Here is a 115,343-nt window from a genome sequence, read left to right on the forward strand (position 1 = left end):
TTCTACTTCTCATCACGTCTTATAAATTCTACTTTTCCAATAAAATCAAAGAAAGATCCCTGACCAATCTCCATTATTGTTTACTGGCATCTATTCAATGTACCCCATAGCTGTGATGGGCAAGGATGCCAGAAATATGAAACTAACAGCTCGATAAGTTGAAACAATAAAACCTCAAGATAAAGATTTTAAGCTATCGGATGGCGGTGGCTTGTATCTGTTGGTAAAGACAACAGGTTCTAAATACTGGCGACTGAAATACCGCACGCATTGTAGGAAAAGAAAAATTACTCGCTCTTGGCACTTTTCCGCTTATCTCTCTGGCAGAGGCCAGAAGAAAACGTAATGAAGCCAAGAAACTGATAACCGAAGGTATTGATCCCAACCAAGATAAAAAACAGAAGAAACTTGTGGCTCAGGGAGAAATCAGTAACACCTTTGAAAGTATTACGCGTGAATGGTGCGAGGGAAGAAAATACAGATGGCCTGTTGGTTATCGTGAAGATATGATGGACGCTTTCGAAAAAGATGTTTTCCCTTATATTGGTCATCGCCCGATTGCTGAAATAAAACCCCTCGAATTATTAGACCTCCTTTCTATTATGGAAAAGAGAGGCTTTACCGATAAATTAAAGAAAGTCCTCCAACGCTGTGGTGAAGTTTGGACATATGCAATTATTACTGGCAGGGCAGCAGAAATCTGCGGAGGCGCTGGATATCAAACGCGGTACAGATCCACTGGTCGATTTTTGCGGTTATCTTAGCTTCCCATGAAGCTGATGGTCTGTTAATCGGCAATGCGGAGATTGTGCCGTTCAACCCTCGTAAGTATCTTTATCACACCTATCTTGCTTATATGAAAGGCAATAACCTGAACAAGCCTGTTTCTGTGACTCGCTTCGGCATGGATATGCTGGGCGCACTGGCAGAGTACAGCCAGCAATACTTACGCAAGAAAAGCAAACAGGGCATTCGTAGCAATCTGAGCCTGAATCTTGATACCGCTATCGAATGGATGCCGAAACTGACAAGGAATAGCCAGCCAGAAGAATAATTTTTTTCTGATGACAGACATTTTTCAAAGAAATATAAAAAAGTGTTCACCACTACAGTTCACCTTTTTTCTGATTGGAGGTGAACGGTTGGGTGAAGAGTAGTGAAGAGTTTAATTCCAACTCATTACCCTTTAACCGAATGAATTTAAATAGAATTATTCAAAGGTGAACAGTTTTATCCATAATTCTTTAATAGGGGGGTAGGTAAAAATGTTTTCTCTGGAAGGTGATCTTTCAGATCTTCGAGTTGCCGGGTTAATGTATTAGCCCGGTAACTCGGAGAAGACAAGCGTAGCGCGTCAGTGTGGGGTTGAACTATTACATCTAAATCATTGGAAATTACCTTTAGCCTGATTCTGGACAAAAGTGAGCTAGTTGTAGCAATTTGATTACCAAATAAGGCTCGATCTGACGCTATTGATGATCTAAATGAAACCTAACCAAATAGGTGGCTTTGTGCCAGGTGTGGACATTATTCATATTAATCTACGGGGGAGAACGTCACAAATATAGGGCGTTTCGAGAGTTCTTTCTAAAAAAACGAAAAAAGTATAACAATTCAAAAAATCTAGATAAAGCTAACTTCTTATAAGGCCGTGGCGATGCTAAACTGAATGCAAGATTTTATGCACGTTGATTTGTTAGGGAAAAAAATGGCAAACGGTAAGGTTCTCAGACAGCTTATAAAAGCTGGGGCGACAGGTGATGTCGTGGCCTTCCGTCGTGTTTCGGAAGTGATCATTGAGGAAGAACGGCAAAAACAGCATCATCTTCTTGCGAATGATCTTGAACATATCCTTTATGGAGATCACGTCGTACAGACCTCCCGTGTGCCTGCTGTTCCCCAGATACCTGTTGATAAAGAGAGATGCCTCCCATTACTGGATATTAAACAGCCAAGCCGTTCTCTGAATGAAATCGTACTACCTAAATCAAGTTCAGATGCGATCGAAGAGATTCTTGAAGAAAATCGCAGAGCTGATGTGCTACGCAGCTATGGAATGAAAGCTGTTAGTAAAGTAATCTTTTTTGGTCCTCCGGGATGTGGTAAAACTCTGGCAGCAGAAGTAGTTGCTTGTGAGTTGGATATGCCCTTGGCAATCGTCAGGCTTGATACTCTTGTTTCTTCTTATCTTGGTGAGACAGCTGCTAACCTGCGCCAAATATTTGATTTTATCTCTCAGTATCCAATGGTTGTACTTTTCGATGAGTTTGATGCTATTGGTAAAGAACGAGGGGATAGTGGGGATCATGGCGAATTAAGACGGGTCGTGAATGCAGTTCTACAGATGATGGATGCATATCAGGGGAAAAGCTTGATTCTTGCGGCAACGAACCATGAGCATATTCTGGATAGCGCTATTTGGAGGCGGTTTGACGATGCAATCGAATTCCAATTGCCCGACAAGCATCAATTATTAGAGTTGATGAAGCTAAAACTTCGTGGCATACGTCGCCAGTTTGAGCTTGAAGATGATGCCGTTCTCTCACTATTTATTGGAAAAAGTGGTGCCGATTTAGAACGGATTGTAAGACGTGCAATCAAAAGAATGATTTTACGTAGCCAAGAGTTTTTAACTCTGAAAGACCTTAAGAATGCACTCTTGCGGGAAAATGTAAATAAAACTCGTCAGGGATAATAAATGACGGAACAATATAAACATCTTAGTATCGCGAAAGAATCTCTTCAGAACCCTAGGCGCACACGTCAGTTTAGCATTCCTACAACATCACGTGCCGATTTGCGTCTGCATGGAAGCATGTTGTCTGAGCAATTACGGGGTATTACGCAATTAGCTACCCCGCAAATTCCAGGAAAAGATAAAGATGGCCGGTACATGCTTAAATTACAATATACTGGGATGTTAGATATTGCTCATCTGGACAGGCATGGTATCGAGTTCGTTAGCCAAGAAGACAAAACGATCTGTATTGCTTTTGCTGATGAACGCGGAATTGCCCTCTTTGAGGAGCATCTGTCACAATTGGGACATGGGCATATTACCTACCAGCAGATCCTAACAGCATTAGACAGTGTTGATATTTGGTCTAGTGAGGATCGCAAAAGCTGGTCAGTCAGGCATTATGGTTTTCCTGAATTAGAATCATTCGGTCTAGATGTTGAACTTTGGCCGATAGAAACCACACGACATCCTTCACGAGAACGGATCTGCGAAGAATTTGAAAACTGGCTTCAGGAAAATATGATTCACCGTTTGGATCGAATTAATCTTGATAGCTTGTTGATGTATCGGGTTCGAGTAAATTGCGAGCAAGCTGAAAAACTACTAACCCATCGTGATGTCCGTATGGTTGATCTGCCTCCTTCAAGCGGTATTTCTTACGAAAAACTGAACAAAGATATCAACATTATTCCTGCAAACATCCCTTCTCCACCTCCTGACGCTGTAAAGATTTGTATCCTTGATAGTGGAATTAATACAGCACACCCATTATTGCGTAGTGCAATAGCTGAAAGCGAAAGCTTTGTGGTTAATGAGGACGAGTTTGACCATTGCGGACATGGTACTGCTGTTGCAGGTATTGCGCTATATGGTGATGTTGAAGCCTGTGATGCCAGTAATTTCTGGCAGCCGTTAGTGTGGTTATATAATGGAAAAATCCTTAATTCTGATGGGGAATTTGATACTTCTACGATCGAAACAACCTTGACTCGGGCAGTAGAATATTTCGTAGATTTAGGATGTCGTATATTTAACTTATCACTTGGTAACGCGAATGCACCATATGATGGTAAGCATATCAGAGGAATTGCTTATGTTCTTGATGTGTTGGTTCGTCGTCATAACATCCTGTTCGTTGTTTCTGCAGGTAACTTTAATGGAAGTAGTGATCCTGAGGTTCCAGAGGAAAGTTGGCGTGCTGAATACCCCAGTTACTTAATCCATAACAGTTCCATTATCATCGATCCAGCCCCTGCACTCAATGTTCTCACGATAGGAAGTTATGCTAAGCACAATGCAACATTTGATGCTCAACGTAGGGCGAATGAAATTAGTCATTTAAGTCCAGCGGGAGAATTTCAACCCTCGCCATTCACACGCCACGGGCCGTCAGTGAAAGGAGCTTTTAAACCGGAAATAGTAGCCCATGGTGGAAATTTCGCTGCACCCATGCGTAATAACGGAGGTCAATGGCGACCATATGCCAGAGGGCTTGGCGTTCTAAGTTGTCACCATCAATTCCAAGGAAGCACACTTTTCTCTGAACAAAGTGGAACTAGTTTTTCTGCACCGTATATAACGTATCTTGCTGGACGTTTACTAAATGAATATCCAGATATGTCAGCCAATATGTTGCGAGCGATGCTGGTCAATCATGCAGTATTGACTCCTCAGATGGAAAATACATTTTCTAGAGAAGTTGTTGAGTGTTATAAAGCAGAGTTAGCAACTCGAAACCGTAGCATTATTCGGGATATTGTTGGATATGGAGTAGTCGAGGAAGACGGTTTATACCGTTCATCAGAAGAAGTAGTTGTTATGATGTGTGAAGAACAAATTGTAAATAATACACATCAATTTTTTGAGCTTCCATTACCCGCTTCCTTTTTAAGAACTCAACGGGCAGTGCGAGAACAGCACATTACTTTAGCTTATTCACCAGCCGTCAGAACGACTAGGCTGGATTATGCGGCTACGCAAATATCCTATAGACTCGTAAAAGGAACATCGTTACAGGATGTCCAGCAGTATTTTAATCATGATGTACAGGATGGCATAAAATCCAGGAATGAAGATGCGACAAGTAACCGTTCTGTTACTGCACAACAACGTGACCACGGTACAGTGCAATCATCTAGTTGGGTATTTAAGCGTCGCTCTCCTAATGAAAAGTGGTTTGTAGTTGTAACCAGAAATGATCGTGAGTGGGGGGCTCCACTCAATAATCAACACGAATCATATGCTTTAGTTGTTACTGCAACGGATAGAGAAAACGCAGAGGCTAATCTTTACACCGAAATTGAGGCCCGAATTCGTGAACAGGAACGTTCTAGAGCACGAGTAAGCTAAATTGAATCCATCTCAGCTAATTTAGACATTTCAGCATGAATGGTTTCTCAGGTATTCGCCCGAAACTGATCAAGGTCTTTCGTATGGGTAGCTCAGTGCCAAATATAGTCATTCACACCCTGAATGACGATTTTAGGGCAACTAATTCGGTTTATCTATTAATGAAGTATTTTCAAAAATATAACTTACTGATAAATAGAAGTAATATTCTATTGCAAGCACTAGTAAGTGAGTGTAGGTTGTATGTGCGCTTGAGATGATTATTGAAATAGATAGTAAAATATTATGGAGATGTCTACATTAACTTTCCTGATTACCACTTAAATTCAGCTCCCATAGGCGTATACTTAAAATAAGTCTGCGTGGAGGTAAATGAAAATGGCTAAAAATCAGATTCAATTCCAAAAAGGCATTTCTATTCATGAGTTTATTTCATTATATGGTCATGAAGAACAATGCCAGAAACAGGTGTTCGATATGCGCTGGCCTACGGGGTATCACTGCCCTCATTGTGGGCATGATAAGTATTGCCAGTTAAAATCTCGTCTCCTTTATCAGTGCAATCAATGCCATCATCAGACATCTTTGACGGCCGGCACATTGTTTTCTGCGTCAAAATTACCTTTAACTGTGTGGTTTTTGGCGATTTATCTCATGACTCAGGAAAAAAATGGGATTTCTGCACTTGAAATGTCACGTCAACTGGGCATTTCCTACAACGCTGCATGGCGTATGAAACACAAGCTAATGAAAGCGATGAAAGAACGGGATGACGAAAAGCCTCTCGGCGGGTTTATTCAGCTTGACGACGTCTACTGGGGAGGGGCTCAGCATGGTCCCCGAGGGCGAGGGGCAAAAGGGAAATGCCCTTTCGTTGCGGCGGTTTCAATGAATGAAAAGGGCCACTCTATGTTCATGCGTTTCAGCGTTGTGAAAGGGTTTAAGACCGAGGAACTTACTCGTTGGGCTAAAGTGCATCTTAAACCAAAATCCCTTGTTATTTCAGATGGATTAGCTTGCTTTCGGGGGATTGAGCAAGCCGGGACTTTCCATTTGCCCCTCGTCACCGGCGGTGGAGCGCAGAGTATTAAGCTTCCTTATTTTCAGTGGGTTAACACAATGATTAGTCATGTAAAAAATTCGATACGCGGAACATATCATTCGATTAGCAAAAAGTATTTACCTCGTTATCTTGCCGAATTCTGTTTCAGGTTCAATTGGCGCTTTAACCTTAAAAAAACATTCGAACAGCTTATTTATTCATGTATCCGGGCAGCACCTATACCTGAGTATTTACTCAAGCTAGCTGAGATTCGATGGTAATCAGGTTATCAAATGCACTCAGTAGGCAGTGGATAATTGCGGATTATCTCGGTATACATCCTTCTGAAATTTGGCCTAGCCGTTACTTCGATATGTATGACCGATTAATTGAGCGTAGGGTTCGCGATAAACCACAGGAATAATCCGCTTTAATTTGTGATCTAATTCGTAAAAATGATAAATGTTTATATGAAGCCTTGAGCGTGAAATGGCAGTCAAGTTTGACCATTTTCAAATCTCATGGCTTTTTTGCTTTAACACGATGATTAAACAGTTATATACCAGTGCTCAATGAAGATGCTTGATTTTCTCTGAAATAAGGATCATCCTAACAGTATGACTATTTATCTCAGCGAAGAGCAAAAGCAACAACTCATCAACCTGCATCGGACGTGCAGGGATCGTCATATCTGTGATCGCATACGATGTGTTTTGCTCTCTGCTGATGGATGGTCTCCCGAGATGATCGCCCGTTCGCAACTTATCCACGAAACCACTGTCCGACGTCACCTCAATGACTGGCTTAATGAAGCTAAGCTGAAACCCGAAAATGGCGGCTCTCAGAGCTATCTCAGCGAAACACAGACTCAGGCACTTATCGCTTATCTGACCGCCAATCTTCTGCCCACCACACAGGCGGTTATCCGTCTTGTCGAAGAGTGGTGGAATATCCGTTACACCGTTCCCGGCATGAATAAATGGCTGCACCACAATGGCTTCAGCTATAAAAAACCGACCGGCGTGCCCCACAAGTTCAATGCGGAACAGCAACGGGTTTTTATGGAAGCCTACGGGAAACTGAAGCAGGAAGCCGGAGACCATGAGCCCATCCTGTTCATTGATGGCGTCCATCCCACGCAGGGGACGAAACTCGCTTATGGCTGGATGCGCAAAGGTCAGAAAACCGCGGTGAAAACCACGGGAAGCCGTACCCGTCTGAACCTGATGGGCGCCCTGAATCTGGCCGATATCAGTAAAACGGTGGTGCGCGAATATGACCGTATCGACAGTTATCACATCGCCGAGTTCTTCATTGCCATCCGTGAGACCTATCCGATCAGTCAGAAGGTTCATATTATCCTTGACGGAGCCGGTTACCACCGAAGCAGGCTGGTGAAAGACTGGGCTTATGTAATGAATATTGATCTTCATTACTTGCCGCCATACAGCCCGAATCTGAGCCCGATAGAAAGGCTGTGGAAGGTGATGAATGAACAGGTCAGGAATAACCCTTATTTCGCCTCGACAGCCTTGTTCAGGCAGGCAATACATCGTTTTTTGACGGAAATATTACCGGAACTTGCCGGGAACCTGTCGTGCCGTATTAATGACAACTTCCAGGTTCTGAATCCTGCATCTTCAAGTTAAGCGGGTATAAATCTAATTTCCACGTAAAATCTACTAGGTTTGATGTAGCAAAGTAATGTGGGGGTATTATTGGGTGTATGTAACTTTTTTAATAAAATTAATTTATTAAATATTAATATGCCAGTATTGCGCTCCCTCCCAAGCAAATGAAACACTCTCATTGCTACAAAACTCTGTTGATTTAGAAGTTGTCGCGGAATAGAGAAAGCCTCTCTACTCGAATGGAAAAGATACCGGCTATTACTGATTCGCGTTGACGTTCTGCAAGCGTCTGATGTTCAGAGGTTGGAATAGCCAATAGCCTGAATAAACAGGTCGTTCATACAATGGTTTTGTTGATGTTTGAATTAGGATATTGAAAGAGATTCAGTTTATAACCTGAAATAGAAAAATTATAGTAAGAAATGAAAGAAGAGAGATAATAGTAACTGCTTGATATTGAATTGCTTATTGTAACCAATTATACAAAATTAGTTAACCTTATAAGGAATAAGAACAACACATTATTATTTTTCTAAACTAGACTTTGATTTGCATGAGTTGCAAGGGGATTGTTTTTACAATGATTTAAATATACTGATTATGAAATAATGTTATTTGATTTAAGGAAGGCATATGAATCAAAAAAATGATTTTAAAGCATTTTCTATTAGTGATGATGCTAATGTAGTGAGTCAAGAAAAATATGAAGAAAGTCAGAATTTACAGACGGGGTTTCCACCAGAGAATGTTTCTACTCATGTGTTAAATAAGGTATTACGCCAATCTTCAATAATATCATCTGTTGTAGCTAATTTTATTGCGGAACAATCTGGCGCTGATGTTTTGGATAATGGGGGCATAGCCAAACTTACTGCACAATTAAATCGAGCGTTAGAACAAAAAATTGCAACAAACGTTCCTTGTGCTTCATTAACACAAAAAGGTGCTGTCCAGCTTACAAATGTGATTGGCGATAGTGACACATTGGCAGTTACACAAAAGCTTGCTCAGGAAATAGCAAATTCATTGCGTGAATATACAGATAATCGAATTAAAACCGCCAATGAAGTTCCTGTTGGTTCTCCTATTCCTTGGCCATTGCCCAATCCACCTGTTGGCTATTTCACTTGTAACGGTTCAGCTTTCGATAAATTACAGTACCCAAAGTTAGCAGAAGCTTATCCTGACGGTAAATTGCCCGATTTAAGAGGGGAATTTATTCGAGGTTGGGATGATAAACGAGGTGTTGATAGTGGCCGTAGAATTTTAACTTCTCAGGGGGATGCCATTAGAAATATTGAGGGTTCATTCGCCGGCATGATAGCACCAAACTATCATTTGGCAACAAGAGGGGCTATTTATGCTAGTCAAGTTCTTGGAATAGCCACAGATGGCAGTTTCAAATCAGTAAATATTTCTGACACGGATACTCCATATGGTTTTGGATTCCTGGCGTCAAGGGTTGTTCCTGTAGCCTCAGAGAATCGCCCTCGCAATATCGCATTTAACTACATTGTAAGGGCGGCATAATGATAGGGCCATTTGGCCCTTATTGCTCACAGCGATAGCAGCTTACTTTCCCATTGTTCAATAATTTCTCCCTTTTCTTTCAGATAGTCGTAATTTCATGATGATATTTTTTTATGTGTGGAGATGTGTATGGTTTTATTTTTTTAATTATATTGGAGTGAAATGACAAGGTAGGGATGTAAAATTCACTATTGTTTTAAATTTCAAAGACTTAGCCAGCGTTTATATATAAGATTTATTCTATTTTTCCTTATCATTGCAGTTATTTGGTAATATATATTACAAGCGATTTTATCTGTGAAATTTAATTTAATATTTATTCTGAGTGGTTAAATGTTTAAATTTATTAGTGATGTAAAAGGAGTTTAGTGAATATAATTGGATGTGGAATATATTCATGAACCACCAAATATAATATTTGGTGACTTAATTGATTGGCTCTTAATTAATATATTTAATATTGAAATATGCACGTTGTATACAAAAGTGGTTAATGCTGAGTTGCCTCATAATGAAAAATTGGCTCTTGATAACTGCTTGTTCTATTAATCCTTATGTGCGATAAATATCAAATAATCTTTTTATAATTAATTTTTAATTGGAATGCATGTGATTTTTTAGAATTAAAAACAATGATTTATAGGTTTTTTAATGCAAAGGATTAATTTGATTTCATATGAAAAATTAATTTATTTAAATGATTTTTATTTGCAATAATATGAGTAATTTAAAGTTGTCTTTTTAAAATATCAGGATTTAGTAAAGTTTCTTGTTGATGGATAAATTTATTTATAATCAGGTTAAATAATTGACTATAAAAAATATGGAATGGAAAAACTAATGAATTATTTAAAGGAATATGAAATTATTTATTCATAGAGTAATAATATTGCATTTGTTAGTTAAATCCGAAGTGGTTGAATTCTATTTTCATACAGTAATTATACCAAAGGGGATTGAAACATGATGTATTCAGTTAAAGGTGTTCAATATCAAACGTTGGTAAATATTCCTAAAAATATTGGGTTAGGATATTCGAGATGGAGTGACGGTAAAATTCACCTTGTGGATGGTGAATTCTTATTTTATGGTTCTATACCCTATGGATTTCAATATGCATCGCGGTGGCAAGGGGGCGAATCCCCGGGAGCATAGATAACTATGTGACCGGGGTGAGTGAGTGCAGCCAACAAAGAGGCAACTTGAAAGATGACGGGTATATTGATATTAAAGGTGAGAATGGGCCTATCGATAAAGAAATGGAAGTTGATGCTAACTGGACAGTGAAATTTAATGAAATGCCTTGTGATAGTCAGGGTAATATCTTGATCAAATCGTACTGGTTTAGTCCGGCAAGCAATGATAGTTGGCTTATAAAAGACAAAATGCGACTTATGATTCTTTGCTCAAAAGAGCCAACTCATCGATTGATTATTGAGACTGGTGAAATCATTGATAATAAATTTGACAACGATTATCTTCGTAACATGATATTTTCTTACACCATACTACGGCGATAATAGCAAGCAATGCGTTTAATTTAAAAAATGCTCTGATATTTTCAGGGCATTTTCTTAATTATAGAGATAATCCACCATTGTTCAGATGGAGTGAAATATTAGATATATGAGAAAACAACCTGATGTTTTTATTTAATGATAGGAATGGCTGCTGAAATGGTTTATATAAACGATTGATATAATGGTGGTGTATTCTGGAGGTGAATTATTATAGGATTATTAGCTAATAAAATAGATGAATGAAAATAAAATAATTCATGAGTAGATGAGTTTGATTGAATTGGAGACTTGGTAAATTGGGTAACACTGAAACTTTCAATATTTAAATGCATGGTGAAATTAGTGCAACTGTTGGCGTATTGAATGATGTCATTATTGAAAAAGGCTACGAGATAACAGGTGCTAGTTTTTGTTGATGACAGAGTTCAGTGAATGGTTCCATCATAATTGAACATTTTACAGGCAGTAATTCTCACTTACTGTATAGATCTTAGGACATACGACTTAAGTATGTGATGGTATTTTTGTTGCTACCTTATTTTTACCCTTTTTTTGAGGTGAGTTGTAATTGATTGATTTTATGTATAAATTAATTATCTCTTATAAAAAGGGTTTTTCATTTTTTAATAGTTATGCTATTTAAAAATCAACAAGTTAAAGTTAATATGTAACAGTGCACTGCCGTACAGGCAGCTTAGAAATTAGCAAATTCACGCATTGCTGCCTGAGTAATGTGCACTGCCGTACAGGCAGCTTAGAAGCGGCAATGGCTGGAGAAGATGAACAGGAATTTCGCCAACGCTGTATTAGTGGATTTCAGAAAGCTGAGGCATTGGACACTATGATTGATGCCTTGCAAACAACGGCTCAACAACTGAGTCAGGTGGCACGATGAATATTCTTTTAGTCTCTCAATGCAACAAACGTGCGCTAACAGAAACCCGCCGAATTTTGGATCAATTTGCTGAACGTAAAGGTGATAGAACTTGGCAAACGGCTATCACACTGGAAGGTTTAAATACTTTGCGTAAGCTATTGCGTAAAACGGCGCGTCGTAATACGGCGGTGGCTTGCCATTGGATAAAAAGTGGTGGTCAAACTGAGCTGTTATGGATAGTCGGGAATTTGCGGCGCTTTAACTCACGAGGAGTTGTACCTACAAATACAACACAACGTGATGTGCTGAAAAGTCAGGATGAAAATCACTGGCATAGTGTAGAAGCTATCAGCTTATTGGCAGCGATTGCTGGGTTATTTCATGATTTTGGTAAAGCTAATGCGTTGTTCCAGCAAGGTTTACGAGGAGATGGGCGGTTTCAACCGTATCGACATGAATGGGTATCTCTGCGTTTATTTCAGGCATTTGTTGATAAGCAAAATGATAAGGAGTGGCTGACTTCGTTGAGTCAGATTGAGCCTAGTGATGAGGATAAGATTCTTTCCCGTTTGGTTAAGGATGGTATCGATAAAAAATATACAAACCCTTTTACTAATTTACCGCCATTGGCAACCACTGTCGCTTGGCTAATCCTCTCTCATCATCGTCTGCCTGTTTATCCTTCCTATCACAGTGATTATTCAAACGAGCCGCAACTGGAATACATTGATAATTGGTTGACTAAGCAGTTACAACCGTCGTGGAACTCAGTCAACATGGATAAGAAGGATTGGAGTAATCAGGATAAGAGTGATGTTTGGACATTCCCAAATGGTACACCTATCCGCAGTCTGACTTGGTGTCAGAAAGCACAAAAATTTGCGCGAAGAGCGCTGCAATCAACGTCATTATCGCAATATGGCAATCTGAACCAGCGTTTCACCAGTCATATGTCTCGACTGGTTTTAATGCTGGCCGATCATCATTATTCATCGTTGCCTGCAACTTTGGGTTGGCAGGATGTCAACTATGATGTGTTTGCCAATACTGATAAGACCACCGGTAAGTGCAAGCAGCGATTAGATGAACACAATATTGGTGTTGGGCAGAATGCTTTATTACTAGGGAGAAACTTGCCACATATTCGTAAAACGCTGCCTGCGATTACTCGGCATAAAGGATTTAAACAACGCAGTAAAGATGAAAAATACCGTTGGCAGGATCAGGCGTTCGATATTGCATGTGCTTTACGTGAACGTTCAGTAGAACAGGGCTTTTTTGGTATTAATATGGCTTCTACTGGTTGTGGTAAAACTTTTGCTAATGCACGCATCATGTATGGATTAGCTGATGAAAAACAAGGATGCCGTTTTTCTATCGCGTTAGGATTAAGAACGTTAACGCTACAAACCGGTGATGCATTACGTAAAAGACTACATTTAGAAGAAGATGATTTAGCGGTACTGATTGGTTCGCAGGCAGTGAAAGAATTACATCAACTTCGCCAAAAGGCGCTGGAGCCTGATGTGGGCAGCATATCTGCGGAAGCGTTATTTGCTGAACACCAGTATGTCAGTTATGACGGTAGCTTAGATGATGGGCGTCTGAGTCATTGGCTACGTAAAGATAATAAACTTAATAAGCTGCTTAGCGCACCTGTGTTGGTGGCAACCATCGACCATTTAATTCCCGCCACTGAGGGTATTCGCGGTGGGAAGCAAATCGCACCCATGCTGAGATTACTCACTTCTGATTTGGTGTTGGATGAGCCGGATGATTTTGATATTAACGATTTGTCGGCTTTATGTAGGTTAGTGAACTGGGCAGGGTTATTAGGTTCGCGGGTATTGCTTTCATCTGCCACATTACCGCCTGCATTGATTCAGACATTGTTCAATGCTTATCGGGCTGGACGCCAAGATTATCAATTAGCATGTGGTCAGCCAAATGCCCCGGTGAATATCTGCTGTGCTTGGTTTGATGAATATGAAACGACTCAACAGGATGTGGTCGATGCATATCAGTTTCAGGAACAGCATAATATTTTCGTTAATAAGCGTATTGGCTGGCTTAAAAAAATAGTGCCATTGCGTAAAGCTGAACTTGTACAGATTATTTCTGAAAGTCGTAAAGTTGATAATGTTATTAATGCTATCGCTGAAGTGATGCATAGTTCTATATTGAAATTGCATGAGGAACATCATCAAACTCATTCATCGGGTAAAACCGTCTCTATTGGTTTAATCCGTATGGCAAACATCAATCCACTAGTTGCCGTCGCACAGCGGTTATTGCAGATACCATCCCCTAAAAATGTACGTATCCATTATTGTGTCTATCACAGCCAGCATCCTTTAGCGATACGTTCTCATCTTGAACATCGGTTGGATTCAACGTTAACACGATACGATGAAGAAGAGTTGTGGCAGGTGGCAGAAATCCGCAAGGCATTAGAGGAGATGCCAGAGAAGCACCATATTTTTGTCGTACTTGCTACATCTGTAGCTGAAGTTGGTCGGGATCATGATTACGACTGGTCCATTGCTGAACCCAGTTCAATGCGTTCATTGATACAACTTGCTGGGCGTATCCAACGCCATCGACGAAAAGAACCACAGGGGCCTAATCTGCATATTCTGGCGAAAAACTATAAGGCACTTAAAGCGACTGATTTAGAACATCCAGTTTATTGTCGGCCAGGGTTTGAATCAACAAGTTATCGCCTTGCCAGCCATGATTTATGTGAATTACTGGAGCCTTATCAATATGAACTAATTAGTGCATTGCCTAGGATTAGGGAACGAGATGATGCAGGGGAATGTTCACCTTTTCAGAACTTGGTTGATCTTGAACATCAACGTTTGTGGGATGAGCTTCAAGGTGATTCTGAGAAGCCGTTTTGTTATTGCACTGCTCTTTGGTGGCGAAAAGAAGCTTCATGGTGTGCAGAGCTTCAACGTTGTAAACCGTTTCGTCGGTCTGAACCAGATGAATTGTGCTATTTATGGCTTGAAGAAGAAGGTGAAGAGGTAAGGTTTATAGAATCAGACAGTGGCTTTACGGGTGTAAAAGAGAGTGGATCATTTGATTATCTGCTGGAATTATCGTTTGCACAGGGTGTGAGTATTTGGATTGAACTTGATACTGAGACGATTTATCAGCATTTGGCTGATATCTATGAGATGGAACTAAAGGCTATTAGTCAACACTTTGGCGAGATATGCCTCCGGAAAAAAGATGATGGGGAAGCGTGGCGTTATCATCCATTTTTAGGAGTGTTTGGCGCACTCAGTTGAGTGCGCCGCTGCCTGTGCGGCAGTTTAGGATAGTTGAAACTAAATATTTCTAAGCTGCTTATCCAGCAGTACTCGCAGCTCACATGATAAATGTTTGAGAAGTTAAATTCTATATGAAGTTATGAAAGATCTTTGTAGGTTAAGTATGGTAATCTTTAATCCTATAATTTTTTAGGATGTTCATTACTTAGTGGAAACTAAATAGGATGTTGATTTTCTGCGTGGCTGAGAATAAGATAATGGAACATCTTATTTAGGCGTCTAATTATGCGGAGAATAGCGGTGAAGAGAAAATCGACTTACATATATATAGTTAAGAATGTACTGAGTGTGTTTTTTGTACTCCTTTTTTGCTTGCCCGCTGGAAATGATGTTAATTTTCAGTTGATTGATGTCACTCAAGGCCAGAAGACGATAATTGTGAGCATTACAATCAGCCAGCAGACGGTAAAACAAATATAGGTATTAAGAGGTAGGTTCATCGTGTACGTGAGTGGGTACACGATGATTGATTCTAACTCTGAGTGTTGACAGCCATATGTATTATGGAGTTAAAAGGTGTCAGTCAGTGTTTTGGATGAGATATATCTCAGGAAAAAGACAGAGAAGCGTGGCGTTATCGCCCACTTTTAGGGGTGTTTGGCGCATTTTGATAACATTTTGAGTAAGGTGAATAAGAGGTTATGAATGCAAGTGGATTAAGCCGATTTATTGTCGATTATATTGAAAGTCGTAAACAGCAAAAGTTGGAATCTTTTGATAAAGAGGTAGAAAAGAAACTAGCGAAACTAGACTTAGCAGAAGATATTGAATTTGTCCAACAAGAGGTTGCTGAACAACGCAAAGATCTGGAAGAACGTTACGAGATCAGAAATTGGTTGGATGATGCCGCTAACCGGGCAAAGCAAATCAATTTGGTGACACATGCTCTGAAATTTACCCATAGTGATGCAAAAGGTAGTAGTATTTTTGCATCATCCTTAAACAGCAAGGAAAGTAATGAATATCTTTCCACTGTAACTTTGCATAAACCTGCGATAGATGCTGTTGGCAATGCGGCCGCTCTTGATATTGCAAAACTACTGCAAACTGAATATCAAGGAGACTCACTAGTGGCGTCTATGCATCGGGGCGATTATTCGGCGTTAGCTGAATTGGCGAAAAGCGAGCAACAGTTTGAAAATTGGGTGAAGGGATTTCGGCAAGCTTTGTCAGATGAGACGCTCTCTTCGCATAAGCTGGCAAAACAGCTCTATTTCCCAGTTAGCACTGGTGAGTATCACTTATTAAGTCCGCTCTTTTCCTCATCACTAGCTCATGCTATGTATCAGCGTATTGCTGAATCTCGTTTTGGTGAGTCATCTAAAGAAATTAATAAAGCTAAGAAAGAAGAACGTTGGCATCCTGAAACTAGGGTGAGTTACGCAGATACTGCGGTACAGAATTTTGGTGGCACTAAACCACAAAATATTTCTTACCTTAACAGTATAAGCAGTGGGCGGGTTTGGCTTTTACCTTGCTATGTTCCTAACTGGCAAGATATTCCCAAGCCCCCAATGAAGCATACATCTATTTTCCGTTCGCGTAGTGAATTCGATACGTTGGCTCGTAGCACTGTCTGGAAGATGCAGTGGTATTTATTAGAAGTTCAAGACCTTGAAAGTAACGTGGAAATCAGACGGAGACGTCAGGAATATGTTGATGAAATTATTGATATTTTGTTTAACTATGTTGCTGGTGTGCAGAATTTGGTTAGCTCTAAAGGTTGGAGCGCAGATGATAAGTGCAAATTAAAGCGTTCTCAACAGCTTTGGCTTGATCCTTATCGTTGCCAATTGGATGAAATATTCGAATTTGAGCGTGATGGAGGGGACTGGAAAAGAGAGATTGCCTATGATTTTGGTCACTGGTTGAACGAAGGCTTAAGACACCCGCAGTTAAAAGTTAAGTATGTTGAACGTCGTGAATGGGCCTTTGTGTTTAAAAAACGGTTACGTGAATTTGAGGATGAATTGCCAGAGGTGCCGTTATGAGTTATTTGATTGTTTTGCGCCATATTAAAGTAGAAAACGCGAATGCGATTACGGGTATAACTTATGGTTTTCCGGCAATCACTCATTTTCTTGGGTTTACTCATGCACTTTCACGTAAATTACAGCAGAGCCATGATTTAAGACTAGAAAATTGCGGCGTTATTTGTCATAACCACCAATTACATGCTTATCAATCTGATCCTATTAGGGATAAAGTTTTTGCATTAACCCGAAACCCGTTAACTAAAGAAGCAAAAACGGCGGCATTTAATGAAGAAGGCCGTATGCATATGACGGTTTCTTTATTAATTGAATGCATTGGCGAAATTGAAAATGGTGATGAAGGTACTAGGAATTTAGAAAAACATTTATGGGAGATCTGCCAAATTCAGAGATTAGCCGGTGGTACTATCACTGAAATTGCTAAAGTGGATATTATTGCTTTTCCACAGCGAGAACAGGCAACCCGTAAATTAATGCGTCGTTTACTGCCGGGGTTTGCTTTGTTGGATCGTTCTGAGTTATTAACTAAACACTACGAAGAATTAAAACAGGATAATCCTCAAGCAGAAATGATTGACGCCTGGCTTGATTTTTCCGCTATTAAAATGCGGGCTATTCCTAAGCAGGATGATAAGCAACCTGAAATTGGTGACCCGGCATATTGGGAGTATGTTCCCAAACCTGCTTCGGGATATTTAGTCCCCTTGATGACAGGTTATCAGGCAATATCGCCGCTATATCCCGCCGGGAAAGTAGATAAAACCCGTGATCCTAATGCTCCATTTTGTTTTGTTGAAGCAATCTACGGAGTAGGTGAATGGAAAAGCCCGCACCGTATTGACGATATTCGCCAGTTACTCTGGTGTTATGACTATCAAGAAGGAGAGGGTGTCTACAGGTGTTGTAATCAACAGACTGTTTCCCGTCAATCCAAACCCAATAAGAAAGTAAGAATAATCGACTGATTAATTTAAAGAAGGATATCTACATGTCTAAATCAACTATTAAAACGGCTTCTGTACTGGCATTTGAGCGTAAACTTTCTAATTCTGATGCTTTAATGTTTGCTGGAAACTGGAAACAAATCGACGGTGAATGGAAACCTATTGCTATTCAGGAAAAAGCTGTCCGGGGGACGATTTCCAACCGCTTGAAAAACGCTTTAACTAGCGATCCAGCTAAGTTGGATGCGGAGATTCAAAAAGCAAACCTGCAACGTGTCGATGTTGCCGCATTGCCTTTTGATGCTGATACTCTAAAAGTCAGTTTTACATTACGGGTCTTAGGTAATCTTTCAACACCATCAGTATGTAATGATCAGGATTATCAAGCTGAACTGGCAAACGTGATCAACGGTTATATTGCTGAACATGGTTTCAAAACGCTTGCAGCACGTTATGCAGAAAACTTGGCTAATGGACGGTTTTTGTGGCGTAACCGGGTTGGAGCAGAAGAAATTAAAGTTCGCGTAAGTGGTAAGAGTGGCAAATGGTGGGAGTTTGATTGTGAAGATTTCAGCTTACGTGAATTTGGTAAGGTAGAAGGTAACTTAGCTAAACTTGCTGCTGAAATTGAGGAAGGATTGTCAGGTAACGGATCAACATTATTCAATGTTGAGGCATTTGTTCGTTTAGGGCATGGGCAGGAAATTTTCCCTTCTCAAGAATTGGTTCTCGACAGTAACAGTAAAAAAAGCAAAGTGTTGTATCAGGTCAATGAGATCGCTGCATTGCATTCGCAAAAAGTGGGTAATGCGCTCCGCACTATTGATACGTGGTATCCAGACGCTACGGAATTGGGTCTTGGCCCAATAGCGGTTGAGCCCTATGGTTCTGTAACTAGTCGTGGTAAGGCTTATCGTCAGCCTAAAGCAAAAATGGATTTTTATACTTTGTTAGATAACTGGGTCGTTAAAGGAAAAGCGCCAGAAGAAGTAGAGCAGCAACACTATGTTATAGCGACGTTAATTCGTGGCGGTGTTTTTGGTGAAAAAGGTGAATAAGGGGATCAGATGGATTATTACCTTGAAATTCGCGTTCTTCCTGATCTTGAATTCAGTCAGCAAAGCCTGTTCGAAGCGTTATTTGCTAAACTGCATCGGGCTTTGGGGCAGTTAAGTAATGGGCAGGTTGGTGTCAGTTTTCCGTGTGCGAGAAAAACACTGGGGGATACGCTGAGAATTCACGGTTCAAGCGAAGCGCTGAATGACTTACAAGCATTACCGTGGTTAAAAGGGCTCAGGGATTATACTGAGGTGATTGATATCCAGCCAATTCCCCAAGAAACTAAGTACCGCTGTGTCAGCCGAGTGCAGGTTAAAAGCAGTGCGGAACGACTTCGTCGTCGTGCTATTAAAAAGGGATGGTTAACGGGGGAACAAGCTCGGCAGCGTATTCCTATCAGCAAAGAACAACGTACTCATTTACCGTTCTTGTTTCTCAAAAGTTTGTCATCAGGTCAAAGTTTTCTGTTGTTTGTCAAACAAGGGCCAATACAAGACAAACCGACGTCAGGAGCTTTTAGCTCGTATGGATTAAGTTCATCAGCTACCATCCCTTGGTTTTGACCCTTTTTTAGCGGCTAATTATAACTTATTGATTTATTTAAGGGATTAGCCGCTGCTAATAAAAAGGGTTTTTCTGCTTTTTATCATTATGTTCTTTAATAATCAGTAAATTAAAGGTAGTATCTAACAGTTCACTGCCGTACAGGCAGCTTAGAAAAAAACAGTGACAAAAAATGTCACCAAAACCGTGTTCACTGCCGTACAGGCAGCTTAGAAAAAAAGAATTACGAGATAAGTGGCAAACCCCGAGTTCACTGCCGTACAGGCAGCTTAGAAAATATTCAGAGATAGTTATTCTTCCCCGCCCATGTTCACTGCCGTACAGGCAGCTTAGAAAGCCAAGCGCCAAAAACAAAAGCCGCGCCCCATGTTCACTGCCGTACAGGCAGCTTAGAAAGCCTTGAGATACTGTAAATCTTTCATCTCTCCGTTCACTGCCGTACAGGCAGCTTAGAAATGATGAGAAAGCACATTGAGAACGAAATGATAGTTCACTGCCGTACAGGCAGCTTAGAAATTCGGTGGGCTTGGCAATGGCATCCAATGACTGTTCACTGCCGTACAGGCAGCTTAGAAAGTTAAATTCGTCGGGAATTTCTAGTTCACGATGTTCACTGCCGTACAGGCAGCTTAGAAACCGTGAAGGTTCATGAGGCCATCCATTTCCAGTTCACTGCCGTACAGGCAGCTTAGAAATTCTCTTAGCATTTGTTTGCAGAGAGAACGAAGTTCACTGCCGTACAGGCAGCTTAGAAATGTCAAAACTTGACATTCAAAAACGGATTTCAGTTCACTGCCGTACAGGCAGCTTAGAAATGGCGCGTGCGGGGATAATCCTGGTGTTTCAGGTTCACTGCCGTACAGGCAGCTTAGAAAGCGAGGATATTGACGGTAGTAAAGTCTGGGAGTTCACTGCCGTACAGGCAGCTTAGAAAGCACTCAAGGCGTTGTTGAAGCTGTGTTGAATGTTCACTGCCGTACAGGCAGCTTAGAAATGAGGGAAGCAATACATTTTCGCGTCCTCGATGTTCACTGCCGCACAGGCAGCTTAGAAAATTGCCCTGAGAGGAAATGCCTTAACATAATGGTTCACTGCCGTACAGGCAGCAGCGCACTCGATTGAGTGCGCTAAAAAAGCAACCTATTTTCTTCTCAATATGCATCAATTGTTATGCTTTTGTGCATATTCTCCACTATTAACCCATTGATGGTCTTTTTCCCAGGTAAATAGCCACTTGCGGGTTGGTCCGGCCATTACGTTGAGATAATAGTTGTCGTAACCGGCAAGGGTTGCCACTGGGTGGTAGCCTTTGGGGACCATGACCACATCTTTGTTGTAAACAGCCATTGATTCATCCAGTGAACGGTCATCGGTATAGACCCGTTGCATGCAGAATCCTTGAGAAGGGTTCAGGCGATGGTAATAGGTTTCTTCCAAATAGGTTTCCTGTGGCGCATTGTCGGTATCGTGTTTATGGCTAGGGTAGGAACTGGTACAGCCTTCGTCGGTAAAGACTTCAACCACCAACAAGCTATCAGCAGGTTTGTTATCCGGTAGAATGTTGTGAACATAGCGTCGGTTGTAGCCATTGCCACGTTGTTCTGCATCAATATCCTGTGGCGTAATCAGTCGAGTCGGGTAGCTTCCTTTACCCGGTGCTTGGCATACCGCGAGTTCAAGAGCGGTATCGGCAATAATTTCAACAGATTCCCCCGCAGTGATGTAAACAGCATAAGGTTTTTTGCGTTCAAATGGCTGCATGCGATCGCCAATATGCTCAAACCGTTGATGTGGCGTAGTCACTGTGGCTTTGCCTGCCACTAAAACCAGACAGGTTTCATTTTCTGATGCGGGCAAGGTGATTTTTTCACCCGAAGCCAACTCATAAACATCGAAGTGGACATACTTCCAGTTTGCTGATTCCGGCGTGATATGTTGAGTTCGTTTGTTTTGATCCGGTGCATGATATTTTGATAATAATTTGGACATATTATCTACCCTCAGTACTATTTTTGCATGAATCAGATTGTGATTAATTAAAACAATCCGGCATCTCTGGCAAATTTGCGTAAATTGTTATAACCCATCGTGGCGTAGGTCAGTGGGTGAGCAACAGCAGGATCTTGTTCTGCTTCAACTACCAGCCAGCCTTTATAATTTTGTTTTTTCAACACTTGAAAAATTGCCGGATAATCAACACAACCATCTCCCGGTACTGTGAATACACCACTCAGCACAGCATCAAGGAAACTGGTTTTACGGTTTTTTATATCGTTGAGTACGTCAGGACGGATGTCTTTACAGTGAACATGATTAATGCGTTTTGCCCAGCGTTCTGCAACAGCCAATGGATCAGCGCCGGCAAAGGTTAAATGACCGGTATCCAGCAACAATCCAACTTCATCTCCGGTATTTTCCATCAGATGATCAACATCTTTCTCAGTTTCAATAACCGTTCCCATATGGTGGTGATAAGCAATCTGAACACCTTGTTCTTGGGTGTAACGGGCAAATTCAGTCAATTTTTCACCGTATTCTTGCCAGCGGTTAGCTGGAAATTGAGGACGAAGATGGACTGGTTTATTTTGATCGCCGTGAATGCAGTTTGTCACTTCCGCAAATACCATGACATTAGCTCCCAATTCGCGTAGCAGGGTCAGGTGAGATTGTACCGCTTTAATCTCTTCTGCTACTGAACGGGTGAGTAATTCGCCAGAGTACCAGCCAGATACCAGTACGAGATTGTGGGCGGCAAGTATGGGACCCAATACGTTAGCCTGACGAGGGAATTTGTTGCCCAATTCAAAACCGGTAAAACCTGCCTGGCGGCCCTCGGTTAAGCAGGTTTCCATAGGTGTATCTGCGCCGAGAGTGGGTAAATCATCATTAGTCCAGGTCAGAGGGTTGATACCAAGTTGAACAGCCATGATGGTGCTCCTAGTTGAATAAAATAATGCTATCCGCGCTGACGCCACAGGCTAATCAGGTTGTGATAGTTGGTTTTTATTTTCTGGATCAAACGGTTATCATCAATCTCATTTTTTAGCCATTTTAGGGATGGTTGACCAAATAGGGTTCTTCCGACAGCAAAACCTTTGACGATAGACTTGCCGGCTGCGGCATTAAAGCCCATTTCCAGCTCTTCTTGTGGAGCATCAAGGCCAAGAATAACGACGCCACGGCAATAGGGGTCTCGCTGCTCGATGAGATAGTTAATGTTGTCCCAACTTTCAGAACTGAGAGGTGGGAGTTTCCACCAATCCGGTTTAACGCCAAGGTTATAAAATCGTCTAAGTGCGCGAATATAGAATTCATCTGAGTGTTTCATTTCCGCAGGTAGAATCACTTCCAGTAAAAGTTCGTGACCAGATTTACAGCATGCGGCATAAATTTCCCGAATTTTTTTCTCTTGCTCCAGGCGGAGTGGGTGAGCATCTTCTGGATGGAAAAACACAAGGCATTTGACGATGTGTTCCAGTGGCCAGTCAATAAGTTGGGAACCTATGTTGCCATGTTCCAGACAAAGTGGGCGAGAGCCGGGTAGCTCAATTGGGCGGCCTATCCACCAACCTTGACCGGTAATTTCGTTTAAAACATCCTGACCAAACGTGCTGTCACATAACAGGCCTATTTTTCCTTGTAACCCTGCTTCTGTGGCAACTTCCCGGCTGGCGCGTAATAGAAGTTGTTTTAATGATGAAATACGTTTGATACTGGCATTTGCTTGTCGGGCTAATTCGATAAATTGAATACGATGATCAAATGCCATGACGCACAGTTCGTCCCATTGATTTTTACGGGCGCTGATACGGTGAAGGTGATTAAGTGTTTCATCCAAATCAGGGCGTAGTATTTGATTGGCGCGTGATAGATAGTTATCAAGCTCTGTTTTATCTGGCATTGCCGGTGCGCAGCCATGACGAGAAACAACTAATGCGCCACAGGCATTAGCGTAAGTACAGGCTTTTTCCCAACCTTCGTTATTTAGATAGCCGCGTAGCAGGCCGGACATAAAAGCATCCCCGGCGCCGAGAACGTTAAGCACATCGACAGAAACGCCCTGTATAGTGATGCTGTCATTCAGATCATTAGGGATTTCAGCGGTAAAAATAGAGCATCCCAGTGATCCCCGTTTGCAAACCAATGCAGCAGATGTGAGTTTACGAATGTTGCGTAGTGCTTCGATAGTATCTGTGGAACCACCAGCAATATGGAACTCTTCTTCTGTGCCAACAATGAGGTCAAATAGCGATAATACTTCCTGTAGCTGAGCTGTTACCTGTTCCGATGCGATATAACGTGTTTCACCATCTCCCAAAGAAGTTAACCCCCAAAGTACCGGGCGATAATCAATATCCATGACCGTTTTCACACGGTTACGGCGGGCGTAGTTGAGGGCCGTCAGCACCGCATCGCGAGTGTTAGGATGAGAAAGATGTGTTCCGGTGATAGCCAGACAACGAGCGGATGCAATGTATTCTTCACTGAAATCATCACCGGTAATTGCCATATCGGCGCAGTTATCACGATAGAAGATCAGGGGAAAAGTGGTTTTATCTTTGATTCCTAGCAGCACCAGTGCCGTAAGGCGTTCTTTATCCGTGGTTAGATGGCTGGTATCACAGCCAACACTTTGCAACTCTTCCCTAAGGAAACGTCCCATATGCTCATCACCGACTCTGGCTAGCATGGAGGATTTAAGCCCCTGACGAGCGGTACCATAGGCGACATTACCGGAAGAACCCCCAAGATATTTTGCAAAACTTCCCATGTCTTCCAGACGTGCTCCGATTTGTTGGCCGTAAAGGTCAACGGCGATTCGTCCCATGCAGATGACATCAAATTTTTTTTGCTGCTCCATTGAACAATTCCTTATTAAGTACAACATCAAGCGTTGCTATGATGAGCTCCGACAGTGGAAGATTGATAAAAATAATTAATTAATTTCAGTGACATTCACCCAACGTTGCTCTTGATAAGAATGAGCAATGGCATCCAGAATACGTGAGACTTTCCAACCTTCGGTGAAATCTGGCCATATCGCTTTATTGCTGGCGATGCCATTGATCAAGTCTCTGATTTCCACTGTTTTTTGATCATTGAAGCCGATGCCGTGACCTGCACCGAGACAGAATGGCGCATAGTCAGGATGTTCTGGTCCAATAAGAATAGTTTTAAAGCCTTGGCGGTTTGCTGGTTCATCGTGACGATAAAGTTTTAGTTCGGCCATTCTTTCTTGTGTAAAGCTCAAAGCACCTTTTGTTCCTGTAATGGTGTAGCTCAAACCCATTTTGCGACCGCAAGCAATACGGGAGGTTTCAATAATACCCCTTGCTCCGCTGTTGAAACGTACCATAGCATGTGCTTGATCTTCGTTTTCTACCGCAACCATAATGCTAGAGCCGGTTTTTTCCGGGCGTTGTTTGATAACAGTGGTCATGTCTGCGCAAACAGTTTGGATATCCCCAACCAGGTACTGCGCCATATTGATGATATGAGCAGCAAGATCGCCTAATGCACCTAATCCAGCTTTATCTTTGAAACAGTGCCAGTGGATAGGAGTGAATGGATCGGCCATATAATCTTCGTTATGAGTGCCGTAGAAGTGAATAACCTCACCTATTTCACCATTCGAAATGATCTCTTTAGCCAGTTGTGCGGTAGGGTTTTTCATATAGTTAAAACCGACTAATGTTTTCACTCTGGCTTTTTTGGCGGCTTCGACCATTAATTTTGCATCATGTGAGTTTAGTGCCAGTGGTTTTTCACAATAAACATGCTTGCCATGTTTGATCGCTTCGAGAGCCATCTCTTTATGAAGGAAATTTGGTGAGCAGATATCAACAACATGAATATCGGGATCTGATACTAATTTGCGCCAATTATCAGTAAAACGCCGGAAACCTAATTGCTCAGACCGTTTTGCGGCGAGTTCAGCAGAAACTTCCGCTACCATTTCACAAACTAGTTTGCCTGCCAGAGGGAAAACAGTCGGCGCTTGTGTGTAAGCAATGGCATGCGTCCGTCCGATGTAACCAGTACCGATTAGGCCGATACGAATCTCTTCCATATAGCTATTTCTCCGAATAGAAGCGTGTTGTTGCAGTAAGTTCTTTAGTGTTTGTTAGTTGGCCTTGGTTGTTGTCGTATACCTGTTATAGGAAATATTTGTTTCATTTTCAACTTAAATAAAAACATTAGTTCCAAGTTGTGATCTGATAAGGATTTTTAGGTAACATCTCGTTATATAGGGTTAATTTTCTAATGAATTAGGTACTATTCAGAGGTAAGAGCAGAAAAAGTAGAATATTAGAATTTTTGTTCCATTTATGGTTTGGTATATATGAAGTGTGTTGGTTAGCAAAGGGAGCGGTTATATCTCCAGGATTTCCTCTTTCGAATATATACCTGTTATCTTTCAAGTTGCCTCTTTGTTGGCTGCACTCGCTCACCCCGGTCACATAGTTATCTATGCTCCCGGGGATTCGCTCCCTTGCCGTCGCGATCCATCTTGAAATCCATTGGGTATAGGGAGCAGGGAAATCCTGGTAGTAGGTTATTCTGATAATAATGTTGGAGTAATAAAGTCAGTTAGTTATCTTTATTAGGTTTTTTTTGCGTACTATTTATTACAAGTTTCCTGAATAGCATTTTACCTATCTGGTATAGCGCATAAGATAGTATTAGTGCAGCAAATAGGTAATAAATAATCATAATTACCTTGGGAACATTATGTGCGAGAAATATGTATATGGAAATTGAACATAATGTAATTAACCATGCAACCGGCTTCACCATAGACCACGGCGTAATATTTACCTGTTCGGTATAAACATCTGTAAATGGTTTAGCTGGAAAAAAGTAGCCAATAGTCAACATGAAAATAACATTGAGAACAAATAAAATACCAACCAGATGAAAAAAGTGCAGGTCAATTTTTAAAATGAAATTACAGATAATGTAGGCGGACATACCAAATAATAGGCCAAGTTTAGCGGCAATAGGCGGCACTCGTTTAGTCATCAGACCAACTAATACCACGCTGAGAATTGGCGCGTTAAAAATCCCCTGTAATTGTTGAATGAGATAGAACAGACCATCCGGTGCATTAGCGACTAACGGTGCGACGATCATAGTGATTAACGCTAGCCCGATCCCCAAATATTTACTCATAGCGACTGTTTGCGTTTCGGTGGCATTTTGGTTGATTCGCTGTTTGTAAATATTGACGATAAACAGTGTTACAGATGAATTAAGTCCGCCGCTGAATGTGGAAAATACCGCACCAACGACCACAGCGGCAAAGAAACCAACCAATACTTCCGGTAGAATTAAATGTACTAATTCTGGGTAAGCGTTATCTGGATTATCTATTTGTCCTTTGAAAATATGGAAAGCAATAATGCCCGGTAGAATAATAATAGACGGCATGATGAGTTTAAGTAAAGCACACAACATGACGCCTTTTTGTCCTTCTGCTAGATTTTTCGCACCAAGGGCTTTCTGAACAATGGATTGGTTGGTACACCAAAAAAACATATTGGAAACAATTAGGCCGGTAAATAGCGTAGAGAAAGGAACCAGAGAATCTTCACTGCCGATGGAGTTAAATTTATCAGGATTAGATTGATAAACTTCAACTAATCCTTGCCAGGCATTGCCATTGCCAACATAGAGTAGGGCAAAAATAGTTACCATTAATCCGCCAACGATTAAGCCAATGCCGTTAATAGTATCCGCGGCGGCAATGGCTTTAATACCGCCAAAGATGGCATAGACCGCACCTAATCCACCAACGCCCCAAACCATAACCCATAGCGCTGTAGTTTTATCAATACTGAATACATTGGAAACCTGGAATAGACTTTCCAATGCAATTGCACCGGTATACAGCACAATGGGGAGTAGTGAAATGATATACATAGCCAGGAAAAGAATTGAGGTAATGAGCAGCGTATTTTTATCAAATCGGCGTTCAAGATATTCCGGGATGGTTGAAATACCAAGTCTCAGATATTTAGGCAGGAAATAAATAGCGAATAGAACGATTGTCACAGCGGCTATTACTTCCCAAGCCATAACGATAAATCCGGTTCGGAATGCTAATCCATTCAAACCGATTAAATGTTCTGTGGACAGGTTCATCAATAACATAGAGCTACCAATATAAACACCTGTGAGAGATCGTCCGCCAAGAAAATAGCCTTCAGTAGATTCTGTCAGACGAGCATTATGGGTTTTGTAATAAGCGAAGCCAGCCACTAATAGGGTAAAACCAATAAATGAGAGAAAAGCTAACATACTATCCTCCAAGCCTGATTGACTGTTTTCAGGCAGCAATATGCTGACGGGAAAGTGGCCTTTCCCGTTTTTAGGGTGAAAATAAATGTGAGTTAGTTAGAGATAATAGGGCTGCTTTATAATCTGATTTCTTTACCTGAATGTAGGGATTCGAGAGCTTTATCGGCCAGATAAAGTGCCTGTTCGCCATCAGCGCCACTGCATTCTGGTGTGGCGCGACCAGCCATGACATCGACAAAATGATCCCATTCAGCAATGTAGGCTTCCCGGTAACGTTGCAGGAAGAAATGCTCTGGCTTGGCGGTTAAACAACCGCTGTTTTCCCAAAGCTCAACGCTGTTTTCTTTGATGTTACCGGCGCTAAGCAGCCCTTTTTCACCATGTAATTCAATCCGTTGGTCATAGCCATACCCGGAACGGCGGCTGTTGGTAATGGTTGCCATTGCGCCTGATGGGAATTTCATAACAATAAAGGCAGTATCGATATCACCTGCTTGCCCGATAGCTGGATCAACCAGGTTACTGCCTTGGGCGTAGATCGAGCAGGGTTCCTCACCGATAATAAAACGCGCCATATCGAAGTCATGTATTGTCATATCCCGGAACATACCACCAGAAACTTTGACGTATTCAGTGGGGGGAGGAGAGGGATCGCGGGAAATAATCAGCAAAGATTCAGCTTTTCCTATCGTACCAGCATCAAATAGGGTTTTTACTCGACGGAATTGCGGATCATAACGACGGTTAAAGCCAACAAATAGAGGCACCTGATATTGTTTAACGGTTTCAAGGCAATGACGAATACGTTCAATATCAAGATGAACCGGTTTTTCACAGAAGATTTTTTTATGATGTTTTGCTGCGAGTTCAATTAGGTCTGCATGAGTGTCTGTTGCTGAGGCAATAAGAACACCATCTATTTCAGGGTCAGACATTGCCTGTTCAATAGTTTGTCTTTTTGTTTGGTATTGCTGTACTAAAAGTTCAGCACTTTTCTGATCGGGATCGACAACCGAATAAAGACAAGTTTTTTTATGATGAGAGATATTCACTGCGTGTACTTGCCCAATTCGTCCCGCGCCAAATAATGCAATATTGAACATGGATGCTCCTTGATACCTAAGTATCTGCTTATGAGATACTTTAAAATATATCAAATAAAATATTTATTTCAAATTATCAATATTTGGAAATTATGTTTTTGAGTGCGGCGTAGCATTTTGTTAATAACAATATTAAATTTGTGTTAATTAGATCACGTAAAGTAAGATTGATACTGGATGGAATGGAATATTTGTCCTTTAAAAACAAATTATAATATGCACTCGACTCAGTATATGGTTACGCTTAGTGATAGAGATTAATGAAAGGAAAAGAGTCACTTATTTTCAGAATAAAAATTTCAAAAATGGCATTGAAAACGATGAGGAAAGGGAAAATGGCCTGCAAGATAACAGGCCACCAATTTCTAGTACTGACGTACTTTGGTTGCAACCATCTCCTTTATTTTCTTTGCGGCAGATTCTATAGCTGGGTTTTCCGCGACTTGTGCTGTGCCTACTCGCCACCATGATTCATAATCATGCGTCATTGTTTTAGGTAACACTTTGATATCTATGAGTACTGGTACCGTCTGTTTTTGGGCTTCCTGTAACGCACAAAGCAGTTGTTGCTCATCGTGGACTCGGTAACTTTTGCAGCCGTAGCTTTCTGCATTTTTGGCGAAGTCGACTTTAATCAGTTTGCCATCCATGTTGCCGCTTTCTGGGTTACGATAACGATTTTCTGTTCCGAAACTGCCCATCCCTTGGCTCATTTGCAGATTATTGATGCAGCCAAATCCCGCGTTATCAAATAGCAACACGGTGATTTTGATATTTTCCTGTACTGCGGTTTGCAGCTCTGAATGAAGCATCATATAAGCGCCATCACCGACTATGGCATAAACCGGTTGGTTGGGGCAGGCTAGTTTAGCGCCAATAGCAGCGGCTATTTCATAGCCCATACAGGAATAGCCATACTCAAGATGATAGGTATCCGGTTGTTTGGGTTGCCATAATCGCTGTAAATCGCCAGGGAGGGAACCTGATGCGCCAACAATAATCGCTTCGGGCTCAAGATATTTGTCTAATAATCCCAATACGCTAGTTTGTGTCAGGCGGGTTTGTAATGTTTGGCTGTACTCTTCCAATTTATCATCGAGATGACCGGGAATTTCTGGTGTGAAATCTACCTGATACTCAATGTTGAACAGACGATTTAACTCTTTTCTCCATGTTTCCCGTGCCTGATGAATCTCATCTTGATAACCACTGCGATAATTCAATTTAATAAGTTGTTCTGCAATAGCGTTTAACCCTGCTTGGGCGTCTGATACAACGGGTATTGCATCCAGTTTGCAGGCGTCGAATTCCGCTACATTGATAGTGAGAAATTCAACTTCTGGGTGCTGAAATAGCGATTTGGATGCAGTGGTGAAATCAGTAAACCGGGTGCCAACGCCAATAATCAAATCGGCCTCTTTGGCGATCAGGTTGGCAGCAAGACAGCCTGTTGTGCCTAAGCCACCACAATTAAGGGGATGGTCGGCAATTACGGCGCTTTTACCTGCTTGTGTTTCAGCAAAAGGAATATTGAAGTGTTCTGCGAACTGACGAAAAGCGTTATGAGTTTCTGAATAGCGCACTCCACCACCACAGATAAGTAAAGGTTTTTTCTTGCGGTTTATGAGTGCCACCGCATCGTTAATCATGGCGACAGAAGCAGGACGGCGTTCAATGCGGTGAATTCGTTTTTGGAAGAAATAGTCAGGAAAATCCCAAATCTCGCCTTGGACGTCTTGTGGTAGGCAAATTGTGACGGCACCAGTATCGGCTGGATCGGTCAGAACTCGCATCGCATTAATCATAGCGCTCATTAGCTGTTCTGGTCTGGAGATACGATCCCAATAACGAGAAACAGGGCGGAAACAGTCATTGGTGCTGATAGTATGGTCGTGGAACTGTTCAACCTGTTGTAAGACTGGATCAGGTTGACGGCAGGCGAAGAGATCACCGGGTAATAACAGCAGAGGAATGCGATTAGCTGTGGCAGTTGCCGCAGCGGTTACCATATTGGCGGAGCCAGGGCCAACAGAGGAGGTTACGGCAAAAATCTGTTTGCGCTTTTTCTGTTTAGCAAAACCTGTGGCGATATGGGCCATACCTTGCTCATTGCATCCTTGGTAAACGGTCAAGTGACCAGGATCTTGCTCCAGTGCTTGCCCCAATCCAACAACATTACCGTGACCAAAAATGGTAAAGATTCCTCTGATGAATGGGTATTGCTCTCCGTCTGCTTCCACATATTGCTGGTTCAGGAATTTCACCAATGCTTGAGCTGCTGTCATTGTTGATTTGTTCATGTTACAGGACTCCATTTTATTCCATTGTTGGCATCACAAAATTGCTGGAATGATGTTCTAGCCTGATACTTGCTGGCCAGCGGCTGGTAACAGTTTTCATGCGGGTGTAGAAGCGAACGCCATCATTACCGTGAACGTTAAGTGGGCCAAAAATTGAGCGTTTCCAGCCCCCGAAGCTGTGGAAGGCCATTGGTACCGGAATGGGAATATTGATGCCTACCATACCCGCTTGTACATCTTCGCTAAACTGGCGAGCTGTTTCTCCGTCGCGGGTGAATATCGCGGTACCATTACCATATTGATGGCAGTTAATTAATGTTAGCGCGGTGGCATAATCGGGTACACGGACAATTGACAGAACAGGACCGAAGATCTCTTCTTGATAGATTTTCATCTCTGGCGTGACATTATCGAACAGCGTCGGGCCAATAAAATAGCCATTTTCATAACCGGGAACCTTGAGTTGACGGCCATCAATTAACAAGCTGGCCCCCTGTTTTTCGCCACTATCGATGTAATCACAGATTTTAGCTTGGTGTTGGGCGGAGATAACGGGACCCATATCGTTTTCTGTAGTTGCGACAATACCGGGACCGACAGATATTTTGTTGATCTGTTGACGTAATTTTTCAATTAATGCATTTGCCGTTTCATCCCCAACCGCTAATACAACAGACAGTGCCATGCAACGTTCACCTGCTGCACCAAATGCTGCACCTGCAATAGCACTGCTAGCCATATCGAGATCGGCATCTGGCATCAGAATACAGTGATTTTTTGCGCCTCCCAACGCCTGACAGCGTTTCCCGTGAGCTGAGGCGGTAGTGTAGATATATTCAGCGACAGGCGTTGAACCCACAAAGCTGACAGCTTGCACGTGTGGATCTGTTAGTAGTATATCGACGGCTTCTTTATCGCCGTTGATAACATTAAATACGCCATTGGGTAAACCGGATTGTTTAAGTAGTGATGCTAATTCAAGCGCGAGAGAGGGATCTTTTTCTGAAGGTTTCAATACGAAAGTATTCCCTGTCGCTAATGCAATAGGAAACATCCACATAGGAACCATTGCCGGGAAGTTGAAAGGGGTAATGCCAACACAAACGCCTAAAGGCTGCATTAATGAATGGCTGTCCACTCCTGTCCCGGTATTCGCGGAATGTTCACCTTTTTGTAGATGAGGGATGCCACAGGCAAACTCAACGACTTCCAGGCCACGAGTTAATTCACCGATAGCATCTGAATAGATTTTTCCGTGTTCTTCTGAAATCAATCGTGCCAGTTTGTCTATATTAGCTTCCAGTAATGTTTTGAACTGGAACATGACACGAGCACGTTTCAGTGGTGATACTTTAGACCATTCTCTGTAAGCTTGATGAGCGATTTCAATTGCCTGTTCAACTTCATGGGCTGTGCTTAGTGCTACCTGACGTATCTGTTTTCCTGTTGCTGGATTGAAAACCGGCGAAAAACGGGTGCTATAACTGGGAATAAGTTGCCCATTAACATAATTCTGTACCTGTTCCATTCTGAGCCTCTTTTGCGGATTTGATGTTAGTACTGAATCGGAAACTTTGATAATAGATATATGAAATATATGTTTTATTTTCAATGTGATTTGGAACAAAAGGCAATTAATGTGATCGGAGTAAAGTTTTTATGAATTACCGATAATTAGATGACTAATTAGATGTTAATCAATATAGTGGTAATAATAAATTATTACAATGAATGGATTATGTATTTCATTTTTAACTATAAAAATGAAATATGATTCAGCTTATACGGTAAAACGATTACAATTGCTGGCGATAAATTTTATGGGGGATTTATGTCTGTCGCATCGAATCTGAATGAATTTCAAGAACAAGTCCGTTCACGCTATAGTGAATTGAGTAAACGCCTGCAACAAGTAGCTCGATATGTGCTGGATAATACCAATAGTGTCGCTTTTGATACTGTTGCTGTGATTGCCAGAGAAGCTGATGTTCCTCCATCAACATTAATTCGTTTTGCTAATGCGTTTGATTTCAGTGGTTTTAATGAAATGAAACAGCTATTTCGTATGCATATGGTGGAAGAAACCGCCAGTTATGCAGACCGGGCCAGATTATTTAGAGAACTGGATGGCGAACAGGAACTGCCAGAAGACCCTCAGCATATTTTGCAGGAATTTGCTCGTTCAAATGTGCAGGCTATGCAACAGTTAGCTGCCAGAACAGCCCCCGAAGATTTAAGGAACGCGGTAGACTTATTGGCTCAAGCTAAGAATATTTACATTATTGGGCTGCGTCGTTCTTTTAGTGTGGCGGCTTATCTTTCTTATACATTGAATCACCTGGAATGTCGCCCTTTACTCGTGGATGGTTTGGGGGGAATGTTCAGGGAACAGATTAATTTAATTGGGGAAGAAGATGTTGTTGTTTCAATCAGTTTTACCCCTTATGCAGAAGAGACACTGATGGTCAGTGAACGGGCGGCAAAAGCCGGGGCAAAACAGATTGTGATTACAGATAGCCAGATTAGCCCGCTTGCCAGTTTTAGTGATGTTTGTTTTGTGGTTAAAGAAGCACAGGTGGAAGCATTCCGTTCTCAGTCTGCTACTTTGTGTTTAGTGCAATCTTTGGCGGTTTCTCTGGCTTATCGGCAAGGAAACTTGATTTAATTGTGTATATTCCCGATGAACCTCTAATGACTATTGACCCGCAAATTACGGCGGGTTAATGCTTTATCAGGTCAGTAGAAAGCACATAATTTAAATAGAGTGTAAACCTGATATTGATAACTGGTTTGTTAGACATAAATGTTGTTGATTCTTATTGGTGATAATTATTTAATAATTATTCTGAGTTATGGTTTTGAAAAGGGATCAATATGATGAGTAAAGGATCGCGTTATATTTTTGTCATTCTATCTGCAATTTCTTTCCAGGCATTTGCCTCAAATTTTGACTACAAAAGTGATATTCCTGCTGATAATAAGCCATCTGCGGAATATTTGAAGAAACGGGAAAATCTTCAACCTAAGCATTGGGATGTGGATAAACTCATTACGGATAATAATGCGGTGGAGAAGCGGGAACTGGCAAGACAGATGAAAGAAGATGAACTTAATCGGAAGAGCCGAGAGTTTAATGATCGTGTCAATGAGAAAATCCGTCAGGATCTTGAGCGTACTGCGCGTATTAAAGAGAATAACGGTATGACCAGAAGTAACTTTTTTGATCGGGAATAACCGTGACTTAAAGCAACTCGACAGTGAATTGAATCCTAAAGCTAGCAAGCCTGCCTATAAATTACAAATTGATCTTGGCGTGTTGGGCGTTAAAAGCTCAAGCGCCCAGATAACTGTGCATTACACACCTGAATAATTTTAATGCAACAGGGATGACCAATGGCTTATTTGAAAACGTGTCGGATGGAATTTGCCTACAATTTGTTGGCTTACAGTGATAGGACTTTGGCTGACATTGCTTTTCTGTCTGGTTATGCCTCCCAGTCAGCTTTTACCTTTGCATTTAGTCAACATTATGGTTGTATTCCAGCAATGTATGTGTTTCTAAGAACACGAAATTTACGCGTTGAAATACGTAAAGCCATCTTATGATGAGATGGCTTTACGTGAGTGATATACCCAATGGATTTCAAGATGCATCGCGACGGCAAAGGAGCGAATCCCCGGGAGCATAGAGAACTATGTAACCGGGGTGAGTGAGTGCAGCCAACAAAGAGGCAACTTGAAAGATAACGGGTATAAATATTATTGAGCTTTCGCTTCTGATTTATCAGCACTATTCAGCAGGCGTCGAATAGGGACAATTAATACCATTAATACGGCTGCACAAATAACCAGAGCAAAAGATACACGGGAGAATAGATCAGGTAGGTTGTCCAGTTGGTCAGCGCGCACATGTCCACCAATTAAGCCGGCAGCTAGATTACCCAAAGCACTTGCACAAAACCACAAGCCCATGACCTGACCACGCATTCGGGATGGGGCCAGTAGCGTCATCGTTGCGAGCCCAATGGGGCTAAGGCACAGCTCACCGAGTGTCAGAAACAGAATACTTGCGACCAGCCAGAGTGGAGAAACAGCTTCACCTGTTGCTAATACATTCTGGGCCGCTAGGATCATTAGACCAAAACCACCGGCACCGAACAGAATACCAATAATGAATTTACTGATACTGCTTGGGTTAATATTACTTTTGGCCAACGCAGGCCAGAGCCAACTGAATACGGGGGCCAGTAGGACAATAAATAGTGCGTTGATTGATTGGAACCATACTGTTGGGATCTCAAATCCCATCACTAAGCGATTAGTATAATCATTGGCAAACAGGTTAAATGAGGTTGGTTTTTGCTCGAATGCAGACCAAAAGAAAGCAGCAGATACCAACAGAATAAAACAAACTAACAGGCGGGAACGGTCACTACTACTCAAACCAGCAAACAGGAACAGATAGATAAAGTAAAGTGTTACACAGGATGAGATGACATAGACCATCGTGCTGGCTACGGCCACTGGATTAAATGGAATGATACCGAGGGCAAGTAGGGCAATGATCGCTATCATAGCGAGAATAGCGGTAAAAACCCATTTGCCGACATTTTTACGTTTGACTGTAGGGCGATCCCAGTTTGAATCCAATCCCCCCTCTTTGTCATAACGGCGCATCAGGGGAACCGCGTAGAAGCGGAATATCAGTAGAGCAACTAGCATTCCTAGCCCACCAATACCAAAACCCCAATGCCAGCCATAGTCTTGAATTAATAAGCCGGTAATTAATGGAGAGATAAAGGAGCCGAGATTAATCCCCATATAGAATAGGGAAAAACCACCATCACGGCGTGGATCATCTTTTTTATACAGTGTGCCGACCATCACGGTGATACAGGTTTTAAATAGCCCGGTACCTAATACGATCAGTAGTAAACCGATAAAAAACAGGTGATGACTCAAGAAAGCGGAAAGAGCGATAGACAAGTGCCCTAGTGCAATAATGATTGAACCATACCAGACTGCTTGACGTTGACCTAACCAATTATCCGCCAGCCAACCACCGGGTAGTGCGGTCAGATAAACACTGCCTGCAAAGATACCGACAATGGCAGCGGCCTGTTCACGAGGAATACCCATACCACCATCATAGATGGTTGCAGCCATGAATAAGATCAGCAGTGGACGAATGCCGTAGTAAGAGAAACGTTCCCACATTTCTGTGAAGAACAAAGAACTTAATGGATAAGGATGCCCAAAGAAAGTTCTGGTTTTCGTATTGTTAATGGAAGATTGCATCTAAGTTTTCCTATAAGACTACACTCTAAGAGTGCAGTGTGTGTGACAAATAAAGCTTTTAACAAGCTCTTTCAAATTTAGGTTTAGAGCAAACAAAAAAGCCACGTTGTTATTAAATGATATCCTGTTTTGTTAATATATTTTTAACATATTTTTCGGTCAATTTTATTAACAAGTAAGATATCTCTTACTTTATATTTCATTTTTCAGAGCAAAATCCGACATAAATCTCATTTCTCATCATTGATTGGTTAAAATGAGGATAAGACCTATTGACTTACTTCTATTTATATTCGATGTCTTTTTATGGGGAAAATATTTTAAAATAATAAATTAAGTAATAACTATAATAATATATCAGGCATCTTTTCAAAGGCTAGATATTAACGGTGATAGTGAAAGGTAAAAAAAGTAAAGTAATCTGATTGTCAACTCAGTATTTATTAGGAGACAACAAAGAGGTAACTTGAAAGATAACGGGTATATCAGTATTGAGATGAGATAGTGAATTATTGGGGGATACGAAAGCAATTATGGCTGCTTCTTGGGTGAAGAAACAGCCATGAATAAATTTAATGAACTTTATCAGCTTGTCCGTACAGAGAAGGCATCCCCTTAGGCCGGGTTTTAAAGCGACGATGCAACCACATATATTGATCAGGTGCCTGTAAAATTTCCTGTTCGACAACTCTATTCATGAAAGCAGCCGCTTTCACTTCATCGTCTTTTGGAAATCCTGCCACTGCCGGTTGAATAATCAGTTCATAACCTTTTCCATCAGGCAGACGACGGGGAGTAAATGGGATCATTGCCGGATCAGCGAGGCGCGCAAGTATCGATGTGCCTGTGGTGGTTGCAGCGTGTTCTACAGCAAATAGTGGTGCAAATACGCTTTTTCGTGGGCCGTAATCATGATCGGGGGCGTACCAGACAACTTCGCCATTTTTCAGACAGCGGATCATGCCTTTGACATCTTTTCTATCCAGCATATATTTGTTGGAGCGCAGTCGTCCCCATGTTTGTAGCCAATCCATAGCTGGATTATCATTTGGTCGGTAGACTCCAATTCCAGGATTGAGCAAACCGAGAATGCGGGCACCGAGTTCCAGCGTCAGGAAATGGATACCAATAACAATAATTCCTTGCCCGGTAGTTTGAATTTTCTGAATGTTTTCTCGCCCAGTAACTTTAAACCAGCGTTCTATCCGCCAGTCAGGCCAAAACCAAGCCATACCCGTTTCAAATATTCCCATTCCGACGGATTCAAAGTTTTTTATTAATAGCGCGTTGCGCTCCTCTTGTGGCATATCAGGAAAACATAGCTCAAGATTTCTTTCGGCAACTTTGGCACGTTTTTTCAGAAAGCGCATAGAAAATCTGCCCAGACGAGTGCCTATCCGGTAAATAATGGGGTAGGGGAGCAGAACCAGTAAGTAAAGCAGACCGATACCAAACCACGTAGGCCAATAACGGGGATGAAGTAGTGAACGTTGAAAAGAAGGTGCTTGTATCATGGATTCTCAGGTTTTTATAGTTCCAATAAGATGGACAAAACAATTTCCTTATTGTGACATTTTTTGACGGGATATCGAAGTTTTCAAGTATGAAATGTTTATGATCTCGATTTTAGTGCACTTAGCTTTTGTCATTGGTAAAGAATGATAGCTCATAATTTACTGATAAATAAAAATTAAAATAGTTTTACAGCGCTATTTACAATTCATGTAGATAATATTACTGTTTATATGAACAGTATTGTTTGTGGAGGGAAAAATTATGCATGTAGAAGTCACTATCGATAAATCTAAAAAACTGCCAAAAGGTGCTGTCCCTGCGCTTGCTGTAGAACTGGATAACCGTCTTAAACGTCGCTGGCCTGATATTAAAACCAATGTGAAGTTGGCAAGTCATGATGGGCTATCTGTTCGTGGTGGCACTCCTGATGACAGGAAAGCCGTTGAAGAGATTCTACAAGAAACATGGGAAAGCGCTGATGATTGGTTCCAGCCTTGATAGAGAGTTACAAATGACTACTCGTTGAAAATCATTTTCGTTATCATATTACGCTTGATAGCGGAGGCTATCACTTATATACCCGTTATCTTTCAAGTTGCCTCTTTGTTGGCTGCACGCGCTTACCCCGGTTACATAGTTCGCTATGCTCCCGGGGATTCGCTCCCTTGCCGTCGCGATGCATCTTGAAATCCATAGGGTATACATCCCTATTTTATGACTTGAAATTCAGGAAAGTACACCATGCCAGTGTTACACAACCGCATTTCTAATAAAGAGCTGAAAGCACGTATGTTGGCGGAGACCCAACCTCGTACGACCATCTCTTTTTACAAATATTTTAACATCTTAGATCCTCTGGCTTTTCGCAACAGCTTGTATCAACAATTTACTGATCTTTCAGTATTTGGCCGGGTTTATATTGCTAAAGAGGGCATCAATGCTCAGATAAGTTTACCAACTCATAATTTAGAAGCATTTAAAGCTTTGCTGTACAGCGTTGATCCTGCATTGGATAATTTGAGGCTGAATATTGCGCTTGATGATGATGGGAAATCTTTCTGGGTTTTGCGTATGAAAGTACGTGACCGCGTAGTGGCTGATGGGATTGAAGATGAAACTTTTGATCCATCAAAAACCGGCGAGTACCTTAAAGCTGAGCAGGTCAACCAGATGCTGGATGATCCTGATACGCTATTTGTTGATATGCGCAATCACTATGAATATGAAGTCGGGCATTTTGAAAATGCAATCGAAATTCCTTCTGATACATTCCGTGAACAGCTGCCAATGGCTGCGGAAATGTTGCAGGATAATAAGGATAAAAATATTGTAATGTACTGCACCGGTGGTATTCGCTGTGAAAAAGCCAGTGCTTATATGCTGCACAATGGCTTTAAAAACGTCTATCACGTAGAGGGCGGTATTATCGAATATGCCCGTAAAGCGAGAGAACAGGGATTACCGGTACGTTTTATTGGTAAAAACTTTGTCTTTGATGAGCGGATGGGAGAGCGTATTTCAGACGATGTGATTGCTCATTGCCATCAATGTGGTGTGTCTTGCGACAGTCATACTAATTGTAAAAACGAAGGTTGCCACTTGCTATTTATTCAGTGTCCAGAGTGTGCAACTAAATTTGAAGGCTGTTGTAGTGAAATGTGCAGAGAAGAAGTCAGGTTACCGGAAACCGAGCAGCGTGCTCGCCGTACCGGTCGTGAAAATGGAGCAAAAATATTTAATAAATCCCGGCATCGTCTACAGGATGGGTTGAACAGTACTTCACTACAGTCTGTTGAATAACGAGATTAATCGCTGGCACAGAAATCAATGTGCCAGTTTATTTGATTTAGTTAATAGAGATATTTAAATACATTGTAAATAAAGCAGAGTTCAATTCTATTACGCACATTGATTTTTTCAGTAATGTGTCTTTTATGAGAATAGACTGTGCTATTACTGATTTTTAACTTTTGGGATATCTGGTAATTAGGGATTTCTTTCATCCAGTAATCGATAACTTTATGCTCTTGAGGGCTGAAAATAGAACAACATTGGTCGAATGTTGCTCTGTGTCTCTGAATTTCTTTCAATGTAGTTTTGCTAAGTTTATTAAGCAGATAGGTAAGATTTCTCTTTGCCAGAATAACAGCATTATCTTTCAATGTAATATAATTGTCACAATAAGGATAGGCGCTATTAAGGTATATATAAATACGAGTGTTATCTATAAGAGTTATAAATTTCTGTAAATCGGAACAGTAACTGGCATGATGACAATAATGTGTCAAATTAGCTAAAACGATATCAGGAGCAAAATGAGTTACAATATTTATAGCCTCATTAATTGACGGTGAGTCAACAATTTCAAGATCTTCGGCATTATCATTTTTCTTTAAAAACTCTCTGATACCTGAACGGGTATAATAGCACTCTTCAACAATCAAGATTTTCATTATTGCACATCCCTGTTCCTGTTTGGCCAAACTCACAATAAACGCCCTATCTATCAGTAGTCAACTCGGCAAATTTGATGATTAAGTTAGCTTAATCCGAAATTATTATATAGTGATATGGTATTTCAGACAAAATCTTTGAGATGAATCGATGTGTCTCCTAACCGGACACCCATTTATACGGGTGTCCGGGCTTAAGATTATTAATGCTTTGTATGGTTTAGATCGCTGTATTCTGAAGATTCGATCTTTTCAATTCCTGCTTGGAGGATGTATATCAATTGCTTTGCAATGTCAGTTGTCAACCATAGGGTTCGATCTACCATGACATGTTCTGGTGTTTGATCTTGGGAGGACAAATAGTGAAGGCGTAGCATCACTGCATCATATGTATCAACGGTACTGACATCCCAACCTACTACAGGATGCGTTTGAATAACCTCATCTTTACTGCCCATAAAACCTCCTAATCAGATCACTGCATTATTTATTAATATCATTGACTAAGAGCAAACTACCTCATTCTTGAATGAGTCATTAGTTAGTATATGCTTTTTAATGAAAGTAAGAAGGTTTTTTGTTAGGAATTGTAAGTCAATTTGTTGGTGTGTTGATAACTATGCAAATTAATGGGGATGATGACCATCCCCATGTTATATCAGTCTACTACTTTCACATCCCAGCGGGCATCTTCGCCAGCCAAAAATGGAATAAGTTTTTCATTATTGCAATCAATGTGTTCAATTACGGTAGAAGGTTTGCGAGTCAGTTCGATAAAGTCTTCATTGACAGGTAGCCCGTAAAATTTAGGGCCATTAAGTGAACAGAACGCTTCAAAATGCGGTAATGCATTCATCTCCTCAAACACTGTTGCATAAGCAGGCAACGCTGATGGTGCGTTAAAGACGCCGGCACAACCACAGGAGGATTCTTTCTTGTGTTGTGCATGTGGCGCTGAGTCTGTGCCTAGAAAGAAGCGATCACAGCCACTGGCGACAGCTGCCCGTAAAGCCTCTTGATGCACATTGCGTTTCAGTACAGGCAGACAATATAGGTGTGGCCGAATCCCACCAACCAGCATATGGTTGCGGTTGAACATGAGATGCTGTGGAGTTAATGTCGCTGCCAGATTGTCATCGCTTTCCAGCACATATTGTGCAGCTTCTTTAGTAGTTATGTGCTCAAACACAACTTTCAGTGCAGGGAACTGATTACGTAGTGGTTCCATAACTTGTTCAATAAAACAGGCTTCTCGATCAAAAATATCAATATGAGAAGCAGTAACCTCACCGTGGACGAGCAGAGGCATCCCCAGTTTTTCCATCACGGCTAATAGTGGATAAATATTCTTTATATCAGAGACGCCGTGACTTGAATTGGTTGTGGCATTGGCAGGGTAGAGCTTACAGGCGGTAAAAATGCCTTCTTTATAACCCATTTCTATCTGAGAGCTTTCAGTAGTGTCAGTAAGATAACAGGTCATCAGGGGCTGGAAGTTATGCCCTTCGGGAATGGCTACCAATATTCTGTCTCTATAGGCCTTGGCTCTGACCACTTCTGTAATCGGCGTAAGCAGATTAGGCATGACGATAGCTCGGCCAAAGTAATGACTGGTGTAGGGAACGACAGTTTTTAGCATTTCACCATCACGAAAATGGATGTGCCAGTCATCAGGGCGGCGGATTTTTATTGTGTATGATTCAGTGGTCATGAGAAACCGGCTCCAGTATATATGATAGGAACGAAGATGCTGAGTTCAGCATATCCAGGCCGGGAATGGATGATAAAGCTAAAATGGTTGAATAGCTATTAATGAATATAATTTTTAGAAAAAAACTCAGCCAAATCAACTAGATTAGGGTAGTCAGAGGTGGATTTTCTTACAACAAAGGAAAAATGAAACATGAGGGTAAAAAAGAGATGAAGTTGGCTCCTCCAACTGGACTTGAACCAGTGACATACGGATTAACAGTCCGCCGTTCTACCGACTGAACTATGGAGGAACTCCTTCACAACGGGGCGTATATTAGTGATATGTTTCGGCTTTGTCAAAGTAGAAAACAATAAAAAAAGTTTGTTTGCTGGCAAAATGCACGTGTTGTTATATTTTTATGCTAATTACTTGAGATTTGATGGAATTTTATTCCATTAACGTAAGTTGAATAGAACTACCGTGCTTATGTTATGAGTAAATAGTTGGGAGAATTAAGTAAAGACGTCAGAATAGCAAAAATCCCGCATTAAGCGGGATTTTCATAATTTGGCTCCTCCAACTGGACTTGAACCAGTGACATACGGATTAACAGTCCGCCGTTCTACCGACTGAACTATGGAGGAATTCCTTCACAACGGGGTGAATATTAACGATATGCTTTTGCTTTGTCAAAGCAGAAAATAACAAAAATGGTCTGTTTGCTGTCAAACCGAACTTGTTGATCTATTTTTATGCAGAATAAGGCTTGTTTGCTGCACTCTCTCACCCCGGTCACATCGTTATCTATGCTCCCGGGGATTCGTTCCCTTGCCGTCGCGATGCATCTTGAAATCCATAGGGTATATTACGTTGTAAGTGACTGGTGGAATTAGGAATGCAAAAAGCCCGTATTTGGCGGGCTTCTTATGAATTTGGCTCCTCCAACTGGACTCGAACCAGTGACATACGGATTAACAGTCCGCCGTTCTACCGACTGAACTATGGAGGAATTGTCCTTGACAACGAGGCGGATAATATCTTGGTATTTTGGGCTTGTCAAAGGGGAAAAGTAAAAATTGAGTTTGATTGGTTAACTGATGTTCAATAATGATGTTTTTTACCATTTTTTATCAATTAAATTTTTCAGCTCAAGAAACGCGAGAGTTAACTGATATTTACCCATGATAATTAGATGGTGAAAATACCATCTATATTTTTATTTAGAAAATAATTAATCATGAGCATTAAAAATATAATTAAATATATATTAGATAATTTTTTCTTTGTGTTACTTATGACATTTTTATATTTTATGGTAATTTTCCTATTTTATCTGTTTTAACAGATCACTTATTATATTTTGATATTTATTAGCGGATTTACTCGTCTATAATTATTAACTGAAAAAGTAATTTGTTATTTGATATCTGGTTTGGCAAACATGATATTAATCCACGCCAAAGCGAATGATAAAGAGTTTGCCATTAATAATGAAATCTCATTTTCTGCTAGTATACTAAGATATTCTCGATCTAATAATATATTTGTATATGCATATAAAATGCAATGCAATGAAATGAATAAAAACCATTTCAGAAAATATTTTAAATTAAATAATTGGTAAGGAGGTGGAAATAATTTTAAATATAAAATAAGCAGATAATATTTCCCCCGAAAAGAGTGGTTAATTTTCTGGTGATTTTTATAAAATAGATGAGGAAAAGTCATGAAGTTTTTAATTAATACTGATGTAACTAATTGGGTTTCACATAAAGACTGGTTTAACGTTCCATTACGATTGTTTGTAGTTCTACAGGATGATGATGGTTCTGTATCATTAGAAAATTACAAAAGTAAAATCGTGGTGAATGGCTTGAATGAGGGCGAATATGAAATCGTAAATAACAATAGCATATTTGATCCCATTAGTAGAGCATCTGAAATATTAGTAAAAATCAAGACAGATCAGAGAGTTAATGCAACAATTGGTTTTGATGCTGAAGTAACGGATGCGAGTGGTGGTGTGGTAGCGAAAGCCGCTCTAAGTCGATTTAAACTAAAGTCAGTAGGATTGGCAGCACCTGTATATCCGGCACATTATGATAATGTTATTAGCGGTGATGATATAAAAGCAGGAGTTAGAGTACTTTTTACTGATTCTAATATTTTAGATAAATATGAACTGAAATTTGTTTTTGATAATGATAATGTTGAAGTTGTTCCTGGTGTACAAAATAGCGGTGATATTCGTAGTTTGCCGGTGAAAAATGATCTCCTTACTGAAGGTAAACATGATAGTCTTTATTATACTATTAGCGAAAGCGGTACTGCTAGATTTTCTGCTATTCAACGTGTACTTGTAGAGCTTGATAAAGATTCTGCAACAGTCCAGGTCCGTCGTGATTTAGAAGTGCCTTATATTGAAGAGTATGATGAAAATAGGGGCCGACCAATTGGTGAGAGTATTATTGATTATGACATCAATATTTTGGTCAACGATGTAAAACTTAAAGATAAGGAGTTGAAAAAAGGTACAGTACATATAAGAGGGTATTCTGCTGACAATCGAGATACAGGGGAATTAGTATTAAAGATAGATTCTTTACAAGGTAGTGAAGATAATATTTTTCGGTTAACTGTAATTAAGCCTGAAGAAAATGCAGATGGTCAACCGGGTGGAGTTGATTTCTTTAATTATATAGGTAATGGTCAGGTAAGAATTCACTACGAAATATCATTTGTTGGTGAAGTGAATATATTGCATAAATCTAAAGAGAAGATTTATAAGGTAGTTCTGGATTGATTATTTTGGTGTCGGCGAATGTGTTGTTGCTTGCATAGAAAAAAAGCCCAATTCTTATTGGGCTTTTTTGCATGCTAGCCATATTTTTGTATACTAGCTATTCCATGCGTACTAGAGATTCTTTTTAGTATCTCCAGGCTTGAATTTGGCTCCTCCAACTGGACTTGAACCAGTGACATACGGATTAACAGTCCGCCGTTCTACCGACTGAACTATGGAGGAATCGTTCTTGAGAACGGGGCGGATATTAGCGATCAATTGAAACACTGTCAACGCAAAAGAGCTTACTAGTTTATTATTTGCTTGCCATATGAGCGCATTGTCTTATAACTGTGCTATTTCACTGAAATTGAGTACTTTTGTTCATTATCGGCTATTCATGATCGGTAACGATGTTGCTATATGTGATTGTTCAGGAAACACCATGATATAAACGTCATAAAAATGAATTTCACCTTTCATTTGTATAATGCGCTTGATTTCATCTTTTATTACCAATGGAACATGAGGGTGGGAACAAAGCTCTTTGATTGCACCGTCTGAGATTTTTTCGCTGACGAACCATTCGCCGTTGTAACATACCCGTAGATCAAGTACGCCGATATCGTCAAACCGATACACAGGTTTGATTTCGAGTAATAAAACCGCCGACATAATAATGAAGAGTACTGTAAAAGCTAGCAGTGAAAGTAAACTAAAATATGGGGCGTACCAGATAAGTGCAGCGAGAAACAGGTAGGATACAAGCATAGCCAGGCAGAGATAAGGATGGTTGCTGATAAATTGGCTGTTAAAACGGGGTTTACCATCACGTTGTTCTTCGATGTTGATTCGTTCAAGATCCTGAATCAGTATCTGTTTAATGATATTCATATATTGACCTGATTAAGCAAAAGAAAAGTGAAATATTTTCATAACTATATTGCTCTTAAGGTTAGCATGGGGGAGGTGATCTTACGTAGATCAGTTGTTTTATTTTAATCTGAAAATTGTTATTGATTAAGATTAACTCTAATGCTTTCATTAAGATAAAGGTTGAATAAATCAAAAAAATTTGTAACTAATGACATTGTTTGTTAAATTATTGCATTAATAATGAGCATAAATATTTTTTTTAAAACACCAATGCATAAAAAGGTTGCTATTCCTTTTCTATCATGAGTTAATGCAGCCGGCCTGATAAACAGACCTACTTTATGTACGACATCTTGAGTTAATGAGTTATGTGTAAGTGTTATCCTCAGATAGCCTTTGTTGACGCGTTTCCTTCTTAGTGCCTCCATAAGTAATAGCTGATATAACTGGCCAATACATGCCCAATGGTGGCAAAATTTTTTTGATATATAGGAAAGTCACAATGTCTGACAAAATGAAAGGTCAAGTGAAGTGGTTCAACGAGTCTAAAGGCTTCGGTTTCATCACCCCAGCTGACGGTAGCAAAGACGTATTCGTTCACTTCTCTGCCATTCAGGGTAACGGTTTCAAAACTTTAGCAGAAGGCCAGAACGTAGAATTCACCATTGAAAATGGTGCTAAAGGTCCAGCAGCAGCAAACGTAATGGCTATCTAATTGCTTGGATGATTTTGAAGCCCGTCACTATTTTCCCCATAGTGGCGGGCTTTTTGTTTGCTAAAGTCATATCTTTCTTTACTTATTAATTACTCCTGATTATACTTTGTACGAATTTTATTGGAGAGATAGCCATTGGATAGTCAAAGTTTTCAGCTAAATAGACAATAAAACGGCAAGCTATTTATTTCCTTTCGATTTGCTGCTTGCCAAATAAAGCGGGCAGTACCACTCAAAATATCTGAGCTGTACTTACTCAAAGAATGGTGTTATCCGGTACTTGGTCAAGTAGCCGGGATAGTATATTGGGTTTTTATTATGCTGTTATATATTTACGCTTTGTTACCTCCTGGTATGGACAGAAAGTAGGGCTGAATTAAACATTCAGCATACGTTTCTGTGTGCAAAATAAATGCACATGATTATTTATCCATTCTGTTGTATGGAGAATGTCATGTTAATAACTCCTTTTGTCTTTCATTTATTATCGGCTATGTGCTTTGGCGCATTAATTGGTGCTGAGCGCCAATGGCGTCAACGTATGGCAGGTTTAAGAACCAATGCATTAGTTGCGACCGGTGCAGCAGTTTTTATCCTCAGTTCAATAACAACTTCACCCGATAGTGCTGGTCGTATTGCTGCACAAGTTGTTTCAGGCATTGGTTTCCTTGGTGCGGGTGTCATTATGCGGGAAGGTATGAACATTCGTGGATTAAATACCGCAGCAACCTTATGGTGTTCTGCTGGAATTGGTGTGCTGTGTGGTCTTGGGCAATATTGGCTAGCTGCGATAGCAACTGCCATTATTCTTTGTGCAAATATATTGTTACGTGAGGCAGCCCAACGTATTAATTTACAACCCAGGCAGCAGGCCATTGATCAAGTACAGTGTTATAAAATTCACGTAGTGTGTGACAATGATGACGAAATTTTGGTGAGAACTTTGGTATTACAGGCTCTTAATGGAGTAGCTGTGAGGTTAAAATCACTGAGTTTCGCTGATAGAGTTCAATCTGGAAAATTTGAAGTGTGCGTTGAAGTGTTAGCAACACTGGATAAGCAAAATGAGATAGAAGCAATTGTTTGTCGTATAAGTCTGGAAAAGAGCGTTAGCTCAATAAACTGGAAAATTGCTTCTGAACTACCGATCTGAAAATCTTTTGTGTAAAACATCAATCACTAGTTTGATAAGGAATCACCGTTGACGAATGGCGTTTCGTCATAAGAAACAAACAAAACGTTGCCTATGGTGTGTTCTTTCGGTTAGGCAACGTCAATTAAGAAATCATTTAGCACTGTGTTGTAATTTTGCAGATCCTGGTACTAAGAATGACTGATCGAATATCTTGTACCAGGAGAGATGATGTTCTTGCTGATTAACGCTTCTCTAGGTAAAAATCGTTCGATGCGGTATTTTTAGCCTTGGTTTTGTCACTGGACTGATTGTTGAACATTGCTATTCTCATATCAGAATTTAGCCGTGGTAAACCTGATATAGGTATCATACGCGGGTACAGAAAAATTGATGAGTTGATATTTAATTTGGTTCTCCATCAGTTGTTCATTATTGTTCAGAATTTTCAGTGAAAATATCAATTATTTTCAAAGGTTAAGTAGAAGAAGTGATCTAAGTTTGTTCTTATATAAGAGTAAAATAGATAATAATTCTGCTTGATGGAGAATGTCGTGAAAAAATAATGGAAGTGGCTGATGGTTACCATCAGACAAAATTTTAGAGTATTAATTTAACAGTTCGATATTTATCCGATGATAAAGTAAAAACGTTTGTCATCTTTATGGTGATGAAAGAGTGATGATATTACAGGAGTTGCTAACTTTCCGTGATCCAGTGAAGGGGAGTGTGGCCCCTATTATTTCTGTATTAAGAAAGGGTAACACAGCAGCAGGAGTTCTTACCGAGGATAATTCTGCTATTACCGTCAGGATTTGTCATGATGTAGGGTTAGAATTCAAAGTTATTTTAGCATTCTAACAAACAGAGTTGATGGTGACGAAATCTTGAGAAATGAAATCAGATTGGTATTTAGCAAACTGTGTATCGTAAAAATTCTGTATTGCAAAAGAACGGGCATACAGTTGGTTTCTTGATGATAACATTAATGGAGCTGTGGTATTGAGATACGCTGATGTAGGAGTTTTTGTTAGCAAAGGTACAGATAGTGCAAAAAAAATCGATAGATATTACTAGGCTTGATAAGAATTTAGGGGGTCAAATGAAGGGTCGTTAAGAGAAGAGAGGCGAGTGGGAGTATTATCAACTGCTTGAATATAACGGCAAGTTTGAATTTTGGAATGTTTTTTCAATGTTGGTTATTTGAGCCTTTATTCCATTCTTTTTGGCGCAAAATATTCATTTACTAGTACAAGATCTGATGTGTGATATTTCTTGGTTTTTTTACATTGAGGTAAAATGGATTAAACCGTTCCTGAGAAGATCATTATAAATGAGGTATTAAAAATGTTGGATATTCTATGGCACTGGTGGAGCCAGTTTGTTTCATTTTTATTTTATAGATATATATGTTGATATTTATAATTTTTCAGTGAAAAATTTTGTTCATTAGGTTTTATTTTAGCCAGATTAGTGTATTGAATTGTTATTTTTTCAGATATCTTTTGTTTATATATTGTGCATATAAAGGATGTGTTTTGTCCAAAAAACAGATACATTTCCAGTGTTATTGATTACATAATTGATAATGATTCTCGATAGCTATATTCCTTCTTGTTTGATGAACTATTGGGTTTAGTGCCTTTGTTCTGAGAGTGTTTCTGTGATTAGGTTAGGTTGTAATCTGTTGTTGCATTAACTGTCATATTTGAGGAATAGTTATAATTACTCGGAAAATTACCACTATTATTTATATGGGAAAATAAATTTCTTATCAAAATCCTATTTTTTTTCATCTTTTTTATGGAATATCAGGATATTTATATCACCAATGATTATTGATTTCATTATTCTGGCAGGAAATGATATTGATTTTTATCTCTATTCCTATTAGTTATTTCTACGGTAAATCTCAATTAATTATTTTGTTCCTATAGAGTTAATTGTTTTATCTATTCTTATCATTTAAGAAAATGACGTTTTTGATATACGTTAATGACATTATTAGCTATGTTTTTTATGTGTATAAATAATTTTTTTGGGATGATGGTCGTAAATATTACATGAAATAATGAAAAATGGAAAAAATGACTTTTAATATTTCACTTGATTTGTATCATGAGAATATGAATTAGGAAATAGCATGTGTTTTTATTTAAATATTAATGTGTAAACTATTCATTTCTTGTATTATATAAAGAGTGGTAATTTAATTTATGATAGATATTTAACAAAGTTATATATTTATGTGGGTTGGAAGTTTTATTTCTGGAATTGTATCTCTTATAGAATTTTAAAGCAGATTGTAAGGATAATAAATCACATTCAATTAGTTTAAAATACCTAATATATTTAAAATATATATATTGCCAATGTGTGAATTTAATTAATGATTAATTTGAGGTATGAAGACTAAAGATGAAAAAGATAAAGTAATCAATAGAGGGGTTTTGCGTATTATTATATTATGAGATACAACATTTGATAAGTTTTTCTAATTAATTTTATTGCTATTTGGGTTGTCAGGAGTCGAAATAGACCAATTTTTCTGGCTATCTCTATGCTGGATATTGATTGTTATGTAATCAATAAAATGTTGTTATAGTTGTTTTTTTATTCATTATCTTACTGTATTTTATGCTATTTTTGTATGGTTAGTGTTATCTGTGCATGGTGGTATGCATTTTCAGTTAAGCCTTTTGGTTAAAAAAGGTACAAATCTAAACGAAAAGTGATCATACCAGTATCTTTTTTGCAACCAAATTTTACATAAACTTAATCTGTTTTATCGTACAAGCGGAGATGCTGAATCTCAGAATAAGATTATTGTTTACACTTATTACTCAGGGATAAAACTGTCTTTTTTAGTGTTAGTTTGACTCAGGATAGGATTTTTTATCGTTATTTTAAATTTATAAGTTTAATAGATCGTATAAAATCAAAAAATATATCTAATATTTTTATTTAGATAATTTAACTTATTAAAATTGAGAATTCGGATTTTATTTAATTGTTTGAATAGTTAATGAGCAATTTATCGATTAAATGCATATTAAAAGCCCTTGTTTTTGTGAGTTATGTCACATAGTATTTAAAATTGCGCCCTCTTTCCGTTGTATAAGTTGATGATTCAGGAGTAAAGTTGTTCTGCATTAAGAATATTCTTAATCGCTAATGAAAAATGTTATATCAGGTAACGCAATAATACTTTTTCAACTCACTACCGTAATATTTTTGAAGTAAGATGAATCAAAAGTAATACAAAGGATGGTTACTGCTCTGACTAAGCCTGTATATTTTAGTTATGTAAGAGATTATTAATCCCTAAGCTATTTTAGGAATTTTGTCACGAGTGGTTTTTCGAACACTTAACTGATTTTTTAATGTAATCGGACGGGATAGAGAAATGAGTACGGTTGAATTGCTCAAACATATTTATGACATAAATTTATCGTATTTGCTTTTAGCTCAGCGATTAATTAACCATGAAAAAGCGTCAGCGATGTTCCGTTTAGGTATTAGCGATTCTATGGCTGATACGTTGTCTGAATTGACATTACCTCAGTTGGTCAAGCTCGCTGAGACTAATCAATTAGTCTGTAATTTCCGGTTCGAAGACAGTGAAACTATTCAGCAGCTTACTAGGGAATCTCGAGTGGATGATTTACAACAAATACATACAGGCATTTTGTTATCTACTCATTTGTTTCAGAAGTTATTTTCGAAAGACGATACGTCAGTGAAAAAAAGAGCATAAAAGATGGCCGAGAAAAGTATAGTTCAAGAAGCTAAGGATATACAATTGGCGATGGAACTCATCACTTTGGGGGCACGGTTACAAATGCTTGAAAGTGAAACACAATTGAGCAGAGGGCGACTAATTAAGCTTTATAAAGAATTGAGGGGGAGTCCCCCGCCCAAAGGGATGCTGCCTTTTTCAACAGATTGGTTTATGACGTGGGAACAGAATATTCATTCATCGATGTTCTATAATGCCTATCGTTTTTTACTCAAGAGTGGTTATTGTGGAGGTGTAGAGGCTGTTGTTAAAGCGTATCGACTCTATCTTGAACAATGTCCTCCTGTTGAAGGGGACGCACCGGTTTTGGCGTTGACTCGTGCCTGGACGTTGGTACGTTTTGTGGACAGTGGCATGTTGCAACCTTCACAATGTCGGACCTGTGGTGGAACTTTTATTACTCATGCTCATCAACCTGTGAATAGCTTTGTTTGTAGCCTTTGCCAACCTCCATCACGTGCAGTAAAAAAACGTAAACTTTCCTTTGAGTCTGCCGATACTAATTCACAACTGCTGGATGGACTTGCTCAGCACGCAGTGTGAATTTAAATGGGAAAATTATTCCTACAGGTTACAGATTTTACTTTTTCCTCCTGTAACCTGTATTGAAACCACAACCATTCTGGATTCAAACTGCTCAACTTCCCATCCGCTCACCAACTTAGCTAAAGGATATCGCGTGTTAGTACTTTTAGGATATATCGTAGTTTTTGGTGCGGTAATCGGTGGTTACCTGATTGTAGGTGGTCATTTGGGCGCACTTTATCAACCCGCTGAATTTTTAATTATCACTGGTGCTGGTATCGGTGCTTTCATTGTTGGTAACAACGGAAAAGCGATTAAGGCAACATTACGTGTTTTGCCAAAGGTAATGCGTAGATCTAAATATAACAAGGTGATGTATATGGATCTGATGGCGTTGCTTTTTCGGTTGTTAGCAAAATCTCGCATGCATGGTCTTTTAGCATTAGAGCGAGATATCGAACATCCTCAGCAGAGTGATATTTTCACCCAGTATCCGCGTTTGCTTAAGGATAAGCATTTGATGGATTTTATCACTGACTACATGCGATTGATTGTGAGTGGCAATATGAATCCCCATGAAATTGAAGCTTTGATGGATGAAGAAATTGAAACTTATGAGCAGGAAAGCGAGATTCCGGCAACCAGCTTGATGATGGTTGGAGATTCTCTTCCTGCTTTTGGTATTGTCGCTGCTGTTATGGGGGTTGTTAATGCTTTGGGTTCGGCAGATCGCCCGGCAGGAGAACTTGGCGTGCTGATTGCTCATGCAATGGTTGGGACATTCCTCGGTATTTTGCTGGCATATGGTTTTATCTCGCCATTGGCAACATTGTTACGTCAGCGCAGCGGTGAACATCTTAAAATGATGCAATGCATTAAAGTGACATTATTATCCAGCCTGAATGGTTATGCTCCACAAATTGCGGTTGAATTTGGCCGTAAGACACTGTACCTCACAGATCGCCCTTCTTTCACTGAGTTGGAAGAACATGTTCGCCGGGTAAAATCACCTGTTCAACAAGAAACTGAAGAACAGGTATGAAGGCGCGTAACGTCTCTGTCATTAGGGTAAAAAGACGTAAAAGGAATGGCATCAAACATCATGGTGGTTCATGGAAAATTGCTTATGCTGATTTTATGACCGCTATGATGGCATTTTTTCTGGTTATGTGGCTGTTGGCAATTTCCAGTCCACAAGAATTGACTCGAATTGCAGAATATTTCCGTACCCCGTTACAAGTTGCAATTAATAAAGGGGAGCGTAGCAGTGATAGCTCGAATCCTATTCCAGGAGGAGGGGAAGATGTGCTTCATCAGGAAGGCGATATTCTGCGTCAGGTTGAAGTTGTTGAAGCTAATGATGAGGCTCGCAAATTAAATAGGCTGCGTGAGCAACTTGATCAATTGATCATTACGGATCCTCGCCTTAAAGCATTACGTCCACATCTGTTGATTGACATGATGGATGAAGGGTTACGTATCCAGATTATTGACCGGGAAAACCGGCCAATGTTTATGGTTGGCAGTGCAAAAGTTGAAAGCTACATGAGTGACATTTTGCGGGCTATTGCACCAATCTTGAACGATATTCCCAATAAAATCAGCCTATCAGGTCATACCGATGACTTGAAATATGCTAATGGTGAGCGTGGTTACAGTAACTGGGAACTCTCCGCAGATCGGGCGAATGCATCAAGGAGAGAGCTGTTGATAGGTGGGCTGGATGAAGTAAAGATATTGCGGGTGGTTGGTATGGCTTCAACGGTTCGTCTGAAACAGGAAGATGCCAGTGCACCGGTTAACCGTCGCATCAGTATTTTAGTGCTCAATAAACAAGCGGAAGAGCGGATTGAACAGCAAAACACCGGCAGCGATTCCTTGATTATTAATGATAGTAAGGAAATTCACGAGGTGATTGGAAAGGATTCGGCTGAAAGTAGGCCAACACAACAGTCCAATGAAATCACAGTATTGGCCCAGCCAACACCAGCATCGCTGGGTGCTGAGCCTAATCGTGTACCGACCAAGGTGACAAAGTAACGATGGATATTACCGCGTTTTATCAGACTTTTTTTGATGAAGCAGACGAATTGCTGGAGGATATGGAGCAGCATCTATTGCAGCTCGATCCTGATGCGCCAGATCAGGAGCAATTGAATGCTATTTTTCGTAGTGCTCACTCAATAAAAGGTGGCGCTGCGACTTTTGGTTTTATCAAACTACAGCAAACTACGCATGTTCTGGAAAATTTGCTGGACAGCGCCAGACGAGATGAAATGAGTCTGACGACTGATATTATCAACCTGTTTTTAGAAGCGAAAGATATTATGCAGCAACAGTTGGATGCCTATAAAAGTTCTCAGGAGCCGGATGAAAGTGCGTTTACCTACATCTGTGAGACTTTGCGCCAGCTTGCATTGGAAGTACAGAGAGAGAATGAAGGCGAGGTTGAGTCTGTCATAGATGCGGTGATGCCAGAGGTGACTGAATCTGAACCAGAATTAAAATCGGAGCCTGTTGCGACTGAAAATCAGCAAGGTAGAGTTCGGGTTCATCTTTCTGGTCTGAAAGAGCGTGAAGTTTCTCTGATGCTTGATGAGCTGAGTAATCTGGGGGAGGTTTATGATGCTGAACAGACTAGGGATAGTGTTGAAGCATCATTGGTAACATCAGCCACAGAGGATGATATCACGGCAGTTCTCTGTTTTGTTATTGAACCGGAACAGATCACTTTCTTGCCGGTAGCTGAACCCAAAGGCAAAGTTAAAAATAAAGATACAGCTAAAGTCGTTAAAACAACTACGCCGGAGAAAGGTTCCACATCGCCTGCCGGGCGTCCTGCGCCGATACCACCGGCTGGATCGCCACGTCAACGGGCAGAATCTTCCAGTATTCGGGTTGCGGTTGAGAAGGTTGATCAACTGATAAACCTGGTTGGTGAATTGGTTATTACCCAATCTATGTTGGCTCAGCACTGTAACGTTCTTGAACCGACTTTGCATGGCGATTTGCTAAATTGCATGGTTCAGTTACAGAGAAATTCCAGAGATTTGCAAGAATCTGTGATGTCTATCCGTATGATGCCGATGGAATATGTGTTCAGCCGTTACCCGCGTTTAGTCAGGGATCTTGCTAGCAAGCTGAATAAAAAAGTGGATCTAACTTTGGTTGGCAATTCCACTGAATTGGATAAGAGTTTAATCGAGCGCATTATTGATCCGCTGACTCATCTAGTCCGTAACAGTCTAGATCATGGTATTGAAGAACCAGAAGCTCGGCTTGCTGTGGGCAAATCTGAAACGGGCAACTTGACACTTTCTGCTGAACATCAGGGCGGGAATATTTGTATTGAAGTTGTGGATGATGGCGCCGGGTTGAACCGTGAAAAGATTCTGGCCAAAGCGACATCACAAGGGCTATCAGTCAGTGAAAACATGAGTAACGAAGAGGTTGCGATGTTGATTTTCGCGCCTGGTTTTTCCACGGCTGAAGTTGTAACAGATGTATCTGGCCGCGGTGTAGGAATGGACGTAGTTAAGCGAAATATTCAGGAAATGGGAGGGCAAATCCAGATTAACTTCCAAGCAGGTAAAGGGACAGTAACGCGGATTTTGTTACCTCTGACACTGGCAATCCTTGATGGTATGTCAGTGAAAGTGAATGACGAAGTGTTTATTTTGCCGTTAAGTGCGGTAGTAAGTTCTCTTCAACCGCAGGAAGAAGATATTTATCCCTTGGCGGGAGATGAAAAATTATTGCATGTCAGAGGAGAATACTTGCCACTCATTAAGTTATATCGAGTTTTTGATATTCCTGATGCAAAAACAGATCCGACGAAAGGGATTATTGTGATTGTACAAAGTGCTGGCCGTCGTTATGCCTTGCTGGTTGATCAATTAGTTGGGCAGCATCAGGTGGTTGTGAAAAATATCGAAAGTAACTATCGCAAGGTACCCGGGATCTCCGCTGCCACAATTATGGGTGATGGCAGTGTGGCGTTGATTATTGATGTTTCTGCCTTGCAGCAACTCAATCATGACCAATTGGCATTCAACAAAGCTGAGTTATTAGCAAAAAAATAAGCACTGAATGGGGGAGCCCCATGAAAAATCGTCAATCTCACAGTAAAAGGTAAGATCATGTCGGCCATAGAAGCGTTTAATAAATTGTCAGGAGAAACTGCCGGGGAAGGATATTTAGTTTTTACCCTAGGTGATGAAGAGTATGGTATCGAAATACTGAAAGTACAGGAGATACGGGGCTATGATCAGGTTACCCGTATTGCAAATACGCCGGCATTCATTAAAGGGATAACCAATCTGCGTGGCGTTATTGTGCCTATTATTGACCTGAGAATTAAATTTGCTCAGGAAACGGTAACCTATAATGATAATACCGTTGTTATTGTTTTGAATCTGTTAAACCGGGTGGTGGGTATTGTAGTTGATGGTGTTTCGGATGTTTTATCGCTCAAAGTTGAGCAAATCTGTCCGGCACCTGAATTTGCAGTAACATTATCTACCGAATATCTAACAGGATTGGGTTCACTTGATGATCGCATGCTGATTTTGGTGGATATTGAGAAGCTGCTTAACAGTGAAGAGATGGCTCTGGTAGATTCAGTAGCTAAAAGTTAATCATTAAATATCACTGCCATCATCGACATCGACAGATGGCAGCTACTTTTTGTCTATCCCTCGTTAATTTCATCAGAAAAAATATTCAAATTTCTTTTATACGACCAGTAAAGTTTCCTTTGATGATGCCGATAACAGAGCCATGCTGATCTATTGTAAAAAGGGAAAACATGTTTAACCGAATGAAAATAGTGACCGGACTGATGGCGGTCATCATATTATTTGGTGCTCTGCAATTTATATCTGGAGGGCTTTTCTTCCATGAGTTGAAAAGTAACAAGGAAAATCTAGAAATACTGGATAAAATGCGGGAACAGCAGACATTTTTGAATGACACTTGGGTTAATTTGTTACAGGCCCGTAACAACTTGAACCGTGCTGGCATTCGTTACATGATGAAAAAAGATGAGGGAGTCGATAATTACTACACATTGGAGCAGTTACTGACAGATGCCAGAAGTAACCTCTCTATCGCAGAGCAGCGTTTTGAACAATACGAACAGACCGCTAAATTGCCTATTCATGAATCAGAAAGTCTTAATCGCCTTAAAAAAGCCTATGATGTTTATATTTCAGCGCTTCATGAACTTATTGTTCTGCTTGAGCATGATCGGGCGGTAGAATTTTTCAACCAGCCAACGGGCAAATATCAGAGTGCTTTTGAGGAAGAATATAACTTCTATTTGACCCAAAACGATCATCTCTATTCTGATGTGGTATTTGATGCAAGTATCTCTTACAGAAATGCGGTGATTATGTTGGGTATTATCATGCTGATTCTGGTTTCAGCCATGATTTTTAGTTGGGTTAGCATTAAACATAGTTTGCTGAATCCGTTAAACAAATTATTGGAGAACATTAAGGCACTTTCTACCGGTGATTTGACACAAAATGTGACTGTTTCAGGCAGAAATGAGATGAGTACGCTGGCTGTTGGCTTGAAGCATATGCAAAAAGAATTTATCACTACTGTCAGTAGTGTTCGTCAAAGCAGTGAAAGTATTTATAACGGAACCAGCGAAATTGCTGCTGGAAATAATGATCTTTCTTCTCGCACTGAGGAACAGGTTGCTTCTTTGGAAGAAACCGCCGCCAGTATGGAGCAATTGACAGCAACTGTACGCCAAAATGCGGAAAATGCTCGTCAGGCAAGTAACTTAGCTGATAGTGCTTCTGAAGTTGCACGCCAGGGTGGAAAAGTCGTGGCGAATGTTGTACAGACAATGCGTGAAATTGCCGGTAGTTCTCAGAAGATTTCCGATATTACCAGTGTTATTGATGCTATTGCGTTCCAGACTAACATTTTGGCGCTGAATGCCGCAGTGGAAGCAGCACGTGCCGGTGAACATGGGCGAGGTTTTGCTGTTGTGGCAGGAGAAGTGCGTAACCTTGCACAGCGTAGTGCCGAGGCAGCAAAAGAGATCAAAACATTAATAGAAGATTCAGTAAGCCGCGCAGATACCGGTTCTGTCTTGGTTGAAAGCGCCGGTGAAACAATGAATAACATTGTCAGTTCGGTCACCCGTGTAACTGACATTATGGGTGAAATTGCATCTGCATCCGATGAACAAAGCAGAGGGATAACTCAGGTTGGTCTGGCTATCTCCGAAATGGATCGTGTAACACAGCAAAATGCTGCTTTAGTTGAGCAATCCGCGGCGGCGGCTGCTGCACTGGAAGATCAAGCTGCTGGATTGAAGAAACTAGTTTCTCTGTTCCAATTGCCGAATCTTGACAATAAATCTCAACCCGAAATGAAAATTGAGCATTTGCCTGTGGCTAAGACTTCTCCTGCTAAATCGAATCCACTGGTGTTGAAGAAAGCCAACAATGTGGAAGAACAAGCTAATTGGGAAACATTTTAAAACACTAAGCGATAACTACGGCTGCACATGCAGCCGTTAACAGAGGTGATTACATGTTAGGCAGGCTTCGTATATCAACCAGTTTATATCTGTTACTGATGATGTTTTGTGTAATGCAGATAATCTCAAGTGGTTTATCACTTGGAATCATTCGCGCAGATCAGTCTTATATTGAACGGATTGATCTGGGAACACAGAAGAGGGATACCTTAGGGTTGAGCTGGGCAGCTTTGCTGCAATCGCGTAATACACTTAATCGAATCGCTGTGGGGAAAACGCTGCAACAATCTGAGGATCATATTGGCAGTATGGTTGCTAATGTTAAGGAGACCTTAGATAGGGCTGAGATGCATTTTGCTGAGTTTATTGCGCTGCCTAAATTGAATGACGAGGATGGTAGTAGTGTATTGCTGGCCTCGGTAGAAACCAGTTATAAGGAATATATCAAAGCCCTTAGAGAACTCTCGGTTTTTTTAGAAAGTGGTAATTATGATGCATTCTTAGACCAGCCGACAGAAAAGTATCAGCAGCAACTTGAATCTGATTTCAATCATTATATGCAATATATCGGTGAGGAGATTACAACCGCCGTTCAAGATGGTCGTCTTTATTACCAAATTTCAGTTGCCATGTTTGCAGGTGCGATATTAATGGTACTGGTTGTTGCCTGGGCGGCTCATTGGTGGTTGAAAAAGAATCTGCTCAGACCTTTTGCCAATATGCGTAGCCACTTCCAGAATGTTGCGGAAGGAAAACTCAATAAAGAAGTTTCTGTTTTCACTCAAGATGAAATTGGTGAAGTGTTCCTAAAATTACGTGAAATGCAACGTTCACTGGTTAATTCCATTACTTTGGTAAAAGAGAATACTAACTTGATGTATAACGGTATTCAGGAAATTACTCAGGGTAATACCGATCTCTCTTCCCGCACTGAAGAGCAAGCTGCATCACTGGAAGAAACGGCAGCCAGTATGGAACAACTGACTGCAACTGTGCGTCAGAATGCGGAAAATGCTCGCCAGGCCAGTGAATTGGCGGTATCTGCATCGAAAACAGCCTCTAAAGGGGGCGAACTGACAGTGGATGTTGTGGAAACAATGGATGCAATTGCCAATAGCTCACAGAAAATCAGTGCCATTATCAGCGTCATTGATGGTATTGCATTTCAGACCAACATCTTGGCATTGAATGCGGCAGTAGAAGCCGCACGGGCAGGTGAACAAGGCCGAGGTTTCTCTGTTGTTGCTGGTGAAGTGAGGGATCTCGCTCAGCGAAGTGCTGAAGCAGCGAAAGAGATTAAGACATTAATTAGTGAATCCGTTCAGCGGGTAAGCCAAGGTTCCGAGTTGGTTAGTCATGCAGGGAAGACCATGAATGAATTGGTCGTTTCTGTAAATCAGGTCACGGATCTGATGGCTGAAATTGCTGCGGCATCTGATGAACAAAGCCGGGGAATTCATCAAGTAGCACAAGCTGTTACACAGATGGATCAGGTTACTCAGCAGAACGCGGCATTGGTTGAACAGTCTGCGGCGGCGGCGGCGGCACTTGAAGATCAGGCCGATATTTTGGTGCAAATAGTGGCACAATTTGAGTTACCCAATAATTCAGAAAATAAGCTTGAAAATGAACTTTCACTGACGCTGAAGTCTGCGGATAGTGAAGGGGCAGTCAATCAGACTCGCTGAGGCCAGATGAAATCAAATTTAATTGCTTCAGTGACAAGTTTGCCATCTTCGCCACTGCATCACATGATTCAGCGTTACACCATGTCAGATGCGCATTTTGAGCGCATCTGCCAGCTCATATATCAACGTGTGGGTATTGTGCTGGCTGCACATAAACGGGAGATGGTTTACAACCGTTTAATTCGGCGTTTGCGTACCCTTGAAATACGTGATTTTGGGCAATACCTGTTCGTTCTTGAAAATGACATGAATAGTGAGGAGTGGCAGGAATTTATCAATGCATTGACAACTAACCTGACGGCGTTTTTCAGGGAAGCTCATCATTTTCCTCTGTTAGCTAAACATGCAAGTAAAAAAAATGGATCGTACCGGGTATGGAGTGCAGCGGCATCGACAGGAGAAGAGCCATATTCGATTGCAATGACGCTAAGTGATGCCTTAGGGGAGCGCTTTCACCGGGCAAAAATTATTGCCAGTGATATTGATACCCATGTATTGGAAAAAGCACGCAAAGGGGTTTATCGACTGGATGAGTTGCGTCAACTGACCGATCAACAGAGAAAACGTTACTTTTTTAAAGGTATTGGATCTTATGAGGGTTATGCTCGTGTCCGGCCCCAACTTGCTGACATGGTGACATTCCAGCATCTAAACCTGTTAGATCCCAATTGGCCATTTGAAGAGAAGTTTGATGCCATCTTTTGCCGTAATGTTATGATTTATTTTGATAAAAAGACGCAGGAACGGATACTGCGCCATTTTGTTGCTTTGTTAAAACCCGATGGATTGCTCTTTGCAGGGCATTCTGAAAATGTCACTCAAATAAGCCGGGAATTCTACTTGCAAGGACAGACCGTTTACGGTGTAGGCCGGGCAAGGAGAGGTCATGAATAAAATAACTGTTCTTTGTGTCGATGATTCAGCGCTTATGCGTCAAATCATGCGAGAGATCATCAATAGTCACCCGGATATGGAGGTAGTGGCTTGTGCGCCAGATCCACTGGTAGCACGTGATCTAATTAAAAAGCATAATCCACAAGTACTCACACTGGATGTTGAAATGCCACGCATGGATGGTATTGATTTTCTGGAAAAATTAATGCGCTTACGGCCAATGCCGGTGGTTATGATCTCTTCCCTAACAGCCAAAGGTTCTGAAATCACATTAAGGGCATTGGAACTTGGTGCTGTTGATTTTGTAACCAAACCTCAATTGGGTATTCGTGAAGGCATGCTGGCTTACAGTGAACTTATCGCGGAGAAAATACGGACAGCAGCACAGGCTAAATTATCTGTACCAGTAATCACACCCGTAAGTTCTGCTCCTTTAAGTTTTAAACCTTTGTTATCCAGTGAAAAACTGATAGCAGTAGGCGCTTCTACTGGAGGAACGGAAGCAATAAAGAATTTGTTGCAACCGTTACCTGTCACTAGCCCGGCACTACTTATTACTCAACATATGCCACCTGGTTTTACCCGTTCTTTTGCTGAACGACTGAATAAACTTAGCCAAATTACCGTAAAAGAGGCTGAAAATGGTGAACGGATTTTGCCGGGGCATGCTTACATTGCTCCGGGTGATCGCCATATGGAACTATGTCGTAATGGTGCTGATTACCAGGTTCTGATCTCCGATGCACCAGCTGTTAATCGTCATCGTCCGTCTGTAGATGTGTTGTTTCGATCAATTGCTAAATTTGCCGGGAAGAATGCTGTCGGAGTGTTACTGACCGGCATGGGCAGTGATGGCGCAGCGGGTTTACTAGAGATGAAGCAAGCGGGAGCGTACACATTGGCGCAGGATGAAGCAAGTTGTGTGGTATTTGGTATGCCAAGAGCGGCAATACAAATGGGGGCGGTAGATGAGGTGATGGATATACTTAAAATGAGCAAGAGAATGCTGGCAAAAATAAGCTCGGGGCAAGCTGTCCGTATTTAACGGCTATCGGATATACACTAAAGATTTCAAGATGCATCGCGACGGCAAGGGAGTGAATCCCCGGGAGCATAGCAAACTATGTGACTGGGGTGAGCGAGTGCAGCCAACAAAGAGGCAACTTGAAAGATAACGGGTATAAATTTAATATTTTTTAAGCGGCTCTGTGCTGACTGGTAAATAATTTCAAGGAGTTTTTATGGCGAATAAGGATCTGAGATTTTTGGTGGTTGATGATTTTTCAACCATGCGTCGCATCGTTCGTAACCTTTTAAAAGAATTGGGCTTTAATAATGTAGAAGAAGCTCAAGATGGGGCAGAAGCTCTGGCTAAGATTCGTGCATCGCAATTTGACTTTATCATCTCTGATTGGAATATGCCCAATATGGATGGTTTAGAGTTGCTAAAAATCATTCGTGAAGATGCCCAATTGGCTAAGATACCGGTTTTGATGGTGACCGCAGAAGCGAAGAAAGAAAATATCATTGCAGCCGCACAAGCCGGGGCCAGTGGCTATGTTGTTAAACCTTTTACCGCAGCTACTCTGGAAGAAAAGCTCAACAAAATATTTGAAAAACTGGGCCTCTAAGGAGACATAATGAGTGTAAATCCAGTCATGCCAAGGGATGAGACCATTAGTGCCAGTGAAATTATCAGCCGTATCGGCCAGCTTACGCGTATGTTGCGTGATAGTTTACGTGAATTGGGATTGGATCAAACCATTGCCCAAGCTGCTGAGGCAATACCCGATGCGAGAGAACGCCTGGACTATGTTGTGCAGATGACAGCGCAGGCGGCGGAAAGGGCGCTTAATTGCGTTGAAGCGGCGCAACCTCGTCAGAATGAGTTAGAGTCATCGGCAATATTACTGAAAAAACGTTGGGATGAGTGGTTTGAAAACCCAGTTGAGATGCCTGTGGCACGCTCGTTGGTTATGGATACCCGGAATTACCTCAATTCGGTACCTGAACATACTGCTTTCACTAATGCTCAACTGCTGGAGATCATGATGGCACAAGACTTTCAGGATCTTACCGGTCAAGTTATCAAGCGGATGATGGATGTTATTCAGGAAATAGAAAAACAGTTGGTGATGGTATTAATGGAAAACATACCGGCTGACCAGATGGCGAAAACTAAGAAAGAGGCTGACAGCTTACTAAATGGTCCGCAGGTGAACCAAAACGGCGTGGGCGTTATTGCTAATCAGGCTCAGGTTGATGATCTACTGGATAGCTTAGGTTTCTGAATAAACGTGGCAAGAGGCCGCTGAATACATGTACACTGAGCCAGCTCAACTGGCTCTTCATCTGTTTGAAAACCGGTTTACTGAGTTTGTCTCAATTACATTTTTAATCAATTGCCCGAAACTCCATCACTCAAAGAGAAGGAGCAGAGGATAATATGACACAGCATAAAGAAAAATTTGATGGTTTGGCTAAAGGTTATGATCGCTACCGCCCTCGTTACCCGCAGGCACTTTTCCGTGAAATTTGCCACTGGCTGCCTAAAGACAGGGCACTGTCTGTTGTCGATATTGGTGCTGGAACCGGCATTGCTCTCGGGGGGCTGGCAAATCTGCTTGGTCAGCAACACCACTACACTGCCATTGATATTTCGCAGGATATGATCGACACCGGTAAACAGAAACTGCCATGGGTCAGTTGGTTACATGGCAGTGCTGAACAGCATCTCGCCAATGTAGGTAATCTTGACCTGATCATGGCAGCACAATCTTTTCAATGGATGGATCGGGTAACGGTATTAAATCTGGTCAGAAACAGTTTGGCGGATAATGGCATCATAGCGATCCTGCAAAATAACCGAGATTACCGGCATAGTGAATTTCTGAATGAGTATGAAAATCTGCTGGAAGAATTAAGCCCTAACTATAGCCGTCACTATCGGGATTTTGACTATGCGCAGGAATTGAATACGGTATTCCTGCATGAAAATGCCCTCCGTATTACACTCAATACCCATTGGAGTATGCCTATTCCTAGCGAAGCTTTTATCGGGATGAGTCGTTCATCGACTCAAGTGCAACGTGCTTTAGCTGTTCACGGTGAGTTATTTATCGAAAGATTAAAAATGCTGGTGGATAAATATCAATTTGAGGGGAAATTGGCAATTTTATATGAAAGCCAACTGTTTATGGTTGTTAAGCAGGTTAATTCTGGAAACGAATAATGTCAGAAATAGCGATCAGCTTCTCTATACCAACTGAGGAAGATATCAAGGGAGTATTATTTTGCAGGCTTTTCAGGAACACCCCTGGTTATTGAATTTATTAACTCATGCACAAAGCCGAAAACTTAATGAGTATCAACTTGAAGATACACATCAGTGGGAAAATGTACATGTTTATGATAATTATACAAAGATGCAGCGGTATTGATCGATATTAATCTTATTCTCTCTGACGGAATAAAATAGAATGGTTGTGGTTATCTTTGCATGAAACGGTTACACTCAATCATCCATGTTATTACATGTGGCAACTGTTACTAAAGGTGAAACAGCTTATAGCCGCTGTTTCACCTTCTCCTTGCAAGCCAGACTAATACTAATAAAACAAGAGAGTAGCGATAATATCTAAACCAAATACAATATCCAGAGTGCTCCAAATTTTTATTACAGCGATATCCTACTTAATGAGGCACTTCAAATTTAAAGTAATCGCTGAGGAGAACTATTTTGTCGTCCATAATTTCTATTAATGTTACGCCCATATTGCTATAAATATCACTATTTTTACGACGCCCTTCATTTTCCCAAATAACGCAAGCCTGGCTATTACTAGCAATGAAACCAGTTTGCCTAAAATGTAAATATTCAAAATTTGAGAAAAGTTTCTTGAGAAAAATAATCGACATCTTTTTACCTACCATTGGTGGAAGGCCCGGATAATAAAGTGAAATATCTTCAGAAAAAATATTATCCAGTCGTTTAAGGTCATACTGATTCATTGAGCTAAGAAGTTCTGCGGTTAACTCATCTATTCGGTTCATTATGTTTTGTCCTCTGTTTTATTTACTTGCCAGCATAATCGCGTTAAAAATTTAGGTCTGGCTGATGACTTCATTTTCCTGCTGCAAAACGTTTAATCGTTGCGCCAGTTGACGGACCCTCGGTGCGTTAAATAGATCGCGTAACGTTATTTCAACGCCGAAGTCACTACGCACTCTTGCTATTACCCGCATTGCAACTAAAGATTCGCCGCCGAGCTCAAAGAAATTATCCTCTGGAGAGATATTTTCTAATCCCAATAACTCGGCAAACAGACGACAAAGCGAGAGTTCTTGTGGGCTGGAGGCACCACTTTCATTGACTACTACACTGTTCCACGTGGGTTTCGGTAACGCTTTACGATCTAACTTTCCGTTAATGGTCAACGGGAAGTGATCAAGCTGCACTATTGCCGCTGGAATCATCGCTTCCGGCAAGCATGTGGTCAGACTGGACCGTATTAACTGTGGTTCAAGCGTAATACCTTTATGAGCAATGACATAACCCACCAACCGCTTCTGTTGACCTTCATCTTCACGCACAATGACCTCAGACTGCACGATATCAGGGCGCGCATTTAACGCTGCCGCCACCTCGCCCAATTCAATACGGAAACCGCGGATTTTAACCTGATCATCAGTACGGCCAAGGAAGTCCAATACCCCATCCCGACGCAATCTTGCCAGGTCACCCGTGCGATACATACGCGCATCTGTGCCGATAAAAGGATCAGCAATAAAGCGTTCAGCAATGAGTTCAGGACGATTCAGATAACCACACGTTACCCCTGCACCGCCCACATATATCTCACCCACAAAACCTACCGGAACCGGGCACTGAGCCTCATCAAGAATATAAATACCGAGATCATCAATAGGTTCACCAATAAGACTTGAAGCAGGCTGAGCAACGACTTCACGTGAAAGAGGGAAATAGGTCACATGTACAGTGGTTTCAGTAATACCATACATGTTGATCAACTGAGGTGCGTTGTCATCGTGCCTTTGATACCACTCCTCCAGAATATGCGCATTCAGCGCTTCTCCGCCAAAAATCACCGTGCGTAGCACCAAACTCTGCCCAAGCTCAGGGGCTTCGCGATCAGCATGGATCAGCGCCTGAAACGCTGAAGGTGTCTGATTTAACACCGTCACTTTTTCGCTAACCAAAAGCTGCAAAAAATCTGTAGGTGAACGGCTGACTTCCCAGGGAACGATCACCAATCTTCCGCCATTCAACAATGCTCCCCAACACTCCCAGACAGCAAAATCAAAAGCATAAGAGTGAAACATTGTCCAACAATCAGTTTCAGAGAAATTAAACCAGCGCTGAGTACTTTGTAGCAAACGCATCACATTATGATGAGTCACTACTACGCCTTTGGGCACACCGGTGGAGCCAGAAGTGTAAATGATATAGGCAGGATGTGCTGAAATCAGCGGTTGCAAGCGCTCTTTGTCAGACAGATCAGCAACACTTTGCATTTCCAGATGGGTGATCAATTTGGGATCATCTAGCAATACCATGGGGGTATTGGTTGTCAGGCGTTGCGCAATTTCACTGGTGGTGATCACACAAGCAGGTTCTGCATCGTCAATCATAAAATCAAGACGACTTTGCGGATAATCCGCCTCCACTGGCACGTAAGCAGCACCAGCCTTGATGATAGCCAGCAGTGTCACCATCATCTCAATAGAACGAGGTAAGCAGACCATAACACGTTGTTCCGGGCCTATTTGCCGTGATACCAGATAGCGCGCCAGTTGGTTAGCACGTTGGTTCAATACCGTATAACTAATATTCTCCTGCCGATAAGTCAGCGCCACACTATCTGGCTTTGCAATTGTTTGTTGTTCAAAGCGCGAGGTCAGAGTTTCCTCATTTAATACTGTGCGCCGTGCAGGTAATAGGCTGCCTCCTATGTGCCAACCTGGCAATGTTAGTTCACCAATGGGACGTGATATATCCGCCAGCAATTCAGTGATGAAATGCTGAAAAAGAGATTTTTGAAGGTTAATATCGTGGGGAGTGTAGAGGTTATCATTGGTATCGAGCGTAAACTGCAAACTGTCGCCTTCGCCATGATAATAAATGGTTACAGTGAGGTCCTCTACCGGTCCACTGGACAAATTTTTGGTACGCCCAAAATTACCCGCAAAGCTCACATTGCTGTTAAACAGCATCACATTGATATTCTGGGCAAACAAGCGGGGGGCAGAACCATTTCGCTGTAAATCACGATAGATATCTTCAGAACGATACTGCTGATGTTTGAGTAACTGGCGGATTTCTTGGCTGACCTGCTTACTAATGTCACCTATGGAATGAGCAGGATCTATTGTCAGACGCAGAGGTAATACATTGGATACCATACCTGGAATACTACGTAACATACGCCCTGAACGCGCAGTTACTGGCATACCCAAAGTAATATCCTGCTTATCGGTCATACGAGAAATCCAGGAAGCAACGATTGCAATAATAATTTGAGCCATACTACTTCCACTCTCTTCACTCAGAGTACGCAGAATATCATTGACCTTTGCCGGGATTTCACACTGAGTGCAACTGAACGAACCCAAGTCGGCAAACTGACCGGGTTTCGCCCCTACGGCAAGGCTCTGTGGCTCACTTCGGCCTGCCATATACTGTGACCACCACTGACGGTCATGTTGAAAATTTTCCGAGCGGCGGTACTCTTCATCAAAAGCCAACAGATCACTAAGAGGCCCGAAAGGATTTTCCAGCTCAGCAGCGCCAGTCAATTTCTGGGTATACAGTTCAGCAAGCCGCTGAATCAGCAGTGTAGTGCCAAAAGCATCACTAGCCAGATGATGGACACGGATAAACAAAAAATAGTGGTCATCACTGATTTTTAGCAGCGCAAAACCAAACAACGGCCCCTGTGTTAACTCCATCGGCTGCACCAATTCAGCCTTCATCCAGATTTCAGCTTCTGTTACCGCATCCACATGGTTAGATAAATCAATAAGCGGACATTTCCATTGCAGGTTGGTAACAATCTGTTGTTGTAGTTCTTGTGGGTGCGGTACAACCACCACTCGTAAACATTCAGCTTCATCTATCAATTGGGACAATGCCGAGTTAAGTGTCTCAATATCGATAGCGCCTGAAATATCAATATAACAACCAGTGTTATAAATTCCTGCGCTTACATTTAATTGTTCAGCCAGCCAAATTTCCTGCTGTGCTGCGGTCAGGGGGTAATAGCTCCCTTGATGTTGTTTCATAATTAATCCTCACAGGCTGGTGATATTTTTATTTATATAAATTGCGTAATGTGATGTCTGCCTGAGAACCACGCAGCAAAATCAATATGGCGCAGAAGCAAACAACGACAGCAATAACAAAGGGAAGCCCTTGAAAATAGAGAGATTGTCCCTGGCGAGATGAAAAATGCAGCAATAACGCCCCCAACAGCGGTGAAGCAGTGATAGCCAGACCCAACATACAGTTCTGTGCTCCCAGATATTCCCCTTGTCGCTCATTGCCTGCACGCAATGAAATCAAAGCACGAAGCGTTGAATCGCTGATCAACGCCAGTGCATGTAAAGCAATTGCACCAGCAACAATAAGTGGTGATACCGCCAGGCTATAAGCGATAAACGCCAACATATAGAGTCCGTAACCGATGATCGCTGTGCGGTATTCGTTACAGTGCGCCACGAACATTTTTAGCAACCAAGTTTGCGTTATGATGATCCCGACGCCGAGCCCGGTGAGAGCCAGACCGTTTTCACGTGGTCCCCAGCCCAAACGCATTTCATTGAGTAAGACAAAACAGGCCAGAAAAATGCCATAAGCCACCATGCCAAGAGCCGAAGCATAAACCAGTCGTCTCAGTACCCCATCCGTCGCCAGTAGTTTCAGGCTGCCCAAAGGGTTGGCACGGCGCCAGTCGAACGAACGCCGGTTCTCCTTGGTCAGACTTTCGTTCAGAACGAACATAGCGGCAATAGCGTTCACGGCTGCCAGTGAGCCAGCAATCACAAACGGAAGGCGCGGTGCAATCATGCCCAATAGCCCTCCGAAGGCTGGCCCGGCAACCATGCCGAAGCCAAGAACACCGCTGACCAGACCGAAACGCGCTGCCCGCTGTGCTTCTGGTGTCACATCTGCTACGTAAGCTGATGCAGCGGAAGTACTGGCGGCAGTGGAGCCTGAAAGAAATATACCGGCCACCAGCCATCCTAATGACGGTGCTGTCGCCACCAGCGTATAGCTCAGCGCTGTGCCAAACAGTGTTGAAAGTAATACCGGCCGCCTTCCCCAAGCGTCGCTAAGCGCCCCTAACAACGGGGCGAAAAGGAACTGTGCAAAAGCATATAGTGAGACAAATAACCCGATTAACGGCACACCCGCTTCCGGTGGTTGAGGGGCAATCTCCCGCAACAGATCGGGTAAAACCGGGAGTACAATCCCGATACCCAAAGCATCCACAGCCAATGTCATTAGGATCACGGCCAATCGGCGTTTATGCTGGCGGTTTTCAGGAAGGTGAACCGTTGGGGAAGAATCACTCATACCTGTCCTCCTTTTATTATTGACGGAAAGTGATGGATTATCGCCTGCGATACATGTGCTACGTGCTCTTCCATCAGACAGCTATAATGATTCCCCGGCACTTCTGCGATACGAATGGGAAGGCTGGAGAACTTCTCCCAACCCCAGGCATTGGTCTCCCGGATCTCCGGCACAACAACCCCTTTCGGTAAGGGTTCTACCGCTTTTACTAACAGCATAGGAATTGGCAACTGTACGGGTATTGGACGATATTTCGGTGACATATCCGACGCAGCCCGATAGACATTGAACAATCCGTTAATTGAGCCCATATCATTCTGCGCCTGAATCAACGAGAAACGTTTTAGCTGCTCTTTGATATAGCTTAGTAACGCCTCGCGGGGTAATGCACGCATTTCATCGTCATCCAAGCTGTCGATCATTTCCAGTCGGTCAGTGTAGTAGGCAAAAATACCAAGAATAACTTTGGCAATATCAGCATCTTCCTGATACGGAACTGGTGCATAGGGTGGCGCGGCAGAGTCGAGTAGCACTAGAGAACCGATGCTTTCTCCTTCAGCATGAAGCTGCCGTGCCATTTCATAAGCTACTTTTCCACCTAATGAATGACCGCCGATATGATATGGTCCCTGCTGCTGAACCGATCGCAAACAGGCAATATAATGTGTTGCTATCTCTGCCACCGATTGGTGCGGCGCAGTTTTTCCATCAAGTCCCAAATATTGCATACCGATAAATGGCAGTTCTCGTGGTAATGCCGCGGCCAGGGGCATAAATTGGGTAACATTGCCACCCATACCCGGCACACAAAAGAAGGGTGAATAATTACCATTACCGCCGTGATTAATTGGCACCAGGCAGTAGCGGATGTGGGCATTCTCAGGAGCCAGGCTCTTTTTATCGTCAGATAGTGAACGGACAACACGTGCCATTGTCGGCTGTTCGAGAAACTCCGCCAGCGTCAGACAGTACTGGAAATGGTCACGCAAACGGGAGATCATCTGTGTTGCCAACAGTGAATGACCGCCCAGTTCGAAGAAATCATCTTCCAGGTTAATCGTCTCTTCACCTAGTAACTCATACCACAATTGACGAACTGCTTCCTCTGGGCTGGCGGAATCAGATATCACTGATAAATCCTGTAATTGTGTGCGCCGAACAGGAGTAAATTTACTGACAACGATCTGTGCTTCCATTCCGGCGATAGCCAGATCGAAAATAGCGCAGCCCTCTTGATTACTGAGACCAATCACACTTTCTTGACGGCGTGCAGCATAATCCACGGCCATTCCCACTTCTGCCCAGGTATCCCAATTAACTGACGTTACCGGTATAGCCTGCTGTCGCCAGTAGTGTGCCACGGCATCAAGATAACGGTTCGCCGCCGCATAGTCTGCCTGACCCATTCCACCTACCAATGAGGCAAGTGAAGAGCACAACAGAACAAAGTCGACAGAGTCCTGACTCATCGCCGTCATCAGTTGCTGTGTACCACTGACTTTTGCCGCCATCACATGCCGCCAGTCCTGCGACGTGCCATGCTCCAGCAATCCACTGGCTTCAATACCTGCTGAATGAATCACACCGTTGATAGCACCAAATCTTGCTCGCATCTGTGCCAGTGCTTCATTTAATGCCACACCGTCAGCAACATCAGCGCACAACATCATGACTTCAGCACCAGATTTCTGTAACACATCGAGTAAAGCTTCACTTGCCGCATTAGTTCCCCGGCGGCTCAAAATACCGAGTTTAACCTTACTGCATTTATTGCTGATGTGACGCGCCAGTGACTGACCGATACCTCCCAGCCCACCAGTAATTAGATAAACACCGCCATCACGCAGAATTTGCTGGTGCGGGATCTCATCAAGTTCAGTCAATGTCTGCAATTCACGCTCACCTTGCTTAAGCGTAATGCTGGTAACCGGTATTCCTTCTGCTGCTTCTTCCGGTTGCATATCCGTATACAGTTCCGCAATCAGCGATTGATATGTAGCAAAAGTGTCATCATCCAGATCGATATGACGTGCAGAACACCCCGGATACTCGGCCGCCAATATTCCGAGCAAACCAAGCGCGGGTGCGGCATTACAGGCTTCCAACACTCTGGCTGCCTGTAACCCACGGGAAATTAGGGTAATATTAAAAACCCTGTGATGACCGGTAAGCGCTTTAATTGCAGCCGCCAGTTGTTCAAACGCGGCCTCTGGTTGAGAAATCCCTGCCGCAGTCCAGCACCAGATGATACGTTCTGGTAGCATTTGTTGCTGTATCAGGCAATCTATCAGCCGTTGATAATCTTCGGGCTGATCCTTACGCAAACGAAAGCGGTAGGTACTCTGTTGCAGAAATTCATCAGCATCTTCAACAACGATACTGCCGGGCGCTGCTGCTTGCCATAAATCACTCAGTTCAGCGGCTTGGGCACCAAAAATCAACCACGGCGCACGATTCTGTTTTGCTTCACCTAGAGGCTTCGGTAACCATCGAGGGTAACGACACCACCGTACTACATTCGACTCACTTGCTGGCTGGAATGGTAAGGAATTGAACTGGCGTAAATTGTAACCGTGGATTTCAACCAGCACCTGCTTGCAATTCTGGCTCTCGTCCCAACTAAATAGCGTTATGTCATAAGTCCGTGGAGCCGTTTCAACCGCCAGACTGTAAAATTCGGCACATAATGGCTGGTGCAGCGTCAGCGAACCGTAATGGAATGGTATTGAAGCATCACCCGGCAACAGACAGGCATGTAGGAACACCGTGCCCAAGTCGAGTAAAGCCGGATGTAATGCAATATCAGGCAAATCATCGATAAATGCCTGGTTGAGTCGCAACTGCGCCAACGCACAGCGATCACCCATCCACACACCTGCAATGCATTGCCAACGCGGTCCATAGTCAGCAAATGCCTGATTGAAACGCTCCGGCGCCTCTGCAACTTCTTCAAGCTGCAAATTCCGACGTAGCTCATAAGGTGAAACAATCTCTGCTGGTGGAGAGCATATGGCAGTAATATTGCCGTTTGCATGGAGTTGCCACATGTCATTACCATCGTCGCGAGACTCCAGCGTAAAGGCAAAGCTGCGATCAATGGCGGTCAAGCTGATGCGTATCTGACGCTCAACACCTGACGATAGTACCAATGGTGAGGGGAAGTAAACTTCACTGAAAGTAGCTGTGCCACCGGGTTGCAATTCGTTAAAAGTACGACGCACTAATTCCAGACAACCTGTGCCCGGTAATACACCTTGCCCTGCGAAAATGCGATGTTCATCAATAAACCAGACATTATCATCTAGCTTACAAGTAAATTGTGTGACCCCCTCTCTATCCGATAACTGTGTGAAAATCGGTAGTTTTCTCTGTTGTGTACTTATAACCGTGGCTGATGTAGTGACAGGATGTTCCAACCAGAGATGTTGGCGTTGGAGGGGATGCACTGGCAGCATAACCCGATGTAATTTGTGTGAATGACTAAATGCAGCCCAATCGATAGCGACACCTTGCTGCCATAACTGCCCGACAGCATTGAACAATACCTCTTCATCCAGTTTCTGCTGGTGAGTATGGCGCATCGTGGTTAGTATCTGAGCCTGGCCTTTCTGCTGTAGATCTTTCAGCATGCTGCTCAGTGCACGCCCTGGACCGACTTCAAGCAGGATTGGATTGTCATAATGGTTCAGCAACGTAAGAATACCATCATAAAAGCGTACTGGCCGACGCAGATGATCTCCCCAATAACCAGAATTATCGCGATCTTGTTCACTGAACCAACTACCACTGATATTGGATATTATCGGAATGGTACTGGATTGTAGCGTGAAGCCTGCGCTGAATTCCCGCATCTGTTGTGCGGCAGCATCCATCAATGAACTATGAAATGCATGTGATGTCGTTAGTCGCCGGCAAGAAATACCTGCCTTGTTGCATTGCTCTTCCAGTATCGCAATATTGTCATGGCTGCCAGTTATCACGCACTGTTCAGGCCCGTTGAGCGCTGCAAATTCACACTCTGGTGCCAGCGAAACCATACGTTCAGATGATGCCTGTACCGCCAGCATTGCCCCTGTGGGCTGGCGCTGCATGATTGCAGCTCGATTTGCTACCAATGCCAGTGTATCTTCCAGTTCAAGCATACCCCCTACACAGGCCGCAACCAGTTCACCGAGGCTATGACCAATCATTGCTTGGGGGGTAATACCCCAAGCTTGTAGCTGGCAGGCCAGTGCATACTCAACAGTGAACAGCGCAGGCTGAGTATAACGTGTAGCATTTAACCGGCTGACAGCATTGTCGCGTTCCGATTGCGGATAAATTAACTGCCTGATATCCAGTTTGATGTGTGGCTGTAGCAGTTCGGCACAGCGATCAAATTGCTGGCGGAATACACCATCACGCAGATAGAGCGATTGACCCATTTCAATAGACTGACTGCCTTGTCCCGGAAACATAAAAATCACCGATCGAGGCTGTTGTTTGCGACTCATAGTCTTAGTCTGTGGTGATAGTCGGCGTAGTTGATTAATTAATTGCTCCCGATCTCTTCCCACAACAAAAGCACGCTCACTGAAAGCGCTGCGTCCTTGTTGCAAAGTCCCGGCAATATCCGCCAATGGCTCATTACCGGTAGTCAGTGCGACTGCCAAGCGTTCCACTTGCTGAATTAACGCTTGTGGCGTTTTCGCTGAAATCGGCAGCAGATGCCAGAGCTCGTCATCTAATATACGGACATCTTGCTGGCGCGGAGCTTCTTCCAGAATAAGGTGCGCGTTAGTGCCACCAATGCCGAAAGAACTTACACCGGCACGACGTGGCTTACTTGTTTGCGGCCACGGGCATGCTGTATTGATTACAGAAAACGGGGTCTGTTCGAAGTGGATTGCAGGATTGGTTTGATGATAGTGAATACTTGGCGGCAAAGTCTGGTGACGTAGCGCCAACACGGTTTTGATTACACCGGCTATACCGGCAGCCGCATCAATATGTCCTATATTTCCTTTCACAGAACCTATTGCACAACTCCCTACAGGTAATACTTCACCATCAGATTGCTCCAGGAAAGCCTGAGTCAGCGCACGTATTTCTACTGGATCGCCTAAAGAGGTCGCCGTACCATGTGCTTCGATATAACTGATGCTGGCAGGCGATACCCCGGCATTACGCAGCGCGTCTTTGATCACTGAAGATTGACCGTCAATACTTGGTGCCGTGTAACTCACCTTCTGTGCACCATCATTATTGACAGCAGAACCTTTAATTACCGCATGGATGGTATCGCCATCCTCCAAAGCAGCGGACAGACGTTTTAGTAATATCATCCCACCGCCGCTGCCGCTGGCTGTACCGTTGGCCGCCGCATCAAATGGTCGGCAAAGGCCATCTGGAGACATAATTCCACCACTGACATGGACAAAGCCAACCTGTTGCGGGTCCAGCGCTACAGCACCTGCCAATGCCATACCACATTCACCACGCCGTAGGCTTTCGCAGGCAAAGTGAATAGCGGTGAGTGATGACGAACAGGCGGTGCCAATACTGACAGCCGGTCCGCTAAGGTTCAGCTTGTAAGCAGTACGTGTAGCGATAAAATCCTTGTCATTACCTATTTGCCACTGACCGGGGTCGAGGTGCATCCGGTCTTTATTTGGCATGACGTTTTCCAGCAGGTAATAATTGAAGCCACTGCTACCAAAGACTCCCACTGAACGCGGTGTACTATCATTGCCATAGCCAGATAGTTCCAGCGTTTCCCATGCCATTTCAAGAAACAACCGCTGTTGCGGGTCCATCACCTGCGCTTCACGTGATGAATAACCAAAGAAACGTGCATCAAACTCCGCACACCTCTCCAGCAAACGTGCGCGTCTGACAAACTGTGGGTGACTTAACAGCGCTGGATCGACGCCACGTTGTAACAATTCCTCGTCAGACAACTCCACACTAGCATCGTAACCCGCCAACAACCTCTGCCAAAAAGTGTCGAGATCTGGCGCTTGTGGGAAGCGGCCCGTCATACCAATAATTGCAATAGCATTGCTATCCAGAGTCGAAACATCCAACGTTGGTCTTGCTCTCTTTTCAGTGACTATCAGCGGTGTGGCTGCAACAGGTGTTTTTTGCTGCGACAGCGCATCCAGTAGTTGAGCCTGTTGTCGAATGGTGGGATGAGCGAAAATATCGGTCACAGACAAGCCTCCACCAAACGCCTCATTCAATTGCTGGAATAGCGCCATAACCCGTAGTGAGTGGCCGCCAGCATCGAAAAAGTTTTCGTCATAACCGATCTCATCCCTCTCCAGCAGTTCACGCCAGATAGCTTCAACGCGACTGAGTGATGACACAACTTTGGCTGGCAAAGGAGAAGATTGATGCTGACCGGCACGTGTCAGTTTCATTTCAGCCAACGCTTTCAGATCGATTTTTCCCGTAATACCGGTAGGCAGAGCATCAAGGAAGAACAGCGCTGTCGGCACCATCACTTCATTAACCTGTTGGCGTAATTCGCTCAGGATCTCACTGCGGCTGGTTTCGCCGACAATGTATCCCGCCAACTCTTTATTCCCTTTGCTATCGGTGATCGCCAGCGCTTCGGCCTGACGTACACCCGGTAACGCACTTAGGGCGGCACGCACAGCATTCAGTTCAATTCGGTGACCACGGATTTTTACCTGACGGTCAACCCGACCAACAAACTCCAGTGCGCCATCCATGCGTTGGCGCACCATGTCGCCGGTACGGTACATACGAGCTTTTAATTGTGGTGCAAAGCTATCGGGTAAAAACACCTCAGCGGTTTTTTCATCCATACCCAGATAGCCCTGTGCAACACAGGTTCCCGCTAAATAAAGTTCACCCATTTCCCCCGGTGCCACGGGCTTTCTCTGTTCATCAAGCAGATGGAAGCGAACATCGCCCATTGGACGCAGCACTAGATTTTGTCCTTCGGCATGATAATCGGTAAGGGATACCACAATCGCACATTCAGTAGGGCCGTATCCATTCATCAGCCTACGCCCTACAGACCAGCGTTGGGCGACTTCGGGCATACAAGGTTCACCGGTTACGATAAGCACCTGGAGATTAGGCAGCGGTACTAACGGCACTATCGTCAACGCGGAAGGTACAATCCACATATGCGTAATCTGTTTATGTGCCAGCCACTCTGTCAGATCACTGCCAGGCAACAGTTGCTGTTTCTTACCGAAGACCACACAAGCACCCGCTACAAGCGCTGGAAAAATTTCTCCCAACATCACATCAAACACGGGCGAGGAGTACTGCACTATGCGAGAAGAAGGTTCAAGCCTCAGCTCATCGCGGATTGCCAGAATGTTATGGCAGACACTGCGGTGGGTGACAGCAACACCTTTCGGTTTACCCGTTGATCCAGAAGTGTAAATAACGTAAGCACAATCATCCGGCTGACAGATCGCCGCCATAGTCATATAGGGTGCATTGGCTATATCTAACTCATCGATATTAATTGCCGCCAGACCAAGACGCTGGCACAGAGGCGCTGTTTCATTTCGGCACAATATCGCTTTTACTTCCGCATTATCAATCACATACCGATTTGCTGGTTCGGCGTTATCAGGAGCCAATGGCACAAACACCGCACCAATCCGGTTAATTGCCAGCATTGCCGTGACATTATGTGGATGGTGCCCCATCAGAATGCCAACTCGATCACCTCGGCTTACATCTACTTGTTGAAGTTGCTGCGCTACATATGCGGTCAATGTATCAAGCTGCTGATAACTCAGACTTAATTCATCACTTTCCAGTGCCACATGTCCGCCATACCGGGACAGGTTCTGTTGAAACAACTGAAACAATCCCTGTGGCTTATCAGCCATGAGTTCTGGTTGAGTACTACGGCCAGCATTAACCGTCAACAAATCCGCCAATGCAATATCTGGTTTTTCAATGAGTTGTGGCAAAATAGCCAGTAAATACTCACTCATCCGTCCTAGAGTGGCGGCAGATAATCCCCCCGGCATTGCCATAAAATGAGCGTAAACCTGACCATTTACACGATTAATAGCCAGCTCCAAATCAATTTTGGCGCGATAGTCCCCCAACTCAACGTCTGAAACCTTCATGTCTCCTAATGTTGCATCGTTTGGTTGATCCAGTTCACAGGAGAAAATAGTTTGGAAAGCAGGATTTTTACCCGCCACACGTGGCAAATTAAGTGTTTGTACCAAATAATCGAACGGTAAATCACGATTTTCAAGGATGTCGAGACTAACCTGTCGCGTATGCATTAAGAGTTGCTGAAAAGTGTGTAACTCACGGCTATTGATACGTACTGGCAAAGTGTTAGCAAAGTAGCCAATCAGCGCATCCCATGCAGGTATGGTGCGCAGCGACACCGGTGTTCCGACTATAAGATCCTGCTCATTACTTTGCTGGCGCAGCAGGAGTGCAAATAAACTCAACCAGACCATAAACGGTGTACAGTTTTGCTCGCGAGCCAATTTCTCTACACCTTCAACATACACTTGGGGAACAACACAACTTATTGCAGCCGCTTCGTCAGTTGGTGCAGCCATCTCATTCAGTATCAGAGTAGCTGGCGCATCCGCCAATTGTTGACGCCAGAAATGAATCTGTTGCTGTACCGCCGGTTCAGTCAGTCGAGTGCGCTGCCAGGTAATGAAATGCCCATAGTTTGCTGCCAACACGGGTAGCATGGGTGCTTTACCGGCCAGACGTGCCTGATAGCAGTGCCGTAACTCATCAAAAAGTATTGCCAGCGAGCGGCCATCGGAAATAATGTGATGCAGAGTAATACAAAGCACATGCTCTTGCGGAGACAATGTAAACAGTACTGCACGGATGAGTGGTCCATTGGCGAGATCGAAACTTGCCATCATTTCTTCTCGCAACTTCGATGCCAGCGCAGATTCGCCGCCGGAGATATTCTGTTGGCGCAGGGTTAGCGTTAATTCAGGCGCAACCTGATAACTGGGTTCAAAACTGGATGTTCCATCCGGCTTGTTTACTTTGCTGACTTGACTGGAGAATGTGGTACGCAATACATCATGACGTTGCACTACATCATTCAGCGCCTGCATTAACGCATTAAAATGCAGATTACCATGCAGACGCCATGTGACAGGTACGTTGTAACTGCAATCATCCGGCCGTTGCATGGCAATCAACCACAAACTGCGCTGGCCGAATGAGAGTAAATCACTGGCCTGCGAAACGTGCTGCACAGCAACACTCTGTTTCGTACTGCTCTTTTCAACGCTATCCTTTTCAATACCGTCCAGTAACGAGGCCAACCCGGCGATAGTTGGATGATTGAAAATAGCGGAAAGTTTAAGCTGAACACCAAATGTCTTATTGATCTGCGTAATCAGATTGGCAGCAATTAATGAATTGCCACCACAATAGAAGAAATTATCTTCCGTACCGATGACCTGAACCCCTAATGCCGTTCTCCATAATGCCAGCAATTGTTCTTCACGAGCGTTAGCCGGTTCTGTCATAGATTCCTGATTTTCTGGTAGCGAAAAATCTGGAACCTGCAAGCGCTTGCGATCAACCTTCCCATTGGGGGTAGTTGGTAATTTATCGAGAAACACGAAAGCACGCGGCATCATATGTTCGGGTAGCCGCAGGGACAAATAACCACGTAACTTGTCAGTATCAGCCGATGACACAACATAGGCGACCAACACTTTATTATTTGTACTGTCATTACAGGCGACAACCGCGCACTGGCGCACATCTGCGTGTTCCAATAGCGCGCTCTCCACCTCGCCTAACTCGACGCGAAAACCGCGAATTTTAACCTGATGATCACTGCGTCCCATGAAATCAATAGTACCGTCAGCCAGGAAACAACAAATGTCCGAGGTGCGATAGAATCGCGTACTACTATTATTGTTATTGTCTGCCACAAAACTGTCTGCCACAAAACGGCCTTGGTTATCGAATTTGCCGGTAATAAATTTCTCTGCCGTGAGTTGAGGATTATTGAGATATCCTTTTGCTACGGTAACACCTGCAATCAACAATTCACCACTAATGCCAATCGGCACTTGTTGCAGGTGTTTATCAACAATGAATAGCTCACAGCTAGCCAGCGGCCTACCTAATGGAATTACTCGCCCGGCCTCCAATGGATGTGTTTCCGGATCAAAAACAGTGCTATCAATGGTTGCTTCAGTTACACCGTAAGAACCCAGAATACGCGCGTCTGGGCGGCACAGCGCTTGTGCTGCGTGCAGCTCATGACCAAACCAGACATCAGCCCCACATACCAGTGTTGATAATCCATCCAGACGTTCCCCATTATCCTGACAGAACTGAATTAATTGACGCAGTACCACAGGAGGAAAATCACCGAAGGTCACGCCTTCGCTCATCATTAAGCGGTGCATTTCAGCTGCATCTAGCAACCACTCACGCGGACACATAACCAAGCATCCACCACAGCCCAGAGTACGACTGAAATCCCCTATACTGAGATCGAAAATCGGTGCAGCAAGTTGTAGTGATACCGGCTCCCCGGGTTGGGTGAAACGATAGTCATGGCACCAGGCATGGAACGATGCATGCAGACTACCGTGGCTTACCTCTACTCCTTTTGGATTACCGGTTGAACCAGAAGTATAAATAACATAGGCTGAATCACTCTCCTGAACTGACCAGATTGGCTGCACATCCGGCGGCGCTGGTTGACGAAACAGCCTATCAACTTCCAGCACAATGGCACGAAAATCAAGCAAACCAATAGCATCCTGTTCACTGGTGAGGATCAGTACTGGCTGTGCATCATTTATCTTATCGGCGAAGCGGGGATCAGAGGGGGACAACGGCACATAAACCGCACCGGCAGAGAGAATAGCGTAAAAAGAGATGACAATTTCTGGCCGGTAGCTCATCAATACGGCAACCCGGCTACCCGGCCCAACGCCACACTGGCGCATCTTCGCGAGCAGGCATTGCGCGTACTCATCCAGTTGAGCATAGGTGAAACGTTGATCACGCCAAACAATAGCTCGTGCATCTGGATTATTACGCACTTGTGACTTGATGCGTTCAGCTACTGAAATAAACGCCAATACCGGCAGAGGTTCTGCTGGCCGGGAGAAGCGAGCCAGTGTTTCCAGCTCTTCTGGCGGCAACATGCTACATTTGGCGACAGAACGCTCAGGTTCACTTAACAATGCATCCAACAATTTCTCATAGTGATTCACCATGCGAGTAATGGTGAGGTTATCAAACAAATCGGTATCAAATTCAACCAGACAGAGTAGTGAATTCGGGGATTCTTCTATCGATAACGTCAAATCATATTTAGCAGTACCAGAATGGATAAATTGTACTTCTGCTGCTAACCCATCCAGTTGCAATGCTTGTCCCGGACTCTTCAAATAATCAAACATAATCTGAAAAACAGGGGGATGACTCAGAGAACGCAGGGGTTGTACCACATCGACAATCTCATCAAACGGCAAATCAGCATTTTCATATGCATCAAGCAATATATCGCGCGCTTGAACCAATAGATCACTGAAACTTATCCCTTTGTTAAAGCGAAAACGCAACGGTAATAAATTGATAAAAAAGCCAAGGCGGACATGTTCATCAATATTGTGACGATTCGCAAATGGACTGCCAATAACGATGTCGTCATCATGTGAATAGCGATTCAGCAATACTGCAAAAGCGGAAATTGCCACCATATAAGGTGTCAATCCATAACGTTGGCAGATTTTAGAAATACGTCCAACGAGAGATAAAGGAAGTGACTTCTGATATACCGCGCCACGTCCCCGTTGTTCTAATAGCCGTGGTCGATCGGTGGGTAATTTATGTAGTTCAGGCAATTCCGCCAGCTGTTTTCCCCAATAATCGCGTAAGCGTTGCCGACGAGCGCTATTCGTATGAATATCTATTACAGAGTCACTGGCATGCGGGTAGGTAATTGTCGCCAACTTAGGCTGTTGGCCTACTTTATACTGGTTATAGGCATGGCTAAAATCATTAAGAAAAACGTGAGTCGACCAATCATCAAATACAATATGGTGAAGTGTAAATATCAACTGATGATCGTTCTCTTGCCGGCGAAGCAGTAAATAACGAAAAGGCAAATCGTTATTGAGATTAAAACAATATCTGGCTTCGTTATCACAGATAGACTGTACTTTGGTTTCGCGTTCCTCCGGGGAATAATCGCTGAGATCACTGATACGTAATTCAGGCCACTGCGGATTCAATGCTATCTGCAATTCTCCATTGAGAACATGAAATTGTGAACGCAACACCGGATGGCGCTCAATCATAAAAATAATAGCTTGTTCAAGCGCTTCCTCATTTAACAAACCATGCAAACGTAACGAAAATGGCACGTTATATAATGCTAAGTCCATATTTCCTTGGCTGATGAACCATAGCCTGCGTTGAGCAGGCGTTGGCAATAAGAATGGAACATTCGATAAGGTGTTTGAATAATTACTCACAAAATTTTTCCTAAGATAAAAAGATTTTTGCAGCTTAGTGATTGCCGTAACAACTATCATTTCTGGCACTCCTGGTTGTCAGCCACTTTCATGGCAAAAGCGCTACTGGGAACGCCTATCACTCTGTTCTAGCGGGGTGAAATCAATCAGAATGATAGTGCGAACGCCAACGCTGGCATTTTCATCGCAAGTTACGGGATTGATATAATGACAAATCGCTGCATCATCGATGATGTAGCTATCAAGGGGATCATTAAGGAGAAAACGAGTTATCTCATGAGCAGGGACTTCTTCAAGCTGGCAATTTGCATAAGAAGGCGGTGCGATATGTGTTGCACCGCCTTCGACATTATAACGTTCAATCAAATGTACAGCGGTGAACGGCTGACCGTCACGATGAAAACAGTTAGGCGTAATTTTTGCCGGTTTACCCGGTAGTGCCTGCATTCGGATTAGATGCACCCCACACAGCAAACGGGAATAATGCTCCGCCATGCCGGTTAGACTCAGATCGTGCCAAATGAGTTTATTAAGTAGCCCTTTATTAAGTATCTCATCAGACATGCGCAGGAATTTGCGTACTACACCACCAAATTCAGGTTGATATTCACTTCCCTGATGATAATCAATCTCTATGCTATCATCGGGCTGCGGATAACCTGTTTTCCAATGAATAGTTTCTGTTTCACGGCTCCATACTCCTTCACAATAACTGCGGTGACGACCATCTTCACCAAATCGATCTAACGGCAGTGACTTCGATAATTCACACAGAGAGATAAGATCGATTTTTTCACTGTCAGAAAGGTCAAGATCGGTGGCATTGAAAGTGGCAAACCCTTGTTGCTGCAAGCTGTTGCGGATATGTGCGGTAGTAAGACGGTAACTATTTGGTGCGTTAATAAATATATTCCAGCCCATTGTAATATCTCTTTATTAGGGTGAACTACAATGACATCGTATTAAATTAATTACGATATCTTAGGAAAAACCAGTTAATACTAATTAACTCAAAAAATTATTTAGTTATATTTAATGATTTTAAAAAACACCTATAAATAAGAATATCTCGATTTTGCATAGTCAGTGCAACAACATTGCCATGCTTTTTGTCGATCTACAAAATCAATCAATCAATTTCTGACAAGTCAGATAGTAAAGAATATTGCTAGATAAATGAGAGAGATAATTTTAAATCAATAGGCCATTAGACCATTAGACCATTAGACAAATCTACTATAGTATAACAACCGTTTTTTGAGTGAATTAATCACCTCAATAGCATTGCCTTTCTTGCTGGGTGAAACAATCGCATCCTCCGACAATACTTTGACATCCATCTTTCCTTTATCATCCCTGGCTAGCAGCGCATAAGGATTAGTAAAGTCAATTTTTTTATCTAAATTCTTCACTGATCATTTCATGACTAAAAAATTCTAATCCATTATTAAACATCATTATTTTAACCCTTTTTTAATGAGTGAAACGCCTTTACTGTAACTTCCGCCAATCATATAAACAGCCTAACAATAAAAATATTTTCACTAAAATTTAATTAGAAAATAGATCGCAGAGTATACAATGTCAACTTGGGGTTTTATTTTTTATTTGGCAAAGAAATTTTACATATAAAGAGGCATCAGAATATTAAATTTAATTGATTTTAAATCTAGTATATTATCAACCGCTTTTATTGATTCGGCCAAAATTGCCGTTTGTCACAACCTCTATATACCCAATGGATTTCAAGATGCATCGCGGCGGCAAGGGAACGAATCCCCGGGAGCATAGATAACGATGTGACCGGGGTGAGTGAGTGCAGCCAACAAAGAGGCAACTTGAAAGATGACGGGTATATTCCCCGTCATAGAGTATTTGAGAGAGTTGCGCAGCGAGGAAAAACGAGTATGGGCTGGTTTTTATGACTTTTTAAACGAAACCGAGGTTAATTAAGACAAAGTGCCGGAAAAAAAACAGCACTTTGTCAATGAGTTGAAGAAAATCCGTAGAGCGGGTTTTCTTCCTTAAAGGTAGAAAGCTATGCGCTTACCTGTTGGAAGACGGCCAATTCTGCTTGTGAAATTTTTAGCTCATCACGCAGTTGGCTAAGGGCGAGCTGGATACTGGCTTCTTCGACCCGTTCCGCGACTCGTGCCTGCATTTCAGGACTTTCTTTAGCCAACAGTTCTCTGTAAGTAGCCATGATTATTTCTCCAGTTTCGCAAGATGTTTACGGTACTCGGAATCAGCCAGCTGAGTCATATTCCTTCATAGAAGCGTTTCTCATTTAATTCCGTTGTGGATAGTTGGAGACATTGCTCGTCTTGGTCCTGCACACCCATTAGTTTGCAATTAGAAAAGAAATTTAAATCTGGCGCGTGCGCCGTAGCGTCGGTCATTATTACTGTTGGCAATTTTGTTGTTGGCATTTGCCTCCAGCATAGAGACGTAGGCGCCAAGATAGAGATTAAAGTTTTTCATATTCATAATATTAGGAATCTGATATGACATATGGATGGTATTTATATCGTATTTACCCGGTTCATTGAATGGGTGATTAATATATGCGGTTGTATCGTCAGTATTGAACGTTTTGATATTGTTATGGGCATAGATATAACCCAGTTCGAAACGATGCCACATCACATTAATGCCGGTAGTGAAATTATGTTCATCTGAGGCATCCAGATAGGCGGTATTCAGGTTAGCAACAATGCCATCATCAGGATCGGCCTCCAGACCGTTCCAACTTAATGTCATGCCGTAACCATTGCGTCTGGATTGATCGACCCATTGCCCTTGATTATTCTGGTAGCCATAGGCGTTATTGACGACATTACTCTCCATCGCTATGGCTGCACTAAATTGATCTTTTTTCCAGGCTGCTACCGGGCGCAAATAGGCGACATTTTTTTTATTTTCCAGTGTGTTGCCGTGGTAAGTGTTATCTCGGAATAGTGAAGTGCCATCTTCAAGTAGGGTATTGAGTTCGAAATACCAGTTACCTGCGTATTTGCTCAGCATCAAGTTACCACCGCTGTTACTGCGGCCACGTCCTTCTTTCATCATGTAGATATAGCCGAAACCGTCGGCATACAAATCATTGGCGGTATTACCAGAATACTGAATAAAAGTATCTTGGTTGAGTGGGAACATATCGTAAGCTTCAAAACGCCCGATTTTTACCTGCCAGTTTTTCTCATTGCCGAAAAAGAAAGCGGCGTCGTCAAGATTCATTTTGCCAGTCATGTCTGCTAATGGTTGCACTCTAAAGCCGGCAAAGTTGTTGTTTTGATCACGGCGGTAACCGTCCAGTCCGATCAAAATGCGGCCATTAACATTCCAACGCTCTTTGTCGCCAGGTTTCCAGTCTTTATTATCGCTGGTTTTAAGTGAAGTAAGCTGACCGGTTCGGCTGGCGCTATCGAGATTGAATTCTACATCGCCGTATAATTTTAGATCGCCAAAATCATTCAATTTCAAGTTGTTGGTTGATGAAGCACTGTTTTCCAGCGGAGTGGTGCTTTGTGCTATTTGTATGGTCTGTTGTTTGGTTTCGATAGCGTGCTGTTCTAGTTGCTGCGCGCGTTGCTCGGCGGCAGTGGCTCGTGCTTCAGCTTGGGCAGCCCGCTGTTCTGCTTGTTGCAGTCGCTGCTCCAGTGCATCCAGGCGTGCTTCGATGCTATTGGTGGGTGAAGCGAGGGCAGAGGCTGAAAATATTAATCCTGGTGTGACAATCAGATAGTGAAGGTTTTTCATGATATGCTACCCTTTTGGGATATGAGTTATTATATCGTAGTTAAATTATCAAGCTGGTTTTTGGGCTAAAAGATAATTGAGTTGATTAGCAGATCGCAATCAACTCTACTCACCAGATAAAGCTATTGTGATCGAATACTCAAATTCGGTATGAAAGATAAGTAACGGTGGAATGGATTTCCACCACCGGGGTGGTCAGGGTTGCGTTTTCAAGATCAACAGGAATGATTGGCATGGTACGAAAGTGTTGGAATTGTTTGTCAATGTTAAACAAAGGGGGCTGTCAAAGTTGTTGTTATTTGAAATGAGAAAGAGTATCTGAAGTAGAAATAATTGCATGAATTAATCATCTTTCGAAGTATGAAAATGACGCATTTAATTCTATTATTTATAGAGATAAATTCATTAAAATCAATCTGTTGGGAATTATATTTTATCTTATCATTTTTTTAATTTACTATTTAAATGATTGGTAATATATTCAAAAGGTTATGAAATATATTTTTATATGTTGATATCCTACTAATTGCATTATAATATCAGCGTTGTTTGGGATGATAACTTCATAATAATCATATAGTTAAATTTTTTGCTACCCTTTTTGTGATCATTCCCGCATTACTACAGTTTTTTTTATGATAAAACATAAGAGATAATAAGCTAAATTTTTATAAAATATCAGGATTGATGCTGGATGACGTCGTCAATTCAGCTATATCTATTGTTTGATATGAGGAGGTCATTATTGATATTCATCACAAAACATAATGAATTCTAATGTGAGCATAAAGGCTCAAGTTCGATTGATATAATACGTGTTATTATTTAGGCTATGTCTTGGTTAAACATAAAAATACCTAATGAAGAGCTTGTCGAAAAAATCTGATTATCAAAATAATTTAGCAAAGTAATGAATTATTCCTATGTCTTATCATTGCAGGACTCAAAGATATAGGTAACAACCTGTTTTTTAATTGTATTGTGATTATATTGTATTGTAATCATGTAAATGCTGGTGCTTGTTGGCCCTACTCTATAACGAATGGCTGTTGTTCATCGGTTGGAGTTTTTTAAATGGTGTCACATTATGTTCAGGACAATGCTAAAAATTTAGGGAATACCATGACAGCCGAAGCCATTTATGGTTATGGAGATAATTTTTCCCTCCATGTTAGGTGCATATACACTATGGATTTCAAGATGCATCGTGACGGCAAGGGAGCGAATCCCCGGGAGCATAGGTAACTATGTGACCGGGGTGAGCGAGTGCAGCCAACAAAGAGGCAACTTGAAAGATGACGGGTATAAACGTAATTAAAAATTGTGACCGTATACCTCTATCTTTTGCAATTCGTGTAGGCAATAGCCCTACATTCACTTCTTATATCGGGATCTATAGTCTCTCAAGTAATCATGAACGGGACTACCCCGTATTCGCTTTTTTATCAAGCATTAAGCGCAATAACGACAACTACCACGTTAACTATTTGTGAGGAAAAAGAGAGTGATAGACGTACAGATCAATGAAGTACCTCTTAAGGAACACAGCCCTTCAATTAATGATTGTTTGGATGAGCAAAAGTTACTTTATGACATGCTGCTGTCACGGGAATTTGATAATCGTAGTGCGATAGTCACACGACAAGGTCGAGCTTGGTTCCATGTGTCGGCTGCTGGACATGAAGGGTTGGCTGTGTTGCCTCAGCTTATGGAAAAGAATGATGTACTGGTTCCTTACTATCGTGATCGGGCATTAGTATTAGCGCGTGGTATGTCTATTGTTGAAATGACAAGGGAACTTATGGGTAAGGCCACTTCTCACTCGGCCGGCCGAACCATGTCGAATCATTTCTGCTCCAAAGAGCATAATATCTTCTCGGTAGTCAGCTTGACCGGAACCCAATGTATTCCCGCGGCTGGAGCCGCCTGGGCAAGCGTGTTGGACAATAAAAATGGGCTTGTCGTGTGTGGTGTCGGCGATGCGGCGACCCGGCAGGGAGAATTTTATGAAGCGGTCAGCTTTGCAGTTGAAAGGCGTTTGCCGGTAGTCTTTGTGGTTTCCGATAATAAATTGGGTATTAGTACCTCAACGGAGAAGATGGCTCCGTATCGGTTGGGAATATTTAACGAGTGTTTGATTCGCCGCGTTGATGCCCGCAAACCGGAAACTTTGTTTCCTGTTGCACAGGAGGTATTCAATAAGGCGAGATTTGAGCGGACTCCTTGCATATTGGTTTGTCGTATGGATCGGTTAGATTCTCATTCCAATTCAGATTCTCACAAACTGTACCGTACCCCGGATGAGCTGGAGGTGCTACAGGACCCTATTGAAAATTATGTCGCTTATTTAAAGGAAAAAGGAGCGATTACCGAGCAAGCTCTGGCTGAACAAAAAGAGCGCATTAAAGCGGATGTCGCGGAAATATTTGAGCGTGTTTACCACGAAGAAGAGCCTGATCCTGCAAGTGTCAGTACCTATTTATGCAATCGTGAAGGAACGCCTACCGTACATGTTGAGATGGAAGCCGAAGAGACACAGGTCAAAGCGGTAAATCAGGTTTTGGACGAGGCATTGAGTCAGCATCCGAATGTGCTGTTATTTGGTGAGGATATTGAAGATCCTAAAGGTGGTGTTTTTGGTTTCACCCGTGGTTTATCCACTCGCTATCCTGATCGTGTTATTAATGCTCCCCTTTCAGAAGCCACGATTATTGGCTCGTCTGTTGGATTGTCCGCCTGTGGTTGGCGTCCGATTGTTGAACTGCAATTTATTGACTTTGTTGGGCTAGGTCTCAATCAATTACAATCACAACTTGGCACTTTAAGTTGGAGAACGGTAGGAAAATGGCGTTGCCCGGTGGTGATATATGCTCCTTATGGCGCTTATCTCCCTGGTGGTGGTATATGGCACAGCCAAAGCTCGGACGGTATCCTGGCGCATATTCCCGGTATTAACGTTCTTGTTCCAACGACACCGGCTGATACCGTCGCGTTGTTCCGTACCGCGTTAAGTCTGGACATGCCGAGTCTGATCCTGATCCCTAAACACCTTATGAGAGAGCGCCATGAGCGTCGGTTAGTGAGTCCAGTGTCGCTTGGGCAGGCAAATATTGTCAGGGCAGGAAAGGATATTACACTGGTTGCTTGGGGAAATACGATTCAGCTTGCGACTATGGCGGCTCTTCAGGCGGAAAAAGACAATATTGACATTGAAGTGATTGAATTACGTAGTCTGGTACCTTGGGATAAACAACGGATTGCGGAATCTTTACGCAAAACCGGGCGGCTTATCGTTGTACAGGAGGATACCCGGACGGCCAGTGTTGGTGCATCCATTATTGCTGATATTTTGGATGAGAATGACAATTTCTTCTCTTTATTGGCACCTCCGCGTTTGGTGACGCGTGAAGATATTCATATTCCTTTTAATCCTTGTTTAGAGAAAGCTGTTTTACCCGGTACGGATGACATTTTGGCCTCCGTCTATGCGGTAATGAGCTAAGGAGAACTTATGGCACAGTTGCTTATTCCCCCGATGGGAGAAGGAACCACTGAAGTCGTCATCATCCAGTTACTTAAGCAGGTGGGGGATCATGTCAAGCGTGATGAACCTGTTTATGAAATGGAGACGGATAAGGCCGCCTTTACTATTGAGTCTGATGTTGAGGGGATCTTGGAAAAATGGTTGGCGGCGGAAAATGATATTATCCCTGTTGGATCGCCTATTGCAGTCATCAGAGCTGTTGGCGAGATAGCAGAGCCTTCCCCTGTCAGTGAAGAGTTAACGCCTCCGCCGGAGAAAATGGAGAGAGTGGCGGAGGAGGTAGAAAAAATAGAGAAAGTGGAGGCGGCTCCTGAAGTATCCGCTCCTCCTGCGCGTATTCCGCCAAAAACCCGTCAGTACGCACAAGAACACCAAATTGAGCCGCACATTCTTAGCCAACTGGCGGAAAAACATGGGACATTATTGCCTGGTCATATAGATGATTACCTCCAGCAATACCGTGAAATTAAGATATCAGAAGAAACCAGGCCGTCAGAAAAGAGCAATGCAGAAAATGACAATGTGGGTTTTCTGTCCAGAGATCAGCAGCGTCTTAATCGTGCAATACGGTTAAATAGTGCTGCGGTACAACCTTGTTGGGCAGCTAAACCACTACCGATTGAGCTTGTTGATAACGCCATTCATCATTTAACGGAAACCTCCGGGCAACAGGCGTGGATAACGCCATTTCAGGTCATCACTTATGCGATTTCTCAGGCATTGAAAAAATTCCCGATGTTGCGTTCGAGGCCGCTTGATCAAGAGCGTTATCACACTTATACGGATATCAACCTGGGTATTGCTTTTCTGGATGAAAAAGGCGATTTGAGTTCGTTAAAAGTACCGGGAACGCAGACCATGAGCTTTTTTGAGTTCAGGCAACACTTGAATGGTGTACTTGATCCCGATGCGGAAAAACTGCCCGTTGATATTGATGTTCCTATGATGATCTCATATACCGGCAACGATGGTGCTACCTTTGCTGTACCTCTTATTGTGCCACCATCTCAGTCAACATTGTTCATCGGTGCGCCTCACAACAAAGAGATGAACCTCGTTCTGGCATTTAATCACTATCTGCTCAATGGGGTAGAGGCGTCTGAATTTATTACCGAGATTATTACTCAGGTTCGTGTTCTGTCTGGGCCACGATCTACCGTGCATCAGATAGAAGGTAAATCAGGTAAATCGGTTTCCGGGCAATTACGCACGCTGTTGGCGGATTTCCTGAATTGGGACGAAGATTTTACTGAATCAATGATGCAGCGCACTTGGGCTGATTTGGGCATTGATTCGCTCAAGGCAGTAAAACTTGCAGAGTTGATGTCGGCGCATTTTCGTCGAAAATTATCGCCGACGCTGTTCTGGCGTTATAGCTCGCCGCATCGATTGATTGAATATCTTGACACTGCCAAAACTGAACTGACTGAGAATAAACATTCCTTAGATGACTTTATTAATGCGATGCGTAGTCTTGATGGCGAAGCAGCATTAAGGTTACAGCGCCTCATAGAAGGAGGAAAGCATGGATAATCTGTATCACATATATCATTCGCTTAGTCCGAATGAACAACGGATAGCTAAATCTGCCTTGTTGGAGCATTTAAGTTCCATTACTCCCTCAGTAAGTAGTGCGGGTGATACGAAACAGATGCCTATTGCTATTGTGGGCATGGCTTTCCGACTTCCTGGGGCGGAAGATTCTCCAGAGCAGATGTGGGAGATCTTAAGATCTGGACGCAGTGTGATAGAAGAGATGCCAGAGCAGCGGTTTGCATCAGGAAAACCTTACGTCATTCCGTTACCTAAAAAAGCCCTGAAAGCGGGGTTACTCGATAGTATTGATGGTTTTGATGCGCCATTCTTTGGTATTTCTCCGCGAGTTGCGGCCATGATGGATCCGCAACAGAGAATGCTATTAGAGCTGACCTGGCAAGCGATCGAAGATAGCGGCGCCAATCCGCTTGGCTATTCAGGATCAAAGACGGGTGTTTTTATTGGTTCGTGCAGTAATGATTATCGTGAACTTGTTGCGGCCGATATGGCGATGGCAAATGCTTATGCAACGACAGGGACACTGAATTGCCTTCTGGCTAACAGATTGTCATTTTATTACAACTTTATTGGCCCAAGTTTGCAAATTGATACTGCGTGTTCAAGTGGATTGACGGCACTGACTCAAGCGGTGAATTCATTGCGTTCGGGGGAATGCCAACAGGCGATAGTTGGCAGCGTTAACCTATTGAGCAACACATTCAACATGGCTGCTTATTACCGGTCGGGAATGTTATCTAAAGATGGCTGTTGTAGGGTTTTTGACGCGGATGCTAATGGTTTTGTCCGTGGTGAAGGGGCTGTCTGTCTATTCTTGAAAACGCAAAAACAGGCCTTAGAGGATCGGGATCCGATTTATGGATACGTTCGAGCATCGGCGGTCAATCATGGTGGACGTGCTAATTCATTGACTTCGCCTAACCCTGAGCAGCAAATTGCGTTGGTTAAAGATTGCTTGCTACAGGCTGGAATTTCTGCGGAACAAATCAGTTACCTTGAAGCACATGGAACGGGAACCTCGTTGGGTGATCCTATAGAATTTAATGCGCTTAATGAGGTCTTTAATCGTGATGAATCAGGAGAAGCGCTACAACCTTGCTATATTGGTTCAGTAAAAGCCAACATTGGGCATTTAGAAGGCGCTGCGGGGTTAGCTGGCATCGTTAAAGTTTTATTAATGTTGCAGCATAAATCTATTGTACCTAGCGCCGCGTTTCAGCGTTTGAATCCTGAAATTGACAGTGTGGATTCACGTTTACAACTGGCTACAGAGGAAAATTCTTGGCGAGTGGGGGCAGGGCAAAAGCGTTTCGCTGGACTCAGCTCTTTTGGATTGGGAGGCAGCAATTCTCATGTCATTTTAGAGGAGGCGCCAACTCAAGCGCAGCAACAGATTAAAGCCAATTTGGAGGGGTATTATTATCCCATTTCGGCTAATAGCCTGGTATCGTTACAAAAAATGGTGACTATGCTAGGGGATTTTATCGAGAACGATGAAGGCATTGAACTGCCAGCGGTTAGCTGGACATTACAGTTTGGTAGGGCAGCGTTATCCTATCGGGCACTGTTTGTTGCAACATCACGGCAGGATCTTTTGAAGCAGTTACGGGATTTTGCTTCGTCTACTTCAACGAAAGAAGATCAATGGCTACATATGGCAGAAGACGACTCTCGATTTTTATGGTTACGAGGTCAGGATATAGATTGGCGTACTTGCTGGCCTTCCGGGCAGAAACCGCTGCGTATTCGATTGCCCAAATATGCTTTTGAACATCGGCGTTACTGGTTACCTCACAATGAATCCGTGGTTGCAAAACAGTAGGCAGTGAAGCGAGACAGGAAAACCAGAGAGCATGGTGGACACCCCACAATCTCTTACGAGATTGTGGGGTGTCTTTTGTTTGTCTTATGTTTTCGTTTGTATTGAAAGAAGGTCCTCGGCGGATTTGGCTAACCTAATTTTGGGATAATATCATTTTAAACTGGGGTTATCTTTACAAAGATATTTAAAATGAGCGTTTTACAGTGATTGTTGTCACAAAGTGAATATTTGTAAAATACTACTATGGAATTACATATTTCTGTTTGATATATTGTTAATAACCAGTTAGTTTATTTGTCTATATAATTTTGTGATGATTAAATTTTACTGGGAAATATTATTTACTTGATAGAGAGATAGTATTATTTCAATTAATAAAGAGAGATGATAGTTACTTTAAAATTTTATTTATAGAGATAAAAGGAAGGTAATATGGAATTTATTAAAAATAGATTTTGTCACTGGAATGGTGAACATCTCGTTGTCGATACAATGGCTAGAAGTCATAAAATGGTTAACAGTATGGGAACGGGTGAGGGATTAGTTTCGTTTGATGGCTTTGGTGCTGATCTAATTCGTTTCAGTAAAAATGAAGGGATGCAGAATCATACTCACTTAGGGCATCATATCTTATTTGTACTCTCAGGAACGGGTTATGTTATTTATGCTGGTGAAAAGCATGAAATAGAGCCTGGAGTTTGTTATTTTGTGAATGGACAAATAGATCACGCGATTAAAGCAACTAGCGATTTGGTCATGGTTGTTGTCGGTAATAATCATTGTGCGGTTGATTCGCAAGATAGGACGACGCTGGTGCCATATAGAGAGGGAACCCCAGAAGAATTAAAGGTTTAACTTGGGATAAATTGAATTAAACATGTGCTAGTGCTTGGTGAATTGCGAAAATGCCATGATATTCTGCCAGAGATAAAGTATCTAACATTATATTCATGAAGATAATTATAAATCAGGAGAAGTAATTGGAGTGATAAAAGGATGATATAAGATTTTTTCAATCAATATATATGATCATCTCATGAAGGGGATCAGGTACTAGCCGATGAAACATTAGATTTACTGTAAATAAAATGGAGAAATATATTAGAGATAATATTCTATTGTAATAATAAAGGTGGGAAGGACTATTGAAATTATTTAAATATAATATTTAAATTGGAAAATAATTTAAATGGGTGGTGATAATGCATTTCTGAATGGAAATTAACTTAAATAACCTGAGTTCTGGTTAAGCCGTTACTAACATATCCATTTCTAAGCAGGAAATATTCAGTGATTTTGTTCTCTTTGAGACAATAAGCTATCTGTCCCCTAATACATTTAACATTAATCCTTGCACACTACAGTGTCGTGAATGTTCTATTTGAGAAATATTGGGTATCTGTATTTAGGGATTGATGAACCAACTAAAGGATTCCCTTTCTCGATATTTATATCTCGTATTTCATGATTGAGTAGTGTCAATCTTAGTGCTACTGTAAATGGTATTACGTGATTGGTGAATCATTGTTTCTCAGGCCATTACAAATGCCAACTATCAGTGAGTTTTTTGGCATCCTGATCCGGATGTACTACGACGACCATAATCCGCTTCATTTCCATGCTTATTTCCATGCTTACTACGGTGGACATGAGGCTATTATCTCAATTGAAACCTTGAGACCTTGGAAGTCATGGAAGGCTCATTGCCCAAACGAGCAAGGGCTCTGGTCATCGAATGGGCGGTTGAGCACAGGCAGGATCTGCTGAATGACTGGTAACTGGCTGAGCAGCATCAGCCTCTCAACAAGATTGAACCGCTGGAGTGATTATCATGCGCAGAGTAACGAAAGTGGAAATAAAGCCAGAATACACCCTGGCGGTGACGTTCGATGATGGCACCTATGGAGAGGTGTGCATCGCGGATCGGTTGTTCGGACCCATGTTCGAGCCACTGAAAGAGCAGAAATTCTTTGCCCAAGCGCGTGTTGATGAGTGTGGCGCAGTGTGCTGGCCGAATAATGCTGATCTGGCACCCGACGCACTCTACAAAAAGCTTAAATCCCACTTAAGGGGTAATATATGACTGAACTGTTTGCATTGCTTGCGTTTTTTGGCGTGTATGGAACGAAAACCTAGTTAAACACGGATAGCGGTTTATTGATCATTATCCCACTATCCGCTGAATCTCTGTTTACCACAAATATCGATAATCAAAAGAGATTTGATAATCATAAGCTGATAAATCAATTTGATGCCTGAAATGGGGCTGTAGAATACTCACCCATTTAGATTCCACATCAAAGCCGCCGTTATTTATATTATCTTCTGTTGATATGCCTAATCCACTAACCATAACATCAGCATTATCTTCAAAATCTTTAGAATATTCACATCCTTCCCCTAATTCTGTTTGTTTATCAAACCATTCCAATCTTAATTTTAATCCCATTATATACCTCACAAATATTGTTTAATGTTTCGCCCTTTGATAGCAGGTTTTAGCTCTTTTCCAGTCTTATAATCTATAGAGCAAAGGTGCTCACCATCACTTACTCGGTAAACTTCCAATTCACCATGCTGAGAGTCCCATTCATAAATTCTTCGGCCTTTACTATCTACCCATCTATCCCGTTTACCACCCCCATTTTGTTTTGGAGTTTTTTTCTTAGCTGACCGTAACCCAGAAACCCCAGTAATTTCCTCTGTTTTTGGGCAGGATAATAATTGTGTCCATCTTGTGGCAATCCACTTCTAGGCTTACTCAAATACACATACACCGGTGGCATATTAGGGATGGGGAGTATCAGAATATAATCCCGAAAATCCTTCTCTTCCGGCATTGGCAACGATTCAATATCGCTGCCGACTTTATCCGGGATCGGTAACACGGTTATCTGCGATGGAATAAACGGCTGTTCCTCATTCCCGGTATGGGGTGGAACTTTGAATTCCTGCTCGTTTGGTGTCCATAAAATTGTTGGCTGGTATTCTCCCGGTTCCCAGAACTCATAATCACCGGTGACCGGATTCCGTTTCATCATAAGATCGAATTTTTTGCTTTTAGCTCTGATGCTAAGTGGATAACAGTTTGATTAGTTGTATTGAACCACTTACTGTTATTGAACTTGATCCCGCAAATACCCGGTCAAATTTCTCATTGTTCCAGCCATCGGATTTTTTCTCTTTTGTCATGCTAACCGCCATTTGATTCCATATTTTCTGATTGATAGCGTTTGAAAATCTGACAAGGAAAGCCGTGGCTGAAGATAGCGATCTTGAGAAAACAGAAGAACCCACGTCCCATAAGCGGGAAAAAGCGCGAAAAGAGGGGCAGGTAGCCCGCTCCAGAGAACTGAGTTCTATCTTGATGTTGACCAGTGGTTTAAGTTTGCTCTGGATGAGCGGTCAGTCAATGACGCATGAATTGTCGTTGATGGTGTTTGAAGGGTTTAGCTTTGATCACAGTATGGTCAGCAATGATAAGCAGATGGTTCAACAGATTGGTAGGTTGCTGCAACAGGCTGTTTTGGCCCTGCTGCCAGTTTTTGCTGGATTAGTGTTAGTTGCATTAAGTGCCCCGGCGCTATTGGGTGGATTAGTGTTCAGTACCAAATCCATCAAATTTGATCCGAAAAAATTGAACCCCATTTCTGGCCTGAAACGTATTTTTTCAATGAATGCGTTGGCGGAATTATTCAAAGCGCTACTTAAAGCGGGATTTGTCGGTATTGGTGCTGCTTTGTTCCTTTGGATGAACTGGCCTGCCATGTTACGGCTCATAGCTCAACCGCCACTGTTGGCACTGGATGATGCTATGCAAATGCTGATATTCGCCGGTTATGTGGTGGTTTTCATGTTGATACCGATGGTGGCTTTCGATGTTGTTTACCAGATATACAGCCATTTGAAAAAACTGAGAATGACCCGGCAGGAAATAAAGGATGAATTTAAAGAACAAGAGGGGGACCCACATGTTAAAGCGCGTATCCGTCAGCAACAACGGGCGGCTGCTCGTCAGCGTATGATGGCGGATGTACCGAAAGCGGATGTCATTGTCACCAACCCAACTCACTATGCTGTTGCTCTGAAATATGATGAAAAAGCGATGAGTGCGCCAAAAGTATTGGCGAAAGGGGCGGGGATTATTGCATTACGGATTAAAGAGATAGGTACAGAAAACCGCATTCCATTACTTGAGGCGCCGCCACTTGCCAGGGCACTTTATCGCCATAGTGAAGTTGGCGGGCAAATTCCCGCGACACTTTATGCGGCAGTCGCGGAAGTCCTTGCTTGGGTCTACCAATTGAAACGTTGGAAACGGGAAGGCGGCTTGAAGCCGAAGAAACCTGAAAATCTGCCAGTGCCGCCAGCACTGGATTTTGCTGGAGAAAATAATCGTCATGGCTAATCTGGCCTCTATACTTCGTTTACCGGGCAATATGAAAGGCTCGCAATGGCAAATGCTTGCCGGGCCGGTATTGATCCTCTTGATTTTGTCGATGATGGTATTGCCATTGCCGCCATTCATGCTCGATTTGCTGTTTACGTTTAACATAGCGCTATCAATCATGGTGTTGCTGGTGGCGATGTTTACCCGGCGTACGCTAGATTTTGCTGCATTTCCGACCATTTTGCTGTTTTCCACGTTATTGCGCTTATCTCTTAACGTAGCTTCAACCCGTATCATTTTGTTGGAAGGGCACACGGGTTCTGCGGCAGCGGGGCACGTTGTAGAGGCATTTGGTCATTTTCTGGTTGGTGGCAACTTCGCTATCGGTATTGTGGTATTTATCATCTTGGTATTGATTAACTTTATGGTCATTACTAAAGGTGCGGGGCGGATTGCCGAAGTGGGCGCCCGTTTTGTGTTGGATGGCATGCCAGGTAAACAGATGGCAATTGATGCCGATTTAAATGCCGGATTAATTGGTGAAGAAGAAGCGAAGAAACGCCGTACTGAGGTGACACAAGAATCGGATTTTTATGGTTCGATGGATGGTGCCAGTAAGTTTGTGCGTGGCGATGCGATTGCGGGATTGATGATCTTAGTTATCAACGTCGTTGGTGGCTTAATTGTTGGTGTGGCTCAACATGGTATGAGTTTGGGGGATGCGGGAGAAGCGTATACCCTGTTAACCATTGGTGATGGTTTGGTTGCACAGTTACCTGCTCTCATTATTTCTACTGCGGCGGGTGTTATTGTTACCCGTGTAGCAACGGATCAGGACGTTGGTCAGCAGATGGTGACTCAACTGTTCAACAATCCCAGAGTGATGATGTTGAGTGCGGGTGTTCTCGGATTGTTGGGCATGGTACCGGGAATGCCCAATTTTGTTTTCCTGTTATTTACCGCGGCATTGGCTGGTCTTGGCTGGTATCTATATTGCCGTACTGATGCGCCGGCAATAAATACAGAAAAACCAAAAATAGAAGAGCAGCAACAGACATCAGAAGCTTCATGGTCCGATGTTCAGCTTGAAGATCCTTTGGGTATGGAAGTGGGATATCGCCTGATCCCGATGGTTGATTTTCGGCAAAATGGTGAGTTATTGGGGAGAATCAGCGGAATTCGTAAGAAATTTGCCCAAGAGATGGGATACTTACCGCCGGTTGTTCATATCCGGGATAACCTTGAACTGGCCCCAGCGGGCTACCGTATTTTGATGAAAGGAGTGGAAATTGGTCGTGGTGAAGCGCATCCGGGGCGCTGGCTGGCGATTAATCCCGGTGGTGCAGTGGGGGAATTGCCAGGTGATATCACGAAAGATCCCGCTTTTGGCCTGTCTGCGGTTTGGATTGATGATAGCCTCAGAGAGCAAGCTCAGGTTCAGGGGTACACGGTGGTTGCCGCCAGTACGGTTGTTGCGACCCATATGAATCATCTGTTGACGCAATATGCCAATGAATTGTTTGGTCGTCAGGAAGCCCAGCAACTGTTTGAGCGAGTCAGCCAAGAGATGCCTAAACTGACGGAGGACTTTATTCCTGATGTTGTTAATCTGACAACCTTGCATAAGGTGCTTCAAAATCTGTTGTCCGAACAAGTGCCGATTCGAGACATGCGGACAATTATTGAAACCTTGGCTGAACATGCACCTGGACAAACTGATCCCTATGAATTGACATCTTTGGTTAGAATTGCGCTTGGTCGGGCAATTGCTCAACAGTGGTTCCCCGGAGCGCAGGAAATTCAGGTCATCGGATTGGATGCGGGCCTTGAGCGCTTGTTAATTCAGGCGTTACAAAATGGCGGTGGTTTGGAACCCGGATTGGCGGATAACTTGCAACGGCAAGCAACGGAAGCACTACAACGTCAGGAAATGTTGGGCGCGCCTCCGGTACTGTTGGTCAATCATGCATTACGCCCGCTGTTATCGCGTTTCTTGCGTAGGGCTTTGCCTCAATTAGTGGTTTTATCTAATCTTGAAATCAGTGATAACCGTCAAATTCGTATGACTGCGACCATTGGTGGTAATGGATAGCGAGTGACTTGCTCCCGCCGCTCAGTCATAGGTGACTCTGGCGGGGGCTGCTTAATTCTCTTTTCAGGGCTTAAATCTTGCCACATTAACCGTTTTATCCCTTGTTGATTGCGTTATTTTTATAGTTTTCTGCGTAAAATAACCTCGATAAAACACCGGAGTACGGGGTTTTAAATGGTTATGGCTGGGTAGATAAATGTAAAATCAGCGGAAGATAGTTTCAGATCTTTTACCTGCTTTAAAAAATCTTTAATCGCTTTTTTTATCTTTATTGATTAAAGTTTTTACCTGTTTTTACCTTATGCGTTTGTCCTTTTTTCCAGAGTTTAAAAACACGCTGACAGACAAAAAACGATTTCTCTTAACTGCTGTTTTATCACTTTCATATTCTGAATTATTTAATGTGGATAATTATAATTTTGGTGTTATTTAAGTGTGCGCGATATTTTCTTGATTATTAAAGTGAAATGTTTTTATTATGTGGCAATGAAATAGCTCGGTGTAAATACGTAACATTTATAAGTATCATTGATTATTATGTTTTTTCTAATAAAACTCTTGGTTGATTAAATTAAATCTAATTAAATAAATAGTTATTGCGATACCAATGGAATATTGTTTAAACGATATCTTTTTATGTGATATTTTTAAAAAAAAGTAATTAAAATTTTATTAAATGGCTGGCAAAAATTCACTTTTCTATAATGCTTAAATATAGCTGATTGTTTCAAACGAAAAACGAAAAACGAAAAACGAAAAACGAAAAACGAATAACGTAGTCAAGTTAAATATTAAATAAGTGTTATCGGGAGCGAGTTTTCCGAGGGCTGTATCAACTATCAACTATCAACATCAACTATATGACCAAGGTCTGACTTTATTAATGGGGGGGACATTATGTCCACTGAACCGCCGCTACATCAGGAAGATATTGTCGTGATACATGTTGCCACACCCGATGATTTGGCAAAGTTTGCTGATCAATCACTCTTCTGGAATAAAGAAACTTATGAGCAGATGAAAACTGCGGAGGTATTGTTTACACCAGCAGGAGAGACTCCACTTGGTCTTGGAATTAAATATGTCGCTACGCCTGATGATTTGGCGAAGTTTGTCGATGAAGAAGGCTATTGGAATGAGAAAACCTACGAACAGATGGAGGTTAAGAGGGTGTTATTTATACCAGCAGAAAAAATACGCGGGGTGGGGATTAAACATGTTGCTACGCCCGACGATTTGGCGAAGTTTGCCGATGAAGAGCTCTTCTGGCGTAAGAAAGACTACGAGCAGCTAAAAGCCGCAGAGGTGCTGTTTGTACCAAGAGAAGGAATGCCTGGTTAGGGGGGATTGTTTATCCAGAAAGTAAAAGAATAGAACGGCGTGTAACAACGTTAATTTATTTGTCATTCTGCATTGGAGGTATTAATGGCTCACAACAAGATATTTACATCCAGAGAGAATAATTTGTTGGATAAAGAGGAAGTTAAATCCTGGTTTAAATTATATTCCATGCCGAAAAGTGAAAATTATACTCAATTGGTGCAAATCGCGGCGGAAGCTCGGCGTTTAGCCGGGCTGGACCCTGGTCAGATCGATAATAGTCCAGGCGCAGGATTGAACCGAGATCTGGATGAGGTGAATTTACTCTTGGTGAATCCCGGTGAAGGGGTGCATATCGGAGAAGACCGTGAAATTGCGGTTAATATTAATAAGGACAGCGGCTTACAGTTTATTAATGGCGAATTGGGATTACGCTCCGACTTTAAATTGTCGCTGGAATTATTTGAGAGTTTTACGGAGGAACAACAAAGAGAACTTTACCGTTGGCTGATTCATGCTGGGGAGATGGCAGCGAGTAAAGTGCAGTTGCCCGCGTTTGATTTGCCGGCTAACGGTAACAATAAAAACCTTGGCTCTGTTGTCAGTGTCAGCGGTGATGGGAAAACTATCGCGCTTAGTGGGGCAGAAGGAAAGGAACCTGTATATCTATTTTCTTATACCGATAACGGCTGGCGGCAGCAATTCGCTGATTACGTCAGTGGTTATGGCGGCAGAGCACTAAGCCTGAATCGAAACGGTAATGTTCTCGCGGTGGGTATTGATAATCGGAGCAGTGATGGTGGGCATGGTTCAGTGTTCGTTTATCACAGATTGGCAAATGGTGTGTGGGAGAAATCGGCCAAACTTTGGCTGAGTGAGGCGAACGTTCAGCAGCATTTCGGTTGTTCTGTGAGCCTGAGCGCAGACGGCACCCTATTAGCAGTAGGTGCTTATGGCTGGGGATCGGGTTCACTGGCTAATTGTGGTGCAGTGTATCTTTATCAGTATGACGGAAAGAAATGGTCACAGCTTGGTGAGCGTCTGACCTTAGCTTCTCCGGCACAGGGCGATATGTTTGGCGTCAAACTGAGCTTGAGTGCAGATGGTTCAACCTTAGCAGTGGCAGCAACGGGGCGTAACGGTAATAACGGTGAAGTGACGTTATTTCATCGTCACGGGGAATATTGGCAGCCGCAACCGCCACTCAGTTCGCAGACCTATCCTTCACTCAAGAGCAGTGACAGCTTTGGTGCTAGTCTCAGCCTGAACGATAGCGGCGATATTTTGGCGGTGGGGTGTCCGGGAGAGAAGGGCAATGTTGGTGCGGTCTATTTGTACCAGCGTTACCGTAATGCATGGCAATCCATGGGGATACTGAGAGAAGCGGTGACTGCCGGGGAAAGGTTTGGCAGTGAGCTGTCTTTGAGTAGTGACGGTCAGATACTGGTGGTGTCAACACCTGTTGGTAAAGATAACACTGGTGTGCAAACCGGTGCAGGATGGTGGTTTAGTTATCAGGATGAACAATGGATTACGCAGGGCAGATTACTGGCAGTGGATGGGGAATTAAACCATAAATTTGGTGCCGGCATTTGTCTTAGCGGTGACGGCAATACGTTGGCGATTGGCGCCAGTGGCTGGAAGAGTGGAGAAGGGAAAGTTTACCTTTACGACTAGCTAAATGAGGAAAAAACGATGGCGAAAGAGATAACAGATGAAACGGTTAGCCAGCTTAGTGCTCACTTCGCCCCTGGCAAGATCCCGACTGAGGCGGCATTTTATTCACTGATTGATTGGGCCATATTGTGGCGACAGCTTTTTGGTTGGCGGGATAGTGATCAAACTTATCATCCGGGAGTTGGATTGCAGGTTATCGACAACCGTTTGGCGGTTAAGATTGGTGATGGCATCTCGTTGGAACCGAAAGGGCTTGCGTTAAAGCTACAGCTCGATGGGGGATTGATGTTAGATAAATCCGGGGTGCTGTCGGTGGATGGGACTGTAGCGGTTTCGGCCCAAGCTTTTAAATTGCTTCCTGAGGAGACGCAGAAACAAATTGCCAAGTTGTTATTGGATGCGGGCACAGGAGGTAGAAAACAGATGACAGATGACAGAGAACAGAAGACAGAGAATAGATGACGGTGACTGTCTAATATGGCTTTTGAGGAAATATTATGACTGATAAAGAAATTAGTTCTGTTGACTCATTGAAAGCGAGTTTTAAGTCCGGTGTTCCGCCCGCACCTGAAGCCTTTTTCCATTTGATTGATGAGGCATATAAGGCATATGAAATCATTGATGGCGGTAAGGGTGATGGCCCAGCCGCAGGGCTGAAACGAGATGATAAAGGAAAACTGGCTCTCAACACTCACCTTTCTGGCGGGTTAAACCTTGAACAGGGGGCTTTAGCCTTATCACTGAAACCAGAAGGTGGATTCTCTTTTGATGGAGGAAGGCGTCTGAGATTGGATGCCGATCGGCAGGTTCAGTTTGCGGATTTCTTCAGTTTATCGCGGTGGGAACGGATGGAGATCACGCAGTTGTTGGGTTTTAAACGTGCCATGATGGCGCGTATGGTTTCTCCTTCCCCTAAAGCGAATGAACATTTTGGCACTTCTGTGAGCCTGAACGCGGCGGGAGACTGCTTAGCGGTTGGGATGGATAATAAAGTCTGTGTGTATACGGGCCGGAAGGGTGAGTGGAATATAAACGCTCCCACTGTGTTTGAGGATGATCAAGATCAATCTCGTCGTTCTTTATGGGATGTCAGTTTGAATGCGGTAGGAGATTGCCTGGCGGTGGGATATTTAATTGATGTTATTCCAAAAGTGAAGGCTTGTGTGTATACGCGCACGAATGGCGTCTGGGATACCAAAAATCCCATTGTGTTTCCGCTGGAAGATCAACGTGGATACGCTGGTGGTCACAATGTCAGCTTGAGCGCCACAGGAGACTGTCTGGCGGTGGCGGGCGACGCTTGGTCCTACATATATACACGCACGAATGGGATTTGGGATAAAGAAAACCCCATTAAGTTCATGGCTGATAAAGATCGTTCATCCAATTTTAATCGGATTTTTAGCCTAAATGCAGAGGGAGATCGTCTGGCGGTGGGGGTAGATTATGATGTCCACACTAAGGGAAAGGTTTATCTGTATACGCGCACGAATGGGATCTGGGATACAGAGAGTCCCATTAAGTTTTCGGCTCCTGCAAGTGACGTAACGTATTTTGGCAGTGCTATCAAACTGAATGATGTAGGAAACCGTCTGGTCGTGGGGGCAGCTTCCCGGGTGTATGTGTACACCTGTCTAAATAATAAGTGGAATATGGAAACACCTATCGAGATTTTGGACCCTTCAGGCAATTTAGACAATTTAAATGGTTTTGGTAAGGCTGTCAGTTTGAATAGGTGGGAGACGAATTTGGCGGTTGGTGCAGTTTCAGCCGAGGTTGGTTCTGTGTCTGAAGCTGGTGCAGTCTATGTCTTTGAGAATGTCAAATGATGACCGTATAGAAGACAGAGAACAGAAGGCAGATGGCAGCGACTGTTTAATACAGCTTTCGAGGAAATTATGATGACTGATAAAGAAATTAGTACTGTGGACTCATTGAAAGCGAGTTTTAAATCTGGTGTGCGGCTCATGCCGGAAGCCTTTTCCCATTTGATTGATGAAGCATATAAAGCATATGAAATCATTGATGGCGCTCAGGGTGATGGCCCAACCGCGGGGCTGAAACGAGATGATAAAGGAAAACTGACCCTCAACACTCAGCATTCTGGCGGGTTAAACCCTGAACAGGGAGCTTTGGCCTTATCACTGAAACCAGAAGGGGGACTCTCTTTTGATGGGGGAGGATATCTGAAATTGGATGCCGCTCGGCAGATTCAGTTTGCGGATTTTTTCAGTTTATCGCGGGGAGCACGGATGGAGATCACGCAGTTGTTGGGTTTGAAACATACTCTGATAACGCGAATTGTTTCTCCTTCCCCCATAGAAGATGAGTACTTTGGTAGCTCTGTTAGTCTGAACGCGGCGGGAGACTGCTTAGCGGTTGGGTCGAATCGTAAAGTCTGTGTGTATACTCGTCGGAAGAGTGGTGAGTGGAATATAAGCAAGCCGATAGTGTTTGAGGATACTGAACCTGGATATGGTCTATCTTCATGGCGTGTTGGTCTGGATGCGGCGGGAGATTGTCTGGCGTTGGGAGAGATATGGCAAGAAGTGGTGCATGTATATACACGCACGAAGGGCGTTTGGGATACAAAGCATCCCATTGTGTTTCCGCGGGTTGCTGTAAAATTTGGTGAGAATGTCAGCTTGAACGCCGCAGGAGACTGTCTGGTGGCTGGGGGCCAATACTCCTCTCCGTTCCGTATGTTTATACGCACGAATGGGATCTGGGATACAAAAAACCCCATTCTGTTTCCGGCCCCTTCAGGTTCTTATGCGTTTGGCGCGATTGCCCACCTGAGTGCTGCGGGAAACCGTTTGGCGGTGTGTGATGATTACATTTCCGTGATTTATGTGTATACACGCACAAATGGGGTTTGGGATACAGAAAACCCCATTGAGTTCAGTCACCCTAAAGGTGGATCATCTAGTTTTAGCGGGGTTTTTAGCCTGAATGCAGAGGGAGATCGCTTGGCGGTGGGTACGAATTTTTATGGACTCTCTGATAGGGCGGTTTATCTGTATACGTGCACGAATGGGATCTGGGATAGAGAAAATCCCCTTAAGTTTTCGGTTCCTGCAAGTGACGTAAAGCATTTTGGCGGTTCTCTCGAACTGAATGACGCGGGAGATCGTCTGGCAGTGGGAACGTCTTCCAGGGTGTATGTATATACCTGTCTGAATAATAAGTGGAATATGGAAACACCGATGGAGATTTTGAACCCTTCAGACAATTTAAATGGTTTTGGTGGACCTGTTGGCCTGAATAAGGCGGGAACGAGTTTGGTTGTTGGGGCAACGTCAGAAGGTGTTGATTCTAAATCCAAAGCCGGTGCAGTTTATATCTTTGAGAATATCAATTGATGCCCATACAGAAAACAGGTGACGGTGACTGTCTAATACGGCTGGCTTTTGAGGAAATATGATGACTGATAAAGAAATTAGTACTGTTGACTCATTGAAAGCGAGTTTTAAGTCTGGTGTTCGGCTCATGCCGGAAGCCTTTTCCCATTTGATTGATGAGGCATATAAGGTATATGAAATCATTGATGGCGCTCAGGGTAATGGCCCAACCACAGGGCTGAAACGAGATGGCAAAGGAAAACTGACCCTCAACACGCGCCATTCTGGTGGGCTAAACCTCGAACAAGGCGCTTTGGCGCTATCACTGAAACCAGGAGGACTCTCTTTTGATGGGGGAGGATATCTGAAATTGGATGCCGATCGGCAGATTCAGTTTGCGGATTTTTTCAGTTTATCGCGGCGTGAGCGGATGGAGATCACGCAGGTGTTGGGTTTGAAACGCACCATGATAACGCGAATTGTTTCTCCCTTCCCCAAAGAGAAGGAGTACTTTGGTAGCTCTGTTAGTCTGAACGCGGCGGGAGATTGTTTAGCGGTTGGGATGATTAATAAAGTCTATGTATATACGCGCCGGAAGAGTGGTGAGTGGAATATAAGCAAGCCTATTGTGTTTGAGGCTTATGAAGATGAATATCATAGATCTTCATGGGATGTCTCTCTGGATGCGGCTGGCGATACCCTGGCGTTGGGAAACATGTTGCCGTATCCCACTTATAACCGAGGGCGGGTTTGTGTGTATACGCGCACGAAGGGCGTTTGGGATACAAAACATCCCGTTGTGTTTCTGATTATAGGTGAATACTTTGGTGTGAATGTCAGCTTGAGCGGAGCAGGAGACTGTTTGGTGGGTGGGGCCAGATACTACTCTCCGTTCCGTATATTTATGCGTCGGAATGGGATCTGGGATACAGAAAACCCCATTAAGCTTCCGCTCCCTCCTAATTTTTATGAGTTTGGCTGGATTGCCCACTTGAGTGCCGCGGGAAACTGTCTGGCGGTGCATTGTCACGATTCTTCTTCTGGTCCCACAATAAGCACGATTTTTGTGTATACACGCACAAATGGGATCTGGGATGGAGAAAACCCCATTAAGTTTAGTCACCCTGAAGGTGAATCATCTAGTTTTAGCCAGACTTTTAGCCTGAATGCAGAGGGAGATCGTCTGGTGGTGGGTACAGAGTTTTATAAATCCACAGATGGGGAGGTTTATCTGTATACGCGCACGAATGGGATCTGGGATAGAGAAAATCCCATTAAGTTTTCGGCCCCTGCAAGTGGCGTATATTTTGGTAGCTCCCTCGAACTGAATGATGCGGGAGATCGTCTGGCAGTAGGAGCGTCTTACAGGGTGTATCTGTATACCTGTCTGAATAATAAGTGGAATATGGAAACACCGATGGAGATTTTGAACCCTTCAAACAATTCAGACAATTTAAATGGTTTTGGTGGATCTGTCGGCCTGAATAAGGCGGGAACGAGTTTGGCAGTTGGTGCAACGATAGAGAATGTCGATTCTAAATCCAAAGCCGGTGCAGTTTATGTTTTTGAGAATGTTAAAATAATATCATAGTCACTCAGCTGAACATCCTCCTCGGCACTTCGCCCACAAACGTGGGCTATTACAGCGTAGCAGCACCCTATTCTTCGCGATGCATCTTGAAATCCATAGGGGATACCCTTGAGCCTGATGTGTAAGCCGCTGAAATTTCCGCCATACTCAGCGGATTCAATGTTGTTTGAAAAGATAGTCGATAATTTCCTGTTCAAATTCTAAGACATTACGTCGTTCCGCAAGGTAGCTTTTTAGTACGGTGAGTGAGCGTAGGCTTTCGCGTAGTTGGATTTCGTTTTCTATATGTTGCCGCAATTTTTTGCAGTGTTCGCGGAGGTTATTTTCTATTGCCTTCGATGTCTCACCTCCCAGTGTGCGCCAAATCATACCCGGTAACGAATCAGATTTTTTTAGCTGATTAAGCTCATCGGCCAATATGTCTATACGTGCTTTAAGCAATTTATTGATGTTGGATATATCCCGGCTATTAAAACTGAAAGTTGGATCAATGTACTTGTGGTACATGTCTATGATCGTCCAGACATCATTATCTTTCTTGGCTTTTGATAACTGTACCATCAACTGGTTTTTTTTCTTCTTCTCATCCAAATCTTGTTCACGATCCGGATGTAATACCTTGGCTATTTTTCTATACATTTGGCTCACTTCCTGCGATTTAAATAAAGAATCCAGTTTTTTCTGGTCTTCTTCCGCAGGGTCGAAGTCAATGGTCTCTTCTGCATCATATTCATCGTAGAAATGTTCTGATTCCCGTTGAAAATGTTGCTCTAAGGTGGCACGCATTTTTTCAGGACTTCTGATCATTTCAAGTAATTCTTCATCAGATATTTCTTCATTAAAATCAAAATATTCATCAAAAGTCTGCCGGATATCAGCCATCTGTTCTGGTGTCGGAATTTCCTCTTCTTTCAACGCATGAAGATTGGAAAAGTGATCGGTCAACTTATTGAGATCAAGGTTTTCGTTAAAGGGGTAAGTACATAACTCAGCAAGCTCTTCTTCTATCCAGAAAAATAATTCTCTCCGTTGGGTTTTCCCCAGCGATTTTTTATCGGCAAATGAAAGCAACCGTGCCGCTTTATCATATCTGGACTGCATATATTGATGTTCTACCGGTAAGATCTCCTGTTGAAAGCGCATGAACAATTCGTCTTGTTGCTGTTGTAGCTTGGCGATCTTCAACTGGTATTTTTCGATGGACTTCCAGTAAGTTTTGAATTGTTGCTGAGGCGTTTTTGGTATCTGTTGTCCGCTCGATTTTCTTTTTTTTAGTTGCTTGTGCATCAATGTATGGTTCCCAAGGTAGGTTAATGAAATGAAGGATGTTCTCGCTGTTAATTTTGATAATTACCCATTGTTGCTTATTCCTATTTTGCAATATATTTTCGTAACACGCAAAACATTATAGTTGTGCAATTGTTATATTGACTTACAAATGGTGATTTTTGCTAATCCGTTCTTCCCTGATTGCAACAACTGTTTCACAGTACATTGCGTTTCGTTTGAATTATTCATGCTTGAGGACTCCGTGAGCAGCGACGAAGCTCGGTTTGAACGGGAAGGTGGTGCTGACAAATACTATCAAAACAATAAAAAGTAGCACTACCGCAATGGGCGGTAATGCACTGAATCAAACCTGAACTTTGTGGCCGGAAAGCATGCTGTAACGGGCAGCCTGGCCGTCTGAACCGTAAAGAGAGGGGCTATGATGACTTTTTAGGAAAGCAATGGCTTTACTATTTAAATCAAGATGCTGGGTTAACAACGAACCATTATGGGTGTTTAAATCACGAACCCGGATAATCGCTTTGCCGATCTGTTGCCATAATGTGGCCAGCAAAGGTTGCTTATCATAAGGCGCAATGATGTTTAATGCTTTGCTCAAATTAAGACGTTGCTGTTCTGAATGGCTAAGCGCGGACAACAGGAAAATTTTTCGTTCTGTTATCTGGTGCAAATCTCGCGCTTCAATAAAACCTTCGCGCAAAATACGTTGTTCTTCCGCCATAGTTTGGGTCAGCGAGGTCAAATAGGTCACTTGCTGTTTGAGTAGTTGTTGAAGTTCTTCCATAGCGGGTTTAATTATTTCTTATCGTATTGAAAGTTTTCGGCGGCTTCTTTGAGCAGAGCGTCTGCTATTTTACCGCTGTTCATTTTTAAGGTTCCGTGAGCAATAGCTTCTTTCAACTTTTGCACCTTTTGGATATTGATATCCTGGCTGCTTGGTTGAACCAGTTTTGTTTGTGCTTCGCTCAGTTTCACTTGTGCATCGCTGCTTTGTAAGGTAACGCCGGCGGTTTTTCGGGTGCTCTGGGCGCTTTCATTAGTAGGTCGCTGTTGAACAGCAGCGATAGCTAATAAGGGGTGAGTGCGTTCGATACTCATAATCATTATCCTTTATGGCCAGGCATAGGTTCACCTATGGATCGGAGCAGGTTACATGCCATTTGCATACCTGCAAATCGTGCTCTGCTGGTTATATCGGCACAGTGAACGAAAACTTTAGAACTTATAACATGATTTTCACATTGCCGTTTTCTAATGCCTGGCCGGTTATAACATGTCCTGAATTTATTCGAACCCTGACTTTATCAGAAATAGCGGCGTTATTAATAGCTTTCCCTTCGTTGCGTATCTGGAAGCCATTTCCCTGTATAATCACCGCCACACTCTGGCCTGACCGTACAACCCACGGGCGGCGTAACATATTATGAGTAATCGCCTGCCCCGCCGGGATGTTACGTATCGCAATACTATTTTTTATCTCATTTTTGTTAATGACCAGATCATGCGGTAGTCTTTCCAGTAATCCACTTCTGACCTGAAAATCTTTATCTGATAAAACATCATTACGCGAGATAGCTCGGCGAGTAACCAGATAATTCCCTGTCACACTGACAGAGACTTGAATGAATTTGCGTTGTTGATGGCAGATCACAGGTAAAGAGAGATTTCCCCAGTTTTGACCACCGATAGCGGGTTGAATTTCTGGCCGTTCACACTGGGGCCATTGTTGTTCAGGGGTTTTGATGTTAACAGAAACTTTATGATGATTATCCCGGTGTATCTGCTGGAAATAGTGCTCTATAGCTTGGGGTAAATTATTGCCCCATGCCATCGAAGTGATAAAGAAAAATGCGAACAGCCCGATAATATTTATAGCTTGCATCTTCTCGCTCTCGTTATTTCTATAGGTCAATACGCTGCCGTTTAGTCGCGTACATTTAGTCGTGTACATTTCATTGTATATAAGTGTACCTACATTGAATATCGGCCAATGGGATAAATAGCAATCCAATTAGCGTCTATTCATCCGATAGGCTTTTCCTTCTGCGTTTATTCTGTTTACTGCGAATTTCGCGATCGCGAAAAGCGCTATTAAGGTTCACAACACAAGTCAGTCACATCAGAGGGAGGAATATGCTCGATAAATTAGATGCAGCCTTTCATTTTCAGCAGGAAGCCCTGTCATTGCGATCACGGCGGCAAGAAATATTGTCCGCTAACATCGCCAATGCGGATACGCCCGGTTATCAAGCGCGGGATATTGATTTCGCCACACAACTGAAAAAAACCATTGCACACGGTCGGGTCACCGGAAACGGGATCGGGCTGACGCTGACATCCGATCGGCATATTCCTATTCAGCCTCAGAAGAGAATGGAGATGGACTTACTGTATCGGGTGCCTCATCAGACAGCGATGGATGGCAACACGGTGGATATGGATATGGAACGCAGCAATTTTATGGATAACAGCTTGAAATATCAGGCTGAACTGACTGCGACCAGCTCTCAAGTTAAAAGCATGATGTCAGTCTTACAGCAAGGATAAGGGCAATGTCTTTACTCAGTGTTTTTGATATTGCTAGTTCGGCATTATCAGCGCAATCCCAACGATTAAATGTCAGCGCCAGCAATATGGCAAATGCCGATAGTGTTGCGGGTCCTGATGGTCAGCCATATCGGGCTAAACAGGTGGTTTTCCGTGTTGCCGCGGCGGCGGGGCAAGAAACAGGCGGCGTCAGAGTCAGTGAAATTGTGGATGATCCTACCCCTTTCCGCCTTGAGTATCAGCCGGGACACCCGTTGGCTGATGAGAAGGGTTATGTACGGATGCCAAACGTTGATGTGGTCGGAGAAATGATTAACACCATTTCCGCTTCCCGTAGTTATCAAGCCAACGTTGAAGTGCTTAATACAACTAAATCGATAATGTTAAAGACATTAACGTTAGGTCAATAACAGGAGTGACTCATGGCTATTACCAGCTCAGTGAATGGAGCACTGGATAACACGATTGTTGGAGAGTCAGCATTGGCTAGCAAGAAAAAGGGTAGTGAAGAGCTGAATAGCAACTTCATGAAATTGCTGCTCGCGCAAATGAAAAATCAAGACCCAACTAACCCGATGAAGAACAATGAGCTGACCTCCCATTTGGCGCAGATTAACACACTAGCGGGGATCGAAAAGCTGAATACCACACTGGGGTCTATTGTCGGTCAGATAAATAATAATCAGCCTGTACAGGCATCAGCCTTGATTGGGCGAGGCGTTATGATCCCTGGGAATACTATTTTGGCTGGTTTAAACAAAGAAGCTGGGAACGTCAGTACGACACCATATGGTATTGAGTTGGAAAGGCCCGCGGATAGTGTGCAAGTCACCATTACTGATAAACAAGGCGGGGTTGTACGCCAAATTGATCTCGGTGGATTGGAAGCGGGTGTCCATAGCTTCCACCCTTGGGATGGCAAAAAAGAAGATGGCACGAATGTTGAGGATGGCGCTTATAACTTCACCATTACTGCCAGCTATAAAGGCGAACAGAGAGTATTTCAGCCGCTGAGGTTTGCGAAGGTAAATGGTGTTACTCGTGACGCGGACGGCGCGAAGTTAGATTTAGGGCGGATCGGTGCCGTCACGATGGATCAGATACGTCAAATTCTTTAACCAGCAAGAATTTTAACGGAGAATAATATGGCTTTTTCACAAGCAGTAAGTGGTTTGAACGCCGCGGCAGGTAATTTGGATGTTATTGGTAATAATATCGCTAACGCGGCGACATATGGTTTTAAATCCAGCACGGTTGCTTTTTCTGACATATTTGCCGGTTCTCAGGTGGGTCTGGGGGTAAAAATATCGGGTGTTAATCAGAATTTTAAAGATGGTACGCCGACGACGACTAATCGCCCACTGGATCTGGCGATCACTCAGAGCGGTTTTTTCCGTATGCAAGGCGGTGACGGTGAGATCTACTACTCCCGTAACGGTCAATTCAAGATGGATGAGAACCGTAATATTATCAACATGCAAGGCATGAAATTGACTGGCTATCCCGCAGTCGGTGTCAATGGTGGTGTGCCGGAGATTCAGAAAGGGGCTAACCCAGAGCCGATTACAATACCTCAAGGTATATTGGCGGCTAAAGCAACAACTAAGGTTACGATGACAACCAACCTTAATTCGATGCATAAAAAACCGGCAGATGTTTTCTCGCCAGAAAATAAGGATTCTTATAACTATCCTACTAGTGTTACCGCCTTTGATAGCCTGGGTAACCCACATGCCATCAAGGTCTTCTTTGTGAAAACGAACGATAACGAATGGCAGGTTCATGCTCAGGATAGTGCGGTTGAGGGCGCTAAAGCAGCTCCATTGGGGACGTTGAAATTTGATGGTAATGGTAAGCTGATTGGTGACAACAATCAGTTTACATTTAATGTTCCCTCTCTGAATGGTTCTAATGCCGCTGATATCACCATTGATTTTAATGGCAGTAAACAGCAGAAAATTGATGCTGATAGCATATCGACACTCAAGCAAGACGGTTATGCCGCAGGTGAATTCAATGGCTACCGTATTGAGGACGATGGCCGTGTCATCGGCACCTATTCCAATCAGCAATCTCAATTATTAGGTCAGGTTGTTCTGACTAACTTTGCTAACCCAGAGGGGCTGGCAGCGCAGGGTGACAACGTTTGGATAGAGACGGGTGCTTCAGGTAGCCCAGTTGTTGGCATTGCGGGATCGGGGGGTTTTGGTAAATTGCTCAGTGGTTCGCTGGAAGCATCCAACGTCGATATGAGCCAGGAGCTGGTTAATATGATCGTGGCGCAGCGCAACTACCAATCCAGTGCGCAAACCATCAAAACGCAAGATCAGATCCTGCAAACGCTGGTCAGTATGCGCTGATAATTTCAGGATAGCATTATGGATCATGTCATTTATACCGCAATGGGCGGTGCTCGTCAGACACTAGAACATCAGGCAGTGACGGCAAATAACCTAGCTAATGCCTCGACGCCGGGTTTTAAGGCGCAACTGGCTGCTTTGCGGGCGGTGCCTGTTGAAGGTGCTGCCTTTAATACCCGTACTTTAGTTGTCGCTTCAACGCCGGGCTTTGACAATCGTCAAGGGCCGATGAACTATACTTCTCGTCCGTTGGATGTGGCGATTGGGCAAGGGGGATATCTGGCGGTTCAGCTTGAAGAGGGTTCTGAGGCTTACACGCGTAACGGCAGTATTCAGATTTCAGCGGAAGGTCAGCTAACTGTTCAAGATAACTTGTTGATGGGGGACAACGGCCCGATCAATGTTCCGCCACAGGCTGAGTTAACCCTGGCGACGGATGGTTCTATATCTGCACTGATTCCTGGTGATCCGCCAACACAGTTGGGGCAACTTGGCAGATTGAAAATGGTGAAACCGGAGAGCGATCAGCTAGTCCGTGGTGATGATGGCCTATTTCATATGACGGAACAGGCGCAGGCGTTACAGGGTGACGTCTTGCCAGCCAGTGATGAGGTGAAATTAATTCCCGGTGTGCTTGAAGGAAGTAACGTCAACCCAATGGAAAGCATGGTGAATATGATTGCCAATGCCCGCCGTTTTGAAATGCAGATGAAAGTCATCCATAGCTCAGATGAAAATGCACAACGTGCTAATCAGCTATTAGCAATGAGTTGATTTAGACACAGAGGATAAAACCGATGATCCGATCATTATGGATTGCTAAAACTGGGCTGGATGCCCAGCAAACCAATATGGATGTGATTGCCAACAACTTGGCAAACGTCAGCACCAATGGTTTTAAACGCCAGCGTGCCGTTTTTGAAGATCTGCTTTACCAGAACATTCGTCAGCCAGGAGCGATGTCATCGGAACAAACCCGCTTGCCTTCTGGTTTACAGATAGGTACTGGGGTGCGTCCGGTAGCAACAGAACGTATACATAGTCAGGGAAACTTATCTGAAACTAATAACAGCCATAATGTTGCCATTAGAGGAAAGGGTTTCTTTCAGGTTCAGTTACCTGATGGTACCAGTGCCTATACCCGTGACGGTTCATTTCAGGAAGATCAAAACGGGCAGTTGACAACCGCTAACGGTTTTTTGATCTTCCCTACCATTACCATTCCTGATAACGCGACGGACCTCACCATTAGCCGTGATGGTGTTGTCAGCGTGAAAGTACAGGGGCAAGCGGCACCTCAGCAAGTTGGTCAATTTACCCTGACAACGTTTATCAATGACAGTGGGTTAGAAAGTATCGGCGAAAACCTTTATGTAGAGACTAGCAGCTCTGGCGTACCGATTGAAAACACACCGGGAATCAATGGCGCTGGGTTGCTCCAGCATAAATATGTCGAAACATCTAACGTCAATATCGCTGAAGAATTGGTCAACATGATTCAGACTCAGCGTGCTTATGAAATTAACAGTAAGGCGGTGTCGACGTCTGATCAGATGCTGCAAAAACTGACTCAGTTATAACCTAAATCGTCAATCAGAACCGCGGGGGAACACGCAAGTTTCCCCGTTATTCAGGGATAAATTAAGAGTATCGAAGATGGATACAATGGCTGTTGCCGAGACCAGCGCTGTTTGTCAGTTCCGCCATTTACGGAAAAATGTGGCGAATAAATGGCGTTGTAGTATAGCACTGGCGGTATTGTCACTAACGGGCTGTGCGTATATACCGCAAAAACCCCTGGTTGAGGG

Annotated in this window: 87 protein-coding genes, 4 tRNA genes, 8 pseudogenes and 1 CRISPR repeat array (1 of these 100 running past the window's edge); of the genes and pseudogenes, 63 read left to right on the top strand and 36 right to left on the bottom strand. The window is 42.7% G+C overall.

Annotated features, from left to right (window positions below):
* Positions 1-166 precede the first annotated feature (166 nt).
* The 17 genes and pseudogenes from LGZ98_RS02475 to cas6f form a co-directional block, all read left to right on the top strand.
* Positions 167-692 (top strand): annotated as a pseudogene (locus LGZ98_RS02475) (tyrosine-type recombinase/integrase); the annotation flags it as partial.
* Positions 679-1,054, top strand: a pseudogene (locus LGZ98_RS02480) (primase-like DNA-binding domain-containing protein); the annotation flags it as partial. The pseudogenes LGZ98_RS02475 and LGZ98_RS02480, both read left to right, overlap by 14 nt.
* Before the next feature lie 615 nt (positions 1,055-1,669).
* The gene (locus tag LGZ98_RS02485; RefSeq protein ID WP_228899401.1) at positions 1,670-2,695 is read left to right on the top strand and encodes an AAA family ATPase; all 1,026 of its coding nucleotides are present in this window, start codon (positions 1,670-1,672) and stop codon (positions 2,693-2,695) included.
* Between the two features lie 3 nt (positions 2,696-2,698).
* Positions 2,699-5,089: a S8 family peptidase gene (locus tag LGZ98_RS02490; RefSeq protein ID WP_262977664.1), complete on the top strand. Its 2,391-nt coding sequence runs from the start codon at positions 2,699-2,701 to the stop codon at positions 5,087-5,089.
* Positions 5,090-5,467: 378 nt separating this feature from the next.
* Entirely contained in the window at positions 5,468-6,412 is a 945-nt protein-coding gene (locus LGZ98_RS02495) for an IS1595 family transposase (RefSeq protein WP_262977665.1), read from the top strand.
* Between the two features lie 5 nt (positions 6,413-6,417).
* A pseudogene (locus LGZ98_RS02500) lies at positions 6,418-6,555 on the top strand (helix-turn-helix domain-containing protein); the annotation flags it as partial.
* Between the two features lie 193 nt (positions 6,556-6,748).
* The gene (locus LGZ98_RS02505) at positions 6,749-7,780 is read left to right on the top strand and encodes an IS630 family transposase (RefSeq protein WP_113043256.1); all 1,032 of its coding nucleotides are present in this window, start codon (positions 6,749-6,751) and stop codon (positions 7,778-7,780) included.
* A 198-nt stretch (positions 7,781-7,978) separates the two neighbouring features.
* Positions 7,979-8,074, top strand: coding sequence for a tail fiber assembly protein (locus tag LGZ98_RS02510; protein WP_075508992.1), 96 nt, complete (start codon positions 7,979-7,981; stop codon positions 8,072-8,074).
* Between the two features lie 321 nt (positions 8,075-8,395).
* The gene (locus LGZ98_RS02515) at positions 8,396-9,292 is read left to right on the top strand and encodes a phage tail protein (RefSeq protein WP_113044391.1); all 897 of its coding nucleotides are present in this window, start codon (positions 8,396-8,398) and stop codon (positions 9,290-9,292) included.
* A gap of 963 nt (positions 9,293-10,255) precedes the next feature.
* Positions 10,256-10,447 carry a hypothetical protein gene (locus LGZ98_RS02520; protein WP_146748152.1) on the top strand — a complete coding sequence of 64 codons (192 nt, stop codon included), beginning with the start codon at positions 10,256-10,258 and terminating at the stop codon, positions 10,445-10,447.
* A gap of 8 nt (positions 10,448-10,455) precedes the next feature.
* Positions 10,456-10,812, top strand: coding sequence for a hypothetical protein (locus tag LGZ98_RS02525; protein ID WP_146748153.1), 357 nt, complete (start codon positions 10,456-10,458; stop codon positions 10,810-10,812).
* A 733-nt stretch (positions 10,813-11,545) separates the two neighbouring features.
* Complete coding sequence (locus tag LGZ98_RS02530) at positions 11,546-11,707, top strand: hypothetical protein (protein WP_262977666.1); 162 nt, start codon at positions 11,546-11,548, stop codon at positions 11,705-11,707.
* A complete protein-coding gene (gene cas3f / locus LGZ98_RS02535) occupies positions 11,704-14,985 on the top strand; it encodes a type I-F CRISPR-associated helicase Cas3f (RefSeq protein WP_262977667.1) in 3,282 nt (1,093 codons plus the stop codon). The genes LGZ98_RS02530 and cas3f overlap by 4 nt, the downstream gene beginning before the upstream one ends.
* A 683-nt stretch (positions 14,986-15,668) precedes the next feature.
* A complete protein-coding gene (gene csy1 / locus LGZ98_RS02540) occupies positions 15,669-17,018 on the top strand; it encodes a type I-F CRISPR-associated protein Csy1 (RefSeq protein WP_113042067.1) in 1,350 nt (449 codons plus the stop codon).
* Complete coding sequence (gene csy2, locus LGZ98_RS02545) at positions 17,015-17,986, top strand: type I-F CRISPR-associated protein Csy2 (protein WP_113042066.1); 972 nt, start codon at positions 17,015-17,017, stop codon at positions 17,984-17,986. The genes csy1 and csy2 overlap by 4 nt, the downstream gene beginning before the upstream one ends.
* 23 nt (positions 17,987-18,009) lie before the next feature.
* Entirely contained in the window at positions 18,010-19,023 is a 1,014-nt protein-coding gene (csy3, locus tag LGZ98_RS02550; protein WP_113042065.1) for a type I-F CRISPR-associated protein Csy3, read from the top strand.
* Positions 19,024-19,032: 9 nt separating this feature from the next.
* Positions 19,033-19,587 carry a type I-F CRISPR-associated endoribonuclease Cas6/Csy4 gene (gene cas6f, locus LGZ98_RS02555; protein WP_113042064.1) on the top strand — a complete coding sequence of 185 codons (555 nt, stop codon included), beginning with the start codon at positions 19,033-19,035 and terminating at the stop codon, positions 19,585-19,587.
* A gap of 129 nt (positions 19,588-19,716) precedes the next feature.
* Positions 19,717-20,702: a CRISPR direct-repeat array (repeat unit 28 nt; unit sequence GTTCACTGCCGTACAGGCAGCTTAGAAA).
* A gap of 47 nt (positions 20,703-20,749) precedes the next feature.
* Here the strand turns inward: cas6f and iolB are convergent.
* From iolB to LGZ98_RS02600, 9 genes are all read right to left on the bottom strand, one after another.
* Positions 20,750-21,577, bottom strand: coding sequence for a 5-deoxy-glucuronate isomerase (gene iolB / locus LGZ98_RS02560; protein ID WP_113042063.1), 828 nt, complete (start codon positions 21,575-21,577; stop codon positions 20,750-20,752).
* A gap of 47 nt (positions 21,578-21,624) precedes the next feature.
* The gene (gene iolE, locus LGZ98_RS02565; protein ID WP_113042062.1) at positions 21,625-22,515 is read right to left on the bottom strand and encodes a myo-inosose-2 dehydratase; all 891 of its coding nucleotides are present in this window, start codon (positions 22,513-22,515) and stop codon (positions 21,625-21,627) included.
* 29 nt (positions 22,516-22,544) lie between these two features.
* Complete coding sequence (locus LGZ98_RS02570) at positions 22,545-24,449, bottom strand: bifunctional 5-dehydro-2-deoxygluconokinase/5-dehydro-2-deoxyphosphogluconate aldolase (RefSeq protein ID WP_262977668.1); 1,905 nt, start codon at positions 24,447-24,449, stop codon at positions 22,545-22,547.
* A gap of 75 nt (positions 24,450-24,524) precedes the next feature.
* Positions 24,525-25,658, bottom strand: a complete 1,134-nt coding sequence (locus LGZ98_RS02575; RefSeq protein ID WP_113042060.1) for a Gfo/Idh/MocA family protein — start codon at positions 25,656-25,658, stop codon at positions 24,525-24,527.
* A 199-nt stretch (positions 25,659-25,857) separates the two neighbouring features.
* Entirely contained in the window at positions 25,858-26,049 is a 192-nt protein-coding gene (locus LGZ98_RS02580) for a hypothetical protein (protein WP_146748082.1), read from the bottom strand.
* A gap of 130 nt (positions 26,050-26,179) precedes the next feature.
* A complete protein-coding gene (locus tag LGZ98_RS02585; protein WP_113042059.1) occupies positions 26,180-27,889 on the bottom strand; it encodes a solute:sodium symporter family transporter in 1,710 nt (569 codons plus the stop codon).
* Positions 27,890-28,005: 116 nt separating this feature from the next.
* Positions 28,006-28,992: an inositol 2-dehydrogenase gene (gene iolG, locus LGZ98_RS02590; RefSeq protein ID WP_113042058.1), complete on the bottom strand. Its 987-nt coding sequence runs from the start codon at positions 28,990-28,992 to the stop codon at positions 28,006-28,008.
* A 365-nt stretch (positions 28,993-29,357) separates the two neighbouring features.
* On the bottom strand, positions 29,358-31,292 hold the full coding sequence (gene iolD / locus LGZ98_RS02595; protein ID WP_262977669.1) for a 3D-(3,5/4)-trihydroxycyclohexane-1,2-dione acylhydrolase (decyclizing): 1,935 nt from the start codon (positions 31,290-31,292) through the stop codon (positions 29,358-29,360).
* A gap of 16 nt (positions 31,293-31,308) precedes the next feature.
* Positions 31,309-32,820, bottom strand: coding sequence for a CoA-acylating methylmalonate-semialdehyde dehydrogenase (locus tag LGZ98_RS02600; RefSeq protein ID WP_262977670.1), 1,512 nt, complete (start codon positions 32,818-32,820; stop codon positions 31,309-31,311).
* Positions 32,821-33,123: 303 nt separating this feature from the next.
* Between LGZ98_RS02600 and LGZ98_RS02605 the strand changes: the two genes are divergently transcribed.
* The 3 genes from LGZ98_RS02605 (at position 33,124) to LGZ98_RS02615 (ending at position 34,898) form a co-directional block, all read left to right on the top strand.
* A complete protein-coding gene (locus LGZ98_RS02605) occupies positions 33,124-33,957 on the top strand; it encodes a MurR/RpiR family transcriptional regulator (protein ID WP_112877881.1) in 834 nt (277 codons plus the stop codon).
* A gap of 212 nt (positions 33,958-34,169) precedes the next feature.
* Positions 34,170-34,526 carry a hypothetical protein gene (locus tag LGZ98_RS02610; RefSeq protein ID WP_229015649.1) on the top strand — a complete coding sequence of 119 codons (357 nt, stop codon included), beginning with the start codon at positions 34,170-34,172 and terminating at the stop codon, positions 34,524-34,526.
* 183 nt (positions 34,527-34,709) lie between these two features.
* Entirely contained in the window at positions 34,710-34,898 is a 189-nt protein-coding gene (locus LGZ98_RS02615) for a helix-turn-helix domain-containing protein (protein ID WP_262977691.1), read from the top strand.
* A gap of 153 nt (positions 34,899-35,051) precedes the next feature.
* Here LGZ98_RS02615 and LGZ98_RS02620 read toward each other — a convergent pair whose 3' ends face one another.
* Positions 35,052-36,590, bottom strand: coding sequence for a peptide MFS transporter (locus tag LGZ98_RS02620; protein WP_262977671.1), 1,539 nt, complete (start codon positions 36,588-36,590; stop codon positions 35,052-35,054).
* A gap of 572 nt (positions 36,591-37,162) precedes the next feature.
* The gene (locus LGZ98_RS02625) at positions 37,163-38,104 is read right to left on the bottom strand and encodes a Kdo(2)-lipid IV(A) acyltransferase (protein ID WP_262977672.1); all 942 of its coding nucleotides are present in this window, start codon (positions 38,102-38,104) and stop codon (positions 37,163-37,165) included.
* A gap of 262 nt (positions 38,105-38,366) precedes the next feature.
* Here LGZ98_RS02625 and LGZ98_RS02630 point away from each other — a divergent pair, with 262 nt between their 5' ends.
* Complete coding sequence (locus tag LGZ98_RS02630) at positions 38,367-38,603, top strand: DinI family protein (RefSeq protein ID WP_011146092.1); 237 nt, start codon at positions 38,367-38,369, stop codon at positions 38,601-38,603.
* Positions 38,604-38,651: 48 nt separating this feature from the next.
* On the opposite strand, the gene LGZ98_RS02635 is transcribed toward LGZ98_RS02630, so the two are convergent.
* On the bottom strand, positions 38,652-38,810 hold the full coding sequence (locus LGZ98_RS02635) for a hypothetical protein (RefSeq protein WP_158536539.1): 159 nt from the start codon (positions 38,808-38,810) through the stop codon (positions 38,652-38,654).
* Between the two features lie 36 nt (positions 38,811-38,846).
* Here LGZ98_RS02635 and trhO point away from each other — a divergent pair, with 36 nt between their 5' ends.
* On the top strand, positions 38,847-39,905 hold the full coding sequence (gene trhO / locus LGZ98_RS02640) for an oxygen-dependent tRNA uridine(34) hydroxylase TrhO (protein WP_113042052.1): 1,059 nt from the start codon (positions 38,847-38,849) through the stop codon (positions 39,903-39,905).
* A 50-nt stretch (positions 39,906-39,955) separates the two neighbouring features.
* Here the strand turns inward: trhO and LGZ98_RS02645 are convergent, their stop codons facing one another.
* From LGZ98_RS02645 to LGZ98_RS02675, 7 genes are all read right to left on the bottom strand, one after another.
* Positions 39,956-40,558, bottom strand: coding sequence for a response regulator transcription factor (locus tag LGZ98_RS02645; RefSeq protein WP_113042051.1), 603 nt, complete (start codon positions 40,556-40,558; stop codon positions 39,956-39,958).
* A 203-nt stretch (positions 40,559-40,761) separates the two neighbouring features.
* Positions 40,762-41,016 carry a biofilm formation regulator BssS gene (bssS, locus tag LGZ98_RS02650; protein WP_011146095.1) on the bottom strand — a complete coding sequence of 85 codons (255 nt, stop codon included), beginning with the start codon at positions 41,014-41,016 and terminating at the stop codon, positions 40,762-40,764.
* 200 nt (positions 41,017-41,216) lie between these two features.
* A complete protein-coding gene (gene pyrC / locus LGZ98_RS02655; protein ID WP_113042050.1) occupies positions 41,217-42,269 on the bottom strand; it encodes a dihydroorotase in 1,053 nt (350 codons plus the stop codon).
* A gap of 216 nt (positions 42,270-42,485) precedes the next feature.
* Positions 42,486-42,561: transfer RNA gene (locus tag LGZ98_RS02660), tRNA-Asn, on the bottom strand.
* Between the two features lie 258 nt (positions 42,562-42,819).
* Positions 42,820-42,895, bottom strand: a tRNA-Asn gene (locus tag LGZ98_RS02665).
* A 23-nt stretch (positions 42,896-42,918) separates the two neighbouring features.
* Entirely contained in the window at positions 42,919-43,047 is a 129-nt protein-coding gene (locus LGZ98_RS02670) for a hypothetical protein (RefSeq protein WP_262405135.1), read from the bottom strand.
* Positions 43,048-43,184: 137 nt separating this feature from the next.
* A tRNA-Asn gene (locus LGZ98_RS02675) sits at positions 43,185-43,260 on the bottom strand.
* Between the two features lie 717 nt (positions 43,261-43,977).
* Between LGZ98_RS02675 and LGZ98_RS02680 the strand changes: the two genes are divergently transcribed.
* Positions 43,978-45,054 (top strand): hypothetical protein, encoded by a 1,077-nt coding sequence (locus LGZ98_RS02680; RefSeq protein WP_262977673.1) that lies wholly within the window; start codon positions 43,978-43,980, stop codon positions 45,052-45,054.
* 146 nt (positions 45,055-45,200) lie between these two features.
* On the opposite strand, the gene LGZ98_RS02685 is transcribed toward LGZ98_RS02680, so the two are convergent.
* Together LGZ98_RS02685 and LGZ98_RS02690 are read right to left on the bottom strand one after the other, a co-directional pair.
* Positions 45,201-45,276: transfer RNA gene (locus LGZ98_RS02685), tRNA-Asn, on the bottom strand.
* Between the two features lie 144 nt (positions 45,277-45,420).
* Complete coding sequence (locus LGZ98_RS02690; RefSeq protein ID WP_113042047.1) at positions 45,421-45,927, bottom strand: YlaC family protein; 507 nt, start codon at positions 45,925-45,927, stop codon at positions 45,421-45,423.
* A gap of 484 nt (positions 45,928-46,411) precedes the next feature.
* Between LGZ98_RS02690 and cspE the strand changes: the two genes are divergently transcribed.
* The 16 genes and pseudogenes from cspE to LGZ98_RS02770 form a co-directional block, all read left to right on the top strand.
* Positions 46,412-46,624 carry a transcription antiterminator/RNA stability regulator CspE gene (gene cspE / locus LGZ98_RS02695; RefSeq protein ID WP_011146114.1) on the top strand — a complete coding sequence of 71 codons (213 nt, stop codon included), beginning with the start codon at positions 46,412-46,414 and terminating at the stop codon, positions 46,622-46,624.
* A 454-nt stretch (positions 46,625-47,078) separates the two neighbouring features.
* The gene (locus tag LGZ98_RS02700; RefSeq protein WP_191214824.1) at positions 47,079-47,777 is read left to right on the top strand and encodes an MgtC family protein; all 699 of its coding nucleotides are present in this window, start codon (positions 47,079-47,081) and stop codon (positions 47,775-47,777) included.
* A 3,385-nt stretch (positions 47,778-51,162) separates the two neighbouring features.
* Positions 51,163-51,513, top strand: a complete 351-nt coding sequence (flhD, locus tag LGZ98_RS02705) for a flagellar transcriptional regulator FlhD (RefSeq protein ID WP_112895064.1) — start codon at positions 51,163-51,165, stop codon at positions 51,511-51,513.
* A gap of 3 nt (positions 51,514-51,516) precedes the next feature.
* Positions 51,517-52,098, top strand: coding sequence for a flagellar transcriptional regulator FlhC (gene flhC, locus LGZ98_RS02710; protein WP_112895065.1), 582 nt, complete (start codon positions 51,517-51,519; stop codon positions 52,096-52,098).
* A 136-nt stretch (positions 52,099-52,234) separates the two neighbouring features.
* On the top strand, positions 52,235-53,122 hold the full coding sequence (motA, locus tag LGZ98_RS02715) for a flagellar motor stator protein MotA (protein ID WP_113042043.1): 888 nt from the start codon (positions 52,235-52,237) through the stop codon (positions 53,120-53,122).
* Positions 53,119-54,120: a flagellar motor protein MotB gene (gene motB, locus LGZ98_RS02720; protein ID WP_228900877.1), complete on the top strand. Its 1,002-nt coding sequence runs from the start codon at positions 53,119-53,121 to the stop codon at positions 54,118-54,120. Before motA ends, motB begins: the two co-directional genes overlap by 4 nt.
* A gap of 2 nt (positions 54,121-54,122) precedes the next feature.
* Positions 54,123-56,162, top strand: coding sequence for a chemotaxis protein CheA (gene cheA / locus LGZ98_RS02725; protein ID WP_262977674.1), 2,040 nt, complete (start codon positions 54,123-54,125; stop codon positions 56,160-56,162).
* Between the two features lie 57 nt (positions 56,163-56,219).
* Complete coding sequence (cheW, locus tag LGZ98_RS02730; protein WP_113042040.1) at positions 56,220-56,717, top strand: chemotaxis protein CheW; 498 nt, start codon at positions 56,220-56,222, stop codon at positions 56,715-56,717.
* 170 nt (positions 56,718-56,887) lie between these two features.
* Positions 56,888-58,582: a methyl-accepting chemotaxis protein gene (locus tag LGZ98_RS02735; protein ID WP_113042039.1), complete on the top strand. Its 1,695-nt coding sequence runs from the start codon at positions 56,888-56,890 to the stop codon at positions 58,580-58,582.
* Positions 58,583-58,635: 53 nt separating this feature from the next.
* Positions 58,636-60,270 carry a methyl-accepting chemotaxis protein gene (locus tag LGZ98_RS02740; RefSeq protein WP_113042038.1) on the top strand — a complete coding sequence of 545 codons (1,635 nt, stop codon included), beginning with the start codon at positions 58,636-58,638 and terminating at the stop codon, positions 60,268-60,270.
* 6 nt (positions 60,271-60,276) lie between these two features.
* Positions 60,277-61,164 carry a protein-glutamate O-methyltransferase CheR gene (gene cheR / locus LGZ98_RS02745; RefSeq protein WP_113042037.1) on the top strand — a complete coding sequence of 296 codons (888 nt, stop codon included), beginning with the start codon at positions 60,277-60,279 and terminating at the stop codon, positions 61,162-61,164.
* Positions 61,157-62,209 carry a protein-glutamate methylesterase/protein-glutamine glutaminase gene (locus LGZ98_RS02750; protein WP_113042036.1) on the top strand — a complete coding sequence of 351 codons (1,053 nt, stop codon included), beginning with the start codon at positions 61,157-61,159 and terminating at the stop codon, positions 62,207-62,209. The genes cheR and LGZ98_RS02750 overlap by 8 nt, the downstream gene beginning before the upstream one ends.
* A 196-nt stretch (positions 62,210-62,405) precedes the next feature.
* Entirely contained in the window at positions 62,406-62,795 is a 390-nt protein-coding gene (gene cheY, locus LGZ98_RS02755) for a chemotaxis response regulator CheY (protein ID WP_011146127.1), read from the top strand.
* A gap of 9 nt (positions 62,796-62,804) precedes the next feature.
* A complete protein-coding gene (cheZ, locus tag LGZ98_RS02760) occupies positions 62,805-63,455 on the top strand; it encodes a protein phosphatase CheZ (protein ID WP_113042035.1) in 651 nt (216 codons plus the stop codon).
* A gap of 155 nt (positions 63,456-63,610) precedes the next feature.
* Positions 63,611-64,396: a class I SAM-dependent methyltransferase gene (locus tag LGZ98_RS02765; RefSeq protein WP_113042034.1), complete on the top strand. Its 786-nt coding sequence runs from the start codon at positions 63,611-63,613 to the stop codon at positions 64,394-64,396.
* A gap of 236 nt (positions 64,397-64,632) precedes the next feature.
* Positions 64,633-64,770 (top strand): annotated as a pseudogene (locus LGZ98_RS02770) (IS630 family transposase); the annotation flags it as partial.
* 87 nt (positions 64,771-64,857) lie between these two features.
* On the opposite strand, the gene LGZ98_RS02775 reads toward LGZ98_RS02770, so the two are convergent.
* From LGZ98_RS02775 to LGZ98_RS02800, 6 genes are all read right to left on the bottom strand, one after another.
* The gene (locus LGZ98_RS02775; protein WP_113042033.1) at positions 64,858-65,217 is read right to left on the bottom strand and encodes a nuclear transport factor 2 family protein; all 360 of its coding nucleotides are present in this window, start codon (positions 65,215-65,217) and stop codon (positions 64,858-64,860) included.
* A 51-nt stretch (positions 65,218-65,268) separates the two neighbouring features.
* A complete protein-coding gene (locus LGZ98_RS02780) occupies positions 65,269-68,466 on the bottom strand; it encodes a non-ribosomal peptide synthetase (RefSeq protein ID WP_262977675.1) in 3,198 nt (1,065 codons plus the stop codon).
* 28 nt (positions 68,467-68,494) lie between these two features.
* Complete coding sequence (locus LGZ98_RS02785; protein ID WP_113042031.1) at positions 68,495-69,760, bottom strand: MFS transporter; 1,266 nt, start codon at positions 69,758-69,760, stop codon at positions 68,495-68,497.
* Positions 69,757-82,248, bottom strand: coding sequence for a hybrid non-ribosomal peptide synthetase/type I polyketide synthase (locus tag LGZ98_RS02790; RefSeq protein WP_229015616.1), 12,492 nt, complete (start codon positions 82,246-82,248; stop codon positions 69,757-69,759). The genes LGZ98_RS02785 and LGZ98_RS02790 overlap by 4 nt, the downstream gene beginning before the upstream one ends.
* A gap of 102 nt (positions 82,249-82,350) precedes the next feature.
* A complete protein-coding gene (locus tag LGZ98_RS02795) occupies positions 82,351-83,169 on the bottom strand; it encodes a 2OG-Fe dioxygenase family protein (RefSeq protein WP_113042030.1) in 819 nt (272 codons plus the stop codon).
* A 302-nt stretch (positions 83,170-83,471) separates the two neighbouring features.
* Entirely contained in the window at positions 83,472-83,660 is a 189-nt protein-coding gene (locus LGZ98_RS02800; protein WP_112877907.1) for a hypothetical protein, read from the bottom strand.
* A 384-nt stretch (positions 83,661-84,044) separates the two neighbouring features.
* Between LGZ98_RS02800 and LGZ98_RS24190 the strand changes: the two are divergent.
* A pseudogene (locus tag LGZ98_RS24190) lies at positions 84,045-84,167 on the top strand (IS982 family transposase); the annotation flags it as partial.
* 119 nt (positions 84,168-84,286) lie between these two features.
* Here the strand turns inward: LGZ98_RS24190 and LGZ98_RS02810 are convergent.
* Both LGZ98_RS02810 and LGZ98_RS02815 read right to left on the bottom strand, forming a co-directional pair.
* On the bottom strand, positions 84,287-84,451 hold the full coding sequence (locus LGZ98_RS02810) for a hypothetical protein (protein ID WP_228900862.1): 165 nt from the start codon (positions 84,449-84,451) through the stop codon (positions 84,287-84,289).
* 149 nt (positions 84,452-84,600) lie between these two features.
* Positions 84,601-86,007 carry a carbohydrate porin gene (locus LGZ98_RS02815; RefSeq protein ID WP_113042029.1) on the bottom strand — a complete coding sequence of 469 codons (1,407 nt, stop codon included), beginning with the start codon at positions 86,005-86,007 and terminating at the stop codon, positions 84,601-84,603.
* A 1,168-nt stretch (positions 86,008-87,175) separates the two neighbouring features.
* Between LGZ98_RS02815 and LGZ98_RS02820 the strand changes: the two genes are divergently transcribed.
* The 5 genes from LGZ98_RS02820 to LGZ98_RS02840 all read left to right on the top strand — a co-directional run bounded on the left by LGZ98_RS02820 (position 87,176) and on the right by LGZ98_RS02840 (position 93,782).
* Positions 87,176-87,325, top strand: coding sequence for a hypothetical protein (locus LGZ98_RS02820; protein ID WP_262977676.1), 150 nt, complete (start codon positions 87,176-87,178; stop codon positions 87,323-87,325).
* 186 nt (positions 87,326-87,511) lie between these two features.
* Complete coding sequence (locus LGZ98_RS02825) at positions 87,512-89,509, top strand: dehydrogenase E1 component subunit alpha/beta (protein ID WP_228900291.1); 1,998 nt, start codon at positions 87,512-87,514, stop codon at positions 89,507-89,509.
* Positions 89,510-89,518: 9 nt separating this feature from the next.
* A complete protein-coding gene (locus LGZ98_RS02830; protein ID WP_262977677.1) occupies positions 89,519-91,084 on the top strand; it encodes a biotin/lipoyl-containing protein in 1,566 nt (521 codons plus the stop codon).
* Positions 91,077-92,927, top strand: coding sequence for a type I polyketide synthase (locus LGZ98_RS02835; protein ID WP_262977678.1), 1,851 nt, complete (start codon positions 91,077-91,079; stop codon positions 92,925-92,927). Before LGZ98_RS02830 ends, LGZ98_RS02835 begins: the two co-directional genes overlap by 8 nt.
* A 432-nt stretch (positions 92,928-93,359) precedes the next feature.
* Positions 93,360-93,782, top strand: a complete 423-nt coding sequence (locus LGZ98_RS02840) for a cupin domain-containing protein (RefSeq protein ID WP_113042025.1) — start codon at positions 93,360-93,362, stop codon at positions 93,780-93,782.
* A gap of 391 nt (positions 93,783-94,173) precedes the next feature.
* Here LGZ98_RS02840 and LGZ98_RS24420 read toward each other — a convergent pair.
* Positions 94,174-94,329: pseudogene (locus LGZ98_RS24420) on the bottom strand (IS982 family transposase); the annotation flags it as partial.
* A gap of 143 nt (positions 94,330-94,472) precedes the next feature.
* Between LGZ98_RS24420 and LGZ98_RS24195 the strand changes: the two are divergent.
* From LGZ98_RS24195 to LGZ98_RS02845, 3 genes and pseudogenes are all read left to right on the top strand, one after another.
* Positions 94,473-94,580: pseudogene (locus LGZ98_RS24195) on the top strand (hypothetical protein); the annotation flags it as partial.
* Between the two features lie 29 nt (positions 94,581-94,609).
* The gene (locus tag LGZ98_RS24200; protein ID WP_390904641.1) at positions 94,610-94,705 is read left to right on the top strand and encodes a DUF4160 domain-containing protein; all 96 of its coding nucleotides are present in this window, start codon (positions 94,610-94,612) and stop codon (positions 94,703-94,705) included.
* A 53-nt stretch (positions 94,706-94,758) separates the two neighbouring features.
* Complete coding sequence (locus LGZ98_RS02845; RefSeq protein ID WP_113042024.1) at positions 94,759-95,010, top strand: DUF2442 domain-containing protein; 252 nt, start codon at positions 94,759-94,761, stop codon at positions 95,008-95,010.
* 108 nt (positions 95,011-95,118) lie between these two features.
* Here the strand turns inward: LGZ98_RS02845 and LGZ98_RS02850 are convergent, their stop codons facing one another.
* Positions 95,119-95,376 (bottom strand): colicin E3-like toxin immunity protein, encoded by a 258-nt coding sequence (locus LGZ98_RS02850; RefSeq protein ID WP_113042023.1) that lies wholly within the window; start codon positions 95,374-95,376, stop codon positions 95,119-95,121.
* A gap of 8 nt (positions 95,377-95,384) precedes the next feature.
* Positions 95,385-95,965 (bottom strand): annotated as a pseudogene (locus tag LGZ98_RS02860) (colicin E3/pyocin S6 family cytotoxin); the annotation flags it as partial.
* A 218-nt stretch (positions 95,966-96,183) separates the two neighbouring features.
* Between LGZ98_RS02860 and flhB the strand changes: the two are divergent.
* From flhB to LGZ98_RS02900, 8 genes are all read left to right on the top strand, one after another.
* Entirely contained in the window at positions 96,184-97,335 is a 1,152-nt protein-coding gene (gene flhB, locus LGZ98_RS02865) for a flagellar biosynthesis protein FlhB (protein ID WP_113042022.1), read from the top strand.
* The gene (gene flhA / locus LGZ98_RS02870; protein WP_113042021.1) at positions 97,328-99,409 is read left to right on the top strand and encodes a flagellar biosynthesis protein FlhA; all 2,082 of its coding nucleotides are present in this window, start codon (positions 97,328-97,330) and stop codon (positions 99,407-99,409) included. The genes flhB and flhA overlap by 8 nt, the downstream gene beginning before the upstream one ends.
* Positions 99,410-100,306: 897 nt before the next feature.
* Positions 100,307-100,750, top strand: coding sequence for a hypothetical protein (locus LGZ98_RS02875; protein WP_113042020.1), 444 nt, complete (start codon positions 100,307-100,309; stop codon positions 100,748-100,750).
* Positions 100,751-100,834: 84 nt separating this feature from the next.
* Positions 100,835-102,406, top strand: a complete 1,572-nt coding sequence (locus LGZ98_RS02880) for a WD40 repeat domain-containing protein (RefSeq protein ID WP_262977679.1) — start codon at positions 100,835-100,837, stop codon at positions 102,404-102,406.
* Between the two features lie 18 nt (positions 102,407-102,424).
* The gene (locus tag LGZ98_RS02885) at positions 102,425-102,868 is read left to right on the top strand and encodes a hypothetical protein (protein WP_113042018.1); all 444 of its coding nucleotides are present in this window, start codon (positions 102,425-102,427) and stop codon (positions 102,866-102,868) included.
* Positions 102,869-102,900: 32 nt separating this feature from the next.
* Positions 102,901-104,235 carry a hypothetical protein gene (locus LGZ98_RS02890; RefSeq protein WP_113042017.1) on the top strand — a complete coding sequence of 445 codons (1,335 nt, stop codon included), beginning with the start codon at positions 102,901-102,903 and terminating at the stop codon, positions 104,233-104,235.
* A gap of 69 nt (positions 104,236-104,304) precedes the next feature.
* Entirely contained in the window at positions 104,305-105,768 is a 1,464-nt protein-coding gene (locus tag LGZ98_RS02895; RefSeq protein WP_262977680.1) for a hypothetical protein, read from the top strand.
* A gap of 58 nt (positions 105,769-105,826) precedes the next feature.
* On the top strand, positions 105,827-107,338 hold the full coding sequence (locus LGZ98_RS02900) for a hypothetical protein (protein ID WP_262977681.1): 1,512 nt from the start codon (positions 105,827-105,829) through the stop codon (positions 107,336-107,338).
* 156 nt (positions 107,339-107,494) lie between these two features.
* Here LGZ98_RS02900 and LGZ98_RS02905 read toward each other — a convergent pair whose 3' ends face one another.
* The 4 genes from LGZ98_RS02905 to flgA all read right to left on the bottom strand — a co-directional run bounded on the left by LGZ98_RS02905 (position 107,495) and on the right by flgA (position 110,510).
* Positions 107,495-108,625, bottom strand: coding sequence for a hypothetical protein (locus LGZ98_RS02905; protein ID WP_113042014.1), 1,131 nt, complete (start codon positions 108,623-108,625; stop codon positions 107,495-107,497).
* A 346-nt stretch (positions 108,626-108,971) separates the two neighbouring features.
* Positions 108,972-109,412, bottom strand: coding sequence for a flagella synthesis protein FlgN (locus LGZ98_RS02910; protein ID WP_113042013.1), 441 nt, complete (start codon positions 109,410-109,412; stop codon positions 108,972-108,974).
* A gap of 11 nt (positions 109,413-109,423) precedes the next feature.
* Positions 109,424-109,726, bottom strand: coding sequence for a flagellar biosynthesis anti-sigma factor FlgM (gene flgM, locus LGZ98_RS02915; protein ID WP_113042012.1), 303 nt, complete (start codon positions 109,724-109,726; stop codon positions 109,424-109,426).
* Positions 109,727-109,850: 124 nt separating this feature from the next.
* Positions 109,851-110,510 (bottom strand): flagellar basal body P-ring formation chaperone FlgA, encoded by a 660-nt coding sequence (gene flgA / locus LGZ98_RS02920; protein ID WP_113042011.1) that lies wholly within the window; start codon positions 110,508-110,510, stop codon positions 109,851-109,853.
* 251 nt (positions 110,511-110,761) lie between these two features.
* Between flgA and flgB the strand changes: the two genes are divergently transcribed.
* The 7 genes from flgB to LGZ98_RS02955 form a co-directional block, all read left to right on the top strand.
* Positions 110,762-111,175 (top strand): flagellar basal body rod protein FlgB, encoded by a 414-nt coding sequence (gene flgB, locus LGZ98_RS02925; protein WP_113042010.1) that lies wholly within the window; start codon positions 110,762-110,764, stop codon positions 111,173-111,175.
* Positions 111,176-111,180: 5 nt separating this feature from the next.
* On the top strand, positions 111,181-111,585 hold the full coding sequence (gene flgC, locus LGZ98_RS02930) for a flagellar basal body rod protein FlgC (protein ID WP_113042009.1): 405 nt from the start codon (positions 111,181-111,183) through the stop codon (positions 111,583-111,585).
* Between the two features lie 12 nt (positions 111,586-111,597).
* The gene (gene flgD / locus LGZ98_RS02935; RefSeq protein ID WP_113042008.1) at positions 111,598-112,293 is read left to right on the top strand and encodes a flagellar hook assembly protein FlgD; all 696 of its coding nucleotides are present in this window, start codon (positions 111,598-111,600) and stop codon (positions 112,291-112,293) included.
* A gap of 27 nt (positions 112,294-112,320) precedes the next feature.
* Positions 112,321-113,535 carry a flagellar hook protein FlgE gene (flgE, locus tag LGZ98_RS02940; RefSeq protein ID WP_113042007.1) on the top strand — a complete coding sequence of 405 codons (1,215 nt, stop codon included), beginning with the start codon at positions 112,321-112,323 and terminating at the stop codon, positions 113,533-113,535.
* 18 nt (positions 113,536-113,553) lie between these two features.
* Complete coding sequence (locus LGZ98_RS02945) at positions 113,554-114,309, top strand: flagellar basal body rod protein FlgF (RefSeq protein ID WP_262977682.1); 756 nt, start codon at positions 113,554-113,556, stop codon at positions 114,307-114,309.
* Positions 114,310-114,332: 23 nt separating this feature from the next.
* Positions 114,333-115,115: a flagellar basal-body rod protein FlgG gene (gene flgG, locus LGZ98_RS02950; RefSeq protein ID WP_113042005.1), complete on the top strand. Its 783-nt coding sequence runs from the start codon at positions 114,333-114,335 to the stop codon at positions 115,113-115,115.
* Positions 115,116-115,191: 76 nt separating this feature from the next.
* Positions 115,192-115,343 carry the 5' end (the start) of a flagellar basal body L-ring protein FlgH gene (locus LGZ98_RS02955; RefSeq protein ID WP_262977683.1) on the top strand. 601 nt of this gene lie beyond the right edge of the window, so only the first 152 of its 753 coding nucleotides appear in the window; the start codon lies at positions 115,192-115,194; the stop codon falls past the right edge of the window.

This window comes from Photorhabdus kayaii, assembly GCF_025384895.1.
In the GTDB taxonomy this organism is placed as follows: domain Bacteria; phylum Pseudomonadota; class Gammaproteobacteria; order Enterobacterales; family Enterobacteriaceae; genus Photorhabdus; species Photorhabdus kayaii.

Bases quoted from the DNA above. Each gene is read 5' to 3' on its own strand.
- LGZ98_RS02795 (WP_113042030.1), bottom strand. From the start codon at position 83,169: ATGGGCTGGAATATATTTATTAACGCACCAAATAGTTACCGTCTTACT.
- LGZ98_RS02810 (WP_228900862.1), bottom strand. From the start codon at position 84,451: ATGGCTACTTACAGAGAACTGTTGGCTAAAGAAAGTCCTGAAATGCAG.
- LGZ98_RS02575 (WP_113042060.1), bottom strand. From the start codon at position 25,658: ATGGAAGAGATTCGTATCGGCCTAATCGGTACTGGTTACATCGGACGG.
- LGZ98_RS02885 (WP_113042018.1), top strand. From the start codon at position 102,425: ATGGCGAAAGAGATAACAGATGAAACGGTTAGCCAGCTTAGTGCTCAC.
- cheA (WP_262977674.1), top strand. From the start codon at position 54,123: ATGGATATTACCGCGTTTTATCAGACTTTTTTTGATGAAGCAGACGAA.
- LGZ98_RS02700 (WP_191214824.1), top strand. From the start codon at position 47,079: ATGTTAATAACTCCTTTTGTCTTTCATTTATTATCGGCTATGTGCTTT.
- LGZ98_RS02775 (WP_113042033.1), bottom strand. From the start codon at position 65,217: ATGAACCGAATAGATGAGTTAACCGCAGAACTTCTTAGCTCAATGAAT.
- iolG (WP_113042058.1), bottom strand. From the start codon at position 28,992: ATGTTCAATATTGCATTATTTGGCGCGGGACGAATTGGGCAAGTACAC.
- cheZ (WP_113042035.1), top strand. From the start codon at position 62,805: ATGAGTGTAAATCCAGTCATGCCAAGGGATGAGACCATTAGTGCCAGT.
- bssS (WP_011146095.1), bottom strand. From the start codon at position 41,016: ATGGGCAGTAAAGATGAGGTTATTCAAACGCATCCTGTAGTAGGTTGG.
- LGZ98_RS02780 (WP_262977675.1), bottom strand. From the start codon at position 68,466: ATGAAACAACATCAAGGGAGCTATTACCCCCTGACCGCAGCACAGCAG.
- LGZ98_RS02515 (WP_113044391.1), top strand. From the start codon at position 8,396: ATGAATCAAAAAAATGATTTTAAAGCATTTTCTATTAGTGATGATGCT.
- flgD (WP_113042008.1), top strand. From the start codon at position 111,598: ATGGCTATTACCAGCTCAGTGAATGGAGCACTGGATAACACGATTGTT.
- LGZ98_RS02570 (WP_262977668.1), bottom strand. From the start codon at position 24,449: ATGGAGCAGCAAAAAAAATTTGATGTCATCTGCATGGGACGAATCGCC.
- iolE (WP_113042062.1), bottom strand. From the start codon at position 22,515: ATGGCTGTTCAACTTGGTATCAACCCTCTGACCTGGACTAATGATGAT.
- LGZ98_RS02630 (WP_011146092.1), top strand. From the start codon at position 38,367: ATGCATGTAGAAGTCACTATCGATAAATCTAAAAAACTGCCAAAAGGT.
- LGZ98_RS02765 (WP_113042034.1), top strand. From the start codon at position 63,611: ATGACACAGCATAAAGAAAAATTTGATGGTTTGGCTAAAGGTTATGAT.
- cas6f (WP_113042064.1), top strand. From the start codon at position 19,033: ATGGATTATTACCTTGAAATTCGCGTTCTTCCTGATCTTGAATTCAGT.
- flhA (WP_113042021.1), top strand. From the start codon at position 97,328: ATGGCTAATCTGGCCTCTATACTTCGTTTACCGGGCAATATGAAAGGC.
- LGZ98_RS02635 (WP_158536539.1), bottom strand. From the start codon at position 38,810: ATGTATACCCTATGGATTTCAAGATGCATCGCGACGGCAAGGGAGCGA.
- LGZ98_RS02680 (WP_262977673.1), top strand. From the start codon at position 43,978: ATGAAGTTTTTAATTAATACTGATGTAACTAATTGGGTTTCACATAAA.
- LGZ98_RS02585 (WP_113042059.1), bottom strand. From the start codon at position 27,889: ATGTTAGCTTTTCTCTCATTTATTGGTTTTACCCTATTAGTGGCTGGC.
- LGZ98_RS02505 (WP_113043256.1), top strand. From the start codon at position 6,749: ATGACTATTTATCTCAGCGAAGAGCAAAAGCAACAACTCATCAACCTG.
- LGZ98_RS02850 (WP_113042023.1), bottom strand. From the start codon at position 95,376: ATGGGATTAAAATTAAGATTGGAATGGTTTGATAAACAAACAGAATTA.
- LGZ98_RS02610 (WP_229015649.1), top strand. From the start codon at position 34,170: ATGAGTAAAGGATCGCGTTATATTTTTGTCATTCTATCTGCAATTTCT.
- LGZ98_RS02880 (WP_262977679.1), top strand. From the start codon at position 100,835: ATGGCTCACAACAAGATATTTACATCCAGAGAGAATAATTTGTTGGAT.
- flgE (WP_113042007.1), top strand. From the start codon at position 112,321: ATGGCTTTTTCACAAGCAGTAAGTGGTTTGAACGCCGCGGCAGGTAAT.
- pyrC (WP_113042050.1), bottom strand. From the start codon at position 42,269: ATGACCACTGAATCATACACAATAAAAATCCGCCGCCCTGATGACTGG.
- LGZ98_RS02645 (WP_113042051.1), bottom strand. From the start codon at position 40,558: ATGAAAATCTTGATTGTTGAAGAGTGCTATTATACCCGTTCAGGTATC.
- LGZ98_RS02895 (WP_262977680.1), top strand. From the start codon at position 104,305: ATGATGACTGATAAAGAAATTAGTACTGTGGACTCATTGAAAGCGAGT.
- LGZ98_RS02835 (WP_262977678.1), top strand. From the start codon at position 91,077: ATGGATAATCTGTATCACATATATCATTCGCTTAGTCCGAATGAACAA.
- LGZ98_RS02615 (WP_262977691.1), top strand. From the start codon at position 34,710: ATGGAATTTGCCTACAATTTGTTGGCTTACAGTGATAGGACTTTGGCT.
- cheR (WP_113042037.1), top strand. From the start codon at position 60,277: ATGAAATCAAATTTAATTGCTTCAGTGACAAGTTTGCCATCTTCGCCA.
- LGZ98_RS02820 (WP_262977676.1), top strand. From the start codon at position 87,176: ATGTTAGGTGCATATACACTATGGATTTCAAGATGCATCGTGACGGCA.
- LGZ98_RS02490 (WP_262977664.1), top strand. From the start codon at position 2,699: ATGACGGAACAATATAAACATCTTAGTATCGCGAAAGAATCTCTTCAG.
- csy1 (WP_113042067.1), top strand. From the start codon at position 15,669: ATGAATGCAAGTGGATTAAGCCGATTTATTGTCGATTATATTGAAAGT.
- LGZ98_RS02815 (WP_113042029.1), bottom strand. From the start codon at position 86,007: ATGAAAAACCTTCACTATCTGATTGTCACACCAGGATTAATATTTTCA.
- LGZ98_RS02840 (WP_113042025.1), top strand. From the start codon at position 93,360: ATGGAATTTATTAAAAATAGATTTTGTCACTGGAATGGTGAACATCTC.
- flgM (WP_113042012.1), bottom strand. From the start codon at position 109,726: ATGAGTATCGAACGCACTCACCCCTTATTAGCTATCGCTGCTGTTCAA.
- LGZ98_RS02830 (WP_262977677.1), top strand. From the start codon at position 89,519: ATGGCACAGTTGCTTATTCCCCCGATGGGAGAAGGAACCACTGAAGTC.
- LGZ98_RS02620 (WP_262977671.1), bottom strand. From the start codon at position 36,590: ATGCAATCTTCCATTAACAATACGAAAACCAGAACTTTCTTTGGGCAT.
- LGZ98_RS02750 (WP_113042036.1), top strand. From the start codon at position 61,157: ATGAATAAAATAACTGTTCTTTGTGTCGATGATTCAGCGCTTATGCGT.
- flgB (WP_113042010.1), top strand. From the start codon at position 110,762: ATGCTCGATAAATTAGATGCAGCCTTTCATTTTCAGCAGGAAGCCCTG.
- csy3 (WP_113042065.1), top strand. From the start codon at position 18,010: ATGTCTAAATCAACTATTAAAACGGCTTCTGTACTGGCATTTGAGCGT.
- cheY (WP_011146127.1), top strand. From the start codon at position 62,406: ATGGCGAATAAGGATCTGAGATTTTTGGTGGTTGATGATTTTTCAACC.
- flgC (WP_113042009.1), top strand. From the start codon at position 111,181: ATGTCTTTACTCAGTGTTTTTGATATTGCTAGTTCGGCATTATCAGCG.
- LGZ98_RS02785 (WP_113042031.1), bottom strand. From the start codon at position 69,760: ATGAGTGATTCTTCCCCAACGGTTCACCTTCCTGAAAACCGCCAGCAT.
- LGZ98_RS02905 (WP_113042014.1), bottom strand. From the start codon at position 108,625: ATGCACAAGCAACTAAAAAAAAGAAAATCGAGCGGACAACAGATACCA.
- LGZ98_RS02875 (WP_113042020.1), top strand. From the start codon at position 100,307: ATGTCCACTGAACCGCCGCTACATCAGGAAGATATTGTCGTGATACAT.
- flhC (WP_112895065.1), top strand. From the start codon at position 51,517: ATGGCCGAGAAAAGTATAGTTCAAGAAGCTAAGGATATACAATTGGCG.
- LGZ98_RS02845 (WP_113042024.1), top strand. From the start codon at position 94,759: ATGCGCAGAGTAACGAAAGTGGAAATAAAGCCAGAATACACCCTGGCG.
- flhD (WP_112895064.1), top strand. From the start codon at position 51,163: ATGAGTACGGTTGAATTGCTCAAACATATTTATGACATAAATTTATCG.
- LGZ98_RS02600 (WP_262977670.1), bottom strand. From the start codon at position 32,820: ATGGAACAGGTACAGAATTATGTTAATGGGCAACTTATTCCCAGTTAT.
- motB (WP_228900877.1), top strand. From the start codon at position 53,119: ATGAAGGCGCGTAACGTCTCTGTCATTAGGGTAAAAAGACGTAAAAGG.
- trhO (WP_113042052.1), top strand. From the start codon at position 38,847: ATGCCAGTGTTACACAACCGCATTTCTAATAAAGAGCTGAAAGCACGT.
- LGZ98_RS02690 (WP_113042047.1), bottom strand. From the start codon at position 45,927: ATGAATATCATTAAACAGATACTGATTCAGGATCTTGAACGAATCAAC.
- LGZ98_RS02740 (WP_113042038.1), top strand. From the start codon at position 58,636: ATGTTAGGCAGGCTTCGTATATCAACCAGTTTATATCTGTTACTGATG.
- LGZ98_RS02605 (WP_112877881.1), top strand. From the start codon at position 33,124: ATGTCTGTCGCATCGAATCTGAATGAATTTCAAGAACAAGTCCGTTCA.
- LGZ98_RS02485 (WP_228899401.1), top strand. From the start codon at position 1,670: ATGCAAGATTTTATGCACGTTGATTTGTTAGGGAAAAAAATGGCAAAC.
- flgA (WP_113042011.1), bottom strand. From the start codon at position 110,510: ATGCAAGCTATAAATATTATCGGGCTGTTCGCATTTTTCTTTATCACT.
- LGZ98_RS02495 (WP_262977665.1), top strand. From the start codon at position 5,468: ATGGCTAAAAATCAGATTCAATTCCAAAAAGGCATTTCTATTCATGAG.
- flgG (WP_113042005.1), top strand. From the start codon at position 114,333: ATGATCCGATCATTATGGATTGCTAAAACTGGGCTGGATGCCCAGCAA.
- cheW (WP_113042040.1), top strand. From the start codon at position 56,220: ATGTCGGCCATAGAAGCGTTTAATAAATTGTCAGGAGAAACTGCCGGG.
- iolD (WP_262977669.1), bottom strand. From the start codon at position 31,292: ATGAACAAATCAACAATGACAGCAGCTCAAGCATTGGTGAAATTCCTG.
- LGZ98_RS02520 (WP_146748152.1), top strand. From the start codon at position 10,256: ATGATGTATTCAGTTAAAGGTGTTCAATATCAAACGTTGGTAAATATT.
- iolB (WP_113042063.1), bottom strand. From the start codon at position 21,577: ATGTCCAAATTATTATCAAAATATCATGCACCGGATCAAAACAAACGA.
- LGZ98_RS02735 (WP_113042039.1), top strand. From the start codon at position 56,888: ATGTTTAACCGAATGAAAATAGTGACCGGACTGATGGCGGTCATCATA.
- LGZ98_RS02900 (WP_262977681.1), top strand. From the start codon at position 105,827: ATGATGACTGATAAAGAAATTAGTACTGTTGACTCATTGAAAGCGAGT.
- LGZ98_RS02910 (WP_113042013.1), bottom strand. From the start codon at position 109,412: ATGGAAGAACTTCAACAACTACTCAAACAGCAAGTGACCTATTTGACC.
- csy2 (WP_113042066.1), top strand. From the start codon at position 17,015: ATGAGTTATTTGATTGTTTTGCGCCATATTAAAGTAGAAAACGCGAAT.
- LGZ98_RS02625 (WP_262977672.1), bottom strand. From the start codon at position 38,104: ATGATACAAGCACCTTCTTTTCAACGTTCACTACTTCATCCCCGTTAT.
- cas3f (WP_262977667.1), top strand. From the start codon at position 11,704: ATGAATATTCTTTTAGTCTCTCAATGCAACAAACGTGCGCTAACAGAA.
- LGZ98_RS02945 (WP_262977682.1), top strand. From the start codon at position 113,554: ATGGATCATGTCATTTATACCGCAATGGGCGGTGCTCGTCAGACACTA.
- cspE (WP_011146114.1), top strand. From the start codon at position 46,412: ATGTCTGACAAAATGAAAGGTCAAGTGAAGTGGTTCAACGAGTCTAAA.